At 65.2% G+C, this 115,343-nt stretch carries 101 protein-coding genes and 5 tRNA genes (1 of these 106 only partly in view); 70 read left to right on the forward strand and 36 right to left on the reverse strand.

What is annotated here, in order from left to right; all coding sequences use genetic code 11:
* The first annotated feature begins 1,008 nt into the window (after positions 1–1,008).
* The 8 genes from BT115_RS13265 (at position 1,009) to BT115_RS13300 (ending at position 7,768) form a co-directional block, all read left to right on the forward strand.
* Complete coding sequence (locus tag BT115_RS13265) at positions 1,009–1,518, forward strand: CinA family protein (protein ID WP_072323037.1); 510 nt, start codon at positions 1,009–1,011, stop codon at positions 1,516–1,518.
* 96 nt (positions 1,519–1,614) lie between these two features.
* Positions 1,615–2,661 carry a recombinase RecA gene (recA, locus tag BT115_RS13270; RefSeq protein ID WP_072323038.1) on the forward strand — a complete coding sequence of 349 codons (1,047 nt, stop codon included), beginning with the start codon at positions 1,615–1,617 and terminating at the stop codon, positions 2,659–2,661.
* The gene (locus BT115_RS13275; protein WP_072323039.1) at positions 2,642–3,154 is read left to right on the forward strand and encodes a regulatory protein RecX; all 513 of its coding nucleotides are present in this window, start codon (positions 2,642–2,644) and stop codon (positions 3,152–3,154) included. The genes recA and BT115_RS13275 overlap by 20 nt, the downstream gene beginning before the upstream one ends.
* 71 nt (positions 3,155–3,225) lie before the next feature.
* Positions 3,226–5,859: an alanine--tRNA ligase gene (gene alaS / locus BT115_RS13280; RefSeq protein WP_072323040.1), complete on the forward strand. Its 2,634-nt coding sequence runs from the start codon at positions 3,226–3,228 to the stop codon at positions 5,857–5,859.
* Between the two features lie 302 nt (positions 5,860–6,161).
* Complete coding sequence (gene csrA, locus BT115_RS13285; protein WP_072323041.1) at positions 6,162–6,359, forward strand: carbon storage regulator CsrA; 198 nt, start codon at positions 6,162–6,164, stop codon at positions 6,357–6,359.
* Positions 6,360–6,431: 72 nt separating this feature from the next.
* A tRNA-Ser gene (locus BT115_RS13290) sits at positions 6,432–6,524 on the forward strand.
* Between the two features lie 210 nt (positions 6,525–6,734).
* On the forward strand, positions 6,735–7,193 hold the full coding sequence (locus tag BT115_RS13295; RefSeq protein ID WP_177257415.1) for a YybH family protein: 459 nt from the start codon (positions 6,735–6,737) through the stop codon (positions 7,191–7,193).
* 170 nt (positions 7,194–7,363) lie between these two features.
* Complete coding sequence (locus BT115_RS13300) at positions 7,364–7,768, forward strand: globin (RefSeq protein WP_083527451.1); 405 nt, start codon at positions 7,364–7,366, stop codon at positions 7,766–7,768.
* 85 nt (positions 7,769–7,853) lie between these two features.
* On the opposite strand, the gene BT115_RS13305 is transcribed toward BT115_RS13300, so the two are convergent.
* Positions 7,854–7,930 (reverse strand) — tRNA-Pro (locus tag BT115_RS13305).
* Between the two features lie 150 nt (positions 7,931–8,080).
* Here BT115_RS13305 and hisS point away from each other — a divergent pair.
* Positions 8,081–9,463, forward strand: a complete 1,383-nt coding sequence (gene hisS, locus BT115_RS13310) for a histidine--tRNA ligase (RefSeq protein ID WP_072323043.1) — start codon at positions 8,081–8,083, stop codon at positions 9,461–9,463.
* Between the two features lie 30 nt (positions 9,464–9,493).
* On the forward strand, positions 9,494–11,389 hold the full coding sequence (locus tag BT115_RS13315) for an HAL/PAL/TAL family ammonia-lyase (protein ID WP_072323044.1): 1,896 nt from the start codon (positions 9,494–9,496) through the stop codon (positions 11,387–11,389).
* A gap of 8 nt (positions 11,390–11,397) precedes the next feature.
* On the opposite strand, the gene BT115_RS13320 is transcribed toward BT115_RS13315, so the two are convergent.
* Positions 11,398–12,111 (reverse strand): response regulator, encoded by a 714-nt coding sequence (locus tag BT115_RS13320; RefSeq protein WP_072323045.1) that lies wholly within the window; start codon positions 12,109–12,111, stop codon positions 11,398–11,400.
* Positions 12,112–12,261: 150 nt separating this feature from the next.
* Between BT115_RS13320 and BT115_RS13325 the strand changes: the two genes are divergently transcribed.
* The 9 genes from BT115_RS13325 to hisIE are packed head-to-tail and all read left to right on the forward strand — an operon-like array spanning position 12,262 to position 19,618.
* Entirely contained in the window at positions 12,262–12,579 is a 318-nt protein-coding gene (locus BT115_RS13325) for a YerC/YecD family TrpR-related protein (RefSeq protein ID WP_072323046.1), read from the forward strand.
* Complete coding sequence (gene hisG, locus BT115_RS13330; RefSeq protein WP_072323047.1) at positions 12,576–13,469, forward strand: ATP phosphoribosyltransferase; 894 nt, start codon at positions 12,576–12,578, stop codon at positions 13,467–13,469. Before BT115_RS13325 ends, hisG begins: the two co-directional genes overlap by 4 nt.
* Entirely contained in the window at positions 13,466–14,773 is a 1,308-nt protein-coding gene (gene hisD / locus BT115_RS13335) for a histidinol dehydrogenase (RefSeq protein WP_072323048.1), read from the forward strand. The genes hisG and hisD overlap by 4 nt, the downstream gene beginning before the upstream one ends.
* Entirely contained in the window at positions 14,770–15,834 is a 1,065-nt protein-coding gene (gene hisC / locus BT115_RS13340) for a histidinol-phosphate transaminase (protein WP_072323049.1), read from the forward strand. The genes hisD and hisC (BT115_RS13340) overlap by 4 nt, the downstream gene beginning before the upstream one ends.
* Positions 15,831–16,895: a bifunctional histidinol-phosphatase/imidazoleglycerol-phosphate dehydratase HisB gene (gene hisB / locus BT115_RS13345; RefSeq protein ID WP_072323050.1), complete on the forward strand. Its 1,065-nt coding sequence runs from the start codon at positions 15,831–15,833 to the stop codon at positions 16,893–16,895. Before hisC (BT115_RS13340) ends, hisB begins: the two co-directional genes overlap by 4 nt.
* Positions 16,895–17,485 (forward strand): imidazole glycerol phosphate synthase subunit HisH, encoded by a 591-nt coding sequence (gene hisH / locus BT115_RS13350; protein ID WP_072323051.1) that lies wholly within the window; start codon positions 16,895–16,897, stop codon positions 17,483–17,485. The genes hisB and hisH overlap by 1 nt, the downstream gene beginning before the upstream one ends.
* A complete protein-coding gene (gene hisA, locus BT115_RS13355; protein WP_072323052.1) occupies positions 17,482–18,234 on the forward strand; it encodes a 1-(5-phosphoribosyl)-5-[(5-phosphoribosylamino)methylideneamino]imidazole-4-carboxamide isomerase in 753 nt (250 codons plus the stop codon). The genes hisH and hisA overlap by 4 nt, the downstream gene beginning before the upstream one ends.
* A complete protein-coding gene (gene hisF, locus BT115_RS13360) occupies positions 18,228–18,998 on the forward strand; it encodes an imidazole glycerol phosphate synthase subunit HisF (RefSeq protein WP_072323053.1) in 771 nt (256 codons plus the stop codon). The genes hisA and hisF overlap by 7 nt, the downstream gene beginning before the upstream one ends.
* Positions 18,995–19,618, forward strand: coding sequence for a bifunctional phosphoribosyl-AMP cyclohydrolase/phosphoribosyl-ATP diphosphatase HisIE (gene hisIE, locus BT115_RS13365; RefSeq protein WP_072323054.1), 624 nt, complete (start codon positions 18,995–18,997; stop codon positions 19,616–19,618). The genes hisF and hisIE overlap by 4 nt, the downstream gene beginning before the upstream one ends.
* 43 nt (positions 19,619–19,661) lie before the next feature.
* Here hisIE and BT115_RS13370 read toward each other — a convergent pair whose 3' ends face one another.
* The 3 genes from BT115_RS13370 to BT115_RS13380 all read right to left on the reverse strand — a co-directional run bounded on the left by BT115_RS13370 (position 19,662) and on the right by BT115_RS13380 (position 22,933).
* Entirely contained in the window at positions 19,662–21,188 is a 1,527-nt protein-coding gene (locus tag BT115_RS13370; protein ID WP_072323055.1) for a pseudouridine synthase, read from the reverse strand.
* Positions 21,185–22,024, reverse strand: coding sequence for an SMC-Scp complex subunit ScpB (gene scpB, locus BT115_RS13375; protein ID WP_072323056.1), 840 nt, complete (start codon positions 22,022–22,024; stop codon positions 21,185–21,187). The genes BT115_RS13370 and scpB overlap by 4 nt, the downstream gene beginning before the upstream one ends.
* Before the next feature lie 102 nt (positions 22,025–22,126).
* Positions 22,127–22,933 (reverse strand): segregation and condensation protein A, encoded by an 807-nt coding sequence (locus BT115_RS13380; RefSeq protein ID WP_218184758.1) that lies wholly within the window; start codon positions 22,931–22,933, stop codon positions 22,127–22,129.
* 396 nt (positions 22,934–23,329) lie between these two features.
* Between BT115_RS13380 and dinB the strand changes: the two genes are divergently transcribed.
* Together dinB and BT115_RS13390 are read left to right on the forward strand one after the other, a co-directional pair.
* On the forward strand, positions 23,330–24,517 hold the full coding sequence (gene dinB / locus BT115_RS13385; RefSeq protein WP_072323058.1) for a DNA polymerase IV: 1,188 nt from the start codon (positions 23,330–23,332) through the stop codon (positions 24,515–24,517).
* Between the two features lie 132 nt (positions 24,518–24,649).
* On the forward strand, positions 24,650–25,006 hold the full coding sequence (locus tag BT115_RS13390) for a PilZ domain-containing protein (RefSeq protein WP_072323215.1): 357 nt from the start codon (positions 24,650–24,652) through the stop codon (positions 25,004–25,006).
* A gap of 97 nt (positions 25,007–25,103) precedes the next feature.
* On the opposite strand, the gene BT115_RS13395 is transcribed toward BT115_RS13390, so the two are convergent.
* A complete protein-coding gene (locus BT115_RS13395; RefSeq protein ID WP_072323216.1) occupies positions 25,104–26,792 on the reverse strand; it encodes an AMP-binding protein in 1,689 nt (562 codons plus the stop codon).
* Positions 26,793–26,918: 126 nt separating this feature from the next.
* Here BT115_RS13395 and BT115_RS13400 point away from each other — a divergent pair, with 126 nt between their 5' ends.
* Positions 26,919–27,350: a hypothetical protein gene (locus BT115_RS13400; RefSeq protein WP_072323059.1), complete on the forward strand. Its 432-nt coding sequence runs from the start codon at positions 26,919–26,921 to the stop codon at positions 27,348–27,350.
* Between the two features lie 66 nt (positions 27,351–27,416).
* Here the strand turns inward: BT115_RS13400 and acnA are convergent, their stop codons facing one another.
* The gene (gene acnA, locus BT115_RS13405; RefSeq protein WP_072323060.1) at positions 27,417–30,161 is read right to left on the reverse strand and encodes an aconitate hydratase AcnA; all 2,745 of its coding nucleotides are present in this window, start codon (positions 30,159–30,161) and stop codon (positions 27,417–27,419) included.
* Between the two features lie 222 nt (positions 30,162–30,383).
* On the opposite strand from acnA, the gene BT115_RS13410 reads away from it, so the two are divergent.
* On the forward strand, positions 30,384–31,325 hold the full coding sequence (locus BT115_RS13410; RefSeq protein WP_083527483.1) for a LysR family transcriptional regulator: 942 nt from the start codon (positions 30,384–30,386) through the stop codon (positions 31,323–31,325).
* A gap of 32 nt (positions 31,326–31,357) precedes the next feature.
* Here the strand turns inward: BT115_RS13410 and hflD are convergent, their stop codons facing one another.
* The 3 genes from hflD to BT115_RS13425 are packed head-to-tail and all read right to left on the reverse strand — an operon-like array spanning position 31,358 to position 33,587.
* The gene (gene hflD, locus BT115_RS13415) at positions 31,358–31,984 is read right to left on the reverse strand and encodes a high frequency lysogenization protein HflD (protein WP_072323062.1); all 627 of its coding nucleotides are present in this window, start codon (positions 31,982–31,984) and stop codon (positions 31,358–31,360) included.
* Positions 31,981–33,102, reverse strand: coding sequence for a tRNA 2-thiouridine(34) synthase MnmA (gene mnmA / locus BT115_RS13420; RefSeq protein ID WP_072323063.1), 1,122 nt, complete (start codon positions 33,100–33,102; stop codon positions 31,981–31,983). The genes hflD and mnmA overlap by 4 nt, the downstream gene beginning before the upstream one ends.
* On the reverse strand, positions 33,099–33,587 hold the full coding sequence (locus BT115_RS13425) for an NUDIX hydrolase (RefSeq protein WP_072323064.1): 489 nt from the start codon (positions 33,585–33,587) through the stop codon (positions 33,099–33,101). Before BT115_RS13425 ends, mnmA begins: the two co-directional genes overlap by 4 nt.
* Positions 33,588–33,706: 119 nt before the next feature.
* On the opposite strand from BT115_RS13425, the gene clpS reads away from it, so the two are divergent.
* Both clpS and clpA read left to right on the forward strand, forming a co-directional pair.
* Positions 33,707–34,039, forward strand: a complete 333-nt coding sequence (clpS, locus tag BT115_RS13430) for an ATP-dependent Clp protease adapter ClpS (protein WP_072323065.1) — start codon at positions 33,707–33,709, stop codon at positions 34,037–34,039.
* A 78-nt stretch (positions 34,040–34,117) separates the two neighbouring features.
* Complete coding sequence (gene clpA, locus BT115_RS13435) at positions 34,118–36,385, forward strand: ATP-dependent Clp protease ATP-binding subunit ClpA (protein WP_072323066.1); 2,268 nt, start codon at positions 34,118–34,120, stop codon at positions 36,383–36,385.
* A 150-nt stretch (positions 36,386–36,535) separates the two neighbouring features.
* Here the strand turns inward: clpA and infA are convergent, their stop codons facing one another.
* The gene (gene infA, locus BT115_RS13440; RefSeq protein WP_072323067.1) at positions 36,536–36,754 is read right to left on the reverse strand and encodes a translation initiation factor IF-1; all 219 of its coding nucleotides are present in this window, start codon (positions 36,752–36,754) and stop codon (positions 36,536–36,538) included.
* Between the two features lie 103 nt (positions 36,755–36,857).
* A complete protein-coding gene (locus BT115_RS13445) occupies positions 36,858–37,133 on the reverse strand; it encodes a polyhydroxyalkanoic acid system family protein (RefSeq protein WP_072323068.1) in 276 nt (91 codons plus the stop codon).
* Between the two features lie 130 nt (positions 37,134–37,263).
* Here BT115_RS13445 and BT115_RS13450 point away from each other — a divergent pair, with 130 nt between their 5' ends.
* From BT115_RS13450 to BT115_RS13510, 12 genes are all read left to right on the forward strand, one after another.
* The gene (locus tag BT115_RS13450; protein ID WP_072323069.1) at positions 37,264–38,031 is read left to right on the forward strand and encodes an FHA domain-containing protein; all 768 of its coding nucleotides are present in this window, start codon (positions 37,264–37,266) and stop codon (positions 38,029–38,031) included.
* Between the two features lie 40 nt (positions 38,032–38,071).
* Entirely contained in the window at positions 38,072–39,157 is a 1,086-nt protein-coding gene (gene serC / locus BT115_RS13455; protein WP_072323070.1) for a 3-phosphoserine/phosphohydroxythreonine transaminase, read from the forward strand.
* A 79-nt stretch (positions 39,158–39,236) separates the two neighbouring features.
* Positions 39,237–40,337, forward strand: coding sequence for a prephenate dehydratase (pheA, locus tag BT115_RS13460; RefSeq protein WP_072323071.1), 1,101 nt, complete (start codon positions 39,237–39,239; stop codon positions 40,335–40,337).
* The gene (hisC, locus tag BT115_RS13465; protein ID WP_072323072.1) at positions 40,334–41,446 is read left to right on the forward strand and encodes a histidinol-phosphate transaminase; all 1,113 of its coding nucleotides are present in this window, start codon (positions 40,334–40,336) and stop codon (positions 41,444–41,446) included. Before pheA ends, hisC (BT115_RS13465) begins: the two co-directional genes overlap by 4 nt.
* On the forward strand, positions 41,443–42,747 hold the full coding sequence (aroA, locus tag BT115_RS13470) for a 3-phosphoshikimate 1-carboxyvinyltransferase (protein ID WP_072323073.1): 1,305 nt from the start codon (positions 41,443–41,445) through the stop codon (positions 42,745–42,747). The genes hisC (BT115_RS13465) and aroA overlap by 4 nt, the downstream gene beginning before the upstream one ends.
* A gap of 61 nt (positions 42,748–42,808) precedes the next feature.
* Complete coding sequence (gene kdsB, locus BT115_RS13475) at positions 42,809–43,591, forward strand: 3-deoxy-manno-octulosonate cytidylyltransferase (protein WP_072323074.1); 783 nt, start codon at positions 42,809–42,811, stop codon at positions 43,589–43,591.
* 209 nt (positions 43,592–43,800) lie between these two features.
* A complete protein-coding gene (uvrC, locus tag BT115_RS13480) occupies positions 43,801–45,624 on the forward strand; it encodes an excinuclease ABC subunit UvrC (RefSeq protein WP_072323075.1) in 1,824 nt (607 codons plus the stop codon).
* 51 nt (positions 45,625–45,675) lie between these two features.
* Positions 45,676–46,293, forward strand: a complete 618-nt coding sequence (pgsA, locus tag BT115_RS13485; protein WP_072323076.1) for a CDP-diacylglycerol--glycerol-3-phosphate 3-phosphatidyltransferase — start codon at positions 45,676–45,678, stop codon at positions 46,291–46,293.
* 38 nt (positions 46,294–46,331) lie between these two features.
* Positions 46,332–46,407, forward strand: a tRNA-Gly gene (locus BT115_RS13490).
* A gap of 77 nt (positions 46,408–46,484) precedes the next feature.
* Positions 46,485–46,558 (forward strand) — tRNA-Cys (locus BT115_RS13495).
* A 49-nt stretch (positions 46,559–46,607) separates the two neighbouring features.
* A tRNA-Leu gene (locus tag BT115_RS13500) sits at positions 46,608–46,691 on the forward strand.
* A 669-nt stretch (positions 46,692–47,360) separates the two neighbouring features.
* Positions 47,361–47,624 (forward strand): hypothetical protein, encoded by a 264-nt coding sequence (locus BT115_RS13510; RefSeq protein WP_072323078.1) that lies wholly within the window; start codon positions 47,361–47,363, stop codon positions 47,622–47,624.
* 37 nt (positions 47,625–47,661) lie between these two features.
* Here BT115_RS13510 and BT115_RS13515 read toward each other — a convergent pair whose 3' ends face one another.
* On the reverse strand, positions 47,662–48,357 hold the full coding sequence (locus BT115_RS13515; protein WP_072323079.1) for a hypothetical protein: 696 nt from the start codon (positions 48,355–48,357) through the stop codon (positions 47,662–47,664).
* Positions 48,358–49,535: 1,178 nt separating this feature from the next.
* Here BT115_RS13515 and BT115_RS13525 point away from each other — a divergent pair.
* Both BT115_RS13525 and BT115_RS13530 read left to right on the forward strand, forming a co-directional pair.
* Positions 49,536–49,991 (forward strand): carboxymuconolactone decarboxylase family protein, encoded by a 456-nt coding sequence (locus tag BT115_RS13525; protein WP_072323081.1) that lies wholly within the window; start codon positions 49,536–49,538, stop codon positions 49,989–49,991.
* 120 nt (positions 49,992–50,111) lie between these two features.
* Positions 50,112–50,324: a DUF3606 domain-containing protein gene (locus BT115_RS13530; RefSeq protein WP_072323082.1), complete on the forward strand. Its 213-nt coding sequence runs from the start codon at positions 50,112–50,114 to the stop codon at positions 50,322–50,324.
* 39 nt (positions 50,325–50,363) lie between these two features.
* Here the strand turns inward: BT115_RS13530 and BT115_RS18475 are convergent, their stop codons facing one another.
* The 3 genes from BT115_RS18475 to BT115_RS13535 form a co-directional block, all read right to left on the reverse strand.
* On the reverse strand, positions 50,364–50,582 hold the full coding sequence (locus tag BT115_RS18475) for a hypothetical protein (protein ID WP_143144561.1): 219 nt from the start codon (positions 50,580–50,582) through the stop codon (positions 50,364–50,366).
* Between the two features lie 319 nt (positions 50,583–50,901).
* Positions 50,902–51,048, reverse strand: a complete 147-nt coding sequence (locus tag BT115_RS18670; RefSeq protein WP_177257417.1) for a hypothetical protein — start codon at positions 51,046–51,048, stop codon at positions 50,902–50,904.
* Positions 51,049–51,131: 83 nt separating this feature from the next.
* The gene (locus BT115_RS13535) at positions 51,132–51,422 is read right to left on the reverse strand and encodes a hypothetical protein (protein ID WP_072323083.1); all 291 of its coding nucleotides are present in this window, start codon (positions 51,420–51,422) and stop codon (positions 51,132–51,134) included.
* A 311-nt stretch (positions 51,423–51,733) separates the two neighbouring features.
* On the opposite strand from BT115_RS13535, the gene BT115_RS13540 reads away from it, so the two are divergent.
* Positions 51,734–52,387, forward strand: coding sequence for a response regulator (locus BT115_RS13540; protein ID WP_072323084.1), 654 nt, complete (start codon positions 51,734–51,736; stop codon positions 52,385–52,387).
* A 134-nt stretch (positions 52,388–52,521) separates the two neighbouring features.
* Here BT115_RS13540 and BT115_RS13545 read toward each other — a convergent pair whose 3' ends face one another.
* Positions 52,522–55,944 (reverse strand): Rne/Rng family ribonuclease, encoded by a 3,423-nt coding sequence (locus tag BT115_RS13545; RefSeq protein WP_083527484.1) that lies wholly within the window; start codon positions 55,942–55,944, stop codon positions 52,522–52,524.
* A gap of 442 nt (positions 55,945–56,386) precedes the next feature.
* Here BT115_RS13545 and BT115_RS13550 point away from each other — a divergent pair, with 442 nt between their 5' ends.
* Entirely contained in the window at positions 56,387–57,241 is an 855-nt protein-coding gene (locus tag BT115_RS13550) for an RluA family pseudouridine synthase (protein WP_255369436.1), read from the forward strand.
* Between the two features lie 4 nt (positions 57,242–57,245).
* Here BT115_RS13550 and BT115_RS13555 read toward each other — a convergent pair whose 3' ends face one another.
* Positions 57,246–58,700: a CPBP family intramembrane glutamic endopeptidase gene (locus tag BT115_RS13555; protein WP_072323087.1), complete on the reverse strand. Its 1,455-nt coding sequence runs from the start codon at positions 58,698–58,700 to the stop codon at positions 57,246–57,248.
* Position 58,701: 1 nt separating this feature from the next.
* On the reverse strand, positions 58,702–59,043 hold the full coding sequence (locus BT115_RS13560) for a 4a-hydroxytetrahydrobiopterin dehydratase (RefSeq protein WP_072323088.1): 342 nt from the start codon (positions 59,041–59,043) through the stop codon (positions 58,702–58,704).
* A gap of 138 nt (positions 59,044–59,181) precedes the next feature.
* Between BT115_RS13560 and BT115_RS13565 the strand changes: the two genes are divergently transcribed.
* Positions 59,182–59,775, forward strand: a complete 594-nt coding sequence (locus tag BT115_RS13565; protein ID WP_072323089.1) for an NfuA family Fe-S biogenesis protein — start codon at positions 59,182–59,184, stop codon at positions 59,773–59,775.
* Positions 59,776–60,020: 245 nt separating this feature from the next.
* Here BT115_RS13565 and BT115_RS13570 read toward each other — a convergent pair whose 3' ends face one another.
* From BT115_RS13570 to BT115_RS13595, 6 genes are all read right to left on the reverse strand, one after another.
* Entirely contained in the window at positions 60,021–60,371 is a 351-nt protein-coding gene (locus BT115_RS13570; RefSeq protein WP_072323090.1) for a c-type cytochrome, read from the reverse strand.
* Between the two features lie 17 nt (positions 60,372–60,388).
* Positions 60,389–60,709 (reverse strand): c-type cytochrome, encoded by a 321-nt coding sequence (locus BT115_RS13575; protein WP_072323091.1) that lies wholly within the window; start codon positions 60,707–60,709, stop codon positions 60,389–60,391.
* Between the two features lie 106 nt (positions 60,710–60,815).
* A complete protein-coding gene (locus BT115_RS13580) occupies positions 60,816–62,051 on the reverse strand; it encodes a TraB/GumN family protein (protein ID WP_255369423.1) in 1,236 nt (411 codons plus the stop codon).
* Positions 62,052–62,126: 75 nt separating this feature from the next.
* Positions 62,127–63,017, reverse strand: coding sequence for a carbon-nitrogen hydrolase (locus BT115_RS13585; RefSeq protein WP_072323092.1), 891 nt, complete (start codon positions 63,015–63,017; stop codon positions 62,127–62,129).
* Positions 63,018–63,057: 40 nt separating this feature from the next.
* On the reverse strand, positions 63,058–64,095 hold the full coding sequence (locus BT115_RS13590; protein WP_072323093.1) for an agmatine deiminase family protein: 1,038 nt from the start codon (positions 64,093–64,095) through the stop codon (positions 63,058–63,060).
* A 254-nt stretch (positions 64,096–64,349) separates the two neighbouring features.
* Positions 64,350–64,691 carry a hypothetical protein gene (locus BT115_RS13595; RefSeq protein WP_072323094.1) on the reverse strand — a complete coding sequence of 114 codons (342 nt, stop codon included), beginning with the start codon at positions 64,689–64,691 and terminating at the stop codon, positions 64,350–64,352.
* Between the two features lie 177 nt (positions 64,692–64,868).
* Here BT115_RS13595 and BT115_RS13600 point away from each other — a divergent pair, with 177 nt between their 5' ends.
* The 5 genes from BT115_RS13600 to BT115_RS13620 are packed head-to-tail and all read left to right on the forward strand — an operon-like array spanning position 64,869 to position 70,875.
* The gene (locus BT115_RS13600) at positions 64,869–66,758 is read left to right on the forward strand and encodes an ATP-binding cassette domain-containing protein (protein WP_072323218.1); all 1,890 of its coding nucleotides are present in this window, start codon (positions 64,869–64,871) and stop codon (positions 66,756–66,758) included.
* On the forward strand, positions 66,755–67,675 hold the full coding sequence (locus BT115_RS13605) for a phosphoglycerate mutase (protein WP_143144562.1): 921 nt from the start codon (positions 66,755–66,757) through the stop codon (positions 67,673–67,675). The genes BT115_RS13600 and BT115_RS13605 overlap by 4 nt, the downstream gene beginning before the upstream one ends.
* Entirely contained in the window at positions 67,672–69,384 is a 1,713-nt protein-coding gene (recJ, locus tag BT115_RS13610) for a single-stranded-DNA-specific exonuclease RecJ (protein ID WP_072323095.1), read from the forward strand. The genes BT115_RS13605 and recJ overlap by 4 nt, the downstream gene beginning before the upstream one ends.
* Positions 69,381–70,367, forward strand: coding sequence for a multidrug resistance efflux transporter family protein (locus BT115_RS13615; protein WP_255369424.1), 987 nt, complete (start codon positions 69,381–69,383; stop codon positions 70,365–70,367). The genes recJ and BT115_RS13615 overlap by 4 nt, the downstream gene beginning before the upstream one ends.
* A 52-nt stretch (positions 70,368–70,419) precedes the next feature.
* Positions 70,420–70,875 (forward strand): hypothetical protein, encoded by a 456-nt coding sequence (locus BT115_RS13620; RefSeq protein ID WP_072323096.1) that lies wholly within the window; start codon positions 70,420–70,422, stop codon positions 70,873–70,875.
* A 36-nt stretch (positions 70,876–70,911) separates the two neighbouring features.
* On the opposite strand, the gene BT115_RS13625 is transcribed toward BT115_RS13620, so the two are convergent.
* Positions 70,912–71,778: an acyl-CoA thioesterase gene (locus BT115_RS13625; protein ID WP_072323097.1), complete on the reverse strand. Its 867-nt coding sequence runs from the start codon at positions 71,776–71,778 to the stop codon at positions 70,912–70,914.
* Between the two features lie 47 nt (positions 71,779–71,825).
* Positions 71,826–72,380: an N-acetylmuramoyl-L-alanine amidase gene (locus BT115_RS13630; RefSeq protein ID WP_072323098.1), complete on the reverse strand. Its 555-nt coding sequence runs from the start codon at positions 72,378–72,380 to the stop codon at positions 71,826–71,828.
* A gap of 45 nt (positions 72,381–72,425) precedes the next feature.
* Between BT115_RS13630 and BT115_RS13635 the strand changes: the two genes are divergently transcribed.
* The 3 genes from BT115_RS13635 (at position 72,426) to BT115_RS13645 (ending at position 75,579) form a co-directional block, all read left to right on the forward strand.
* A complete protein-coding gene (locus tag BT115_RS13635; protein ID WP_072323099.1) occupies positions 72,426–72,944 on the forward strand; it encodes an alpha/beta hydrolase in 519 nt (172 codons plus the stop codon).
* A complete protein-coding gene (gene rlmKL, locus BT115_RS13640; protein ID WP_072323100.1) occupies positions 72,941–75,085 on the forward strand; it encodes a bifunctional 23S rRNA (guanine(2069)-N(7))-methyltransferase RlmK/23S rRNA (guanine(2445)-N(2))-methyltransferase RlmL in 2,145 nt (714 codons plus the stop codon). Before BT115_RS13635 ends, rlmKL begins: the two co-directional genes overlap by 4 nt.
* A gap of 77 nt (positions 75,086–75,162) precedes the next feature.
* Positions 75,163–75,579: a hypothetical protein gene (locus BT115_RS13645; RefSeq protein WP_072323101.1), complete on the forward strand. Its 417-nt coding sequence runs from the start codon at positions 75,163–75,165 to the stop codon at positions 75,577–75,579.
* A gap of 386 nt (positions 75,580–75,965) precedes the next feature.
* Here the strand turns inward: BT115_RS13645 and BT115_RS13650 are convergent, their stop codons facing one another.
* Positions 75,966–76,400: a DUF6491 family protein gene (locus tag BT115_RS13650; RefSeq protein ID WP_083527455.1), complete on the reverse strand. Its 435-nt coding sequence runs from the start codon at positions 76,398–76,400 to the stop codon at positions 75,966–75,968.
* A gap of 183 nt (positions 76,401–76,583) precedes the next feature.
* On the opposite strand from BT115_RS13650, the gene egtB reads away from it, so the two are divergent.
* Positions 76,584–77,852, forward strand: coding sequence for an ergothioneine biosynthesis protein EgtB (gene egtB, locus BT115_RS13655; RefSeq protein ID WP_072323102.1), 1,269 nt, complete (start codon positions 76,584–76,586; stop codon positions 77,850–77,852).
* Positions 77,849–78,832: an L-histidine N(alpha)-methyltransferase gene (egtD, locus tag BT115_RS13660; RefSeq protein WP_072323103.1), complete on the forward strand. Its 984-nt coding sequence runs from the start codon at positions 77,849–77,851 to the stop codon at positions 78,830–78,832. The genes egtB and egtD overlap by 4 nt, the downstream gene beginning before the upstream one ends.
* Before the next feature lie 20 nt (positions 78,833–78,852).
* Here the strand turns inward: egtD and mfd are convergent, their stop codons facing one another.
* The 5 genes from mfd to BT115_RS13685 all read right to left on the reverse strand — a co-directional run bounded on the left by mfd (position 78,853) and on the right by BT115_RS13685 (position 85,466).
* Positions 78,853–82,302: a transcription-repair coupling factor gene (mfd, locus tag BT115_RS13665; protein WP_072323104.1), complete on the reverse strand. Its 3,450-nt coding sequence runs from the start codon at positions 82,300–82,302 to the stop codon at positions 78,853–78,855.
* 83 nt (positions 82,303–82,385) lie between these two features.
* Positions 82,386–83,294, reverse strand: a complete 909-nt coding sequence (locus BT115_RS13670; protein ID WP_072323105.1) for a cation diffusion facilitator family transporter — start codon at positions 83,292–83,294, stop codon at positions 82,386–82,388.
* 55 nt (positions 83,295–83,349) lie between these two features.
* Positions 83,350–83,856, reverse strand: coding sequence for a Slp family lipoprotein (locus BT115_RS13675; RefSeq protein WP_072323106.1), 507 nt, complete (start codon positions 83,854–83,856; stop codon positions 83,350–83,352).
* A gap of 29 nt (positions 83,857–83,885) precedes the next feature.
* Positions 83,886–84,788, reverse strand: a complete 903-nt coding sequence (rlmJ, locus tag BT115_RS13680) for a 23S rRNA (adenine(2030)-N(6))-methyltransferase RlmJ (RefSeq protein WP_072323222.1) — start codon at positions 84,786–84,788, stop codon at positions 83,886–83,888.
* A 42-nt stretch (positions 84,789–84,830) separates the two neighbouring features.
* A complete protein-coding gene (locus tag BT115_RS13685; RefSeq protein WP_072323107.1) occupies positions 84,831–85,466 on the reverse strand; it encodes an NAD(P)-dependent oxidoreductase in 636 nt (211 codons plus the stop codon).
* 126 nt (positions 85,467–85,592) lie between these two features.
* On the opposite strand from BT115_RS13685, the gene BT115_RS13690 reads away from it, so the two are divergent.
* Positions 85,593–86,486 carry a LysR family transcriptional regulator gene (locus BT115_RS13690; RefSeq protein ID WP_072323108.1) on the forward strand — a complete coding sequence of 298 codons (894 nt, stop codon included), beginning with the start codon at positions 85,593–85,595 and terminating at the stop codon, positions 86,484–86,486.
* A 10-nt stretch (positions 86,487–86,496) separates the two neighbouring features.
* On the opposite strand, the gene BT115_RS13695 is transcribed toward BT115_RS13690, so the two are convergent.
* Positions 86,497–87,027 carry a DUF6630 family protein gene (locus BT115_RS13695; protein WP_072323109.1) on the reverse strand — a complete coding sequence of 177 codons (531 nt, stop codon included), beginning with the start codon at positions 87,025–87,027 and terminating at the stop codon, positions 86,497–86,499.
* Positions 87,028–87,225: 198 nt separating this feature from the next.
* On the opposite strand from BT115_RS13695, the gene BT115_RS13700 reads away from it, so the two are divergent.
* The 11 genes from BT115_RS13700 (at position 87,226) to BT115_RS13750 (ending at position 103,423) form a co-directional block, all read left to right on the forward strand.
* Positions 87,226–87,642 (forward strand): hypothetical protein, encoded by a 417-nt coding sequence (locus tag BT115_RS13700; protein WP_072323110.1) that lies wholly within the window; start codon positions 87,226–87,228, stop codon positions 87,640–87,642.
* A gap of 113 nt (positions 87,643–87,755) precedes the next feature.
* Positions 87,756–89,033, forward strand: coding sequence for a Vi polysaccharide biosynthesis UDP-N-acetylglucosamine C-6 dehydrogenase TviB (tviB, locus tag BT115_RS13705; protein WP_072323111.1), 1,278 nt, complete (start codon positions 87,756–87,758; stop codon positions 89,031–89,033).
* Positions 89,034–89,043: 10 nt separating this feature from the next.
* A complete protein-coding gene (locus BT115_RS13710; RefSeq protein WP_072323112.1) occupies positions 89,044–90,054 on the forward strand; it encodes an NAD-dependent epimerase in 1,011 nt (336 codons plus the stop codon).
* Between the two features lie 137 nt (positions 90,055–90,191).
* Entirely contained in the window at positions 90,192–91,040 is an 849-nt protein-coding gene (locus tag BT115_RS13715) for an HpcH/HpaI aldolase/citrate lyase family protein (protein WP_072323113.1), read from the forward strand.
* Positions 91,037–93,430: a sodium:solute symporter family transporter gene (locus tag BT115_RS13720; RefSeq protein WP_072323114.1), complete on the forward strand. Its 2,394-nt coding sequence runs from the start codon at positions 91,037–91,039 to the stop codon at positions 93,428–93,430. Before BT115_RS13715 ends, BT115_RS13720 begins: the two co-directional genes overlap by 4 nt.
* A gap of 40 nt (positions 93,431–93,470) precedes the next feature.
* Positions 93,471–94,361, forward strand: a complete 891-nt coding sequence (locus BT115_RS13725) for a LysR family transcriptional regulator (protein ID WP_072323115.1) — start codon at positions 93,471–93,473, stop codon at positions 94,359–94,361.
* Positions 94,362–94,628: 267 nt separating this feature from the next.
* Positions 94,629–96,881 (forward strand): TonB-dependent receptor, encoded by a 2,253-nt coding sequence (locus BT115_RS13730; protein WP_072323116.1) that lies wholly within the window; start codon positions 94,629–94,631, stop codon positions 96,879–96,881.
* Positions 96,878–98,146: a serine hydrolase domain-containing protein gene (locus BT115_RS13735; protein WP_072323117.1), complete on the forward strand. Its 1,269-nt coding sequence runs from the start codon at positions 96,878–96,880 to the stop codon at positions 98,144–98,146. The genes BT115_RS13730 and BT115_RS13735 overlap by 4 nt, the downstream gene beginning before the upstream one ends.
* A 19-nt stretch (positions 98,147–98,165) precedes the next feature.
* Positions 98,166–100,331, forward strand: a complete 2,166-nt coding sequence (locus BT115_RS13740; protein ID WP_072323118.1) for a formylglycine-generating enzyme family protein — start codon at positions 98,166–98,168, stop codon at positions 100,329–100,331.
* Positions 100,328–102,154 (forward strand): glycoside hydrolase family 127 protein, encoded by a 1,827-nt coding sequence (locus tag BT115_RS13745; protein WP_255369425.1) that lies wholly within the window; start codon positions 100,328–100,330, stop codon positions 102,152–102,154. The genes BT115_RS13740 and BT115_RS13745 overlap by 4 nt, the downstream gene beginning before the upstream one ends.
* 123 nt (positions 102,155–102,277) lie before the next feature.
* A complete protein-coding gene (locus BT115_RS13750) occupies positions 102,278–103,423 on the forward strand; it encodes a CaiB/BaiF CoA transferase family protein (protein WP_072323119.1) in 1,146 nt (381 codons plus the stop codon).
* Here the strand turns inward: BT115_RS13750 and BT115_RS13755 are convergent, their stop codons facing one another.
* Positions 103,424–104,518 (reverse strand): glycosyltransferase family 9 protein, encoded by a 1,095-nt coding sequence (locus tag BT115_RS13755; RefSeq protein WP_072323120.1) that lies wholly within the window; start codon positions 104,516–104,518, stop codon positions 103,424–103,426.
* Between the two features lie 199 nt (positions 104,519–104,717).
* Between BT115_RS13755 and BT115_RS13760 the strand changes: the two genes are divergently transcribed.
* Entirely contained in the window at positions 104,718–105,338 is a 621-nt protein-coding gene (locus BT115_RS13760) for an ABC transporter ATP-binding protein (protein WP_072323121.1), read from the forward strand.
* Complete coding sequence (fetB, locus tag BT115_RS13765) at positions 105,329–106,123, forward strand: ABC transporter permease (protein WP_072323122.1); 795 nt, start codon at positions 105,329–105,331, stop codon at positions 106,121–106,123. The genes BT115_RS13760 and fetB overlap by 10 nt, the downstream gene beginning before the upstream one ends.
* A 26-nt stretch (positions 106,124–106,149) precedes the next feature.
* On the opposite strand, the gene BT115_RS13770 is transcribed toward fetB, so the two are convergent.
* Positions 106,150–106,692, reverse strand: coding sequence for a hypothetical protein (locus BT115_RS13770; RefSeq protein WP_072323123.1), 543 nt, complete (start codon positions 106,690–106,692; stop codon positions 106,150–106,152).
* Positions 106,693–107,531: 839 nt separating this feature from the next.
* Here BT115_RS13770 and BT115_RS13775 point away from each other — a divergent pair.
* From BT115_RS13775 to BT115_RS13790, 4 genes are all read left to right on the forward strand, one after another.
* Complete coding sequence (locus BT115_RS13775; RefSeq protein WP_255369437.1) at positions 107,532–110,684, forward strand: TonB-dependent receptor; 3,153 nt, start codon at positions 107,532–107,534, stop codon at positions 110,682–110,684.
* Between the two features lie 61 nt (positions 110,685–110,745).
* Positions 110,746–113,112, forward strand: coding sequence for a GH92 family glycosyl hydrolase (locus tag BT115_RS13780; RefSeq protein WP_072323125.1), 2,367 nt, complete (start codon positions 110,746–110,748; stop codon positions 113,110–113,112).
* Between the two features lie 10 nt (positions 113,113–113,122).
* Positions 113,123–114,988: a glycoside hydrolase family 2 protein gene (locus BT115_RS13785; protein ID WP_072323126.1), complete on the forward strand. Its 1,866-nt coding sequence runs from the start codon at positions 113,123–113,125 to the stop codon at positions 114,986–114,988.
* A 148-nt stretch (positions 114,989–115,136) separates the two neighbouring features.
* A protein-coding gene (locus BT115_RS13790; RefSeq protein WP_072323127.1) for an MATE family efflux transporter crosses the window boundary here: on the forward strand, positions 115,137–115,343 show its 5' portion. 1,206 nt of this gene lie beyond the right edge of the window; only the first 207 of its 1,413 coding nucleotides appear in the window; the start codon lies at positions 115,137–115,139; its stop codon lies off the right edge, out of view.

Consider the following 115,343-nt stretch of genomic DNA (forward strand, 5'->3'; position numbering starts at 1 on the left):
TTGGCGAGGGCTGGCCGAATGCAATCGTTGTTTTTCTGGGGTCATTTGCCCGGGCGCATTCGTGCAACCCGGCGCGACGGCCAAGCGAGGCGTCGCACACAGGGACTTGCCACCGGGACTGCTACCTCGGCCCAACCGGCCGCGAGCGACATGCAATTCATCCATACAACATCCTGTAGGAGCGCTTCCGCGCCCTTGCACTACGTTCCAGCGAAGAATGGCCTAGCGGCGCCGGGTTGCGATCGTCGATCGCCTACCCGAAGTTGCGGCTAGCTGGCCTTGGATTCCCCACCCCTTTCACGGACCCTGTCCGCGGCGTAAAGGTAACGCAACAACGTTTTCTTGACCAGACGTTGAAGTGCCTGTTTCTGCGATGCTTGTCACACATTGTCGGCATGCAATGTGTATGAAACGTAACAGCTGCTTGACACACGTCGCTTGGCAAGTGTGGCGTGGCGCACGGTCCTGCGGCGTATGTCTACGTCTCGTGAAGGTTGCGCTTGTAACCATTGGCTCGCCCTTTTACGTCGTCCTGAAGCTGCCATCGCGTGATGTCATCCTTGCTACGTCGCTTTAATTGCGTGCTTCTCAAAGAACGCAGCGGGTTAGTGAGTCGGGAAATGGTGGCGTACCGTTGCACCGACGTCACGGCCTGCTGATCGAAGAGCGAAGTGCGTTAGCGCCAACGGACTTACCCGAACTCGCCCGTTCCGCAGCGTGGCGTTCGGTGCCGATGATCGTGGCTGTTCGCGACAACGCGTGCGCACAGCCCACTCACGGACGGAGCCGTTGGGTCATGTCTGTTCCTTGAAGAGTGCGGGGCCGTGGGGAGCGGCGCAAGGCAACTATAGGGGTCGCTTCGCAGCAATCTATAGTTGCGATATTAGCGTGACGTCCGCGAGGCGGGCAAGCGCCTTGCCGCAGTGATTCGTAGCGCCCGTCATGCTGCCCAGCGTCGACAGCCGCGATCGCCGGGAGTAGAAATGCTCTCTTTGACCGGGAGCCCCGATGGATGCCGCAGTGATTCCTTCCGATGCCGAACTGATGGCGCTGGCAGGGGAGGTTGCCGCCGCAGCGATCGAGCGGCGGGTGATGGTGGCGACGGCCGAGTCATGCACCGGTGGTTGGATCGCGAAGACGCTCACGGACCTGGCGGGAAGCTCCGCATGGTTCGAGGCGGGCGTCGTGACCTACAGCTACAGCGCGAAAGAGGCGCTGCTCGGCGTCAACCCGCGCACCCTAGAGAGGACAGGCGCCGTCAGCGAGGAGACGGTGCTGGAGATGGTTTCCGGCGCGCTCGCGCGGTACGGCGCCGGTGTGGCGGTGGCGGTCACGGGCATTGCCGGCCCCTCTGGCGGCACGCCGGACAAGCCCGTGGGCACCGTGTGGATCGGCTGGAAGCGGCGTGGGGGCTATGCCCACGCGCAGGTCCACCATTTCGACGGGGATCGCGAAGCCGTGCGGCGGCAGACCGTTGCCGCGGCGCTTGCTGGAATGACCGCCGAGCTCAAGGCTTGAACCGGCCGGCTATGGCAAACTTGGCGATTGCGGATCGCAGTCCCTGAGACCACGGTCGGGCAAGATGCATCCCTACACACGAGACCGGAATTCACGATGGACGACAACAAGCGCAAGGCGCTGGCGAGTGCCCTAGGCCAGATCGAAAAGCAGTTCGGCAAGGGTGCGGTGATGCGTCTGGGCGATCGCGTCGACGACCAGATCGACACCGTGTCGACCGGTTCGCTCGGCCTCGACATTGCCCTGGGCATTGGCGGCCTGCCGCGCGGCCGTATCGTCGAGATCTATGGCCCGGAATCGTCGGGCAAGACCACGCTCACGCTGCAGGCCATTGCGTCCTGCCAGCGCGCTGGTGGTACCGCGGCCTTCGTCGACGCCGAGCACGCGCTCGACCCGAGCTACGCCGAGAAGCTGGGCGTCAACGTCGCCGACCTCCTGGTCAGCCAGCCGGACACCGGTGAACAGGCCCTCGAAATCGCCGACATGCTGGTGCGCTCGGGCGCCGTCGACATGGTGGTGGTCGACTCGGTGGCGGCGCTTACGCCGAAGGCCGAAATCGAAGGTGAGATGGGCGATTCTCACGTGGGCCTGCATGCCCGCCTGATGAGCCAGGCGCTGCGCAAGCTCACCGCCAACATCAAGAAATCCAACTGCCTGGTCATCTTCATCAACCAGATCCGCATGAAGATCGGCGTGATGTTCGGCAGCCCGGAGACGACCACCGGCGGCAATGCGTTGAAGTTCTACGCGTCCGTCCGCCTCGACATTCGTCGCATCGGTGCGGTGAAGAAGGGCGAGGAAGTCATCGGCTCCGAGACCCGCGTCAAGGTGGTGAAGAACAAGGTGGCGCCGCCGTTCCGTCAGACCGAGTTCGAGATCCTCTACGGCGAGGGCACTTCGCGCGAAGGCGAGATCATCGAGCTGGGCGTGCGGGAGAACCTGATCGACAAGTCCGGCGCCTGGTACAGCTACAAGGGCGACCGCATCGGCCAGGGCAAGGAAAACGTCCGCCAGTTCCTCCGCGACAACCCGGCCATTACCAACGAGATCGACGCCCAGCTGCGTGATCGCCTGCTGGTGAAGCCCGGTAGCGGCACGTCCAAGGCCAGCGACACCGAGCAGGATGCGCTCGAGGAAGTCTGAGCCCGGCACGGGTGGGCGCGGCACCAAGGCCGAACGTCCCACCCGCACCGCGTACGACAAGGCGCTCGGGCTTCTCGCCCGGCGCGAACACTCCCGCCGCGAACTCAAGCAGAAGCTTGATCGCGGCGGTTTTGCGCGTGACGAAGCCTCGGCCGCGATCGAGCGCCTGGGTGACCAGGGCTACCAGGACGACGATCGCTTCGCTGAGGCGCTGATTCGCAGCCGCGTGGGTCAGGGCTACGGCCCGGCCCGCATCCGGGCCGAACTACGCAGCCAGGGCATCAGTGACGCCGTGTTGCGCCGATTGCTCGATGCGGTCGACGTGGATTGGGACGATCTCGCCGCCAGCCAGCTGCGGCGGCGCTATGGCGGACCCACGGCCGACCCCGCGGAACGGCAGCGTCGGGCGCAATTCCTCTTGCGTCGCGGCTTCGCCGCCGCCACAGTACGTGTTCTTACCCACGCCGATGCGGAAGACGCCGACGACGACTGAAGGCAACGAGCCTTGATTCTGGACGGAGCGTCCCCGCGATACGCCTCGCAGCTCCGAAGCCACGATCGCTCATGAAAACAGCCGAAATCCGTTCGACCTTCCTCGAGTTCTTCCGGTCCAAGGACCACACCATCGTGCCGTCGGCATCGCTGGTGCCGTCGAACGATCCCACGTTGCTGTTCACCAACTCGGGCATGGTGCCCTTCAAGAACGTGTTTCTCGGCAGCGAGAAGCCCGGCTACGTGCGCGCGGCGGACGTGCAGCGCTGCCTTCGGGCCGGCGGAAAGCACAACGATCTGGACGCGGTGGGTTATACCGCCCGTCATCACACGTTCTTCGAAATGCTCGGCAACTGGTCGTTTGGCGACTACTTCAAGCGCGACGCCATTCGCTATGCATGGGAACTCCTCACGGCGGTCTACAATCTGCCGACCGAACGCCTGTGGGTCACGGTGTACCACACCGATGACGAGGCCTACGACATCTGGCACAAGGAGATGGGCGTGCCTGCCGAGCGCATCGTGCGCATCGGCGACAACAAGGGCGCGCCTTTTGCGTCCGACAATTTCTGGCAGATGGCGGACACCGGCCCGTGTGGTCCGTGCACGGAAATCTTCTACGACCACGGTCCGGACGTTGCTGGCGGCCCCCCGGGTTCGCCCGACGAGGACGGCGATCGCTACATCGAGATCTGGAATCTGGTCTTCATGCAGTTCGATCGCGCGCCGGACGGCACGCTGACGCCGCTGCCGGCGCCGTGTGTCGATACGGGCATGGGCCTCGAGCGTCTCGCTGCCGTGCTTCAGCACGTGCATTCCAACTACGAGATCGACCTGTTCGCGCACCTGATTGCCGAAGCGGGCCGTCTCACCGGCACGGCCGATTTGTCGAACAAGTCGTTGCGCGTCATCGCCGACCATATCCGTGCCTGCTCGTTCCTGATCGTCGATGGCGTACTGCCGTCCAACGAGGGGCGCGGCTACGTGCTTCGCCGCATCATCCGTCGCGCCCTGCGGCATGGTTGGATGCTCGGCGTGCGTGGCGATTTCTTCTGGAAGATGGTGGCGCCGCTCGTGGCCGAGATGGGCGACGCCTATCCCGAGATCGCCGCCAAGCGTGCGTTCGTCGAGCAGGCGCTGAAGACCGAGGAAGAGCGCTTCGGCGAAACCCTCGAGCACGGCATGCGCCTGTTCGACGATGTCGCCGCCAAGTCGGGGCAGATCATTCCCGGTGTGGATGCTTTCCGTCTTTACGACACCTACGGCTTCCCGGTCGATCTCACGGCCGATATCGCGCGCGAGCGTGGCATGACGGTCGACATGGAAGGCTTCGAGCAGGCCATGGGTGAGCAGCGCGCACGCGCGCGTGCGGCCAGCAACTTCGCAACCAAGGCGCAGCTTCCGGCAGAGGTCGCCAGCGCCTTGTCGCCGACGATCTTCACCGGCTATGAACATCTCGATCTTGCCGACGCGAAGGTGGTCGCCATCGTCCGCGAAGGCAAGGCGGTGGATGCGCTCGCCGATGGTGAGGAGGCTTTCGTGCTGCTCGATCGCACCCCGTTCTATGCCGAGTCCGGTGGGCAGGTCGGCGACACGGGCATGCTGCGCAATCCGTCCGGTGCATTCGCCGTGGCGGATACACAGAAGGTCGGCGGAGCTTTCTTCGCGCACTTCGGTAGCTGGCAAGGTTCCGCGCCGCTGACCAAGGGTGCCGTCGTTGGTGCCTCGGTCGACGCGGCCCAGCGTCAGGCCACGGTGCTGAATCATTCGGCCACCCATTTGCTGCACGCAGCCTTGCGCACCGTGCTGGGCGATCACGTCGCACAGAAGGGCTCGCTGGTCGCGCCGGAACGGCTGCGTTTCGACTTCTCCCACTTCAAGGCCGTCACGCCCGAAGAACTGGCGCAGGTCGAGCGTATGGTCAACGACGAGATCCGCCGCAATCAGCAGGCCGAGATTCACCACATGGGCTACGACGACGCCTTGGCATTCGGTGCCGTCGCTCTGTTCGGCGAGAAGTACGGTGCCGAGGTGCGCGTACTGAAGATGGGCGATTTCTCTACCGAACTCTGCGGCGGTACGCACGTCTCGCGCACCGGCGATATCGGCTTGTTCAAGATCGTTTCGGAATCCGGCGTCGCCGCGGGCGTTCGACGCATCGAAGCCGTGACCGGCGCGGGCGCCATGGCGCGCGTAGCCGACGAGGAGCGCATCCTGAGCGAGGTCTCCGGGTTGCTGGCTGCGACGGGCGACGACGTTGTCGAGAAGCTTCGCCAGCTCTTCGATCGGCAGAAGAAACTCGAAAGAGAGGTCGAATCGTACAAGGCCAAGGCAGCCAGTTCGGCGTCCGCGGATCTGGCTGGTTCGGCGGTCGAGGTGGCCGGTATCAAGGTCGTTGCGGCACGGCTCGAAGGTCTCGATGCCAAGTCGCTGCGCGACAGCATGGATGTTCTTAAGCAACAACTAAGCAACTGCGTCGTGATCCTCGCCGGCGCAGTCGATGGTCGCGTATCCCTGGTGGCAGGCGTCGGCGGCACAGCGCTGGGCAAGGTCAAGGCTGGCGATCTCGTTGCGGAAGTGGCGTCCCATATCGAGGGCAAGGGCGGTGGCCGCCCGGATATGGCGCAGGGCGGCGGCCTCGATAGCCCGGCGCTTGCGACTGTCCTGGCAGGCATTCCTGCCTGGGTGGAGGCCCGCCTGCGCTGAACGGCAGGTGGCCGGATAGACGTCGGTATGTTGTAAACGCGTCCCTGTGCACGCATTCACAGCCTCGTGCGTTGCGTACCCCGGTTTGGCTCGGCTAGTATCAGCCGAATGTCGAACCGCATCCTTCGACATCGATCCTTCGGGTCGAGATGGCAGGACAGCTAGTCAGCGACACACACAACTAGAGCCGGGGAAGGCAATCGGCCTTCGATGGTCGAAACGTCGATCCATTGACGGCAAGCACTCGGGGTGAGGTTGTCGTTGGTGGGGAAGCCAATACCTGATTTTATGGAGTATCAATCATGCTGATTCTGACCCGCCGGGTCGGTGAAACCCTGATGATCGGCGACGAGGTGACCGTCACCGTTCTGGGTGTGAAGGGTAACCAGGTGCGCATCGGCATCAATGCACCGAAAAACGTTGCGGTCCACCGCGAAGAGATTTACCAGCGCATCAAGAACGAGAATGACCCGGCCGGCCATTCCGGGGACGACCAGTAAAGTCTTTACGGCCGCGGCAAGGGCAAGTATCCTTGCTGGCTCGTTAGGGCACGGTCCTCGACGAACGATCACGGAGAGTTGCCCGAGAGGCCGAAGGGGCTCCCCTGCTAAGGGAGTATAGGGTCAAAAGCCTTATCGAGGGTTCGAATCCCTCACTCTCCGCCAGACACAGAAAAGCCCTGACTCGTCGGGGTTTTTTTGTGCCCGGCGACGGGGCGTATTGGCGCTGCGTGAGACGTCTAGACCGCGGTCGTACCTCGTAGCCGTAACGGTTCGGTCGGGTAAGTGGGCCAGAGGCCATCAGGCGTTGGCATCGGCAACCGATTAGTGGTTTCCTCAGCCGACCCGCCACGGAGCCGCCTCATGAAGCTTGCCTTGCTCTTCGCCACGCTCTTTCTAGCCGCCGCGCCTTCCTTTGCGGAAGACGCCCCGAAGGCGCAGATCCAACAGGTCGTCGACCGGTTCCAGGCGGCCATCAAGGCCCACGACGGTCAGGCCCTCGGCACCCTGTTCCTGCCCGATAGCAAGGCGTGGATCATGGCCATGGGGGAGTCGACCTATCAAAAGATGCGTCAGAAACATCCCGATGCGACTCCCTTCAAGAGCGGTACCTGGCAGGAATTCGTCGCCTACGTCGGCAGTACCAAGGACCCCATCGAAGAGCGGTTTCACAACGTGCGTATCGATACGGACGGCACCGTTGCATCCGTCTACTTCGACTTCGAGTTTCTTACGGACGGAAAGGTCGACAATCGCGGCGCAGAAACGTGGCAAATGCTGCGCACGCCAGACGGATGGAAGATCGTCGCGATGCTGTATTCATCCAACTTCTGAAGTCCTGTGACTACCGCCTAGGCACCGGCACGCAGTCATCTTCCGGCAAGCGGGCAGGCGTTCCCCTGCCCAGCCTGCTGACGCGCGATATCCGCTCAGAAATTGACCGAGCGCAAATGCTGGCGGGGAACTCGGCGCTACTTTCGTCGCTTTCAGCGACTGGGGCCGCCATGTCCATCGGTTATGACGATCTGCACACGAGCTACGGGCGTTGCCTGCGCTCGCGCGGTTTCATCGAGCGCTTCTACGAAATCCTCCTCGCCCGCGATCCACGCATTCCGCCGCTTTTCGAGAAAACCGACTTCCAGAAGCAGCACATGGCCCTCCGTCGCGGCATCAGCCTGGCGATCTCATGGGCCGCGGGAGACGGTATGGCGCAGCGTCCCGTCGATGAAATGATTCGCGTCCATGCACGCCTGGGCAGGGCGCCGGTAATTCCGGAGTTCCACGACCATTGGCTTGAAAGCCTTTTGCAGGCCGTGCGCGAGCGCGACGATCAGCTCACGCCCGAACTGGAAGCTCGCTGGCGCGAAGCCATGGGTAAGGTCACACACGCGTTTGCCGTCGCCTTCTGAGCAAGGCTAGATACCGGGGCAACGAAAAGGCCCGCTTTTGAGGGCGGGCCTTTCATCGTCGAATGACGAAACTACTCGAATTTATTGGTCGGGGAGACAGGATTCGAACCTGCGACTTCTACGTCCCGAACGTAGCGCTCTACCAGGCTGAGCTACACCCCGACGGGAGCCGCGTATATTAGCCGTGGGTCGGTGCCTTGGCAACAGGTCTTCGCATCTTTTTTACGTGGGCGGCGGGGTGGCCCTGGCCATCTGCTAATCTATGCGGCTGCCGCGTGGCGGCGTCCGTAAGCCTGTCCGAAGAGGAATTGCATGGCACTCACCCCGGCCCGCACCATGCCCGGTGTCCTCGAGCTCCTGCCGCTCGATCAGATCGCCTTCCAGCGCATGTTGGATACGATTCGTCGCAATTACGAGCGCTTCGGCTTCCTGCCGATCGAGACCCCGGTCATCGAGTACAGCGACGTGTTGCTGACCAAGACCGGTGGCGAGACGGAGCGGCAGGTGTATTTCGTGCAGTCGACCGGCTCGCTGGGCGCGGCCGAGAAGGGCGAGGTGCCTGAGCTGGCGCTGCGCTTCGACCTCACGGTGCCGCTGGCGCGCTATGTCGCGGAGCACGAGCACGACCTCAGCTTCCCCTTCCGTCGCTACCAGATGCAGCGCGTCTATCGTGGCGAGCGGGCGCAGCGCGGTCGCTTCCGCGAGTTCTACCAGTGCGACATCGACGTCATCGGCAAGGATTCGCTTTCGGTTCGCTATGACGCCGAGATTCCGGCGGTGATCTACAGCGTCTTCCGTGAGTTGAACATCGGCGCGTTCACCATCCACCTCAACAACCGCAAGTTGATGCGCGGTTACTTCGAGAACCTGGATATTGCCGACGCCACGCAGCAGATGCTCGTGTTGCGCGAGGTCGACAAGCTCGACAAGCGTGGACCGGACTACGTACGCGATACCCTGACCGGCGACGCGTTCGGTCTCGCGGCTGACGTAGCCGACAAGATCCTTGCCTTCGTGCAGGTGCGTTCGACGTCGGTGGACGACGCATTCGCGAAGCTCGATGCGCTGGGCACCGGTTCGGAAGCGTTCGAGCAGGGCAGGGCGGAACTGAAGGAAGTGCTCGCGATGATCCGTGACTTCGGCGTGCCGGAGACGCACTTTGCGCTCAACCTGTCCATCGCGCGCGGTCTCGACTACTACACCGGCACCGTCTACGAAACCACGTTGAACGAACATCCCGGGATCGGTTCGATCTGTTCGGGTGGTCGCTACGAGAACCTGGCCGGCCAGTACACCAAGTCGCATCTGCCGGGCGTGGGTATCTCCATCGGTCTGACTCGTCTTTATTGGCAGCTTCGCGATGCGGGCCTCGTGTCCACGGCGCAGAGCACGGTGGATGTGCTGGTCACGCAGATGGATGCCGCGCAGATGCCGACATATCTCGCGGTGGCCTCGGAACTGCGCAGTGCGGGCATCGCCACGGAGGTGGTGCTCGACGGCGGCAAGCTGGGCAAGCAGTTCAAGTACGCCGATCGCGCCGGCATCCGTTTCGTCGTGGTGCTTGGCGAAGACGAAATTGCCAAGGGCGTGGTCACGGTGAAGGACCTGCGCCGCGAAGACCAGTTCGAGGTGCCACGCGCCGACCTCGTAAAGACACTTCGCGTCGAACTGGCCCAGGCCGAAATCGGTCGCTGAATCCTCCCACCGCATCCCACGGCGCTTCCCATGACCAGCAGCATTCTTCTCGACGGGCGTAGCCTCACGCGCGCCCAGGTCGCCGCCATCGCTCGCCAGGGCGCCTCGATTCGACTCGACGAGGCGCAGCTGGTGAAAGTGAAGCGCGCTGCCGACTTTCTCGCGGAAAAGGTCGGCGGTGGGGAGCCGATCTATGGCGTTACGACCGGCTTCGGCAGCAACGCCGACAAGCTGCTCGGTGCGCACCGCGTGCGCGACGAACTGCCTGGCGGCAATCCGGAGCCGCGCGACGGAAGCCTGCTCGAAGAACTGCAGCACAACCTGATCATCACCCATGCGGTCTGCGTCGGTAAGCCGTTCTCCATCGACGTCGTACGCGCCATGCTGGCCATCCGCGTAAACACGCTGATGCGCGGGCATTCGGGCATTCGCGTGGAAACCCTGCGCGCGCTGGCCGAACTGCTCAACCGTGACGTGATCCCGGTCATTCCGGAAAAGGGCTCGGTAGGCGCCAGCGGCGATCTCGCGCCGTTGTCGCATCTGGCCATTGTGCTGCTCGGTGGTGGCGAGGCCTTCTACAAGGGTGAGCGCATGCCGGGCGGCAAGGCGCTCGCGGCAGCGGGTCTCCAGCCGGTGCGGCTCTCCTTCAAGGAGGGTCTGGCATTGAACAACGGTACGACGCAGATGCTCGCCACCGGCGTGCTCGCGCTCGACACGATGGACATGCTGATCCGCACGGCCGACCTGGCTGCCGCGATGACCCTCGACGCCTTCGCCGGTCGCACCGGCGCCTATGCGGAAGAGGTGCATGCGTTGCGTCCGCACCCCGGGCAGGTCGCCGCTGCGCAGAACATCCGTGGTTTGCTGGAAGGCTCCACCCTCGCCGACATTGCGTACCACATGGTGCCGCGCTTCCGCCCGTGGTTGGCCGATGCATGGGCCGAACCGAGCGAGCAGGCCTACCGTTTCGACATCGGCTGGGACTGGGTGCCCGCCACACAGCGCCACGGCAAGGAAGCGTTCTACTCGCGGTTCCTCCCGTTCAAGGGTGGCAAGAAGCACCAGCCGCAGGACGCCTACTGCCTGCGCTGCGCTCCACAGGTCCACGGTGCGGTGCGCGATGCCTGGGAACAGGCTTGCCGCGTGTTCGACGTTGAACTCAACGCCGTGACCGACAATCCGCTCGTGTTCCCCGATGCCGAGAACGCCGAGGTCATCGAGGATCAGGTGATTTCCGCCGGGCATTTCCACGGCATGCCGTTGGCCCTGGCGATGAGTTACGTCAAGGCATCGATTCCGGTGCTCGCCTCGATCTCCGAACGGCGCACCGCGAAGCTGGTCGATCCCGCCAACAACGATGGCCTGCCTGCGTTCCTGATCGGCAACGAGGACGCCACGGACTCGGGCTTCATGATCGTGCAGTACACGGCGGCAGCGCTCGTGAACGATCTCGCCACGCGTGCCCATCCCGCATCCGTGTACTCGGTGCCGACGAGCGCCAATGCGGAAGACCACGTATCCATGGGTGCGAACGAGGCGCGTCACGTGCTGGAAATGACGGAAGACCTCGGCCACGTGCTTGCCATGGAGTTGTACACGGCAGCGCAGGCCCTGGAATACCGGCAGGACATGCTCAACGCCGCGCGTGCGCTTGCGCACCGGGGTGACTGGCAGGCGCTGGCCGCGAAGGTTTCCGGTGCACCGCGCACCGACTCGCCGCATTACCCGCTATTCGAGCGCGAAGTGCGTGCACTCATGGACGCGCTGGCATCCGCGGACGATTTCCATGGCGGTGTGGCCGTGCGCCAAGCCCTGGCGACGCTGCGCGACCATGTGGCTTTCATGCAGCGCGATCGTGCGATGGACGGCGACGTACGCGCGGTGTGCGATCTCGTCGCATCGGGCCGTCTCGTCGCCGAGGGCTGAAGCTGCGACTACGGCGCTCTCGATTCGCCGCGGAAGAAGCGGATGCCGCCGGTCGCCTCATTGGAGGGCGTCCAGTCGTCACCCGTGCCGGCGTTCACGTCGGCCAGGTACTGATAGAGCTGGGCGTCGTTCACGAGACCCAGCTTCGCCATGGCCGAGCGCTTCTGCCTGCTGATGGTCTTGAAGCTGCGCCCCATGAGCGCGGCAATGTCCGATAACGAGTGCCCCTTCGCATAGGCTCGCAAGACCTCGATCTCCCGCGGGGATAGCCGCGTGGCGAGTTCTTCCGGACCCGTAGCGCAATCCACCTCCTGGAACAGCCGGCGAATGCCCGGACTGAGATAGGAGCGCCCGACATCGGCGGCATGCACGGCGACCGGGATGTCCCGAAGATTGGTGCGCTTGTCGAAAATGGCGGCCACGCCCATGTCGAGCAGGCCGCGCAGGATCGCCGGATTGGAGAGCATCGTCAGCACCACGATGCCGATGTCCGGCCGCACCGCACGAATGCGTCGGATCATCGGCATGCCGTCGGGCTGGTCGCCCTCCGGCATGGAGTAATCGGTGATGACGACGTCGCAAGGGTGGTCGGCGAGGGCGTCGAACAGGGCATCGGTATCGTGGGCGCGGGCGACCACGTCGTAGCGATGCGCCTTGAGGATGGTCTCGACCCCCGCAACGACGACCGGGTGATCGTCGGCGATGATCACGGTGCTCGGCATGGTAGAGCTCATGGGCGGTGGAATGGCGCCATGGTGGCGAGGGCCGGGGCCGAAATATATGGAAGAAAGGCGCAATCACGTGTCAGCGCTTGCCTTCATGCAGTCAGCGGGCTACGATGACTTATCGTATTAACGCGTTAGTACATTAACATGAAGCGACGCTCCATCGATCCGGAAACGCCAGCGGATTCCGCCGAGACCAGCCTCTGCGAAGCCTTGGCGGCGCTTTCCACCGTGGAAGAAATGCGCGCATTTCTTCATGACCTGTGTACCCCCGCCGAGATCGAGGTGATGGTGGATCGCTGGCGGGTGGTGCCGCACCTGCTGGAGGGGCGCTCGTATCGGGAGATTCACGAGCGCACGTCGGTCAGCATCACCACCATCGGTCGAGTGGCCCGGTACCTCAATCAGGGCAACGGCGGGTATATGGCTGCCGCGGCGCGCCGCAACCTGGGAGGTAACGCATGAAGCCGCGTGATCGACTCCGTATCGCCATGCAGAAATCCGGCCGCCTCACCGAGCCGGCGCAGGAGCTGCTCGCTCGCTGCGGTCTGAAATTCCGGCAGAGCCGCGACAAGCTGTTCTGCTTCGGCGAAGGCGAGCCCGTGGACTTGCTCCTCGTCCGCGACGACGACATCCCGGGTCTGATCGCCGAAGGCGTCTGCGATCTGGGCATCGTGGGTCGCAATGTGCTCCGGGAGTTCCAGCTATCGAATCCCGAACTGGGCGAGGGTCTCGACGCATTGCGTTCGCTCGGCTTCGGCCACTGCCGCCTGTCCATTGCGGTGCCGCAGGAAGATGCCTATGAAGGGCCGGCGCAATTGGCGGGGCAGCGCATCGCCACGTCGTATCCGGGCCTGCTGGGCGAATGGTTGCGTACGCATGGTGTCGAGGCCAAGGTCGTCATGCTCGCGGGCTCCGTCGAGATTGCGCCGCGCCTCGGCACGGCAGACGCCATCTGCGACCTCGTCTCCAGCGGCGCCACGCTGGTTGCCAATCAGTTGCGTGAGGCGGCGGTGGTCATCGAGAGCGAAGCCGTGCTGGCAGGTCGCCGCGAGTTGCCGGCCGACGAGCGCGGTGAGATCGCCGAACTGCTGCTGCGTCGCCTTGACGGCGTGATCCAGGTGCGCGATTCGCGCCTGATCCTCATGCAGGCGCCGCGCGATGCGCTCGCGGCCATCACGCGTTTGTTGCCCGGCAGTCCGGTACCGACGCTCACCCCCGTGGACGGCGCGCCCGATCATGTCGTGTTGCAGGCGCTGTGCGCAGGCTCGGTGAGCTGGCGGCAGTTGGAAGACATGAAACGTGCCGGTGCCCGCGACATGCTGGTGCTGCCAGTGGAGAAGATGCTGGCATGAAACGGATCGATTGGAAGACTCTCGACGAGGCAGGCCGCGAGGCAGCGCTTGCGCGTCCGGCTCAATCGCGCGCGGCGGAACTTCGCAGCGGCGTCGAGGCCATCATCGCAGCGGTACGTCGCGGCGGCGATGCCACCTTGCGTGAACTCACCGCCCGCTACGATCGCGTCGCGCTCGAAGACCTCGCTGTGAGCGAGGACGAATTCGCCGCCGCAGAAGCGCGCTTGCCCCCCGAACTCAAGGCGGCGATTCGCGAGGCCGCGGGACGTGTGGAAACCTTCCACCGCGCCGCCGCGCCGGGCCCCGTCGCCGTCGACACCGCACCGGGCGTGCGTGTCGAACGCGTGCTGCGTCCGATCGGTCGTGTCGGCCTCTATGTGCCTGCTGGCGGTGCGCCACTGCCATCCACCGCGATCATGCTGGGTGTGCCGGCCGCCATCGCCGGATGCCGAGAGGTCGTGCTGTGTACCCCCGTGCAGGCCAACGGTCGCTGCGACGATGCCGTGCTGTTCGCCGCGAAAGCCACGGGCGTGCACCGGGTCTTCAAGCTCGGCGGCGCGCAGGCCATCGCCGCCATGGCCTATGGCACCGCGTCTGTACCCCGCTGCGACAAGTTGTTCGGCCCTGGCAACGCCTGGGTCACGGAGGCGAAGCTGCAGGTCGCGGGCGATCCCGAAGGCGCCGCGATCGATATGCCGGCTGGCCCGTCGGAGGTGCTGGTGATCGCCGATGCCGACGCCGAGCCCGTCTTCGTCGCCGCCGATCTGCTTTCGCAAGCCGAGCATGGTCCGGATTCGCAGGTGCTGCTTGTGAGCCCCTCGGCGGACCTGCTCGATCGCGTCGAACACGAGGTAGAGCGTCAACGCGCTGCGCTGCCGCGTGCTGCCGTGGCCGCCGATGCGCTTGCCAACAGTCGCCTCGTGCTCGTCACCGACGTGCCGGAGGCGGTAGAGGTCAGCAATCGTTATGCACCCGAGCACCTGATCGTGCAGACCGCGGAGCCTCGCGCTTTGTTGGATCAGGTGACCTCGGCAGGCTCCGTCTTCCTCGGCCCATGGACGCCCGAGTCGCTCGGCGACTACTGCAGCGGCAGCAACCACGTGTTGCCGACCTACGGCTACGCCCGGAGCTACAGCGGCGTGTCGGTCGCCAGCTTCCAGAAACAGGTGACGGTGCAGGAAGCCACGGCCGCTGGGCTGCGTGCGATCGGCCCCTGTGCCGCCATTCTCGCGGAAGCGGAGCAACTGGAAGCACATCGGCGTGCGGTCACTTTGCGTCTCGCTGCCCTGGATAACGCCGCATGAGCGTCCTCGATCTTGCTCGTCCCGACATCCGCTCCCTGGCGCCGTATTCGAGCGCGCGCATGGAGGCACAAGGCGGCACCGTGCTGCTCAATGCCAACGAATCCTCGCGCCCGCCGAACGTTCCCGGCGGAGAAGGCCTGAATCGCTATCCCGATCCGCAGCCGCGGGTGCTGGTGGAAACGCTGGCCGAGTTGTATGGCAGCACGGCGGATCGGTTGCTGGTCACGCGTGGCAGCGACGAGGCCATCGACTTGCTCGTTCGGGCCTTCTGTCGTGCCGGCCAAGATGCCGTGGTCGTCTCGCCGCCGACGTTCGGCATGTACGCCGTCTGCGCTCGCATCCAGGGCGCATCGGTGATCGAGTCGCCGCTCCAGCCCTCGGGCGCGCTGGACGCCGACGCGCTGCTTGCGGCCGTGACGCCGACCACGAAACTGGTCTTCGTCTGCACGCCGAACAATCCCACCGGCAATCTGGTGCCGCGCGATGTCCTCGTCCACCTCGCCAGCGCGCTCGCCGACCGCGCCATTCTGGTGGTCGACGAAGCCTATGCGGAGTTCAGTGGCGCCCCAAGCGAGGTAACGCTGATCGACGAGTACGACAATGTTGCCGTGCTGCGCACGTTGTCGAAGGCGTGGTCACTGGCGGGTGCCCGCGTCGGTACGCTCGTCGCGCGCGCGGAGGTGATCGGCCTGCTGCGGCGGATCATTCCTCCCTATCCGTTGCCCTCGCCATGCGTGGATGCCGCGCTCGGCGCGCTTTCGTACGAAGGACGCCGCCTGCAACGTCATCACGTGCAGGAAGTGCTCGGCGAGCGCGCCCGCATGTTGGTGGAACTGTCGCGGGTTCCGGGCGTACGCGAGGTGCTTCCGTCGCACGCGAACTTCCTCGCCGTGCGTTTCGACGACGCAGCGGGCACCTATCGGCGCTTGCTGGCCGCAGGTGTGGTGGTCCGTGACATCACTCGCTATCCGGGCCTCGGTGACGCCTTGCGTATCACCGTCGGCACGGGAAACGAGAACGATCGCGTGCTTGCGGTGCTGCGGGCAGGAGCCGCTGCATGAGCCGGAAAATCCTCTTCATCGATCGTGACGGCTGCCTCATCGAGGAGCCCGCCGACGAACAGATCGACAGTTACGACAAACTCGCGCTCTTGCCGGGCGTGATAGCCGCCTTGCAACGTTGTGTCGGTGCAGGCTACGAACTGGTCATGGTCACCAACCAGGACGGCTTGGGCACGCCGTCGTTTCCGCAGGAGGCATTCGACGGGCCGCACGCGCTGCTGCTGCGTATTCTTTCATCGCAGGGCATCGTATTTCGCGAGCAATTGATCGACCGCAGCTTTCCGCACGAGCAGCGCGATACCCGAAAGCCCGCTACGGGGCTGGCGCGTCACTGGCTGGCCGACGATAGCTGGAGCCGTACGCAGTCCGCCATGATCGGCGATCGCGAATCGGACATGGTATTTGCCGCCAACATGGGTGTCCGTGGGCTACGTGTGGGCCGTGACGGCATGAGCTGGAGCGAGGTCGCCCACCAGTTGCTCGATGCGCCGCGCACAGCAGAGGTGATGCGCAAGACGCGCGAGACGTCGATTCGCGTTGCCGTCGATCTGGATCGCGTCGCCGATCCTGTCGCCCAGACCGGACTGCGCTTTTTCGATCACATGCTCGAGCAGATCGGCAAGCACGGTGGCTTCGCGCTCGAATTACGCTGTGACGGCGACACCGACGTCGACGAACATCACACCATCGAGGACTGCGCGCTGGCGTTGGGTCAGGCACTGCGCCAGGCGCTCGGTGACAAGCGCGGCATCGGTCGTTACGGTTTCGCCCTGCCCATGGACGAGAGCGCGGCACGCGCAGAACTGGACCTCTCGGGCCGTCCGTATTTCGTCTTCGACGGTCACTTCCCGCGCGAGCGGGTCGGTGACGTGCCCACCGAACTCGTGCCGCATTTCTTCCGATCCCTGTGCGAGACGCTCGGCGCCAACCTGCATCTTTCGGTGCATGGCGAGAACGCGCATCACATGGTGGAGGGCTGCTTCAAGGCAGTCGCACGTTGCCTGCGCCAGGCCATCCGACGGGAAGGCGAGGAACTGCCGAGCACGAAGGGGAGCCTCTGATGAGCGTGGTTCTCGTCGATGCCGGTGGTACCAATATCGGTTCGGTGCGTTATGCGTTGCAGCGCCTGGGTGCCGACGCCGAGCTCACGTCGGATGCCGATCGCATTCGTTCGGCGCGGCACGTCATCCTGCCGGGTGTCGGGGCCGCGGGTCCTGGCATGCGCATGCTGCGCGAGGCCGGCTTGGTCGACGTTCTGCGCGGACTGACCCAGCCCGTGCTTGGTGTGTGCCTCGGCATGCAATTGCTTTGCGAGCGCTCCGACGAGGGCGACACCGAGTGCCTCGGCGTGATTCCTGCGAGCGTGCGTCACATGGCTGGCGGACCCGGACTGCGCATTCCGCACATGGGCTGGAACGGCCTGCGTGTGACCCGGTCGCATCCGCTCGTGGATGGGCTTCGCGATGACGACAGTGCGTACTTCGTGCACAGCTATGCCGTTCCCGACGGCGACTATGCACTGGCGACCAGCGACCACGGCCAGCCGTTCGCTGCGGTGATTGCCTCGGGCAACTTCATGGGCATGCAATTCCACCCCGAGCGTTCGGCGTGCGTGGGTGCACAACTCCTGCAGAATTTTCTCTCGCTATGACACTTCCCATTCCCGCCATCGACCTGCGCGGCGGCCAGGTCGTCCGCCTCTACCAGGGCGACTACGCGCAGCAGACGACCTTCGCCTTCGCGCCCGATGTCCTGGCCGCGCGTTATGCCGACGAAGGTGCCACCTGGTTGCACGTGGTCGATCTCGATGGCGCGCGTTCCGGCCAGTTCGAGAACCTCGCCACGATCGCCGCCATCGCTTCGGCAGGGCGGTTGCGCGTACAGGCCGGCGGCGGCATTCGCGACGAGGCCAGCGTGCGTCGCCTGCTCGATGCCGGCGTCGAACGCGTGGTGGTCGGCAGCATGGCGATACGCGAACCGAAGACGGTAGCGGAGTGGATCGCCCGGCTTGGTCCGGAGCGCATCGTACTTGCCCTGGATACGCGTTTTCGCGATGGCACCTGGACGCTGCCCAGCGCCGGCTGGACGGCCGACGAGGCGAACACGCTCGATGATCTGTTGCCGTGGTACGAAGCGGGGGGCGCCAAGCATGTGCTTTGCACCGACATCGATCGCGACGGCACCATGACCGGCCCCAACCGTGCGTTGTATCGTCACCTCGCCGCGCTGGCGCCCGCGATGGCGATTCAGGCATCGGGTGGCGTGCGCTCGCTCGACGACGTCGCTGCGCTGACGCTTCAGGGCGTGGCCGGGGTCATTCTCGGTCGGTCGCTGCTGGAGGGGGCCTTCACGCTACCCGATGCATTTGGCGTTGCTGCGAAGGCAGGTGCCACATGTTGAGCCGTCGTATCGTGCCTTGCCTCGACGTGCGCGACGGTCAGGTGGTGAAGGGCGTACGTTTCCGCGATCACGTCGTGGTCGGTGAGATCGTGGAGCTCGCCTTGCGCTATCGCGACGAAGGCGCGGACGAGCTCGTGTTCTACGACATCACGGCAAGCCCGGAAGGGCGTCGGGTCGATCGCGACTGGGTGGAACGCGTGGCGCGGGAGATCGACATTCCGTTCTGCGTTGCCGGCGGCATTCGTAGCGTCGACGATGCGCGCGAGGTCCTGCATGCGGGCGCGGACAAGGTGTCGATCAATTCGCCTGCGCTGGAGCGTCCCGCGCTGGTGCGAGAGATCGCGGACGCGTTCGGTGTGCAATGCGTCGTCGTTGGCGTGGACAGTCTGCGTGACGACGACGGTGAGTGGCGTGTGCGGCAATACACGGGAGATCCTTCGCGTACGCGCGCGCTCGGCAAGCGCACGCTGGACTGGATCGAGGAAGTCCAGCAGTTGGGTGCCGGTGAGATCGTACTCAATTGCATGGGAACCGACGGTGTGCGCCGTGGCTACGACATCGCGCAGCTCAAGGCGGCGCGTGCGGTGACGGATGTGCCACTGGTCGCGTCCGGTGGTGCCGGCAGCGAGCAGCACTTCGTCGATGTGTTCCGCCAGGCGGACGTGGACGCCGCGCTCGCGGCGAGCGTGTTCCACACCGGCGAGATCGGCATTCCCGAGTTGAAGCGCCAATTGAAGGCGGAAGGTATCGAGGTGAGGACATGAGCGACGGACAAGCCGATTTCGCGAAGGGTGGCGGCCTGCTGCCGGCCATCGTGCAACATGCGCGCACCGGCGAAGTGTTGATGCTGGGCTATATGGACGAGGCTGCACTGGCGGCGACGCGCGAGGACGGGCGCGTCACATTCTTCAGTCGCAGCAAGGGGCGCTTGTGGACGAAAGGCGAGACCTCGGGCAACACGCTGACGACCGTTGACGTGCGCCTGGATTGCGATGCCGACACGATTCTCGTGCGTGCGCTGCCCGCCGGTCCCACCTGCCACAACGGAACATCGAGCTGCTTTGGCGACGACGTGGCGCCAAAGCTCGGCTTCCTCGCCGAATTGGACGCACTCGTGGCCGAGCGTCACGCGCAGCGCCCGCAGGGAAGCTACACGACGACGTTGTTCGATGGCGGTATGCGGCGCATCGCCCAGAAAGTGGGCGAGGAGGGTGTGGAGACGGCGCTGGCCGTGGTCGCCGAGGATGACGACGCGCTGGTCGGCGAAGCCGCAGACCTGGTGTTCCACCTCATGGTGGCCTTGCGTGCACGGGGCATCGGTTTCGATGCCGTCGCCGCGAAACTTGCGTCACGCCATGCGACGGCACGCATGACCTCGTCCTGAGGCATCGCCGGCACGCAGGACGTGCCGGCGTTTTACCGATCGATCAGCGGTTGCCGCTGCGGTTGCCGCCACCGCCACCGTTGCCACCACGATTGCCGCCACCCGGGCGACCCCCACGATTGCCACCGGGACGCGGACCGCCGCCGGCACGGTTGCCACCGCCGCCGGGACCGCCGCTGCGATTGCCGCCCGCACTCGGACCGCCTGCACGGTTGCCGCCGCCCGGACGACCGCCGCGATTGCCACCGCCGTCGAAGCGAGCGCCGGGAGCGCGATTGCCCTCGGCACGGCCCGGACCCTGGCCCATCGGACGATTACCGCCGCCCGCGCCGGGACGACCGCCCGGACGACCACCGCGATTGCCGGTGGTGTTGCCCGTGTTGCCCGCCGCGTTGCCCGCACCGGTGCGGGAATCGCCAGCGAACCACGTGCGGATGGACGGAAGCTCCTGACCCGGCGCGACGCGGCGCGACTTGCGCTGACCGCCACCACCACCACCCCGTTCCGGACGAGCGACGTTGCCATTCACTTCCCGGCGCGGCGCGCCCGGCTGACCGCCGCCGCCGGCACGTCCGCCGCGACCGCCACGGCCACCACGCGGGTTGTCGTCGCGGATGCGATCGAAGGCGGTGAGTTCGCGAGCTTCGTCGTGCCGCGCGGAACTCCAGGCACCCGTGGTGCGCGTGTCCGGGCGGTACTCGGTCACGTGGCGCGGCGCGCGGCGCTGGTGCACCACGGCGCTGAGCGTGAGGACGGGGGCGGGCGCACCGAGACCGGCACGCTCACGGAGGTCCTTGATGGCCGTTTCGTCGAGCGACTCGCAGTCGCCGCGGCGCAGCGCGCGCGGCAGTTCCACGGTGCCATAGCGGATGCGCTTCAGGCGGCTGACCAGGAAGCCCTGCGAATCCCACAGGCGGCGAACCTCTCGGTTGCGCCCCTCACGGATCGTGACGCGGAACCAGCTATGGCTGCCGCCGCGGCTGATGATGGCGATCTCGTCGAAGCGGGCCGGACCGTCTTCCAGCTCCACGCCGGCCTTGAGCCGTTCGATGACTTCGTCCGGCACCTCGCCGTGCACGCGGCAGAGGTATTCACGCTCCAGGCCGCTCTTCGGGTGCATCAGCGCGTTGGCCAGCTCGCCGTCGGTGGTCAGCAGGAGCAGGCCGGTGGTGTTGATGTCGAGGCGACCCACGGCGACCCAGCGCGCACCCTTGAGGCGCGGCAGCTGTTCGAACACGGTGGGGCGGCCTTCGGTGTCCTCGCGGGTGGTCACCACGCCTTCCGGCTTGTGGTAGACGAGCACTTCGGCGTCGTTGCGGTTGTCGGTGGCGACGACGAACTGCTTGCCGTCGATGGTCACGCGGTCGCCGGCATGGACACTGGCGCCGATCGCGACGACGGTGCCGTTGACTTCGACCTCGCCGGCCTGGATGCGCTGTTCGAGCATCCGACGCGAGCCGAGTCCGGCATTGGCGAGCACCTTGTGCAGGCGCTCTTCGAGTTGGGGGGCGCTGTCGGTGCTGTCGCCGCCGCGCTTAAGGGTGAGCAGGGATCGCTGGGGCGCATTCATGCGCGTGACTCCTCGGTGTCTTTCTCGGCGTCGTCTTGATCGTCGCCTACGGGATTCTCTGCCTCGTCGGCAGTGGGGGAAGCCGCGGCGACGTCGTCGCCGGCAGGCAGCTCGTTCGCCGCTTCGACCGTGTTGCCCTCGATGGGCGCGGTCTCGGTGGCGTTGTCTTCGACCGTCGTGGGCCTTGCCACGACATCATCGGTGTCTTCGGGGTTCACGGGGCTTTCGCCGCCGTCTTCATCGGGCATCGCCACGTGGGCGGTGACCGGTTCCGCGGCGCCATCGAGACGCATCTGCGGGTTCAATTCGTCGAGGTCGCGGATCTCGGAAAGCGGGGGTAGGGCGTCCAGCGACTTCAGGTTGAAGTAATCGAGGAAGGTGCGCGTGGTGCCGAACAGTGCCGGTTTGCCGGGTACGTCGCGGTATCCCACGATACGAATCCACTCACGTTCTTCCAGCGTCTTGATGATGTTGGAGGAAACGACCACGCCACGAATCTGTTCGATCTCGGGGCGGGTAATGGGTTGCCGGTAGGCGATCAGTGCCAGGGTTTCGAGCAGGGCGCGCGAGTATCGGCTCGGTTTCTCCGCCCACATCCGCGACACCCAGCCATGTACCTCGCGTCTCACCTGGTAGCGCCAGCCGGAGGCGACCTCCACCAGTTCGACCCCGCGCCCCTCGCAGTCCGCGGCCAGCGCCGTCAGGGCTGCCGTCATGTCGTCCGTGCCAACCTCGTCTTCCTCGCCGAAAATCGCCTTCAGTTGCGCGATCGTCATCGGCTGGGTGGAGGCGAGCAACGCCGCTTCCACGATGGGTTTGAGTTGTTCGAGATCCATAGGCCTCAAGGTGTGCCGCGCCTTTCACGCGCGGATCGGTTTCGTGCGCGGGAGCGGCCGCTGACGCGACGTCCCCCGTTCGTTGGCCCCTTGTAAGGGCCGTCAGGCGAGCGCTTCTTCCTGCGCTGCCTCCGTGTGTACCTTTGTCTTCAGGTAGATCGGCCCCAGGGTTTCTTCCTGGACGATCTCCACGAGCATTTCCTTCGCCAGTTCGAGCATCGCCAGAAAGGTGACCACCACGCCGAGCCGACCTTCGGTAACGTCGAACAGTGTCTCGAACCGACGGAACCCGCCACCTTCGCTCAGGATGCCGAGCAGATCGCCCATGCGCTGGCGCACGCTGAGCGGTTCGCGCTGGATCGCATGGTGCGTGAACAGATCGGCCCGGTTCAGCACATCCTTGAGCGCGAGCAGCAGTTCCTTGAGGTCCAGCGGGGGCGGTACGCGTACCACGTTGTGCTCACCCACGAAGGCGTGGACCACGGTGGTGTCGCGTTCCAGGCGCGGCAGCTCGTCGATATCCGCCGCGGCCTTCTTGAAGCGTTCGTACTCCTGCAACCGACGGACCAGTTCGGCACGCGGATCCTCTTCCAGGCCTTCTTCCGCTGGCGGCCTGGGGAGCAGCAGCCTGGACTTGATCTCCGCAAGGATCGCGGCCATCAGCAGGTATTCCGCCGCCAGCTCCAGGCGCATCACCTCTCGCATCATCTCGATGTAATCCATGTACTGCCGGGTGATCTCGGCGACGGGGATATCGAGAATGTCGAGGTTCTGCCGACGAATCAGGTACAGCAGCAGGTCCAGCGGTCCTTCGAACGATTCCAGAATGACTTCAAGCGCGTCCGGCGGGATGTACAGGTCCTGCGGCATCTGCAGCACCGGTTGCCCGCGCACCAGCGCGAGAGGCATTTCCTGCTGCTGCGGAATGCCCGCGAAGGCATCCTGAGATTTTTCGACCGCCTGGACTTCGGTTGTCTCGTTAGTCATCGGCACACGTCAGAAGGGTCGCGGGTGCGACCGGGAACGCAACAATCGATGCCGTCCGGCGGCTACACCGCCACCTCGCTCGGCATGCCACGCATCGTCGCCGACGAGCGGAAGGCATGGCCGCTGGACACCCCAGGAGGGTCACCGTCTGTGAAGAGGACCGTCGGGAGCAGTGCGCGGCCGGCTCCAAAGTACGGACCGGCGAGGGCGCGACGCCCGAATAAGTTCACCCGATGCGACACAGGGTATCGCCTGTGCCCGTGCAAGTCCAGCGGCTGCACTGCCGCCGGTTCACGGCCTTGCGGCACAATAGCGGCTATGCAGCCGGCCCAGCGCGCGATCATCCATGTGGACATGGACGCTTTCTACGCGTCCGTGGAGGAGCTGGACGACCCGTCCCTGGTCGGGAAGCCCGTGATCGTGGCCGGCCTCGGCCGCCGTGGCGTGGTCTCCACAGCCAATTACGAGGCGCGCAAGTACGGCGTCCGTTCGGCGATGGCCACCGCGGAGGCGCGTCGGCGCTGCCCGGGAGGGGTCTATATCTTCCCCCGCCACGACCGCTACCAGGCCATATCGAACGTGGTGTTCGGTGTATTCGCCGAGGTCACGCCAATGATCGAAGGGCTGTCCTTGGACGAGGCGTTCCTCGACGTGACCGCGAGCCTGCGGCTGTTCGCCTCGATCGAGGCCATCGGGCGCCGAGTGAAGGACGCCATCCGCGAGCGCACCGGCCTTAACGCCTCAGTAGGCATGGCGCACAACAAACTGCTCGCCAAGCTCGCCAGCGAATTGTCCAAGCCCGACGGTTTCTTGCACATCGGCCCCGAGGAAGCCCAGGGCTATCTCGATCCACTGCCGATCGGTCGGATGTGGACGGTCGGCAAGGTCGCGGAGGAGGCGCTGCACAAGGTGGGGATCCGCACGATCGGCGACCTGCTTCGCGCCGATGCGTGGCGCCTTAACAAGGCCGTCGGCGAACGCCACGCCGCGCAGCTACGCGAACTGTGCCGGGGAGAGGATCGGCGGCCGGTGGTTACCGACGCCCCCGAAGTCTCCATCGGGTCGGAATGGACCTTCGAATACGACCTGGAAGAACTGGGCATCGCCGAGGCTTGGCTGCTGCGCCAGTGCGAGAAGGTCGGTGCCCGTGCCCGGTCGCGTGGGGTCCAGGCGCGTACGGTGTCCGTCAAGCTGCGCGAACCGCCGTTCACCACGCACAGTCGGCAGGCTCAACTGCCCGTTCCCGGCAATGCCACGCCCGAGATCTATGCCGTGGCACGACGCTTGCTTCAACTTTGGTGGAACCAGCATCCCCGGCCAAGGCTACGTTTGCTCGGTGTGGCCTTGTCGGGCTTCGACGCCCGGCATGGGGATGAGCAGCAGGATATGTTCGCCGCCCCCGTCTCGAAAAAGCGATCCGACGGCGTGCAGGATCTGATCAACGGGCGCTTCGGCGCCGGGGCGCTGGTTCGTGCGGGTGTACTGAAAACGCGCGACGGCGAATGAATGAGCCCATTGGGCGGGGAACCCGGACTGCGCTAATGTGTCCGTTTGTGACACGGAAGGTAACCTGGGCGAGGTGCGGTCATGCCGGTCATGACGGGCAAGGACGGTATTTCAGGATGGTTGGAGAAGCTGATGTCGAACGACAAGGATGATCAGAACACGCGATACCGCCATGCCCGCATGCGCGTGAGGACCGCTGTCCTCATGAGCCGGGGCGGTGAGGCGCATCCCACAGACTTGGTGGACATCTCGGCCACCGGCGCCTTGCTGCGCCGCCCTCTCGGCTGGCGCGGCGAGCCCGGCCAGACATGGATCCTCGACATGATCTTCGGCCACGACCTGCACATCCATGTGGAGGCGTCGGTGGCCCGCGTGTCGGCCCGGCAGATCGGGATGGAATACACCCTCATCCCCGAAGACAAGCAGGCCTCGCTGTGGGAGCTGCTCGGCGGCTATGCCGACACGCTGGAGACCTGGAAGGACGAGTAAGCCCGGCGCCGCGCTTGACTGGTGGGAGCCAGCCTGCTGGCGATGGGTGCTTGTCGCGTGCATCCATCGCCAGCAGGCTGGCTCCCACCCTTTTCTATCAGGCCTGCTTTTTCTTGCGTTCTTCGTCGCGCAGCTCGCGACGCAGGATCTTGCCGACGTTGGTTTTCGGCAGGGTGTCGCGGAACTCGATGTGCTTCGGCCGCTTGTAGCCGGTGAGGTTCTCGCGACAGAACTCCTTCAAGGCATCGACGGTGAGCGACGGGTCCTTGCGCACCACGAACAGCTTCACCACTTCGCCGGAGTGTTCGTCGTCCACGCCGACGGCAGCGACTTCGGCCACGCCCGGGTGGTGCATGACAATGTCTTCGATCTCGTTCGGGTACACGTTGAAGCCCGAGACCAGGATCATGTCCTTCTTGCGATCGACGATGTAGATGTAGCCGTTGGCATCCATCTTCGCGATGTCGCCGGTGCGCAGCCACCCCTCGGCGTCGAGTACCTTCGCGGTTTCCTCCGGCTGGCCCCAGTAGCCCTTCATCACCTGCGGGCCCTTGATGCAGAGCTCGCCGGCTTCTCCGACCGGTAGCACGGTGCCGTCTTCGGCCCTGATCTGCACGTAGGTGGACGGAATCGGCAGGCCGATCGAGCCGTTGTATTCCTTGAGGTCGAGCGGATTGATGCAGGCGGCGGGCGAGGTCTCGGTGAGGCCATAGGCTTCCGAGAGCGTGACGCCGGTGGTCTTCTTCCAGCGCTCGGCGACGCTACGCTGCACCGCCATGCCACCGCCCAGCGACAGGTGCAGGCGCGAGAAGTCGAGGTCGGCGAAACCGGGCGTGTTGAGCAGGCCGTTGAACAGCGTATTGACGCCCGTGATGGCCGTGAACTTCTCTTTTGAAAGCTCCTTGACGAAGCCCTTCATATCGCGCGGATTGGTGATCAGCAGGTTCATCGCGCCCATGCGCGTGAAGACGAGGCCGTTCGCGGTCAACGAGAAGATGTGATACAGCGGTAGCGCCGTGACGATGATCTCTTCGCCCGCCTTCGCGGCGCCGCTGATCCAGGCGTCTGCCTGGAGCATGTTCGCGATCATGTTGCGGTGGGTGAGCATCGCACCCTTGGCCACACCCGTGGTGCCGCCGGTGTATTGCAGGAAGGCGATGTCGTCGTGCCCGATGTCCACGGCCGGCATGGGATGTGCCTTGCCGCGCTCCAGTGCAGCGCGGAAGCGCACGGAACCGGGCAGGTTGAAGGCCGGTACTTCCTTGCGGATGTTCTTCACCACGAAGTTGATGATGTTGCCCTTCGGGAAGCCCACCATGTCGCCGACCGCGGTGGTGATGACGTGCTGGACCTTGGTGCCATCCAACGCGTGTTGCGCGGTGGCGGCGAAGTTGTCGAGGACGACGAGAGCCTTCGCGCCCGAATCTTCCAGTTGGTGATGCAGTTCGCGGGTGGTGTACAGCGGATTCGTGTTCACTACCGTCAGGCCGAGACGCAGCGCACCGAACAGCGCAATCGGATACTGCAGCAGGTTCGGCAGCATGATCGCCAGGCGGTCGCCTTTCTTCAGCCCGAGTTCGCCGGAAAGAAAGCCCGCGAAGGCCCGGGACAGTTCGTCGATCTGCCCGTAGGTGAGAACCTTGCCGAAGTTCTTGAACGCGGGGCGCTCACGAAATTTCTGAAAGGACTCTTCGAGAACGGCCGCAATGGAGCGGAATGCGTTGACGTCGATGTCGGCGGGAATGCCGGCCGGATAGTGGTCAAGCCACGGACGCTCAATGCTCATGAATCGGACGAACTCCAGAAAGTGACGTTCGTACGGCGCATCGTCGTACGATCGCGGCATTGGAGCATACGCGCGCGTACAGCGGCAAGCCGCGCCGCAGCGCGCCGACACGGGGAGAAGACACCGATGTGGAAGGCCGGAACCATGCTGCTGTGCCTCGTTTTCGCCGGGATGGTCGGCTGCAGGCACACGCCGGACGAGGAACAGGTACGGGCCGCCGTGGCGGCGACGACCGAAGCGGCGGAAGCGGGCAAGGCAAGCGACGCGGTGGCGGCGCTCAGCGAAGATTTCGACGGTAACGGTGGGCAACTGGATCGGCAGTCGCTCTCCCAACTCATTCGCGGCTACGCGCTGCGCCGTCAGGCGATTCACGTGTTGATGGGGCCGATCACCACGGAGCGGCGAGGCGAGCGGATGGTCGCGACATTTACCGTCACGTTGACCGCCAGCGCGGGCGTCCTCCCCGACGACGCGGGTGCATACACCGTCGAAACCGGTTGGCGAAAGGAGAGCGGCGAGTGGCGCTGCTTCACGGCCACATGGAAGAAAGCCTTGTAACGCCGCACGAGAGACAGGCACAAAAAAAACGCCCCGGTGTTACCCGGGGCGTTCTGTGGAGGCCTCTTACGCCGCCTTCGCCAACTGGCGGAGCACGTACTGCAGGATGCCGCCGTGACGGAAGAACTCGCGCTCCTTCGGGGTCAGCAGCAGCACCTTCACGGTGAACTCCTTGACCGAACCGTCCGGACGCGTGGCCTTGACCGTCGCACGCTTTGCTTCGCCGCCTTCCAGGCCGGTGATGTCGAACACTTCGTCACCCTTGAGGCCCAGCGACTGCGCGTTCTCGCCTTCGAGGAACTGGCAGGGCAGGACGCCCATGCCGACGAGGTTGGAGCGGTGGATGCGCTCGAAGCTCTCGGCGATGACGGCCTTAACGCCCAGCAGCAGCGTGCCCTTGGCTGCCCAGTCACGCGACGAGCCGGTGCCGTATTCCTTGCCGGCGAGGACCACCAGCGGCGTGCCGTCGGCCTTGTACTTCATGGCGGCGTCGTAGATCGCCATCTGCTCGCCGGTCGGGATGTACTTGGTGTAGCCGCCTTCGACGCCATCCAGCATCAGGTTCTTGATGCGGATGTTGGCGAAGGTGCCGCGCACCATCACGTCGTCGTTGCCGCGGCGCGAACCATAGGAGTTGAAGTCCTTCGGCTCGACACCCTTCGAGATGAGGAAGCGGCCCGCCGGGCTGTCCTTCTTGATCGAACCGGCCGGCGAGATGTGGTCGGTGGTGATCGAGTCACCGAAGATGCCCATGGCACGCGCGCCGTGGATGTCCTCGATGGTGCCGGCCTCGGCACTCATGCCGTCGAAGTACGGCGGGTTCTTGATGTAGGTCGAATCGTCCCAGGCATAGGTCTTGCCGTCCGGCGACGCGATCTGGTTCCAGCGGCTGTCACCCTTGAACACGTCGGCGTAGGTTGCCTTGAACATCTCCGGACCGATCGAACTGGCGATCAGGTCGGAAATCTCCTGGTTGGTCGGCCAGATGTCCTTGAGGTACACCGGCTGACCGTCGCTACCCGTGCCGATGGCGTCCTTGGTCAGGTCGATGTTGAGCGTGCCGGCCAGGGCGTAGGCGACCACCAGCGGCGGCGAGGCCAGGTAGTTCATCTTCACTTCCGGATGCACGCGGCCTTCGAAGTTGCGGTTGCCCGAGAGCACCGACGCCACGGCGAGATCGCCCTCGGCGATGCCCTTGCTGATCTCGACCGGCAGCGGACCCGAATTGCCGATGCAGGTGGTGCAGCCGTAGCCGACCACGTAGAAGTTGACCTTCTCGAGTTCCTTCAGAAGGCCGGTCTTCTCCAGGTATTCGGTCACGACCAGCGAGCCTGGGCCGAGCGACGGCTTGACCCACGGCTTGGAGGTGAGGCCGCGCGCAGCCGCCTTCTTCGCCACGAGGCCGGCCGCGATCATCACGGCGGGATTCGAGGTGTTGGTGCACGAGGTGATGGCGGCGATGACCACCGAGCCATCGTTGATGCGGAACGACTTGCCGTCCTTCTCGACGAGCACGCCGTCGTCGCCGACCTTGTTGCCTTCGTTGCCGACAGCGGTGCCGCCGCCTTCACCGTCGAAGCGAGCCACGTCGCCGTTCTTCGGCTTGCGGTTGGTGGTCAGCGGGCCGACGGCGTCGAGGAAGCTCTGCTTCACACCTTCCAGCAGCACGCGATCCTGCGGACGCTTCGGACCGGCCAGCGACGGCTTCACGTCGGCGAGGTCGAGTTCGAGCACGGTGGTGAATTCCGGCTCCGGCGTGTTGGCGTCGTGCCACATTCCCTGCGCCTTCGCGTAGGTCTCGACGAGGGCGATCTGCGCTTCGTCGCGGCCGGACAGGCGCATGTAGTTCAGAGCTTCCTGGTCGATCGGGAAGATGCCGCAGGTGGCGCCGTATTCCGGGGCCATGTTGGCGATCGTGGCGCGATCGGCCAGCGGCAGGTTCTGCAGGCCGTTGCCGAAGAACTCGACGAACTTGCCCACGACGCCGAGCTTGCGCAGCATCTGGGTCACGGTGAGGACGAGATCGGTGGCGGTCACGCCCTCCGGCAGCTTGCCGGTCAGGCGGAAACCGACGACCTGCGGGATCAGCATCGACGACGGCTGGCCCAGCATGGCTGCCTCAGCCTCGATACCGCCCACGCCCCAGCCGAGCACGCCGATGCCGTTGATCATCGTGGTGTGCGAGTCGGTACCGAACACCGTGTCGGGATAGGCAAACGATTCGCCATTGACTTCATTGGTGAAGACGACGCGGGCGAGGTTCTCCAGGTTCACCTGGTGAACGATGCCGGTGCGCGGCGGCACGACCTTGAAGTTGTTGAAGGCCTTCTGGCCCCAGCGCAGGAACGAGTAACGTTCCTGGTTGCGCTCGAACTCGATCTCGACGTTCTTTTCCAGCGCGGACTCGGAGCCGAACGCATCCACCTGCACCGAATGGTCGATGACCAGTTCGGCCGGGGCGAGCGGATTGATGCGGTTGGGGTCGCCGCCGAGCTTGGCGACGGCGTCGCGCATGGCGGCCAGGTCGACCACGCAGGGCACGCCGGTGAAGTCCTGCAGCACCACGCGCGCGGGCATGAAGGAGATCTCGGTATCCGGCTCGGCCTTGGCATCCCACTTGGCGACGGCCTCGATTTCCTTCGAGGTGACGTTCACGCCGTCTTCCTGGCGGAGCAGGTTCTCCAGCAGGATCTTCATCGAGTAGGGCAGGCGCTTGATGTCGAACTTGTCGCCGAACTTGGCCAGGCTGGCGATGGTGTGGCGCTTGCCGTTGACTTCGATACTGTCTCGGACCGAGAACGAGTCTTTCATGCTGTACTCCTGGCGTGCGTGCTTAGCTGGGGAGGCCGGGCGGCCCGGGACGGACCGCCAAAGGCGTCGATTATCGCGCAGTCTGCCGTGGGAGCGCGACCGGCTGAGACCGGCAGCGGCTAGAATGGCCGATTCGTGGCGCAGACCACGCGAATCTCGGCGGCGAAAGGATGAGGGCGGCGGGACATGGGCGCAAACGCATTTGATGGCACGCAGCGTTCGATGATTTCGATGGCCTTGTCGTCGGTGTCGCTGCGCGACCTCGCGCTGGTCCAGGCCGTGGCGCGCGAGGGCAGCTTCAACAGCGCGGCCCGGGCCATGTACATCAGCCCGTCGGGCCTTTCGCACCAGGTGCAGAAGGTGGAGCAGGCGCTGGGCGCCCCGCTGTTCGAGCGCGGCGGCCGGCGCGTGGTGCCTACCGCCAGCGGGCAGCGGTTGCTCGGCTATATAGAAGACGTGCTGGCGTCCGCCGAGCATCTGGAGCACGCCGCCCGCGCCGGGCACGTCGCCTTCGGGGGTGAGCTTCGTCTGGGCGTGCCCTCGACCCTGGGTCCGTATCTGCTGCCGCACTTCATCGAACCGTTCCCGCAGCGTTTCCCCGGTGCGCGGTTGACCATCTCGGAAGGCAAACCCCGCGGCCTGCTGCGTCGTCTGCAGGAAGGCGAACTCGATGCCGTGCTGGCCCCGCCCGTTGCGACCGTGACCGGCCTGGAATCGACGGCGCTGTTCTTCGAGCCCTACGAACTCATGCTGCACACCGGGCATGCGTTGGCGGGCAGGGCGTCGATTCGCCTGGCGGAACTGGACGCCGCGGAGGCGACGCTCATGGCCGAGAGCCACGGTCATGGCGTCTCCGATCTGGGCATGGCCGGTTCGGCCCGGCCCGAGCGCATCCAGGACCTCAGCATCGAAAGCCTTGCCACGCTGGTGGCCTTGCGCGGCGGCTATACGCTCGTGCCGATCCTGGCTCATGAGCGGCTGGGGTCGATTCCCAACGTCGTACTGGCCGCGGTGGAAGACGCGCGGCCCGGCCGGCACATCTCTCTTTACTGGCGCAGTGCCACGCCGTGGCACGACGACCTGGCGCGCTTCGGGGATCTTCTGCGAACGCTGGCCGAAACCATCCCGGGGCTGGACGCGGCACTGCCTCAGACGGCCGCGTAGTCACGCTTGTCGCGAGCGCCGGGACGCTCGCCTCAACCGCCGTCGTCGAGTGTCGAGCCCGTCAGCAGACCGCGCGCCAGCATGGCGCATTGCTTGCGATAGACCAGCAGTTGCCACTGGCGACCGCCGAGCTGGTTCCACAGCACTGCCGAACGTACCGCCGCAAGAAGCGACGCGCGCACGCGGTCCACGTTCGCCTTCTGCTGCAGGTGCGCGGGCGTACCGGTGACCATCACCCGTGGCTTCAGGGTGGACAGCGTGGACGTGTAGAGATCGGCGAGGCGCGCGGCCACGTTGGGGTGCGTGATGCCGAAATGTTCGACCTGCCGCTGGGCACCGACGATGCCCTCGCGCAGGCGATCGACCAGGCCGCGCTGGCGCGACAGCGCACGTTCCAGGCGAAGTACGGTGACTGACATGCGCATGACCGCCACGTCGCGGGTCTGGTCCTCGAACTGCGCCACCAGCGTGCGCAATCCGCGGCGCACGCCGCCTACACCGCCGTACACGGAGGCCACGGAATCGGCATCGATGCGAAAGACGCTGGCGATGCTGGCCTCGAACGCCGCCTCATCGCAGCGGCCGTCGGTCGCCAGTTGCTGGGCGAGGGCGGCGCCCTGGAAAACACCCGCCAGGGCGAGCACGCGTTCTTCGTTCATTCGGAAAACTCGGGGGAAGGGGGAGGAGCCAGACCGCCGTAGGGAGCGTCGGTGGCAGCGATCACGGCACCGCCCAGGCATACCTCGCCGTCATACAGCACGACCGACTGCCCAGGTGTCACGGCGCGCTGGGGTTCGTCGAACGACACCTCCAGGGTGTCGCCGCGAACCACGACAGTGCATGCCTGGTCGGCCTGGCGGTAACGCGTCTTGGCGGTGCAGCGGAACGAAAGGGCGGGCGGTTCGCCAGCGACCCAGGTGGCGTCGGTCGCTGAAAGCCGTGTCGATTGCAGCCAGCGGTTCTCTCCGCCCTGCGCGACGACAAGCGTGTTGCTGGCGACATCCTTGCCCACCACGTACCAGGGCTCGTTCGGCGCGTCGGCTCGGCCACCGATGCCGAGGCCGTTGCGCTGGCCGAGTGTGTAATACATGACGCCCTGATGCTCGCCGATGACACGGCCATCCGGGTCGATCATCGGGCCGGGCCTGGCGGGAAGGTAGTGCGAAAGGAACGAGCGGAAATCCCGCTCGCCGATGAAACAGATGCCTGTCGAATCCTTCTTCGCGTGAGTCGGCAAGGCCGCTTCGCGGGCCATCTCGCGCACGCGCGGCTTTTCGATCTCGCCGACCGGGAACAACGTGGCGGCCAGTTGTTCCTGGCCCAGTGCATGCAGGAAATAGCTCTGGTCTTTCGCGGCATCGACGGCGCGCAGGAGGCGATAACGGCCGTCGCGTAAATCGACGCGGGCGTAGTGGCCGGTGGCGATCTTTTCCGCGCCGAGCGCTCGTGCGTGCTCGAGGAAAGTCTTGAACTTGATCTCGCGATTGCACAGCACGTCGGGATTCGGCGTGCGCCCCGCGGCGTATTCCGCGAGGAAATAGGCGAACACGCCGTCCCAGTACTCGCTCGCAAAATTTCGCGCATGGAAGGGGATGCCCAGGCGGCCGCAGACGGCAACGGCGTCCTTGCGATCCTCGTCGGTGGTGCATGGGCCGGAGCGGTCGTCTTCCTCCCAGTTCTGCATGAACATGCCTTCCACCTCGTGCCCGGCTTCCCGGAGCAGGAGTGCGGCAACCGAGGAGTCCACGCCGCCGGAGACGCCGAGAATCACTTTCACGAGGCGACCCCGGGCAGCAGGCTCGACACCGTGTCCAGTGGCAGGCGCCGGCCGTCGAGCCAGGCGTCGATGGTGAGCAGAATCAGCGGCGTGCGCAGACGGTCGCCGAGCGCCTCGATCTCGTCGCGCCGCAGCCACAGAGCGCGGCGGATACCCTTGTCCAGCGGCAGCATCTCGTCGTGGGAGAGGACATGGGCCGAAAAGCCGAAACGCAGAACCTGCTCGCCATGCTCCGAACTGGTCCACTGCCACACCCCGAGGAAGGCGTCGAGCGCGACGCGGTGGCCGGTTTCCTCGAGGGTTTCGCGCACCGCCGCGGCCTGCAACGTCTCGCCCGGATCGAGGTGACCTGCAGGCTGGTTGTAGGCAATACGACCGCCAACTTCCTCCTCGACAATGAGAAAACGGTCGCCGCGCGCGACCACGCAGGCCACCGTCACCCGGGGGCACCACACGTTTTCGGTGGAGGAGCTGGTCGGCGTCATCGGCTTAAGGGGATAGGGCTCTGGAAAAAGGCCTATTGTGCCATCACCTGTGGGAATCGACCGGAAAGTGGCCCGGCTTCCGGTGTATAAACGACTCGCGTATCGAAGGCTTCAAATTAATGTCCCAAGAACACGAACACGATCAGGAAAGCGAACGCGGGCACGGCCTCGCCATTGAGACGGCCCGTCCCGACACTGCCAGGCCGCCGCTGTTTCAGGTCGTCCTGCTGAACGACGACTTCACGCCGATGGATTTCGTGATCGAGGTATTGCGCAGTTTCTTCGGCATGGACCAGGAGAGGGCGGTACAGGTGATGCTTCATGTTCACACGCGAGGAAAGGGCGTCTGCGGCGTGTTCACTCGCGAGGTGGCAGAAACCAAGGTGACTCAGGTCAACGAGTACTCACGGTCTCATCAGCACCCGCTGTTGTGCACTATGGAAAAGATGTAGCCGATCCCCCATCTGGAGTTCATGCGGCATTGAAAGGGGGCTCGCCCTCGCCGCCCACAGCTATCGGAGACGGTCCGTATGTTCAGCAAGGATCTCGAAGTCACCATCGGGCACTGCTACAAGCAGGCCCGTGAGCAGCGCCACGAATTCATGACCGTGGAGCATCTGCTGCTCGCCCTCACGGAGAATACCTCCGCCCTCGCCGCACTGCGGGCCTGCGGCGTCGATTTGCCACGCCTCGCGGCCGATCTCCAGCGGATCATTGCCGAGACGGTGCCAGTGCTGCCGGCCGGCGACGAACGCGATACGCAGCCCACCTTGGGTTTCCAGCGCGTGCTCCAGCGCGCCGTCTACCACGTGCAATCCTCGGGTCGAAAGGAAGTCACCGGCGCCAACGTGCTTGTGGCGATCTTCGGCGAGAAGGATTCGCACGCCGTGTACTTCCTGCACCAGCAGGAAATTACGCGCCTGGACGTCGTGAACTACATCTCGCACGGCATCGCCAAGATTGGCGACGAGTCGGCTGCCGCGGCGCCCAATGCCGAGCGCGACGGTGAGGAAGGCGGGGAAGGCAAGGGCAATCCCCTGAACGAATACGCCTCCAATCTGAACGAGCTTGCCATCCAGGGCAAGATCGATCCGCTGATCGGTCGCCAGGACGAAGTCGAACGGACCATCCAGGTGCTCTGCCGCCGCCGCAAGAACAACCCGCTTTACGTGGGCGAGGCGGGCGTGGGCAAGACCGCGCTCGCCGAGGGTCTGGCCAAGCGCATCGTCGAGGGACAGGTGCCGGAAGTGCTGGAAGACTGCACGATCTGGTCGCTGGACCTGGGCGCTCTGGTCGCCGGCACCAAGTACCGCGGCGACTTCGAAAAGCGCCTCAAGGCGGTGATCGCTCAGCTCAAGAAACAGCCGAACGCGATCCTCTTCATCGACGAGATACACACCATCATTGGTGCCGGTTCGGCGTCGGGCGGCACCATGGACGCCTCGAACCTTATCAAGCCCATGCTCGCCTCCGGCGAACTGCGCTGCATCGGATCGACCACGTTCCAGGAGTTCCGCGGCGTGTTCGAAAAGGACCGCGCGCTGGCTCGTCGCTTCCAGAAGATCGATGTGGTCGAGCCGACCGTGGCCGACTCGATCGAGATCCTGCGTGGCCTGAAGAGCCGCTTCGAAGAACATCACTCGGTGGAGTACACGGGTGAGGCCCTGCGTGCGGCGGTGGACCTCTCGGTCAAGCACATCCCCGACCGTCTGCTGCCCGACAAGGCCATCGACGTGATCGACGAGGCCGGTGCCCGTCAGCGTCTGCTGCCGGAAGAAGAGCGCACCGGCAGGATCGACGTGCCCGAGATCGAGTACATCGTGGCGAAGATGGCGCGCATCCCGGCGAAGCAGGTCTCGGCCTCCGATCGCGACGTGCTGCGCAATCTCGAACGTAACCTCAAGATGGTCGTGTTCGGCCAGGATGGGGCGATCGAGGCGCTGGCGTCGTCGATCAAGATGGCGCGCTCGGGTCTGGGCGATCCGTCCAAGCCGATCGGCAGCTTCCTGCTTGCCGGCCCGACGGGCGTGGGCAAGACGGAGGTTACCCGTCAGCTGGCGATGCAACTCGGTATCGAGATGGTTCGCTTCGACATGTCCGAGTACATGGAAGCGCACTCGGTGTCGCGCCTTGTCGGTGCCCCTCCGGGCTACGTCGGGTTCGACCAGGGCGGCCTGCTCACGGAGCAGATCACCAAGCATCCGCACTGCGTGCTGTTGCTGGACGAGATCGAGAAAGCGCATCCGGACGTCTACAACATCCTGCTCCAGGTCATGGATCGGGGCGTGCTGACTGACACGAATGGACGCGAGGCCAACTTCAAGAACGTGATCATCGTGATGACCACGAATGCCGGCGCACAGTTGGCTTCGCGTCGCGGCATCGGTTTCGTGAAGCAAAACCACGCACCGGACGCGATGGAGACCATCCGCCGCATGTTCACGCCCGAGTTCCGCAACCGTCTCGATGCGATCATCCAGTTCAATGCGCTGGACTTCGACCACATCCTGCGCGTGGTCGACAAGTTCCTGATCGAGCTGGAGACCCAGTTGGCGGAGAAGAAGGTCAGCGTGGACGTGACGCCGGACGCGCGCCGCTGGTTGGCGGAGCACGGCTTCGATCCGCAGATGGGCGCCCGCCCGATGGCTCGCGTGATCCAGGACAAGGTGAAGCGCGCGTTGGCGGACGAGCTGCTGTTCGGCAAGCTGGCCGAAGGCGGCAAGGTCACCCTCTCGGTCGAGGGCGATCAGTTGCACGTCGAAACGGAGTCGGCCGAGCCGGCCACGGCGGAAGCCTAAGGAAGGCAGGCGCCGTCATGGCGGCGGGAAGCCTACGAGAGCTATAGCGGCGAGGCGGTTTCCTCACTGCTATAGCGGCTCCCAGCAATAAAAAAGCCGCGGGCGTTTGCCGCGGCTTTTTTTCGCCTCATGGAGGCGGCGCGAGGCGCCTTACTTCATGCGGTACGTGATGCGTCCCTTCGTCAGGTCGTAAGGGGTCATTTCGACCTTCACCTTGTCGCCTGTAAGGATGCGGATGTAATGCTTGCGCATGCGGCCGGAGATATGGGCAGTGATGACGTGCCCGTTCTCGAGCTGCACGCGGAACATGGTGTTGGGCAGGGTCTCCAGGACCGTGCCTTCCATTTCGATGACGTCGTCTTTTGCCATGTGTTCCGGGTCGACATGAACGGCCGGAATGGCCGCATAAGTCCACTAGTATGCCATAGGGGGCGGTGCGAGGCCACCGGGCGGCGCCCGGTGGCGGCAGGGATCAGCCGAATTGTTCGTCCAGTTTCCGGCGGATCTCGTCTTCGATGGTGCCGCGCAAGGGCGAGAGAAGCATGCCGAGTTCGGCCGTCACGTGGACGTCGGTGGCGGTCACCTCGATGGCGCCCTTCACGCCCGAACGCGCGAAGCTCATGGTGTCGCCGTCCCATTGGCCTTCGGTGCCGAATTTCTCGCTGATGCGAGCAGCAACTTTCTCGACCACCGTGCGGGCGTTCTCGAGGGTCGTTCCATGGGGGCGGCGGATGTCGATCTTTGCCATCGCGGCGGGTCCTTCTGTTCGATGGAGTGGCCAAGTCTAGCAGCGTCCTCGTCACGGACCGATGACGCCTTTGCGTTCAAATAGATACCGCGCTCTGCTAAAGTCGCGTCGTCAACGTCCCGGTTCTTCCATGCGCATCGAATTCGTCAGCTCGGCACGCGGTGATTTCCACTGGTCACGGCCCGTGCTCACGATTGGCCGCGGGGAGGATAACGACCTGGTCGTGTCCGAAACCCAGGTCGCCGCGCGCCACGTCACCATCCACCGGGACCGCCGCGGTCTCGTGTTGCAGGTCGCACCCGAGACGGGGCGCGTGTACGTCAACGCACGACCCGTGCGCGAACGCGCGCTGCTGCGCCCCGGCGACAGCCTTTCCCTCGGTGACTGCCGAATGCTGGTGCGCGATGACGCGGACCTTGATGCCCGGGTGACCGTCGAGCCTACCGAATCGCGTTGCACCGTCGCCTTGCGGCCGGTGGCCGGCCCCTTGTCGGGTCGTGTGGTCGCGGTAGGCGACCGCCTGGAGCTGGGTTCCACCCACGGCGCGCTGCCCCTCGAACTCCCCGGCAACGACGCAGCCTTGCTGACGCTGGCGTGGGAGCAGGGGGATCTGGTGCTCGATGCTTCGCGCGTCCCCGCCCGTCACGCCGTGCGCGTCAACGGGGTGAAGGTGGTGCGAGCCTCGCTGCAACCGGGCGACCAGATCGGTATCGCCGCCCACCGCTTTGTGGTCGATGGCCCCGGTTGGGCCGCGGAACCGGTAGTGATCATGTCGGAGCCGGAGCCCGAGGTCGCCGTGCCGGACGCCGACGCGCCGCGAGGGGACGTGTGGTGGCTGATCGCGACCGCCGCGCTGTTGGCGCTGGGTATCTCCGCAGTGCTTTTCATGCACTTCTGACGGGCATAATCGGCGTTACCTTCCCCACGAAGAGAACGAAGTGAGCAGAGCCTGGAATTTCAGTGCCGGTCCCGCCGCGCTGCCGGAAGCCGTCCTTAAGCGTGCTCAGGCGGAACTGCTCGATTGGAACGGGTCCGGCGCCTCGGTGATGGAGCTGTCCCATCGCGGCAAGCGTTTCATGGAACTTGCCGCGGCGACCGAGCGCCGCCTGCGTGAGTTGCTCGGCATGCCGGACAACTACAAGGTGCTGTTCCTGCAAGGCGGCGCCACCCAGCACTTCGCACAGATTCCGATGAACCTCGCACCCGAGGGCGGCAGCGCCGATTACATCGTGACGGGCGTTTTCAGCCGCAAGGCGGTCAGTGAGGCGGCGTACCACGTGGATGCACGCATCGCTGCCACGTCGGAAGCGAACGATTTCCTCAGTCTGCCGCCGCGCGAGCAGTGGACGCTCAACCCTGCGGCTTCGTACGTGCACTACACGCCGAACGAAACCATTCGCGGGCTGGAATTCCACGACATTCCCGACGTCGGCGACGTGCCGCTGGTCGCGGACATGTCATCCAATATCCTCGGTGCGCCGCTGGACGTCTCGCGCTTCGGCCTCATCTACGCGGGCGCGCAGAAGAACATCGGTCCGTCCGGCCTCGTGGTGATGATCGTTCGAGAGGATCTTCTCGCGCGCCCGCCACGCCCGATGGCGAAGATTCTTCGTTATGCGGAGCAGGCCGCCAACGACTCCATGCTCAATACGCCGAATACCTGGGGCTGGTATCTCGCCGGCCTCACCTTCGATTGGCTGGCGGCAGAAGGCGGGCTCGCCGTGATGGGCGAGCGGAACGCGCGCAAGTCAGCGCTGCTGTATGGCGCGATCGACAGCTCGAATGGTTTCTATCGAAACGATGTGGAGCGCGCTGCACGTTCGCGTATGAACGTGTCATTCGTATTGCACGACAGCGCACTGGATGCGCTTTTCCTCACCGAATCGGAAGCGGCCGGTTTCATTGGCCTCAAGGGACACAAGGCCGTGGGTGGCATGCGCGCGTCGCTTTACAACGCCGTGCCCGAAGCCGCTGTGGAAGCGCTGGTGCAATTCATGCGGGACTTTGTGGCCAAGCACGGTTAAAGTCGGAAGTCGCCGCGCTGCAGCATGCATGCGCGGCGATAACCGTTTCAACTGCAACCACTTAGCCGCCTGGACGTCCATGAGCAAGACCCCCGCCGATAAACAAGCCACGCTGGCCGAGGCGCGTACGCGCATCGACAGCATCGACCAGCAACTGCAGTCGCTCATCAGCGAGCGTGCCCGTTGGGCGCAGCAGGTCGGCCGGGCCAAGGGCCCGTTGAAGGCGGCGGTGGAGTATTACCGACCCGAACGCGAGGCCCAGGTCCTGCGCGGCGTGATCGATCGTAACGACGGTCCGCTGCCGAATGCGGAACTCGTGCGACTGTTCCGCGAGATCATGTCGTCGTGCCTTTCGCAGCAGCAACCGTTGAAGATCGGTTTTCTCGGGCCGGAAGGCACGTTCAGCGAACAGGCGGTGCGCAAGCACTTCGGTCACGCTGCCTACGGCTTGCCGCTGGGCAGCATCGAAGAGGTCTTCCAGGAGGTCGCGGCCGGTAACGCCGACTTTGGCGTGGTACCGGTCGAGAACTCGGGGCAGGGCATGATCCAGATGACCCTCGACATGTTCCTCGTGTCGAAGGCCACCATCTGCGGCGAAGTCGAACTGCGCGTTCATCAGAACCTGCTTTCGCTGAGCGGCGAGTTGAAGGACGTGAAGCGCATCTACTCGCATCCGCAGTCGCTGCAGCAATGCCAGGGCTGGCTGCGCGTGAACCTGCCGAATGTGGAGCGCGTGCCGGTGTCCAGCAACGCCGAAGCAGCACGTACGGCGCGGCTCTCGCCCGAGTCGGCCGCCATTGCGGGCGAAACGGCCGGGCGTGTGTACGGCCTGAAGACGGTGGCTGGTCCGATCGAGGATCGCTCCGACAACACCACGCGGTTCCTCGTGATCGGTCGCTCCATCTTTCCCGCGTCGGGCAATGACCGCACGTCGCTGCTGGTCTCCGTGCGCGACAAGCCCGGTGCGCTTTACGACGTGCTGAGCCCGCTGGCGCGTCATGGCATCAGCATGAATCGCATCGAGTCGCGACCGGCACATACCGGCAAGTGGCAATACGCGTTCTTTATCGACGTGTCCGGCCACGTGGACGACGAGGCCGTGCAGGCCGCGCTCGAAGAAATGAAACCTGCCGCCGCCGACGTGCGTGTACTCGGTTCCTATCCTGTCGCCTTGCCATGACTCTTGAATTCGATGCTGCCGCGCTCGCCAATCGGGCGACGTCGGCGCTCCGCGCCTACGATCCCGGCCACGATCTTCCGGCGCTGCGCCTGCGCTTCGGCGAGATGCTGTCCGAACTGGGTTCCAACGAGAATCCCCTGGGGCCGAGCAAGTCGGCGCTGCGCGCGGCCAATCGTGCGATCGAGGAAGCCTGGCGCTATCCCGACCCGCTCGGCGCGTCGCTGAAGCGGAAGCTGTCCGACGAACTGGGTGTGCCGTTTGCAGGCATTACCCTCGGCAATGGCTCGCATGAGCTGTTGATGCTGATGGCACAGTGCTTCGCGGACGAAGCGCATCCGGTCGTGCATTCGCAGTACGGCTTTGCGGTGTTCCCGATTGCCGCGGCCGCGGCGGGCGCACCGGCCGTCGCGGTGCCTGCGCTGCCTGCCGATCATCCGGAAGCACCGTACGGGCACGACCTCGCCGCCATGGCGGCGGCTGTCACGCCTGCGACGCGGCTCGTGTATCTCGCCAATCCGAACAATCCGACCGGCACCTGGTTCACCGACGCCGCGTTGGAAGACTTTCTTGAGCGGATTCCGCCGCAGACACTCGTGGTGGTCGACGAGGCATATCACGAGTATGTGGATGCCGAAGGGTTGAGCACGGCGTTGCATCTGCTGGGGCGGTTTCCGAACCTCGCCGTTACACGCACGTTCTCCAAGGCATATGCGCTTGCAGGACTGCGCATCGGTTACATGCTCAGCCATCCTTCGGTGGCGGCGGTGTGCGAGCGTCTGCGCGAATCGTTCAACGTCAACGGTGTGGCGCTGGCCGCCGCCGAGGCAGCGCTGGGCGACCACGAGCATCGCGCGCACGTGCGCGCCACCAATCGCCGTGATCGCACCTGGCTCGCAGGGGAACTCACGGCGCGCGGTCTGCGCGTGCTGCCGTCGCAGACGAATTTCTTGCTCGTCGATCTCGGCGATGACGCCACCGCTTTCGAGGCGCATCTCTTTGAACGCGGCGTCATCGTGCGCCCGATGATCGGTTACGGATTGCGGCACACGCTGCGCATAAGCGTCGGCAGCCGTACAGAACTGGAACGCCTGCTGGAGAACCTGCCGTGAGCCGCATCGATTGGCGTAGTTCCGCGGGCGGTCCGCTGCGCGGCGAGATCGTCGTGCCAGGCGACAAGTCCGTTTCGCATCGTGCGCTGATGTTCGGCGCCCTTGCCGAAGGCGTTACGCGGATCCGTGGGTTTCTCGAAGGCGAGGACACACGGGCCACAGCCGCCATCCTCGGTCGACTCGGCGTACGTTTCGAAACTCCGGCACCGGGCGAGCGTGTCGTGCATGGTGTGGGCCTGCATGGGCTTCGCGGCAGCAGCGAACCGCTCGACTGCGGCAATGCCGGCACCGGCATGCGCTTGCTCGCCGGACTGCTTGCCGGACAGGCGTTCGACTCCACGCTGATCGGCGACGAGTCGCTTTCACGGCGCCCCATGCGACGGGTCACCGATCCGCTGGGTTTGATGGGTGCCGTCATCGATACGAATGACGGCAAGCCGCCGCTGCGTATCCATGGCGGCAGGACGCTGCACGGTGTGACCTATGAGCCGCCCGTCGCCAGCGCGCAGATCAAGTCGGCCTTGCTGCTGGCGGGTCTCTACGCCGAGGGCTTCACCGAGGTGGTGGAACCCCATCCGACCCGTGACTACACGGAAAGCATGCTGCGCGCCTTCGGCTGGCCGATCGACTACGCTCCCGGACGCGCCCGGTTGGAAGGCGGGCATACGCTGCGCGCGGTGGACGTCGACGTGCCGGCGGACTTTTCGTCGGCGGCCTTCTTCATCGTGGCCGCCTGCATCGTGCCGGGCTCCGAGCTTCGCCTGAAAGCAGTGGGTCTGAACCCGCGACGCACCGGCTTGCTGGCGGCCCTCGAACTCATGGGCGCCGACATCGCCGTGGAGAACATGCGTAGCAGCGGCGGAGAAGACATCGGCGATCTGGTCGTGCGCTACGCACCGCTGCACGGCGTGGCGCTGCCCCTGGACATCGTGCCGGACATGATCGACGAGTTCCCCGCATTGTTCGTCGCGGCGGCGACGGCCGATGGCATGACGACCATTCGCGGTGCAGCCGAGCTGCGCGTGAAGGAGTCGGATCGCATCGCCAGCATGGCTCATGGCCTGAAGGCCTGTGGCGTGAAGATCGACGAGTTGCCGGATGGCGCGATCATCCAGGGGGGGGGCATCGGTGGCGGCACGATCGACAGCCATGGCGATCATCGTATTGCGATGAGTTTCGCCGTGGCGGGGCTGCTCGCGTCCGCACCGATCGTTATTGGCGACTGCGCCAACGTCGCGACCTCGTTCCCCGGTTTTGTCGCTTTGGCGAATGGTGCCGGCTTTCGGTTGGAGGCGGCTTGATGGCGTTCCGTCGGTGACGTCGAGGCGCTAACCTTCGCCTTTCCGTTACCCGGGCGCCGCCATGGCCGAGAAGATCCCTCCGTTCGTCGTTGTCGTGCCCGCACGCTTCGGTTCCACCCGGCTGCCGGGCAAGCCGCTGTTGAAGATCGGCGGTGAATCGATGATTCGCCGTGTGGCGGCCAGGGCAGGGCAGGCGGGGGCGGCGCAGGTGGTCGTCGCCACCGACGACGAGCGCGTGGCCCGCGAAATGAAAGGCTGCGGCGACATCCTCGTCTGCATGACCAGCCCCGACCATGCCTCCGGCAGCGACCGGATCGCCGAAACCGCCCGCCATTTCGGCTGGCCCGAAGACACTGTGGTGGTCAATCTCCAGGGCGACGAGCCCTTCGCACCCGCGGCAGGCATTCGTGCCGTTGTGGCGACCCTGGCCGGGGACGACGCGCCCATGGCAACCCTCGCCACGCCCATCGAGCACGCCGAGGAGCTTTTCGACCCGAACATCGTAAAGGTGGTGCGCGGCGGCAACGGTCGCGCGCTGTACTTCACGCGCGCGCCTGCCCCCTGGGCACGGGATGCGTTCGCGCGCGACCGCCAGGTCCTGCCGCCCGGCGTGCCGTTCCTCCGCCATATCGGCATCTACGCCTACCGCGCGGGTTTTCTGAACAGGCTGGCGGCCCTCCCACGCACGGCGCTGGAACAGGCCGAATCGCTGGAGCAGCTCCGGGCCCTGGAGCACGGCTACCCCATCTCGGTGCGGCAGACGCCCGAACCGTTCCCGCCGGGCATCGACACGCCGGAAGACCTGGAGCGGGCCGAACGCTGGCTGGCTGGGCAGGGGTTGTAGGAAATCCCCTTCCTGCGACCGGGGGTGCCGCCCACACCCTTCCTCGGCTTGCACCGGGCGCGCTCCATGGGGCGCCAACGTAATCTAACCCCGTCGCCACACTGATCCCTACACGGAAGGCGACGCTCCCACGGATGGCCCTCGCCGACATGGCTCCCCCATGTCGGCGTTTTCGCGTCCGTGACCAGCTGACGCGGTAAAATGTCCGGATGGAGCACACCGAGTCGCATCCGTTCGACGGCAAGGCCTTCGTCCGCCACCTCACCACCTCGCCTGGCGTCTACCGCTACTTCGATGCGGAGGACGAGTTGCTGTACGTGGGGAAGGCCGCCAACCTCAAGAAGCGCGTCGGCAATTACTTCCTCAAGCCTCCGATGGACCCACGCATCGCGTCGATGGTCTCGCAGATCGCGCGGGCCGAGGTCACGCTGACCCGTACCGCGGGCGAGGCGTTGCTGCTGGAGTCGCAGCTCATCAAGTCGCTGAAGCCGCGATACAACATCGTGCTGCGCGACGACAAGAGCTACCCGTATATCTATCTGTCGGGTGGGGAAGATTATCCGCGGCTTGCGTTCCACCGCGGTGCCAAGGCCGGGCCGGGTCGCTATTTCGGGCCCTACCCGAGCACGTTCGCCGTGCGCGAGAGCCTCGGCTTGATGCAAAAGCTGTTCAAGGTGCGTCAGTGCGAAGACAGCTACTTCAAGAACCGCTCACGACCCTGCCTGCAGCACCAGATCGGTCGTTGCAGCGCGCCGTGTGTGCGCCTGATCGAGGTGGATGATTACAGGAACGACGTACGCCACGCCGAGATGTTCCTCGAGGGGCGCAGCAGTGCGGTAATCGACGAACTGGCCGTCTCGATGGAAAAGGCGTCGCGGGAACTGAACTTCGAGCGGGCAGCCACGTTGCGGGACCAGGTAGCCGCTCTGCGCAAACTGCAGGCACAGCACTTCGTGCAGGGCGCCAGTGCGGACATGGACGTGATCGCCTGCTGCATGGAAGGCGGTATGGCATGCGTGAGCGTGATGTTCTTCCGCAACGGCGTGAGCCTGGGCTCGCGGGACTTCTTCCCGCGCCTGCCCACCGATGCCTCGGTGTCGGATGTGCTTTCGCAATTCGTGGCGCAGTATTACCTCGATCGTCAGGTGCCACGCGAACTCGTGCTGAGCGATCCGATAGAAGACATGGACGTGCTGGCGTCAGTGCTGTCCGATCATGCCGGCTACACCGTGTCGTTGAAGCCGAGCGTGCGTGGCGAGCGTGCGCGTTTCCTGGAAATGGCTCAGCGCAACGCCAGTGCGGCGCTGACGTCCCGTCTCGCGAGTCGCCACACCTTGCTGGCCCGGTTCGACGACCTGCAAAAGGTGCTCGGTCTGGAGGCCACGCCGCGTCGTATCGAGTGCTTCGACATCAGCCATACACGTGGCGAATTGACGGTGGCATCGTGCGTGGTCTTTGGTCCGGAAGGGCCGGAGAAATCGCATTACCGGCGGTTCAACATCACCGGCATCACTCCGGGCGACGACTACGCCGCCATGCACCAGGCGCTGACCCGCCGTTTCAAGAAGGTGGTCGAAGGCGGCGCCAGGCCCGACATCCTGCTGATCGATGGCGGCACCGGCCAGGTGGCGCAGGCGGTGGACGTGTTGCGGGAGCTTGGGGTGGATGGCATTCGCGTGGTCGGCGTGGCCAAGGGGCCCGGACGCCGCGCAGGCGAGGAAACGCTCGTGCTGGCTGACAGCGGCACCACGTTGCATCCGGGTACCTCGTCGCCCGCGCTGCACCTGGTGGCCGCCGTGCGTGACGAAGCGCACCGTTTTGCCATCAGCGGACATCGCCGTCGTCGCGAGGCGGCGCGCGAACGGAGTACTCTGGAAGACGTTTCAGGCGTCGGTGCGCGTCGGCGCGCTGCGCTGCTCAAGGCGTTTGGTGGCCTCGCCGGTGTGGAAGCCGCGGGCGTCGAAGAATTGATGAGTGTGAAGGGTATTGATCGCGGCCTTGCCGAACGCATCTATGCCATGCTGCACCCCTGATGGACATGGAGACGTCGCGCACGAGCGCCCGTCTCCCGCACCGGCCGACCTATGCGAATCAACCTCCCCACCTGGCTGACCCTGTTCCGCGTGCTGTTGCTGCCGGTGATGGTCATTGTCTATTACCTGCCGTTCCGCGGCGCCAACCTGACGGCCGCCCTGGTGTTTGTCCTGGCTGGCTTCACCGACTGGCTCGACGGCTACCTCGCGCGACGTCTTCAGCTCACCTCGGCCTTCGGGGCATTCCTCGACCCGGTGGCCGACAAGCTGATGGTGGCGGTCACGCTCTTTCTCCTCGTGCAGTCGCATCCCGGCGGGGGCTGGTCGAGCATCCTGATGGCCGTGACGGCCTCGGTGATCGTCGGGCGCGAGATCAGCGTGTCGGCCCTGCGCGAGTGGATGGCCCAGATTGGCGCGCGTTCCAAGGTCAAGGTCGCCTTCCTCGGCAAACTCAAGACCGCGATGCAGATGGTGGCCCTCGTGGTGCTGCTGCTCCAGCACGACGCAGAGACCCTGCGCCTGTATCACATCGGTGAGGCCCTGCTGGTCGTGGCCGGCGTGCTGACGATCTGGTCGGGCCTCGACTATCTCCGCGCCGCATGGCCGAGCCTGCGCGGAGATTCAGACGATGTGACAAAAAGTGAAAAAAAATCGGTGCAAGGTGGTTGACACATTCGGCATCTGATCTAAAATAGCCGGACAACGACGCGGGAATAGCTCAGTTGGTAGAGCACGACCTTGCCAAGGTCGGGGTCGCGAGTTCGAGTCTCGTTTCCCGCTCCAAGTTCTTACAAAACCTCGGACCTCCGAGGTTTTGTTTTTTAAGCGCTACGCGGATACTCTTCGCCTGCGCAAGCGATGGCCGGGTGGCAGAGTGGTCATGCAGCGGACTGCAAATCCGCGTACGCCGGTTCGATTCCGACCTCGGCCTCCATCGCATTCCAAGGCGCACCTGCCAACGCAGTGCGCCTTTTTTTCTTTCCGCCCGGATGGCGAAACCGGTAGACGCAAGGGACTTAAAATCCCTCATCCGAAAGGGTATGTGGGTTCGAGTCCCACTCCGGGCATTAGAAACCCATCCAAGGGCATCCGCAGTAGTCCAGGCGATCACAGTAAGCCATTGTAAACGCAGGCTTTTCTGTATATAGACGTCCATCGCCGTCCGCGTGCATCCAGTCCAGCATGTGAGTAGGGATGTGAGTACAGTCCGCCGGACCCCCTCTCGATGGTTAGCGTTACTCACATGCCCGCACTCACCGATGTTCGCATCCGCGCTATGAAGCCGCGGCCGAAGGTCTAGCGAGTTGCCGATATGCACGGCCTCTGCCTTGAGATCCGCCCAACAGGCGCACGTTCGTGGCGCTTCCGTTATCGTTTCGCCGGCAAGGCAAACATGCTCGACCTCGGCGACTATCCTGCGATGACGTTGCAGGAGGCGCGACGCGAACGAGACAAGCAGCGAGATCTGCTGGCGCGCGGGTCGGATCCTGCCGACGTGCGCAGGCAAGCAAAAGCCTTGGCTCTCGTTGCGGCAGAGGACAGCTTCGAAGCCGTCGCGAGTGAGTGGATCGCCACGAAAAAAAGTGGGCGGCTTCGACGCTTGAAAAGACTCTGTGGCTCTTCGAGAACTATGCGTTTCCGTGGATCGGCAAGCGGCCGCTGGAACCATGCCTCAGTGATGGCACGAACTGGCGAAAGTTCTCTGACCGAAGCATCGCGAGCTAACTAGGTGACGTATGGCAAATAAAAAGTGGGGCACCGCGGCCATGCACAGCATCGCTGCCATCAATTGGAAGAAGCCTTCATGCGAGGTCGCGGCCTACTTCGCCGAGGTCAACGGCGTGAACGTGGCCTACGTGTGCGAGACAGCATTCGAGGATGGGCGCTGGAAGCCGGTGGTGACACCGCGGGCCGATCGCGAGTTGCATTACTACGCCGGCAGCCAGGCCCAGGCCATGTACTTCGCCGAGCGCTACCTCGCTACAACATGCCCGACGTAAATGCTCTGGCTGCGGCGTGCAAGGACTACCAACGCACCTAGCGAACGCTCTTCGTCACCTTGCCCGATGCATCCAGCAGGTCGATGCTCGGGGTGCCGTCGTCGGCGACCCCCAGCTTCATCCGTGGACGCCCCTGCGGGTCGCCGAGAATCAGCGCTACGCTCCCATCCGTCGCACGTCCCAGCCAGGCCCGCTGAGCCCGCCCGATACCCGCCTTCTTCGCCGCGGCGTCGACGTCGGGACCGGGCTTCATGTCGCGAAGACGAAGGATGGCCGGAATGTCCATCGTCTCCTCCGGTCGGTCGGTAATCGCGATGCCGACCCTGCGTTCCGTGCCGTTCTCCTCGCTGACCAGCTGCAACGTCTGGTCCTGCATGTAGCGGTCGAAGCTCAGCTGCCCGCCGTTGGTGCGCTTGCCGTCCTTCATGCCGCCGTTGAAGACCAGGCCGCCGTTTTCGATGCCTTCGTCGTTGTAGAAGATCATTCCCGCCTCGGGCCGGTTGGGGTGCGGATACTCCTTTTTCTCGTAGACGATGCCGGGCACCTGCGCGTGGTTGGAGATGGTCATGCGCAGCGTGCCGTCCGGCTCCCTGACGTTTATCCGCTGCACGTCGATGGTGGTGAATGTCCCGGCGGGTGCGGGCGAGGCCATGGCCGTCAGGCCGAGCCAGGCGGCGGCCAGGGTCATCACGGCGGCATAGCCGCCGAGAGCGTGCGAAACGGTAACGCGCATGGGGTTCTCCTGTTCGCGGGACGGTGTCGGCAGACAGTATGAGCCCGCGGGGGATGTCCCGGACCACGTTCACGAAGCTCCACGGGGCCGACGCACCCGACGCCGCGCCGGAAGAACCTAACAAAAAAAGAGGTGTGCGTAGGTAGCCCCGTCCCCACAAAAAACCCCGCCTAGGCGGGGTTTTGTCACTCCTGCTGTTCGCCGTTGGCGGTATCTTGCTTCCGCTTAGCGGATTTCGCGTACCCATATCCGCTGAACCCACCGGCTCCAAACAGAACTAATCCCTTGATGATCTCTATGGCGATCTGGTCTTTCCCGTAAGCGATCGCAACGCAAATAATGATCGCAAGGACTATCCCGGCATACAGAGATCCTTCTTCGTCTGCCTCTGTACAGATATTTCATCCTTCCGATCGTCAGCTTGGCAAACACGTCGTTTGCAATCGCGACCTTCACATTACCGCGTGTTTTTCGTCACGGCTGATTGGGAAGGCTTGCGCCTCACCGGTCAGGAAAACCACACGGAGAAGGGTGGAAGATCACTATGCTGCAACTTAATCCGCCGCTGCCACTCAACACCCCGAAGGGTGAGGGCTTCGCACACTTTCTGATCGACTATGGTCCCGAGTCGGATCTGTACTGGACGGTCTTCATTACAGAGACAGGCGAGATTTGGACGTTCGCGAATCGAGAGGTGCGCGCGTCGAAGAACATTACGCTTGGCCGCACGTCACCGTCGCAACCGCGCCCTCCGGTTCGGCGCGTCGATACCGCGGAGAAGAGGGGAGAGCGCGCAGTAGTGCCCTTGGGTTCGAAAGACGCGTGAGCGTGCGCTCGATCGAGCCACCATTCGCACTATAGGAGTCGCCTACCCAGGCTACCTGGCGGGTGCACATTAATCGTTCCCAGTAAGGCCTTCTGGGGGGGGGCGCTTACCAGTAGGCGTAGCGTGGATTGCACCACTCAGGTCTGCGAATGCGATCCGCTGATGTGGCGGATATATCGTCATCTACGAGCGCCCTTGGGGGCTTATTCGAGCGCCGACTATTGATCTGACGGTCTGTCGACAGGCCCATCGGAATTGTCGTGCTGTGTCACAGAGCAAGCGACCCAAACGTCTAGGCATTAGCGACCGACACGTTGTCGGTCATCGTCTGGACGATCAAAGGGCTCTCGACATGAATCGCGCTAACTGGTTTACCGCCTCTCCCGAAGGCGCCAAGGCATTGACCGGCTTGCACCACTTCGTAACGACAGGCACTGCGCTGCCGCCGAAGCTGGTCCATCTGGTGTTCCTGCGTGTTTCGCAGATCAATGGGTGCGCTCACTGCATCGACCTCCACACGCGAGATCTCATCAAGACCGGTATGTCAGTGGACACCGTCGTGCTCGTACCCGTCTGGCACGAGGTCACCCACCTGTTCACGGAGCAGGAGCGAGCGGCCCTCGCGTGGGCCGAAGAGGTTACTGAAGTCAGTGAGACGCACGCTTCCGACGAGGCCTACGCGAAAGCGTCCGCGATATTCAGCGAGAAGGATCTGGTAGACCTCACGCTCACGATTGCCGCCATGAACGCCATCAATCGCATGGGCATCAGTTTTCGTTTGAAGCCTCGCGCCAAGGCAAATGTCTGAGGGCCCATCGTCTTTCCTGCGCGGAATCTGCTTTCAGGACCTGCACGCGTTTCAAGGTAAATCTTGACCCGCGCTCCACGCATTTCGGTCCAGGCTGAACGTGCAATCGAGGAGAGGCTTATGAGTGACGACAAAAGCGAGCGCGGGCCTGCTGATGCGCAGCGGATCAATGTGCATGAGCCGTATGAAGTCAGCTATTGGACCGGAGCGCTCGGCGTGTCGGAGGCGCGGCTGCGTGAGGTGGTCGCAGAAGTCGGGGTGATGGCAGACGACGTGCGTCGTGCGCTCGATGAGCGCGGAATCGACGGGGCACGCCCCGCCGCACGCCGTTGAGTCATCCTCGCCGGATAATGGCGAGTTCCGCGATCGTCGTTATCGCGCGGTAGAAGCGGGGTGAGGCGCACCTACCTTTGCGGCGCAGGCGGCTCGATTCAGCGCGCGGTCCGCATCGCTGTCGCCGCTGCGAGCGAGCCGGGTGAGGCAGGTCTCGTAGGTTTCCGGTTTGGGCCGCGTCGCGTAGTACGCCACACCTACCGCAACTGCCAAGGCGAGTGCTATCCAGGGAAGGCTATCGTAGAGAGTCTTGGGCATGATGATGTCGCGGTTGCAGCGCGGTCATTATAGTCCGGCGGCCATGTGCAGACGATCTAGCTGAGGACTTCACGCCGTTCCGATGCGGCAGCGAAGAGCCTTGGCGAATCGCGGAGTTTTGGGGAGGACGTTATGGCTACGACTTCATCGAGTTCACATACCAGCACCATAGGCGCGCTGGCAGCTGGACAGCTTCTCGCCAAGGCGGCCGGTGGGCGATGGGGCCCGGCGATCCTGATACTCGCCGGCATCGTGTTGCTCCGGAAGGGCGCCGCCGCGAGGGCGGCGCGACGAGTCAGAGCGGGCTTGCCGCGATAAATCACTTCTTCTGGTGATTGTCCTCGCCGGTATCGTCCAGCGGATCGCCGGACGCATCGGTCGGTGGCTGTTCCGTCGGACCGCGGCGATCTTTCGGCGGATCGTTCTGACCCGGATGCTGCGGCGGGCGGTTTTTCTCATTGGCCATGCGATATCTCCTCTCAGTGGAGGATTTACGATGGCGGTCATCGACTGACGATGACGTCGTCGCGATGTGAGAAGAGCGTAGCCTCAGTGAGCCGTGTTCTTTCGACCAACGCCAGCAACAGACGGGGGCGGAAGGCCAATACGTACAGGCGTTTCCGCCTGAGTTGCCTGGTCCGTCAACAGCGGTGTCACGATCGCCATCCATCCTTCAGCGAACGATCGAATGTCGCGAGGACGGCGTTCCGGCATATAGCTCGCCATGGCCTTCGAAAGCGCGGCCGCAAGGATTGCGGGTTCGGGATGCGTCGAAATGGCGGCCTCGAGTGCCGATTCGAGCGCCGCGAGCTTTCCGAGGAGATAGGTGCGGTCATCCATGATGTGTCCTTGCATGGTCCTTGACTGGGGTCGCCTGAACGGCGGCCGTGATTCCTGTGCGCGGCAGCGATGCATCGCGACGCGCGTTCGAACCGCTAGGGCATCGCCTACGCGGGATTGCGGCCGACGATGACATGATCATCCGGCCTTGTCACCTCGCGCGCCACGGAAATACCGCTACATAACGAGGCGCCGGGCCACGATGATACCCGCACGCTGGTTGTCTCGCCTGCACATCTGGCATTGTATGCATTCGCAGGCGGCGCCGGTTTACCGTGCGCCTAGAACAGTCGGCCCAGGGAGGGCACTTGATGATTAATGTCGTATTGGTCGACGACCATGAACTGGTCAGGACCGGCTTTCGGATGATCCTGCAACAGCAGGCCGATATCCGGATCAGGGGAGAGGCGAGCTCAGCGGAGGAGGGCCTGCGCCTGATTCGCTCGCATTCACCGGACATCGCGCTCGTCGATGTCCACATGCCCGGAATGAGCGGCGTGGAGCTTACCGAGCGCATCATTCGTGCGAAATTGCGCACGAATATCGTCATTCTCACCGTTGTCGACGATGCGCGGTTTCCGAAGCGTCTGCTCGATGCCGGTGCGCTGGGATACCTCACGAAGGGGTGTTCGGCAGACGAATTGCTTAGTGCGGTGCGCCAGGTGGCATCGGGACGCCGTTATCTGGCGCCGACGGTGGCGCAGCAGTTGGCGCTCGCCACGCTCGATGGCTCGGATTCCCCGTTCGATACGTTGTCCACGCGCGAGATGGAAGTTTCGATGATGCTGGTCCGCGGCATGCCGCTGACTTCGATCGGCGAGCGGCTCAATCTCAGCCCGAAGACCGTCTCGACCTACAAGCAGCGGTTGATGGAGAAGCTTCACGTCGAGCACGTGGTGGGCCTTGCTCATCTCATGACGGTCCACGGCCTGCTGGACACGCATAACCATCAGGTCGGCAATTGACGGATCGATAACGCGAGAAGAAGAACAAAAAAACGCCGGGCTAACCCGGCGTTTTTTTGACTCGTTTGTGTGCCGCGGCATGCTGACTTGAGAAGAGCCTGAAACTCTTCTCAAATCGATGCCTTGGTCTCGTCTCACTGCTCGCCGTGCGGTTCTTGGCGAGGGCGGGTGAGCAGGTCGCCCTGGGCGGGGGTGGACGCCGGCTTGGCCGCCTCGACGTGCGAGACCGGCGAGACGTTGGACGCGTCCGGCGACTTCGGCGTGACCGGCGCCGACGCAGGCGTCGACTTGGGTGCGGACGTGGCAGATGCCGCCGTCTCGTCGGCATCCTCGCCCGCCGCCGTCGAAGTCTCGGCAGACGAGGACGCAGGGGCCGACGCCGGGAGGGCTTCGGACGCAGAGGTCTGCGCTACGGAGGAGCTTACCGGTGAGGCTACTGGCGACGGGGCGACGACAGGCTCGACCTGCTGACGCGCCGCCTTGGCGTTATCGTCGCTGCTCGGGCTATCGGTGGCTTCCGGCAACAGACCGCGGGCGGGCGTGTCGAGCGAGGACACCACTTCCGTCGTGGCCTCCTTGGGAGCCTGTTCAGCCTCGGCTGCCGCAGGCGCAACCGCCGACGTGGTCGCGGCGATCACGACGGGCTCGTGCTTCGCCTCAGCGATCGGTTCGGCGGCGGGTGCCTCGGGTGCCTTTACTTCCGCGTGGGCGACGCGGGTCGGCGTCGCTGCCGGCACGGGTGCCGAGCCACTGACCGGTGCGCTCTTCAACGGCGCATCGGATTCCGTCTGGCGGCGTTCCGTGGTGCGGCTATCGGCCGAATCCGCGGGCGTGGTCGCTTCCGCCGTCACCGCATGCGACGTCGTGGAGGCGCTGGTACCGGGAATCGGCGGGAGCTTGGGCAAGGAGGGCAGCGTCAGTGCCGAGGGTACGGCCTCGTCGTCGGCAGGCTCGCCGGGCTGGGTTGCCATGACGCCGACCGGGGCCTCGACCGCGAAGGCGTTCTCGGCAGCGGCGGCGGTGTCCAGCATCGGCGGGACGCTCGGGCTGTCGCGGCCGGTGTCGACGGATGCATCGTCCTCACCGTCCTCGTCGTCCAGATCGTCGGCAGTGTTGCTGCCTTCCGCCATGGTGCCAGCTGCGGCACCGTCTTCCTGGCGACGGCGGCGGCGGCCGCCACGACGACCGCGGCGACGACGCTGGCCGCCTTCCGTGTCCTTGTCCTTCGCGCCGTCCGTACCCGGGGTGGCGCTCGCGTCCGCAGCGATCATGGCCTCGGCATCGGCCAACGATGCCTCGGTGACCGCCAACGTGGCGTCCTCGGGCTTCACGGCGGGGGCGGCAGGCTTCTCGGACGGTGCGCGGGGTGCCGGTGCAACGATCGGCGCGGTGCCGGCTGCGACGGCGGCCGTATTCGCTACGGCCTTGTCGGCCTTCTCGCCCTGCGGCTGGCGCTCGCCACGGGGCTGCTGCTGGCGACGGTTCTCACCCTGCGCGGCCTGCTCCTGGCGGGGCTGGCGACCGCCCTGTGCCTGCGGATCCTTCTGCCGACCCTGCTGCTTTTCGTCGTTCTGGCGGCCCTGACCCTGTTCGCCGCGGCCCTGCTGCTTGTTGCCACCCTTCGGCTGCTGGCCGCGGGCCTGCTGCTGCGTGTTGTCCTTGCGCTGGCCCTGCTGCGCGCGCTGCTCGCCGCCCTTGCCGCGGCCTTCGTTGCCACGACGCTCGTCGCGGCGACCATTGCGCTCGTTGCGGTCGTTACGGCCACCCTGGCGGTTTTCATCACGGCGGGTGGGGGCGGCAGGCTGAGCGACCGGTGCGGCCGGCGTACCGCCGCCGAACAGGCTACCGAACAGGCGGGAGAAGAACCCACCGCCGGACGGAGCCGCTGCCGGAGCGGGAGCCGCCGTGCGAGACGGTGCCGGCGCAACCACGGTTTCGTTGTCGTCGTCGCGCAGCGGCGCGGGCGTGGACGGAACCACGCCGGTCACCAACGGCTGCTCGCCGCTGCCCAGGGCCTGGCCCATCTTCGGCAGCGCCGTGGCGATGGCCGGGGTGGTGCGCTCATAGCTGGGCTTGCTGTGCTCGCCCATGTCCGCTTCGCGGATACGGGTGATCTCCAGGTGCGGCGTTTCCAGTTTGTCGTCGGCCACGACCACGACGTGGACGCTGTGGCGAAGCTCGATCTCGACGATGCTGGCGCGCTTTTCGTTGAGCATGAAGTTGGCGACCGAAGGCGGCGCCTGCACCAGGACCTGCCCGGTGTTTTCCTTCATCGCGTGCTCTTCGATCAGGCGCAGGGTCGACAGCGCCAGCGATTCCACGCTGCGGATGTGGCCGTGACCTTCGCAACGCGGGCACACGATCTGCGTGGCCTCACCCAGGCTCGGGCGCAGGCGTTGACGCGACATTTCGAGCAGGCCGAAGCGGGAGATGCGGCCGATCTGGACGCGCGCACGGTCGGCCTTGAGGGCCTCTTTCAGGCGCTCTTCCACTTCGCGCTGGTGGCGCGGGCTGTCCATGTCGATGAAATCGATGACGATCAGGCCGCCGGCGTCGCGGATGCGCAACTGGCGGGCGATTTCCGTCGCCGCTTCGAGGTTGGTGTTGAACGCCGTTTCCTCGATGTCGCTGCCCTTGGTGGCCTTCGACGAGTTGATGTCGATGGCGGTCAGCGCTTCGGTCTGGTCGATGACGATCGAGCCACCGGACGGCAGGCGGACGTTCCGCTCGAAGATGCTCTCGATCTGGGTTTCGATCTGGTAGCGCGAGAACAGCGGGGTGGGGTCCTGGTACAGCTTGAGCTTGCGCAGGTTGTTCGGCATCACCTGCTGCACGAAATCGCGGGCGTCGTTGAACAGCGACTCCTCGTCGATCAGGATTTCGCCGATGTCGTTGCGCAGGTAGTCACGCAGGGCGCGGATGAACAGCTTCGACTCCTGATAGATCAGGAACGGCGCCTTCTGCGAGTTGGCGGCAGAGGAAATCGACTTCCAGAGCTGCAGCAGGTAATCGAGATCCCACTGGAGTTCCTCGGCGTCGCGGCCCATGCCGGCAGTACGCACGATAAGGCCCATCTCGTCGGGCACCTGAAGGTGCTCCATCGCTTCCTTGAGCGCCTGCCGATCCTCGCCCTCGATGCGGCGCGAGACGCCGCCGGCACGGGGGTTGTTCGGCATCAGCACCATGTAGCGGCCGGCCAGGCTGATGAACGTGGTGAGGGCGGCGCCCTTGTTGCCGCGTTCTTCCTTCTCGACCTGGACGATGATTTCCTGGCCTTCCTTCAACAGCTCACGGATGTTGGATTTGCCTTCCGCGTTCGGGTTGAAGTACTCGCGGGCTACTTCCTTCAGGGGGAGGAAGCCGTGGCGTTCGGCGCCGTAGTCGACGAAACAGGCTTCGAGGGAGGGCTCGACGCGGGTGATGCGGCCCTTGTAGATGTTGGCTTTCTTCTGTTCCCGGGACGGGATTTCGATATCGAGGTCGTACAGGTTCTGACCATCGACGATGGCCACACGCAACTCTTCGCGCTGAGTCGCGTTGATCAACATACGCTTCATTGTGGGTTCCTCGGCCTTGCCGCGCGGCCGCGCGCCGCGGTGGCGCCAAGTGGCGGCCTGCCGGGGATCGCGCCGCAGCGGTGAGGCTTCAAGCGGCATGGGATCCGGGACCGATACCTGGACCCGGCGTGATTCGTGAATAAGCGCCTTGCAACCGGTCCGCGTCCCTACGGATTAGCCGGACAACCGCAACCCGAACCGCTACGATGTGGGGTGTCTTCGCCTTTCGCCCCCTCGGACGAAATGGCGCGGCACTCGCCTTACGTGGCGGCACCGGCACCCCGCGAGAGATGAGTCTTCAGCGGAGCCTGGCGCTCGGCGAGTATCCTATCAAATTCGAGTTTTATCAATGCAGACGGCAACTTCCCTCGACAGCGGCCAAGGTGTACGGCTGGTCGACATCGGTCCCGAGAGGGATGGCCAGCGCGTGGACAACGCCCTCATGACCCTCTTGAAGGGGGTGCCGCGCAGCCTGGTCTATCGCCTGCTGAGAACGGGGCAGGTGCGCATCAACGGCAAGCGCGCCAAGCCGGAAACCCGGCTGGCGGATGGCGATATCTTGCGCATCCCGCCGGTCCGCGTCGCGGAGCGGGAAGAGGGCGTGGCGCCCTCGGGCATGGTCAAGGCCGTCGCCGACGCCGTGATCTTCGAGGACAAGCACTTCCTGGTGATCGACAAGCCGGTTGGCATCGCAGCCCATGGCGGCAGCGGCGTCAGCCACGGCGCCATCGAGCTGCTTCGGGCGGCCCGTCCCAACGAGCACCTCGAGCTGGTCCACCGGCTGGATCGCGACACCAGTGGTGTCCTCGTCCTGGCGCGTTCGCGGCCGGGACTGACGGGGCTGCAGGCTCTCATCCGTGAGAACCAGGTCACCAAGCAGTACCTGTGCCTGATGACCGGCACCCCGCGCAAGGCGAAGTTCGACGTGAATGCGCCGCTGCTCAAATCGGTGCTTCACGGTGGCGAACGCATCGTCCGAGTGGACGATGCCGGCAAGCCCTCGCTCACCTTCTTTCAGGAACTGGAGCAATACCCCGGAGCCCGCCTCATGCAGGCCACCCTGGGTACCGGTCGCACCCACCAGATCCGTGTGCACGCGCAATACATCGGGCATCCGCTCGCTGGCGATCCGAAATACGGCGACGAGGAAGCCAACAAGCGCTTCCGCGCCAAAGGCTTGAAGCGCATGTTCCTGCATGCGTCGAGGATGAGCTTCGACCTCGGTGGTCGCAATTACGATTTTTCGGTGCCGTTGCCCGACGATCTGAAGGTTTTTCTCGACAATCTGCGCGGTTGATCGTTCAGGTCAGGAACCGGGCGCTGACTTCGAGCGATCGCAGCAGTCCTCCGGCCAGGCCAGCTTGCAGCACGACCGCGCTTGCGGCGTGCGCGACGGCGACGGGCAGCAGCGACCGGTGGTGGAGATACCACCACGCCCAGCCGAGTTCCGCGACGAAGCAAAGCTGCATGAGCAGGCCATTGGGTGTGTGCAGGAGCGCGAAGGCAAAGGCCGTCAGGAGCACGGCCCAGGGCCGTGATAGCGCTCGCGCCAGCAGGCCGCCCACCACCGCCAGTAGCAACCATTGCTGGAACGTGGCCCAGGCGACGTACGCGGCCAGGTGTCCGAACGACGGCCAGCTTGGCTTATGCCCTGCAAACAAGGCCAGCCCCAGCGCGACGGCCACGGCGGCGAACGGCCAGGCGGTTCCGCTTCCGCGCGCGAGCCAGCGCCGCGGCGGCAGGCGCCGGGAAAGCGCAAGGAAGATCGCGTAACCCACGCCACCCGCGAACAAGGCAACCCGTTCCGGTGCGACCCGCACGCCGAAGTCGAGGCTGGCGATGAACCACACAGGCCCAGCCACGACGAGGCTGGCGTGCAGCACGTCCGTCAGTCGGGGGCCAAGACCGAAAAGCCCCGTAGTCGGAATGGGCTTCACCGCATAGGGGCGTCGGCTTCTCAGTGTTGCGAGCGCCATCACGACGAGCAGCAGCAGGTAGACCGCCGACGGCAGCCAGGCTCGCCACGGTGGCTGCACCGGCGAGAGCGATGCATTCCCGAAGGTCACCAGCGGGTCCGCGGCGCGGAGATTGTCGCGCCAGGCGAGCAGACCTTCGGCGGACAGCCCGGCCGGCAAGGCGTCCGTTGGCGGTTCGATGGCGCCGGACGGTGGGCGAAGTTCGGCGCGATCGAGCACCAGCGTGGCGCCAGCGGGAAGCACGACGTCGATCCGCAGCATGGCCGCTCGCATGGGGTAGGCGGCGGCGTGGCCGAGGGCATCGGTCCAGGCCAGATCCCTCAGTCGCAGCGGTGCGGCGAGGCGGTCAGGCGTCAGCACGCCGAGGTTCGACTTGACGAGGGGGCCTGCCAGCGTTTCCCTGACGCTCACGCCATAGGTTCCCACGGCGCTTGCACGGGCCCCCAGCACGAGCGTATCGAGGCGACCGAGATCCGTGGGGCGGGTCAAAGGCAGGCCGATCTGGAACGGCGAGCCGTCCACCGCCCTGACCACAAGGCCGTCGTCGCGGGACTCAAGAGCACCTTGACCGAAAACCCGGCCAGCGACGATGTCGTCGGGTTCGCGAAACCGCCACGACCAAGGCGATCCGCCAGACGCATACGCGGCGCGCTCCGCCGCGCTGCTTGTCGCGATGCCATCTCGAACGACCAGGGCCGCCCATCGGGGCAGGGCGAGCAGCATCGCAAGACCCACGAGGGTCGCCGCCAGCAGCGTCCAGCGGGAACCCCGCGACGTCACGTCAGCGATCCAGCAAGGCCTCGACGCGTGCGGCGCAGATGAAATCGTTCAGCGAAAGCCCCCCCACGTCGTGAGTCGACCACAGCACCTGGCAATGGCCATACCCGGCTTCGAGGTCCGGGTGATGGTCTTCCTGATTGGCCATGAAGCCCACGGCGTTGATGAAACCGAGGGTGTGGTGAAAGTCGGGGAAGCGGAAATCCTTCACGATGGCCTTGCCGTCGGCGCTCACCGTCCAGCCGGCCAGGTGGGCGAGATGGCCGTCGATGGCGGCGCGATCGAGCGCGTGCTCCGAGCCCTTGCGCGGTTGGCAGTGCTGGGTGGCGAGCGGGGAGAGGGTCATCGTCGGGTGTCCGTCCGGATAAAGCGCGAAGCGTCGCCCGCCCGCGGTTGAATTGTCAAAAGGCGGCGCCCACGTCGAAAGCGTACTAAAATGGTGCTGTTTTCGGCGTTCCCCGGCCGGACCTGTTTCGGAGCCCACATGATCGATATCTCGGAGCGCGCACAGGCGCATTTCCTGCGGCTGCTGTCGCAGCAAGGCGACGACGACCTCGGCATCCGCCTGCGCGTCGTGGATGCGGGCACGCCTTCCGCTCAGTGCGAACTCGAGTTCTGCTCGCGCGCCGAACTTTCCGGCGACGAATGGACCGTGGAATGCGAGGGCTTCAACCTCTACGTCGATGGCGAGAGCATGCGCTGGCTGGATCCCGCGAACATCGACTACGAAACCACGCCCACCGGCAGCCAGCTCAATATCCGCGCACCGCGGATCAAGGGCGAGGCGCCCGGCGAAGGTGCGGGCCTGGTCGAGCGCGTGCAGTTCGTGCTCGCGTCGGAAATTGCACCGCAGATCGCTTCGCACGGCGGTCGCATTTCGTTGGTGGAAGTCACGTCCGATGGCGTGGTGGTGCTGCGCTTCGGCGGCGGGTGCCACGGGTGCGGCATGGTCGACGTCACCTTGAAGAACGGCGTCGAGAAGACCTTGCGCGAGCGCATTCCGGAAGTCACCGAGGTGCGCGATGCCACCGACCACGACACCGGCGACAAGCCGTACTTCGCCCGCGCGGCGGGTTAGTCGCCCGCGTGGCGGATGATTCGTTCCTGTGGACCATGCCCCGTTGTAGGAGCCGCTACAGCGGCGAGGGCAGGTTGCCCTAAGGGTCGGTGATCTGGGCGATGGGAACCTGCTGGTGGGAGCCAGCCTGGTGGCGATGGGAGCTTGTTGCCTTGCCGCTACACCGCTTCGTTGGCTTCTCGCCGCTATAGCGGCTCCCACATGCGCTTCGTTGGCTTTTCGCCGCCATGGCGCCTCCCACAGGCTCAGTCGCCTTGGATGTGATGCTCCAAACCCTGCAGCTTCGTCGGCAGCGACCCGAAGTACGCCGAGATGTCGTCGATGTCCTGATCGGACAGCGTGGAGGCGAAGCCCTTCATGATGGCGTTGTCGCGGCGGCCGTCCTTGTATTCGTGCAGGGCCTGCGCGAGATAGTCGCTGTACTGGCCGGCCAGACGCGGGTACTGCGGGTCGACGGCGTTGCCGTCCTGCCCGTGGCACGCGACGCAGGTGGCGACCTTGGTCTTGCCGCGTGCGGGATCGCCGGCAGCGAAGGACGGGGTGGCGGTCAGCGCGAAGAGCGCGCCGATGGCAATCAGGGAAAACCCACGGGTCATCGTTCGTCCTCGGCGACTTACTTGGCGAGACTGGAAAGGTAGGCGGCGATATCCGCGATTTCCTGGTCGGACATGCTTTGCGCCTGGGCGCCCATCGTCGGGTGCTTGCGCTCGCCGCTCTTGTAGGCCTTCAGCGCGTTGACGATGTACTGCTCGTTCTGACCCGCGATGTGCGGCACGTGGTAATCGGGGTACGCATTGGCGTAGCCCGGCACGCCATGGCACCCATTGCAGGTATAGACCAGCGTCCGGCCCCTGGCTTTGTCCCCTTCGGCATGCGCGGCGGATGCGGCGCACAGAGCTACAGCGATCAGTCCAACCAGATGCAGACGCTTCATTAAGTGTTCCCTGGGTGCCGGGCGGGGCCGGGGTTGAATAGCCGTCGAAGTATAGAGGCGGGTCGCGACAGCGGACAACCGCAGTGGATCGGCGCCGGCCCGGGGGTCAGAAGAGGCTGCGGATGATGTGGACGCCCGCGATGTACTCGCCGGCAATGGTGCCCATGCTGACCAGGAAGAAGTTGAGCAGCGTGCGCGCGACGCGGTTCTTCCACCAGCCGGTCCAGTGGGTGATGTCGTCGCGCAGGCGCTCGAAGTCGAGCACGCGCGGGCGACGGACCCAGGCTTCGGCCATGGCACTCACGGCGCCGGAGGGAATACCCGGCCGGAACGGCTTCAAGGGCCCAGCGACGAACGCGCCCGCAATCGACAGTGGGTGCGCACCGGCGATCAGTGCGCCGAGCGCGGAAAGCCCGCCGGTGAGCAAGATCCAGTTCTTCAGTGCGTCGATGCCGAGGCTGGGGCTGCGGTAGAAGGCGTAGCCGATCGCCGCGAAGATCGCCAGCACCAGGGTGACCGCAAGCACCTTCGGCCACTTCGCGGGAGGTGGCGTCGTTGCGAGTTCGTCGGTGAGAGCGCGTGCATCGTCGTGCTGCTCCGCCAATTCAGTGCTCATGCCTTTCAGGTGTCCGGCGCCGATCACGACGAGCACCTTGCGGCTGGGCGCCGCGGGGTCCATCGCGGCGCCGTGCTCGCGGAGCTTCGCGGCCATGAAGCTGTCACGCTCGGCGATCAGCGCGTGATAAAGCGGCGCGGAACCGCTGGCGAATTCACTGAATGCGCCTTCCAGCAGGTCCGACTGCTTCAGCTTTTCGATGTCTTCCTCGGCGATGTCCTCGCGCTCGAACACACTGCCGAGCATGCCGGCCATGAGGCCGAAGCGCTGGAAGAAGCCCACGCTGCGCCACGCGCGCTTGAGCGTCGTGCCCACCTCGCGATCCACCAGCCATACCGGAACGCCGCGCGCATCCGCGCCGTCCATGGCCGCCTTCATTTCTGCACCGGGCTCGATGCCGTATTGCGCGGCGAGGCGCTTCTGGAACGAACCGAGCACGAGGCTGGCGGCCACCATGCCTGCCTTTCCCTGGCGGATGACCTGGAACAGGTCCATCTGCTTGAACGCTTCGGGATCGCGGATGCCGTGTGCGCGACTGGGACACAACTCCACCGCCACGGCGTCGAAGTGTTCGCTTGCCAGCAAGGCATTCACGGCCTGGACGCTGGCGCGCGAGACATGCGCGGTGCCGAGGATGACGTACTGGACGCCATCGCGCTCCATGCGTTGGATCGGTTGGCCTTCCAGGGCCGTCACGTCGGGGGCGGTCATCTCGTCCGGGAGCATGCAGGGTTTCCAGCGCAGGGGAATGAAACAAGGCGTACGGGCGACAGAGCCCGCACGCCGCGATGCCGCGACGTGTCAGTCACGAAAGCGCTTGGTCAGGTCGCCATAGGCGTCGATGCGGCGATCGCGCAGGAACGGCCAGATGCGGCGGACGTGTTCGCTGCGCTCCATGTCCACCTCGCACAGCAGCAGTTCGCGGCCATCGGTGCCGGCCTGCGCGAGAAATTCGCCCTGCGGCCCCGCGACGAAGCTCGAACCCCAGAACTGGATGCCGCCACCGACCTTCGAGGGATCGGCCTCGTAGCCCGTGCGATTGCACGCGAGCAGGGGCAGGCCGTTGGCGACGGCATGGCCGCGCTGCACGGTGATCCAAGCCTCGCGCTGGCGCGCCTTTTCATCGTCGCTATCGCTCGGATCCCAGCCGATCGCGGTGGGGTAGAACAGCAGGTCCGCGCCGGCCAATGCCATCAAGCGCGCCGCTTCCGGGTACCACTGGTCCCAGCACACGAGCACGCCGAGCTTGCCCACGGAGGTGCTGATGGGCTCGAAGCCGAGGTCGCCCGGGGTGAAGTAGAACTTCTCATAGAAGCCCGGGTCGTCGGGGATGTGCATCTTCCGGTACTTGCCGGCGATGGCGCGCGAGCGATCGAAGACGACGGCGGTGTTGTGGTACAGGCCCGTGGCGCGCTTCTCGAAGATCGATGCGACGACCACCAGTTTCAGTTCCTCGGCGAGCGCGCCGATGCGATCGGTGCCCGGACCGGGAATGGTCTCGGCCAACTCGAACACGTCTACGCTTTCGTGCTGGCAGAAATACGGGCCGTTGTGCAGTTCCTGCAGCAGGACGAGTTCGGCACCGGCCTTGGCCGCCTCGCGCAGGCCGGCCTCGATCGCGTCGAGGTTGGCGTCGCGGCTGCCGCGATCGGTTTCCTGGAGGAGGGCGACCTTGAGGGTCTTACGGGTCATGGACGTTCCTCGCGCGGCACCCGCCGCGCTTGCAAGTGAGTCAGGCGGCAATCGCCGCGGGCAACTGCATGGTGATGCAATGCAGGCTGCCGTTCTGCCAGATCAGTGGACGACACGGTACCTGGACCACCTCGCGGCCCGGATGGGCCAACCCGATGATCCGGGCGGCTTCCGCGTCCACGCGGTCGCCGTAGGCGGGCACCAGCACGGCGCCATTGACGATCAGGTAGTTCGCGTAGGACGCCGCGAGCCGCCTGCCTTCGTCGAGGATCGGCTGCGCCCAGGGCAACGGATGCAGCACGTAGCGCGCGCCTTCCGGCGTACGCAGTTCTGCGAGCTCCGAGGCCATCTGGGCCAGTTCCTCGAAATGCGGATCGCTGGCGTCGTCGCATGCCTGGTAAACGATGCCGCCGTCCTCGGAAAAGCGCGCCAGCGTATCGATGTGGGCGTCGGTGTCGTCGCCTTCAAGGTAGCCGTGCTCGAGCCACAGCACGCGGTCGGCATGCAGCGTGCTCGCCAGCGTGTCGGTCATCGTCTCGCGGGAAAGATCCGGATGACGCTGGTGCAGGCACTTCCACGTGGTGAGGATCGTGCCGCGCCCGTCGCTCTCGATGCCGCCGCCTTCCAGCGCCCAGTCGATGCGCTTGTGCGGCAGGCCGCTCAGTACGCCGCGCTGGAGCAGTCCGGTGATGATCGCGTCGTCCCGTTCCGCGCCGAACTTGCCGCCCCAGCCAGTGAAACGGTAATCGTTGAGCAGCACGCCCGCAGGGCCGGTGAGGGTGATCGGCCCGGAATCGCGCAGCCAGGTGTCGTCGTACGGCAGTTCAATGAAGTGCAGTCGCGACATGTCCGCGCCGGCCTGCTCGATCGCCAGTCGGGCGCGCTCGCGCAGCGCGCCATCGGCAACGATGACATGCAGCGGCTCGAAGCGCGTCACAGCCGCCGCCAGGGCCACATAGGTGGTCTCCACCTCGTCGAGGCGGTCGGCCCAGTCGGTGTCGGCATGGGGCCAGGCGATCAGCACGCCCGCCTGCGGTTCCCATTCGGCGGGCAGACGGTAAGAGGTCGGTTCGGTCATGGCGGCGGGGCGACAGAGGGGAAGCCCGCCATTCTAGCCGACTGCGGGGAACCGCTTCAGCGAGGCAAAGAACAATGTGGGAGCCCAAAGGAGCAAAGGTGCGAGGAGCAAAGGTGGGAGCCACCCTGGTGGCGATAAGCCAACGAAGCGGTGTAGCAGCAAGGCAAGCCCCCATCGCCAGCAGGCTGGCTCCCACCGGCAAGATCCTGTCGCCTCCAGGGCGACTCCCACAGGGCAGGCAGTAACCCGGATGCCTACCTTGGATTCGCGGGGCTGGTGTTGTTACCGGCCGGGGTGTTCAGCACCGTGTGGATCACGTGGCTGCGTTCGAAATAGACGATGTAGCCCGGGTACATCCAGCGGTTGATCACCGGCTGGTTGCGGCTGCCGCCGCCACGTGCATCGAGTTTCGCCGTGGGCTGGCCGAAGCGCCGCTCCACCTCGGCCATGCTCATGCCCTTGCGGGGCAGGTTCATGGATTGCTCCTGCTGCACGCGCTGCATGAGCAGCGTGTCTCCGGCGACGGCGGACGAGGCCATGGAGGCCGACACGAGCGCCAGCGCGATCGCGATAAGAACAGGCTTGAAGGTCTTCATGATGACTCCGTCGCGCTCCCCATGCGGCGCAGGACGCCGTTGTAACAGATCGTCCCAGGGCACGCCATGGGCGGCTCGCGACGGATCGCCCACCTGTGGCCTGCGTCGCGTTTCGCGGACGGCAGCGGCCGGGGCGGCTATCATGCGCAGTCGCCTCCCGCTGTTGTCGCCCAACTCATGATCTCGTTCCGCAATCTCGCCCTCCGTAGGGGCAGCCGCACCTTGCTGTCGCGGATGGACCTCACGATCCAGACCGGCTGGAGCCTGGGCGTCATCGGCCGCAACGGCTGCGGCAAGTCCACCTTGTTCGCTGCGCTGAAGGGCGAACTGGAGCCCGAGGTGGGCGATCTGGACATGCCGTCGCGGATTCGCCTCGCTTCGGTGGCGCAGGAGACGCCGGCCTTGCCCGATCCCGCCATCGAGTACGTGCTCGGCGGCGACGTCGAGGTGGCGGCCGCGCTCAAGGCGGAGGCCGATGCCTTCGCTGCCGACGATCACGAAGCCGTCGCCGCCGCGCACCTGCGCATCGAGGAAGTGGGCGGGTACGACGCGCGCGCCCGCGCCGGGCGGCTCATGCATGGCCTGGGTTTCGCACCGGAAACGCACGAACGGCCGGTGGCATCGTTCTCGGGCGGTTGGCGCGTTCGCCTCAATCTCGCCCGCGCCCTGATGGCCCCCTCGGACCTGCTGCTGCTCGACGAGCCCACCAACCATCTGGATCTCGATGCGGTGCTGTGGCTCGAAGAATGGCTGCGCCGCTACCAGGGCACGTTGCTCATCATCTCGCACGATCGCGAATTCCTCGACGGCGTGATCTCGCACACGATGCACCTGCACGACGGAACGGCGAAGCTGTACACCGGCAATTACAGCGCATTCGAACGGCAACGCGCCGAGCACCTGCGCCAGCAACAGATCGCGCACGAGCGCGAACAGGCGGAACGCGCGCACCTGCAATCCTTCATCGACCGCTTCAAGGCCAAGGCCAGCAAGGCCAAGCAGGCGCAGTCGCGCATGAAGCGCCTGGAGAAGATGGCCGGCACCGAAGCCGTCCGCGCCGAGCGTTCCTTCAGCTTTTCGTTTCCCGAGCCCGATCGCTTGCCGACCTCGATGCTGCAGCTCGATCACATCGACGCCGGTTACGGCGATCACGTGGTGTTGCGCGACGTGGCCTTCGGCCTCGAATCGGGCGATCGCATCGGTTTGCTCGGCCCCAACGGCGCCGGTAAATCCACGATGGTGAAATCGCTGGTCGGCGAACTCGTGCCGTTGCGTGGCGAACGCGGCTTCCACAAGGACACGCGCATCGGCTACTTCGCGCAGCACACCGTGGAAAGCCTGCGAGAAGGCGCCAGCCCGTTCGATCATCTGCAGGAGAAGGCGCCGAACGCGGGCGCGCAGGTACTGCGCGATTACCTCGGTACCTGGAACTTCCCCGCCGACCGTGCGTTCGAGCCGGTGGATGCGTTCTCCGGCGGCGAACGCGCGCGACTTGCGCTGGCGCTGATCGCCTGGGACAAGCCGAATCTGCTGCTGCTCGACGAACCGACCAACCATCTCGATCTCGACATGCGCGAAGCGCTGGCGGATGCACTGGCGGCGTTCGATGGCGCGCTGGTTCTCGTCTCGCACGATCGCCATCTGCTGGGCATGGTCTGCGACGAGTTCTGGCGCGTGGCGGATGGCACGGTCGAGCCGTTCGACGGCGACCTCGATGACTACGCCCGCTGGCTGCGCAGCCGCGCCACGACGCGCAAGACGGCTGCCGTCGCTTCGGCCCCGGCGGCTGCGCCGGTGCAGGCGTCGGCGAAGGAGCGGCGCAAGCTCACGGCAGAGGAGCGCGAAAAGGAAAAGCCGCTGCGCGCCCGCGTGAAAAAGATCGAGTCGTTGATCGAAGGCATGGATCGCGAACTCGTCGCCATTGAAGCCAAGCTCGCCGATCCCGCCGTCTACGAAGGTTCCACGGCCGACCTCATGGCGCTCGGGCAGCGTCAGGCGGCATTGCGTGGCGAGAAGGAAACGCTCGAACTCGAGTGGCTCGGCATCCTCGAACAGATCGAGGCGTGACCGTGGCGCCCATGCTTCATGTGCTGCTGCCTGGGCGCGAGAAGCTTGCCTCGGCGCCATCGTTTGCCGCCTGGGTCGCGCGTGGCACCGCCTTGCCCGCCGCTGTGCCCGGTTACCTGGGTGCCTTGTCCGAACATTTTCGCTGGCCCGAGGGGCCCTTGCCGGTCGCCGCGCTGATCCGCCAGTCGGTGGTCGGCGATGCGGAAGGCGCGCTCTGGCTTTGCGCAGACCCCGCCTGGATACAGGCGGAACTGAATGGTGCGCGCCTCCTGGCCTGCGGCAATCTCGCGCTCGACGGCAACGATGCAAAGGCACTCGTCGATGCGCTGGCGGAGACGTTCGACGCAGAAGGCATGCAGCTGCACATCGGCGATGCGGCGCACTGGCAAGTTCGCTTGCCGAGCTATGCCGAAGTGCCCGCATTTCCCGAGCCCGAGGACGCCCTGGGGGCCGACTTCTTCACGCAGTTGCCGCAGGGCGACGCCGGCCGCCGATGGCGTGCCTTGCTCAACGAAGCGCAGGTCGTATTGCATAACCATCCCGTCAATCGTCATCGCACACGGCAGGGTCTGCCGCCGGTGAACAGCGTCTGGCTATGGGGTGCGGGCACGCTGCCCGCATGGGTGGAGACGGGCCTCAACCGCGTCTACAGCGACGACCTCGTGGCCTGGTCGCTCGCCCATCGTGCCAACGTGGACGTGCAGGCGCGTTCGCAGTTCGCGCGCCTCGATTCGGCCAACGCCGCCTGCGAAATGCTCGATCTTCAGGACATCCAGCCGGATGCTTTCGAACGTACGTGGTGGCCCGCCATCGAAGCGCGCCTGCTGGCCGGTGCGGATATCCGCCTGGCCTTCGCCGATGGGCAGCGCGTGAGCCTGCACCGCCGCCACCGTCTTCGCTTCTGGCGCAAGGCATGACGGCGACGATCTGGCGCCAGCGCATCGTGACGGCGGCGCCGAGCGGCTGGCCTGCGCACGTGCATCCGGTCATCCAGCGCATCTACGCCGCGCGTGGCGTCTGCACGCCCGAAGACGCGGAACACCGTCTCGCACGCCTGTTACCGCCACACCTGCTGGGCGGCATGGAGCGGGCCGTTGCGCTGCTCATGCGCGCCATTGAAGCGGATCAGCGCATCGTCATCGCAGGCGACTACGACTGCGACGGTGCCACGGGCACGGCGGTGGCGGAGCGCGGTCTGCGCCTGCTCGGCGCGCGCCACGTCAGCCACGTGGTGCCGAACCGTTTCGTGCACGGCTACGGGCTCAGCGAGGCATTAGTGGCGTCGCTGGAGCCCACGCCCGATCTCATCGTTACCGTCGATAACGGGGTGGCGAGCGTGGCCGGTGTTGCGGCGGCGCGTGCACGTGGCATCGCAGTGCTCATCACGGACCATCATCTGCCGGGCGACACGCTGCCGGATGCCGACGCGATCGTGAATCCGAACCTTGCCGACGACGGATTCCCGAGCAAGGCGCTGGCCGGTGTCGGCGTGATGTTCTATCTGCTGCTCGGCCTCCGCGCGGCGTTGCGCAACGCGGGGCGTTTTCCACAGGGCGAACCGGACCTCGGCGCGCTGCTGGATCTCGTGGCGCTCGGTACGGTCGCCGATCTGGTGCCGCTCGACTTCAACAATCGCGTACTGGTGGAAGCGGGCCTGAAACGCATGCGCGCTGGCAAGGCCTGCGCGGGTATCACGGCACTCATCGAAGCGAGTGGTCGCTCGTTCGCGACCGTCGGCGCCACGGATCTTGCGTTTGCCGTCGGGCCGCGCCTCAATGCGGCCGGTCGTCTCGAAGACATGTCGCTCGGCGTGGCTTGCCTGCTCACCGACGACCAGGGCATCGCACGGCGTTACGCGGAGCAATTGTCGGCGATCAACCAGGAGCGTCGCGACATGCAGGCGGGCATGGTAGAGGAAGCCGAGACCATGGTGGCGCGTGCCGCGCACGTGGACGCCGTCGGCGTTGCCTTGTTCGATCCGGGTTGGCATGCCGGCGTGGTGGGCCTCGTCGCTTCCAAGCTCAAGGAAAAACTGCATCGGCCGGTCGTGGCGTTCGCGCCTGCGGGAGACGACAGCGACGAGCTGCGCGGCTCGGCACGTTCGATCTCGGGTTTCCATATCCGCGATGCGTTCGCGGAGATCGACGCGAAGCATCCGGGGTTGATCTTGCGCTTCGGCGGTCATGCCATGGCAGCGGGGCTCAGCCTTCGTGCCAGTGACATCGAGCGCTTCGCGGCGGCGTTCGACGCGGTGGCGCGGCGACATCTCGATGAGGAACGCCTGCAGGCTCTCGTCCATACCGATGGCGAACTCGACTACCGCGACCACACGCTCGATCTCGCGCGACAGTTACGTCATGCGGGACCGTGGGGGCAGGCGTTTCCGCCTCCGCTGTTCGAGGCGCGGGTCGAGTGCGCCTCATGGAAGCCGATGGGTAGTCGTCATCTGCGTTTGCAACTGCGCCATACGCAAGGCGGTGCGCCACTGGATGCCGTGATGTTCAACTGCTACGACGGTAGGCCGCCGCCGACGCGCATGCGCGTGGCGTACGAACTCTCCATCAACGATTGGCAAGGCCGGGAGAGCCTGCGATTGTTGCTGACGCACATGGAAGCGAGCGCGTGATCGTTCGTACCGGTCGCGCCACGTCTCTGGGTGCGATCCTCATTGCGCTGCTTTCCGCGCTGTTCTTCACGCTGACCTACGTGCTCAATCGCGCCGTCGTGAGTGGCGGCGGCCATTGGCAGTGGGCGGTGATTCTGCGTTACCTCATCACCTTGCCCTTGTTGGCCGCGGTACTGCCGTTTCAGGGCGGTACGGGCGCCTTGCCTCGGGAGTTGCGTGCATATCCGCGCACCTGGCTGCTGTGGAGCAGCGTGGGTTTCGTGCTGTTCGGCGTGCCGCTGACCTGGGCGGCGAGCAGCGGGCCGTCATGGCTGGTCGCCGGCAGCTTCCAGATGACCGTGCTCGCGGGACCGTTGATGGCGCCCTTCATCTACCGTGACGAGCGGGCACGCTGGCACGTGGCGCCGCTGGCGATTGGCGCACTCATCGTCATGGGCGTGATGATGTTGCAGTTCGGCCACGCGCACGGCGCACTCGATGCGTCAGCCTGGCTGGCCGTGGGCGCCGTCGTGTTTGCCGCCTTCGCCTATCCGCTCGGCAACCGAAAGATTCTTCTGCATCTGGAGCGCACCGGCACCCAGCTCGGGGCCGTGCAACGAGTGTTCGGCATGACGCTCGCGAGTTGGCCGCTGTGGTGGATCCTCGCCGCCATCACGTGGTTCACGGTGGGCGCGCCGACCTGGACCGAGGTGCTGCTTGCTGGCGGCGTGGCTCTCTCATCCGGCGTGATCGCCACGGTGTTGTTCTTCCACGCGACGGAGCGGGTAGGGCGCCGGCCCACGGCGCTGGCCGCCGTGGAGGCGATGCAGGCAGCCGAACTGCTGTTCGCCACCGTCATTGGCGCCGTGTTCCTGCACGAGGCGGTCCCCGGGCCCGTGGCCTCCACGGGTGCTGTCGTCATTGTCATGGGCATCGTGCTGTTTGCCCGGGCCAGCGGACGCGAAGCCGTGGTCGACGATGCGTCGGCCGATCGAGGTGCTTGACCCGCCGGGGCTCCGACTGGCGTAGGCTGGCCGAAGTCTCGCTGGAGGTGTCATGAAAACCCTCGTTCTCGCCCTGCTGTTTGGACTGTCCCTCACCGCGTCCGCGACGCCTCCGCCCGGCACGCACCGGGAACCCGCTCCCGCGCCCGATCCGATGCAGCACTTCTCGTGGCGCGACGACGCGGCCGGCTACACCTTCGTCGCTCCGCCGCGCTGGGCGGGCAAGGTGCGCGCCATACCGCTGGCATCGGCCGACCTGTCCGCGTCTGGCGCGCTCAGCGGCGTGCGCTTCGTCGCCGGCAATCGCACGCTGCTGGTGCTGCTCACCTCCGACGAGACGCGGGCCAAGGCGTTGACAGCCACCGGCGCCACCGAGCTGTCGCGACACGATGGACACGTCGTGGCGTTCAAGGCGGCTTCGCAGACCGGTAGCCTCGCACTCACCGCTGCCGAGCTGGCTGCGGCTGTGCAATGGGATGGTGGTGCTGCGGGCAGCGTTGCCAGGTAGCGGCACCGGGCCGCCACCTGTTGCAGCCCTCGATCGCTAGCCCTCGCGGACGCGAATCAGCCCTTCCTGCGCCGTGGAGGCCACGAGGACGCCGTTGCGGGTGTAGATCATGCCGCGCGCCAAGCCGCGTGCGCCCTGCGAGGTGGGGCTGTCGAAGGAGTAGAGCAGCCACTCGTCGATACGGAACGGGCGATGGAACCACAGCGCATGGTCGAGGCTCGCCATCTGCATGTTGCGGGTCAGATAGGAAATGCCATGCGGCAGCGTGGCCGTGCCGATCAGGTGGAAGTCGGAGGCATACGCCAACAGCGCCTGATGCAACGACAACGTGTCGGCGATCGGTGCGGTGAGGCGGAACCAGATGTGCTGGTACGGCGGTCGCTTTGCCGGGCGCAGTTCGTCGCGCGGCCACACGTGGCGGAATTCGAACGGGCCATCGATGCCGAGCCAGCGCTGCGTCTTCTCCGGCAACCGGCCGAGTTGTTCGGCCGACATGGCGGGCATGGGCTCCACGTCTTCCGGTGCCGGCACCTCGGGCATCGACATCTGGTGCTCATAGCCCGCTTCGGGTTCCTGGAACGAGATGGAGCCGTTGAGGATCGGCTGTCCGTGCTGGATCGCGACCACGCGGCGAGACGAGAACGAACCACCGTCGCGCGTGCGCTCCACGCTGTAGACAATCGGTGCGTTGATGTCGCCGGCACGCAGGAAATACGCATGCAGCGAGTGCGCCTCGCGGCTCGGGTCGACGGTGCGCTGCGCAGCGGACAGGGCCTGGCCGAGCACCTGGCCGCCGAAGACGAAACGGGTGCCGATATCGCGACTCTGGCCTCGGAACAGGTTGTCTTCGAGGCGTTCGAGTTCGAGCAGTTCGACGAGTTCGCCGACGTGGTTGTCCGACATGGGTGTCCCTGGCATGAGAGGTGCGCGAAGCCGCCAGTATAACGGGGCTAGGTGCCGAGCCTGCCGAGCCGAGACGGGTCGTAGGCGCGCGCCCAGGGGAACTGCGGACCCGGATCGCGCTTGCGCGGCACCTCGTTTTCGGGATCGTCGCTGGCCGGCACGGTGGCGGTGTCCAGGTCTTCGTGCCCGGCGATGTGGCGCAGCGACGGAAAGCGTTCGACGAGATGATCGAGCAACGCTCGCAGCGCATCGATCTGTTTCTCGGGGTAGGGCTCGGTCATCGTCTGCCGTGCCGAGTGGAACCAGTCCGGGTAGCGGCCGGTGTTCACCAGTTCGATGCCGATCGAGCGGGGGTTGTAGCCGCGGGTATGGTGGGCGACGCGCAGCGGGTCCACGTAGCAGAGCACCGAGCCGTCGCGGTCGATGTAGTAATGGCCGCTGTTGCCCGCACCGGAGTCGTAGAGCACACGCTCGCCGTACTCGCGTGCCATCGCCAGGTCGGGCAGTTCGGTGCAGTGGATCACCACGAGGTCGATATTGCCGGGCTGCCGTTCCGGCAGCAGGGTCTCGTAGGGCAGGGGGGCGTGAAGGATGTCGATCATGCCGCTTTGATAACATAGCCGGTCATTCCGCGTACGGAGACCGCCATGCGCGGCCACATCATCCTTTCCCATGGGTCCGATTCCGGCCCCGACGCCACCAAGGTGAGCGCGCTGGCGGCCGTGGCCGAATCGCTCGGCTGGCGCACCTCCCGTCCGGACTATCGCGAGGACGACGCGCACGGCCATGCCGGCTGCATCGATCCGCGGCTGGTGCGGCTGGCCGCCGAGATCGCCGCATCGCCGGCACCGCCGGTGCTGGTCGGTTCCAGCATGGGCGCATTCGTGTCCGGGCTCGCATCGCTCGATGCGCCGGTCGCCGGTCTGTTCCTGTTGGCCTTGCCGGCGCGCATTCCCGGCTATCCCCGTGCCTTCGCCGCACGCCCCGGGGTGCCGTCGTTCCTCGTCCATGGCTATGCCGACGACGTGTGTCCCCTGGACGAGGCGCTGGACGTCGCTCGCCATCACGCGATGCCTGCCCTGCTGGTCGAGGACGACCACCGCCTGTCGGCCAGTCTTCCCGACATCGAAGCCGAGTTCCGCCGTTTCCTGGGCCGATTCGCATGACCGCTTTCTTCGCCACCTGCCCGAAGGGCCTGGAATACCTGCTCAAGGACGAACTGGTCGCGATCGGCGCGGAAGACGTACGCGAGGCGCTGGCCGGCGTGTCGTTTGCGGGCACGATCGAAACCGCCTATCGCGCCTGCCTGTGGTCGCGCATGGCCAGCCGCGTGCTGCTGCCGCTCGCCGAGTTCGACGCCGCCGACCCGGAGGCTCTGTATGCGGGCGTGCAGGACATCGACTGGGCCGAGCATCTTGCGCCGCACGGCACGCTCGCAGTGGACGCCAACACTGCGATGAGCAAGCTCACCCACAGCCAGTTCATCGCGCTCAAGACCAAGGACGCGATCGTGGACCAGTTCCGCGCGGCAAGCGGCGCGCGTCCCGATGTCGATCCCGAGGAACCGGACGTTCGTGTGAATGTGCGCGTCCGGCGCGATCGCGCCACGCTGTCGATCGATCTGTCCGGTTCACCGCTGCACCGCCGCGGCTGGCGCGAGCAGCAGGGCGAGGCACCACTGAAGGAAAACCTTGCAGCGGCCATGCTGGTGCGCGCGCAGTGGCCGCGCATCTACGCGGAAGGCGGGGCGCTGGTGGACCCGATGTGCGGCTCGGGCACGCTGCTGATCGAAGGTGCGCTCATGGCGGCCGACGTCGCGCCCGGTCTGCGCCGTGATTACTACGGATTTCTCGGTTGGTTGAAGCACGACTACGCGCTGTGGCGCGGCATCTACGATGAGGCGAAGGCACGAGCCGATGAAGGCTTGCGTGCGCTCCGCCCCGTGTTCTTCGGTAGCGACTCGGACCCGCACATGGTGCAGACGGCCAAGCGCAACGCGCAGAGCGCGGGCGTAGCCGGTTTCATGCATCTGGACCGCCGCGATGCGGTGCATGCGGAGCCGCCGCCGGAGACGCCGCTCGGCCTCGTCATCACCAACCCGCCGTACGGCGAACGTCTGGGCGACCGCGCCGAGTTGCCGCAGCTCTATCGCGATCTGGGCCAGGCGCTGAAGGATCGTTTCGCAGGATGGCGTGCCGCCGTGTTGGCGGGCGACGAGGAACTCGGGCGGGCGCTTCGCCTCAGCCCCGACAAGCGTTACGCGCTCTACAACGGCGCTCTGGAAACGCCGTTGCTGACCTTCGCCCTGCGCGCACGGGACGAGGCGCCGCGCGAAGCCAAGCCGCTCTCCGCGGGCGCGCAGATGCTGAAGAACCGGCTGGAGAAAAACATCCGCCATCTGCGCAAGCGTCTGGTGCGCGAAGGGATCACCTGCTGGCGCGCCTACGACCAGGATCTGCCCGAGTACGCCGCGGCGATCGACGTCTACGAAGACTGGCTGCACGTGCAGGAATACAAGGCGCCGCAGGACGTACCGGTCGACGTGGCGCGGTCGCGCATGCGAGAGATCGTTCGCGTTGCGGGTGAGGTGTTGGGCGTGCCGCGCGAGCGCATCGCCGTCAAGACGCGCGAGCGCGGCAAGGGCGGCTCCAAGTACGGCCAGTTCGACCAGAAGGGGGAGTTCGTCGAGGTGCATGAGGGTGGCCTGACCTTCCTCATCAACCCCACCGATTACCTCGATACCGGTTTGTTCCTCGATCACCGGCTGGTGCGCGCGCGCATTCGCGAGCTGGCCGCCGGCAAGCATTTCCTGAACCTGTTCGCTTACACCGGAACGGCCAGCGTCTATGCCGCCGCGGGTGACGCGCGGGATACGACCACCGTCGACCTGTCCGGCACGTATCTCGATTGGGCGTCGCGGAACCTGGCCCTGAACGGCTTTACGGGTAACCGCCATCGCCTGGTTCAGGAAGACGCCTTCACCTTCCTGCGCAGCCGATCGATGCAGTACGGGCTCATCTACGTCGATCCGCCGACCTTCTCGAACTCCAAGAAGGCGGATGACTTCGACGTCCAGCGCGATCACGCGGCGCTATTGCTCCTATGCGCCGATCGTCTGCTGCCGGACGGCGTGATCGTGTTCTCCAACAACTACCGCCGTTTCCAGCTTGATCGCGAGGCGCTGGAACCCCACTTTTCCATTGAAGACTGGAGTGCTGCGAGCATCCCGTTCGACTTCGCCAGACGCCACGATATCCACGGCTGCTGGCTGCTTAGGAAGCCGTTCGTGAATCCGTGGAAAACGTGAAAACGGGGTGCAGAAAACTTCAGTTCGGATTCAGTGCCGGAGCGCGAATCTGCGCTCAACACCCGGAGGTAACTGTCATGAAAGGTAAGTTCGTCAAGTCGTCTCTCGCCCTCGCTGCTGCGGGTCTGATGGCTTTCGCGCCGAGCGCCTTCGCCCACGGACCGGGATACTGGGGCGGCGGGTATCGCGGCGGTTACGGCTACCACGGCGGCTACTACGGCGGTTATCGCGGCGGTTACTACCACGGTGGCGGCCACTACGATCATGCGGGCCGTTGGATCGCTGGCGCGATCGTCGCTGGCGCGGTCGTCGGCCTCGTTGCCAATGCCACAGCGCCGCGCACGGTGGTGTACGACGACCGTCCGGTGTACTACAGCCGTCCGGCCACGGTGGTCTACGAAGACGCCCCGGTCGTCACGCGCCGCGTCACCACGACGACCACCTACGTGGACGATGGCTACGGCACGCGTTACGTCCGCGACGACGGTTATTGATCCATCCGTCGGCTCCATGACAAAAAAGCCCGGCTCACGAGTCGGGCTTTTTTTTGTTGCGTACTACCGGGAAGGTCGCGATTTTTTCCGGTAACGGAGCGCAGCTCTGCGGTCTGAGCCTGTTCGGCTCTCCCGACACGCGACCTCAGTCATCGCGGGAGTCTTCGGTGTCTCTCCTGGAGGCGAGTTCCGCACAAGAGAGCGGCCGACGGCCCATAGGTTCATGGGCCGCGCCAGCGGCCTTCCTTTTCGAACGCGGAGGACCTGTCCGAAGCAGCGAGGGGGGACACCGAAGGCCCTGGCCTCACCGTCCAAATATGTCTGGCGTTTGTCCTTGTGAACCGATCCGGCAGGCGCGTCACGCCTGCCGTGGGTACGACGAAAGATCAGTGCACCATGCCGTTGGGCTCGGCGCCCGACCCGCTGCGCTTGGCCTTCTTCTTGAGGTGGTCGAACGTTTTCTCGTCGATTTTTTCCACCGACTGGATCTGGCACGGCGGATCGTCTCGGCGAACGATCTGCTCGTTGATGCCGCCGCAAATGCGCATGCCTCCGATAGCCTTGTCGCTTTCCGAGGCGCGGAAGTGGACGCCGCCGCCCAGGTCCATGCGCGGGCAGGCGACCGTGGTCTTCACGAGGAAACGGTTGGGTCCGTTGCGCACCGTGAGCGTCCGGTCGTCGATGACGTTCCATTCGTTGATCTGGTCAGTGCGCAGGCAGTCGGCATACGGGAGTTCCTGGCGCGCCTGGGGGCGTGCGTCCTGCGCCTGCACGGCACAGGTGACCAGCAGAGAGGCGGCAAGCAGGTAGCGGACGTTCATGGCGCGATCCTCCTCAAGGGGAGCTTAACGTTAAGCCCGAACGGGCCGGCAGGCGAGAGTGCATGCGGGCCGGGTGCACTGGCCGTTAAGGTGGCGGCAGGCTCCGCTCACGTCGGTTGAACGCTTTCTCGGGCATCGTTTCGCACTGACGGCGGCATCCGCCAGCCTCTTCGGAACTCGCGCATGACCGTCCGCCCGCTCGGCATTCCCGACCCATCGCCTGCCGGCGCCGGCCCCATCCAACGTTTCCTGCACGTACGCCACCGTACGGCCGAGCTGGCTTCGCGCCTGCGCCCGGAAGATGCCCTGGTGCAGTCGATGCCGGATGCGAGCCCCACCAAGTGGCATCTCGCGCACACGACATGGTTCTTCGAGCGTTTCGTGCTGATGCGCGACGAGGCCTATGTACCCGCGAACCCGGAATGGCATTACCTGTTCAATTCGTATTACCAGTCGCTTGGCGAGATGCATGCCCGTCCGCGGCGCGGCATGCTCACGCGGCCGAGTCTGGACGAGGTGCTGGCCTACCGGCGCCGGGTCGATGACGCGGTGGCCGAACGTCTCGCACAGGGCGACGACGACGCCTTGCCGTCACTGGTCGGGCTGGGTATCCAGCACGAGCAGCAACACCAGGAACTCATTCTCACCGACATCAAGCATGCGTTTGCGCAGAACCCGCTGGAACCGGTCTATGCGGTCGATGCACCGCGCGCATTGTCGGTGGCAGCGCCGCCGCTCGCGTACGTGCCGTTCGACGAAGGCGTGGTCGAGATCGGTCATGCCGGTGGCGAATTCGCATTCGACAACGAAGGCCCCCGTCATCGTACCTATCGACAGGCGGGTTCCCTCGCCAATCGTCCGGTGACGAATGCGGAATACATGGCGTTCGTTCGCGATGGCGGTTACCGCGATCCCATGCTGTGGCTTTCCGACGGATGGGCCACCGTGCAGGCCGAACGATGGCAACGGCCCTTGTATTGGGACGAAGCCCTCGAAACCGAATTCACGTTGCAAGGGCGCCGCGCGATCGATCCGCACGCACCGGTCTGCCATATCAGCTATTTCGAAGCCGATGCGTTCGCGCGTTGGGCCGGTGCGCGTCTTCCCACTGAAACGGAATGGGAAACGATGGCGGTCGATGTGCCCGTGCGCGGGAACCTTCAGGACGCGGGTATGTTCCAACCGCGTGCCACGTCGTTCGAGACGTTGCTCGGGCAGATGTATGGCGACGTTTGGGAATGGACGATGAGCCCCTATGTCAGTTATCCGGGCTTTCGTCCGTTGGACGGAGCACTTGGCGAATACAACGGCAAATTCATGAACGGACAGTGGGTGCTTCGCGGCGGCTCTTGTGCCACGCCCGACGACCACATCCGTGCGACCTACCGCAACTTCTTTCCTCCCCATGCCCGCTGGCAGTTCACGGGGATACGACTGGGAAACGATCGATGAGCGCTCAACCGAAAGACATCCGTGTCGACGACCGTCATCCGGATATCGAGGACACCCTCGACACCGTGCGTCGCGGTCTCGCTGCCAAGCCGAAGAAGCTGCCCTCGCGGCTGTTCTACGACGAGCGCGGCTCGGCCCTGTTCGAGGCAATCTGCGAGCAGCCGGAGTATTACCTGACTCGTGTCGAGATCGCGCTCATGCAGGAGCATGCCGCGGACATGGCGCGCACCCTCGGACCGGACGTTCGGCTGGTGGAATACGGCAGCGGCAGCGGCATCAAGACCGGCGTATTGCTGGAACATCTGGAAACGCCCGCAGCCTATGTGCCCGTCGAGATCTCGCGCACGGCGCTGTTGGACAGCGTGGCCGAACTCGCCTCGCGTTTTCCAAACATTCCCATGCAGCCGGTATGTGCGGACTTCACCCAGCCGCTGCGGCTGCCTGTCGCCATGCGTCCGCCGCGTCGCACGGTGATCTATTTCCCGGGTTCGACCATCGGCAACTTCGAGACGAAGGAAGCCATCCGGATCCTTCGCCAGATGCGTACGGAAATGAGCGACGGCGGCGGCATTCTCGTGGGTGTGGATTTGAAGAAAGATCCCGCGATCATCGAGGCCGCTTACAACGATGCAGCGGGCGTCACCCGCGACTTCACGCTGAACATGTTGGTACGGCTCAACCGCGAACTGGGTGCGGACTTCGACCTCGACGCGTTCCAGCATCGCGCCCGTTACAACGCCATGGCGGGTCGCATCGAAACAGACCTGGTGAGCACGAAGCGGCAGGACGTGCACGTGGGCAGCGATACCTTCGCGTTCCGCGAAGGCGAAGCCATGCACGTTGAATACAGCTGCAAGTATTCGTTGGACGACTTCGCGCAGATGGCCGCCAAGGCGGGTCTGTCGGTCGCCAAGGTGTGGATGGACGACGAACGCCGCTTCAGTGTGCAGTATCTCGTGCGCTCAAGCCCGGTGTCCTGATCGACATCACGGGCGCGCCGTCAGCCGGGTCGCGGCGCGCCCAGCGATACCAGCAGATCCTGCGCGGTGCGGATCCGTTCCGTGGCACCCGGCAGTTCCATGATCACGCGCAACTTGTCTTGGCCGTCCATCTTGAACACGCGCGGCTGCTGCTGAATCAGCTTGATCAGCGCCATCGGGTCGATGTCCGGCTTGTCGCGGAACGTAACGCGGCCACCGTTGGCGCCGAAGTCCACCTTGCGAATGCCGAGCGGCGTGGCCATGAGCTTCAACTGAGCCACAGCGAACAGGCACTTGGTCTGATCGGGAAGCAGGCCGAAGCGGTCGATCATTTCCACTTGCAGTTCGCGCAGCCCATCGTCGTTGCGTGCGCTGGCGATGCGCTTGTACAGCGTCAGTCGCGTGTGGACGTCCGGCAGGTAATCCTCGGGGATCAGTGCCGGTACGTGCAGTTCGACCTCGGTCTCGTGTTCGGAGGTGAGGTCGAAATCCGGCACCTTGCCTGATTTCAATGCCCGCACCGCGCGGTCCAGCAGCTCGGTGTAGAGGCCGAAACCGATCTCCTGGATCTGGCCCGACTGCTCCTCGCCCAACATCTCGCCCGCGCCGCGGATCTCCAGGTCGTGCGTGGCGAGCGTGAAGCCGGCACCGAGCTCTTCCAGTGAGGCGAGGGCTTCGAGGCGCTTCTCTGCATCGGCCGTCATCGCCTTGCGGTCAGGCACGATGAGGTAGGCGTAGGCGCGGTGATGCGAACGACCCACGCGTCCGCGCAGCTGGTGAAGCTGGGCGAGGCCGAAGCGGTCCGCGCGGTTCACGACGATGGTGTTGGCGGTGGGAATGTCGATGCCCGACTCGATGATGGTCGTCGACACGAGCACGTTGAAGCGCTGGCGATGGAAGTCGGCCATCACCTGTTCCAACTCGCGTTCCGGCATCTGTCCATGCGCCACGCGGATGCGCGCTTCGGGTACCAACTCGCCCAGCTCGCGCGCGGTACGCTCGATCGATTCGACTTCGTTGTGCAGGAAATACACCTGGCCGCCGCGCGCGAGCTCGCGCTGAATGGCCTCGCGGATCAGCGCCGGCTGGTAGGTGGAAATGAGCGTGCGGACGGCGCTGCGATGGGCCGGCGGCGTGGCGATGATCGAAAGATCGCGCAGTCCGCTCATCGCCATGTTCAGCGTGCGCGGGATGGGCGTGGCGGTGAGGGTCAGCAGATCGACTTCGGCGCGCAGGCGCTTCAACTGTTCCTTCTGGCGCACGCCGAAACGCTGTTCCTCGTCGACGATGACGAGGCCGAGGTTCTTGAAGCGGATGTCGGGTTGCAGCAGCTTGTGCGTACCGACGATGACGTCGATCTGTCCGTCGGCCAGTCGTTCGAGCGCGGCGTCCACTTCCTTCTTCGACTTGAAGCGCGAGAGCACGTCGACGCGTACCGGCCAGTCGGCGAAGCGGTCGGCGAAGTTGCGGTAGTGCTGCTGCGCGAGCAGGGTGGTGGGCACCAGCACGGCCACCTGCTTGCCCGCCGTCGCGGCGGCGAAGGCGGCACGCAGCGCGACCTCGGTCTTGCCGAAGCCCACGTCGCCGCAGACCACGCGATCCATCGCGCGCGGCGCGGCGAGATCGACGATGACGGCATCGATGGCGGCCTGCTGGTCCGCCGTTTCCTCGAACGGGAATGTTGCGGCGAATTCCTCGATCATCTGCCGATCCACCGGCAGCGATTCACCCTGGCGGGCTTCGCGCTGTGCGTAGATGGCCAGCAGCTCGGCCGCCACGTCGCGCACCTTCTCGGCAGCCTTCTTGCGCGCGCGTTCCCATGCGTCGCCGCCCAGCGAATGCAGCGGCGCCAGCTCGGGCGCGGTGCCGGTGTAGCGGCTGACCAGTCCGAGCTGCGCCACCGGCACGTAGAGCTTGTCGCCCTTGGCATATTCGATGGTGAGGAATTCGCCCGGCATGTCGCCGACGTCGAGCGACACCAGGCCCTGGTAACGACCCACACCGTGATCGATGTGCACGATCGGCGAGCCGATGGACAGCTCGGTGAGATCCTTGATGATGCTTTCCGGATCGCGCGCCGCGCTGACGCGGCGCTTGCGGTCCGTGCGCACGCGTTCGCCGAACAGTTCACGTTCGGTCAGTACGGTGAGCGCGGGTTCGGTCAGCGCAAAACCCTGTTCGAGCGATGCCGCGGTGATCGCGAGCGGTTCGCTGCGTGCCAGGAAATCCTTCCAGCCATCGACGTTCACCGGCTTCAAGCCGGCCCCTGCCAATTGCTCGATCAAGGCTTCGCGGCGGCCTGCGGAATCGGCCGCGATGAGCGCGCGTCCAGGATAGCTGGCAAGGAAGTGACGCAGTGCCGTGCCTGGCTCTTCGCCCTTCCGGTTGAGCGGAACATCCGGTGCCGGCTGTGTCCCCAGATCCACCGCGTGCTCGTGACCCTTCGCCACCACGTCCACGCGCGCCTGGCGGTTCAGCCGCTCGCGCAACTGCTCGGGCGGGAGGTAGATTTCCGCGGGCGGCAGGACGGGCCGCTCGATATCGTGCGCGCGTTGCTCGTAGCGTTCGGCGGTCTGCGTCCAGAACTGTTCCGACGATTCCAGCGTGCCCTCGCCGAGTACGAACAACGCATCGCCTGCGATGTAGTCGAACAGCGTTTCCGTGGCGGGGAAGAACAATGGCAGGTAGTACTCGATACCGCCGGGCGTCACGCCTTCCTTCATGTCCTGGTAGAGCGGGCAGCGGCGGATGTCGATCGGGAAGCGTTCGCGCAGGTTGGTGCGGAAAGTCTTCGCGGCATCCTCGGTCAGAGGGAATTCGCGCGCCGGCAGCAGGTCCACGGCGTCCACCTGGTGCTGCGAGCGCTGGGTCTCGGTGTCGAACGTGCGGATCGACTCGACTTCGTCGTCGAACAGTTCTACGCGATAGGGCTCGCTGGCGCCCATGGCATAGATGTCGATGAGCGCGCCACGGACCGCGAAGTCACCGGGCTCGGTGACCTGCGGCACGTTCCGGTAGCCGGCGGCTTCCAGGCGGCGCTGCTCGCCGAGCAGGTCGAGCTTCTGCCCCTTGCGCAGCACGAGCCCCGAGCCGGTGATGTGCGTGCGCGGGGCGATGCGCTGCATCAGCGTCGCTACGGGCACCACGAGCACGCCGCGTCGCGTGGTCGGCAGCCGATACAGCGTCGCGATGCGTTGCGACACCACTTCCGGGTGCGGACTGAATACGTCGTAGGGCAGGGTTTCCCAGTCCGGGAAATGCAGCACGGGCAAGTCGCCCGCAAACACCGCCAGCTCGCTTTCGAGGTTGTCCGCGCTGCGCGTATCGCGAACCACCACGACGAGCAGGCCGTCGTGGGCCCGGGCGGCTTCGGCGATTTCCAGCGCCCAGGACGAGCCGTGCGGCGCGGTCCAGTAGCGACGGGTCTTGGCGTTGACGGGAAGCGGGGGGCGGGGAAGCGCGACAGGCATGGGTCGAGGGCAGACCTTTGCGGACAAGCCGTCGATTGTACTACCCGGGAGCCGCTAGGCCCCCGGCGAGATCCCGGGCAGGGTCAATCGGCGTAGTCGGGCTCGAAGAAACTCCAGCGCACGTCACGGAATCGGGCCTTGAAGTCGGCCTCCACGATGTTGATCGCCTCGACCATGGCGCGCGCCGTGGGCGCGGGCGCCATCCGGGCTTTCACGGCCACCATCACGTCGGTGCCCATCTGCAGGGTCAGCACGTTGTAGACGACCTCGATCTCCTCGCGACCCTCGAGGAAGGCGACCATGGCAGCGCGCTGCTTCGGCTCAACACCCTGGCCGATCAGGAGCGCCTTCACCTCGCGGGCTACCGCCACGGCGACCACGATCAGCAGCACGCCGATGGCGATGGTGCCGAGAGCATCGAAGATCAGGTTGCCTGTGATCATCGTCAGCACTACGGCGATCAGAGCCAGGCAGAGACCGACCAGCGCAGCGAGATCCTCGCCGAAGATCACCAGCAGTTCGCTGGCGCGCGTTTCGCGGAACCACTGCCACAGGGTGCGGCCGTCGCGTGCCTTGTTCACTTCCTGCAGGCAGCCGTGCATGGAGATGCCTTCGGTCACGATCGAGAACGCCAGCACGCCGATGGCCAGCCACGCCCAGCGCAGCGGTTCGGGGTGTGTGAGCTTGTGGATGCCCTCGTAGACAGAAAACATGCCGCCCACGCTGAAGAGCAGGATGGCGACGAGGAACGACCAGAAATACAGGGCGCGGCCCCAGCCGAGCGGATAGTCGGCCGAAGGCGGCCGCTTGGCCTGGCGCATGCCGAGCAGGAGCAGGCCCTGGTTGCCGCAGTCCGCAAGCGAGTGCACCGCTTCGGCGAGCATGGCGCCCGATCCCGTGAAGATCGCCGCGACGAGCTTGGCGACGAAGATGGCGAAGTTGGCTCCGAGCGCGAGGAAGATCGCGCGCTTCGAATCGGCGTGTCCCGACATGGTTTTCCCTGATGGAGGCCCGCGGCGCGTGCGGCCGCGGGGCAATCGCAGGATCTTACCGTATGACGCCGACGCCCACGCCGAAGCTGACGTTCGGATGGCCGCCCGACATCTCCTTGGCCGTCCAGACGTGCGACTGGTTCACGGACACCAGCGGGAAGGTGTACTGCGCCTGCCCGACGTTGCCGGTGCGCGTGCCGTTGAGTCGGCCTGCGATCGTGACGAGGCCGCCCGACGGGTAGTCGAGGCTTTCGACGTAACCCGGCATGGCGGCGATGAAGCGGCCGTTGCCGGTGTCATTGGCCTTGGGCCGCTGCGAACCGTCGAGGGGGTAGGCGAGGACTTCGATTTCGCTGTGGTCGGCGAAGTTGCGCACGTTGACGATGCGCCCGCCCCAGATCACGTCGGCGTTGCCGTAGCGCTCGGGCTCGCGCGCCACTTGGGCGGGCGGCACGGCAGCGTTGTTCGGCGTGGGCTTGTAGATCGGGGCGGGCGCGCAGCCACTGAGGGCGGCGGCAAGGACAACGGCAGGGACGGCGAGACGGACGATGGAAGTACGCATGGGTCGACTCCTGGCTGATGCCTGCGACTTTAGCGCCTTCGCACTGAACGCGGTGCCTGCGAAACGTGGGCGGGGGTTTCATCCCCGCCTTCCTCGACCAGCCAGGTCAGCCGGTATTCGGATTCGCCCGGGGTGCCCAGCAGTTTGGGCAGCAGACGCAGCGAATCGCGCAGTACTTCATCGAACTTCCACGGTGCGTTCACGATGGCAATGCCCGTGCCATTGAGGCGAAGCGGCGAGTCGTCCGGACGCAGCAGGACTTCGGCTGCGAGCACGCGCTTCGCGCCGCTCTTGCTCAGCCAGCGATGGAACGGCTGCACGTGGCTGCGCAGCTTGATCGGATACCAGATGGCGTAGATGCCGCCCGGCCATTTCTCCATGGCGGCCTTCAGCGACTTCTCGATCAGCCGGAACTCGGCATCCTGGGCCTCGAACGGGGGATCGATCAGCACCAGCCCACGCTTTTCCTTCGGCGGCACCAGGGCCCGCATGGCTTCATAGCCATCGCGCTGATGGACGTGTACGCGACTGTCGTGGTGGAAGAGCTGGCGCAACGCCGCGGCTTCCTCGCCGTGCAGTTCGCACAGCTGCGCGGAGTCGCCCGGACGCATGAGGTGCGCGGCGATCCAAGGCGACCCCGGGTAATGGCGCATCGACTCGTCGCCTTCGTTGCAGGCGCGAACGATCTCCAGCCATTTCCACAGCAGCGGCGGCAGGCCGGTGGCGGTACGAAGCACGCCGAAACCGGCATCGGCTTCGGCGGTCTTGCGCGCCTCGGAGCCTCGCAGGTCATAGCGACCTCGCCCGGCGTGTGTGTCGATGTAGCAGAACGGCGCCGCTTTCTTCTGCAGCGATTCGATCAGGGCCACGAGCACCATGTGCTTGAGGACATCGGCAAAATTGCCGGCGTGATAGGCGTGGCGATAATTCATCCGCGCAGTATAGCGGTCGCTGCCCACGCACGCCGGAACGCCTCAATAGGCGAAGGTCACCCGCTTCTTCGGCGCATCGCCCCGTTCGATCCGATCCAGCACGCCGATGGCGAAGTCCGCGATGGAGATCCGGCTGTGGCCCTCTGCATCCACCAGCAGGCGATCATCGCCGAGACGGTAGGCGCCGGTCCGTTCGCCCGGGACGAGTTCGGCGGCGGGGCTGATGTAGGTCCAATCGACCTTCGCGTCGCTGGCGCGGAACACGGCGAGCGCGGCGATCTGCGCGTTGGCCGAGGGCTTCCATGCGTCGGGGAAGTGCGGATCGTCGATCACGCGCACGCCAGGGCTCACCTCGAGGCTGCCTGCGCCGCCCACCCAGGCGAAGCGCGGGACGCCCGCTTCGGCCAGGGCACCGAGCAGCAGCCCTGCCTGTTTCGGCACGTTGGCCGGATCGGCGTGGTCGTTGAGGCTGGCAATGGCCGCATCGGCGCCGCGTAGCGCCTGGGCGTACGACTCGGGGTGGCCCACGTCGCCCGTGACGACGGAGAGGCTGGCGTGGGTAGAGGCGACGCGGGCCGGGTCGCGGACCACGGCGGTCACCTGATGGCCGCGGGCGAGCGCTTCGTCGAGGATCACCTTGCCGATGTTTCCGGTGGCGCCGAACAACACGATTTTCATGAGCGAGTCCTTTGAGTGGCGGGATGGCTGGTGTGAACAGGTGCCAGCATGCGCCTTCGGTCGTTCACGAGAAACGCCGCGTGGCGCAATTCATCGTAAAGTGCGGCTTTACGATCGGGAGCACTCATGGCCGAGGTCAACCTCAATCGTCTCGCCATTTTCGTCACCCTCGTGCGCGCGGGCTCGTTCACCGCAGCAGCCGAGCAACTGGGCACGACCAAGGCCATGGTGAGCCAGCATCTGGCTCGGCTGGAAGACGAACTCGGCGTGCAATTGCTTGTGCGCAGCACGCGGAGGATGTCGCTGACCGATGCGGGCGAGCGTTTCCATGAGGATTGCGTGCGCATCGTCGCCGATGCCGAAGCCGCCATCGCCCACGTGGGCGAGTGCCGGGACAGCCCGATGGGCGTGTTACGCGTTGCCGCGGCGGAAGATCACGGCCCGTCGATCGTCGCGCCCGCCCTGGCCGAGTTCGCCCGGCACTACCCGCAGGTGCGCGTGGATCTGGTGATTGGCGACCGCCTGGTCGATCTCATCGCGGAGCGCATCGATCTTTCGATCCGCATTGGCTGGTTGCGCGATTCGAGCCTGCGGGCGGCGAAGCTCGCCGGCTTCCGCCAGTGTCTGGTCGCCGCCCCGGATTACCTCGCGCGGCATGGGGCGCCTCGCGTGCCTGCCGACTTGGCAGAGCACGCCTGGATCGCCCTTACGGTGCTTTCCTCGCCCACGCGCTGGACGTTCACCGACGAGAGCGGGTCGGATCACTCGGTCCAGACGCGCCCGGTGGCCAGCGCGAATGGCACCCTCGCCGCGCATGCGTTCGTATTGGCCGGCCTGGGAATCTCCGTGCTGCCGGATTACGTGGTGGAAGACGACCTCGCCAATGGCCGGCTCGTGGCCCTGTTGCCGGGCCACAAACTGCCTGATGGGGGCGTCTATGCGGTCTATCCGGGCAAGCACCCGCCGGTGAAGGTTCGCGCGTTCATCGACCTGCTCAAGCAGCGGCTGGGCAGGTCCTGACGCGGCGCGATCAGCCGACCTGGCTGCCCAGCCGCAGGTTGATGCCGAGCTGCGTGGCAATGAGTCGCATGGCCTCGTCGTCGTCCGAGCGCGTGATCCAGCCCGCGTAGACATCATCGTCCTCGGCTTCGCGCGCCCACAAGGTGTAGCCGTGTTCGCGAAGCCTGTCGAACGCGCGGGAAAAGATCTCGACGCCGTCGATATCTTCGTGGAACTCGTCGTCGGCGGGGTCGCCATCCCAATCGAGCACGAGATTCCAGCGCGCCACCAGTTCGTTGATGACCTCCACCAGCGCACGCGTGTCGTCCGCGTCCACCTCGAATCCCGAACGCCAATCGGTCACCTGGGCCACCAGACGGACAGGATCTTCGTCGCCTTCCTCTTCGGTCAGCTCCTGGTAGGCCTTGAACTGCACCTCCGCACTGTCCTCGTCGCCCGGATTGATCAGCAGGAGCAACTGCCACACGTGGGCTTCGGTGGAGTCCTCGCCGTCCTCGTCCTCATCGTAGTCGCGGTCCTCGTAGTCGTCGTCGTAAGCCATGGATCGATATCGCTTCGGGGTAGGGGGCAACAGTATCGCCGATCCCGGCGAATGCGGGATTGGACGTCCAAATCGGCGTGCCAAGGCCTGCGCATGCCCAAATTTCTTATTGACGGCCCTCGGCAAACGCGGTGTCCTTCGATTTAGCCGTCCAATCGGCGCGGCCCCTCGTGGGCCGGTACCAAAGGGGGAAAGCCTATGAAGAGCATCGCGTTCGTCCGGGCGACGGGTGTCGCCCTCATCCTGGCGCTGGTTGTCGGCGCCGCCGCGGCCCGTTCCGACGATCCACCGCCGGACACTTTGTGCACCGTGCTGGGCACGGCGCAGCGTTATGTCGGCACGACCGTGACGGTACGCGGCACGGCCAGCACGGAGGGAAAGACCACGTTGCTTTCCGACGCGCAGTGCAAGGCCGCCATCGGCCTCACCATGGACGACGCCTCGAGCCGCAAGCGCGACATTGCGTCCTTCCGTCGCACCGTGGCGGGCAAAGGGGTTCGTGCGGACGCGACCGTTTTCGGCCGCTTCAAGGCCACCGGGGACGCGCAGACGCCCTACGCCATCGACGTCTACAGCGTCCGCGACGTGAGCGAGCGGCCGGCCGAAGGCGGCTGAAGGCGCAGCACGACGGCGGGTGCTGGCGCCCGCCGTGGCCGATCCGCTAGGCTTCCTCGCTTGATGGCCGCGCCGGCCCCGCCGGCCGCCGCACCTCCTTCGACGGAAGCCCGATGCAGCAGTTGGACAAGGTAAAGATCGGAGTGATCGGGCTGGGCTATGTGGGATTGCCCCTGGCCGTCGAGTTCGGCAAGCGTTTCCCGACCCTCGGTTTCGATATCGACCTGTCGCGCGTGCGCGAGCTGCGCGAGGGCGACGACCGCACGCTCGAGGTGGATCGCGACGCTCTGGGGCAGGCCACGCACCTGGCCTACAGCAGCGAGCTCGACGACCTGCGCGAGTGCAACGTTTTCATCGTGACCGTGCCGACGCCCATCGACAGCGCCAAGCGCCCGGACCTCACGCCGCTGACGCGTGCGAGCGAGGCGCTGGGCAAGGTGCTCAAGCGTGGCGACGTGGTGGTCTACGAGTCCACCGTCTATCCTGGGTGCACCGAAGAAGTCTGCGTGCCGATCCTGGAGCGCGTATCGGGACTGGTGTTCAACCAGGACTTCTTCGCAGGCTATAGCCCCGAACGGATCAACCCGGGCGACAAGACGCACCGGGTGAACAACATCCGCAAGGTCACTTCCGGTTCCACGCCCGAGGCCGCGGATTTCGTCGATGCGCTGTACGCCAGCATCATCGATGCCGGCACCTACAAGGTCAGCCGGATCAAAGTGGCCGAGGCCGCCAAGGTTATCGAGAACACGCAGCGCGACCTCAACATCGCGCTGGTCAACGATCTGGCGATTCTCTTCAACAAGCTCGGCATCGACACCCTCGAAGTGCTCGAAGCCGCAGGCACCAAGTGGAATTTCCTCCCGTTCCGCCCGGGCCTCGTCGGCGGCCATTGCATCGGGGTCGATCCCTACTACCTGACTCATAAGGCACAGGAAGTCGGCCACCACCCGGACGTGATCCTTGCCGGTCGGCGCACCAACGACGGCATGGGGCCATACATTGCCGGCGAAGTGATCCGCCTCATGGTCTGCAAAGGCCTCAATCCCGTCGGCGCGCGCGTGCTGATGCTGGGCCTGGCATTCAAGGAAAACTGCCCCGACCTGCGCAACACGCGCGTCGTGGACATCATCGCTTCGCTGAAGACCTACAACGCCACGATCGACGTCTACGATCCGTGGGTCGATGCTGCCGAAGCCGAGCATATCTACGGCCTGCGTCCTGTGGCGCAGCCCGAGGCGGGTGCGTACGACGCCATCGTCATCGCGGTGGCACATCATCAGTTCCACGAGCTTGGCGCCGTCGGCATTCGCGCATTCGGCAAGCCCGATGCGGTGATCTACGACGTGAAATACGTGCTGCCGCGCGACGCGGTGGACGGCCGGCTGTGAGGCGCAAGTCATGAAGATCCTGGTCACGGGCACGGCCGGTTTCATCGGCTCGCATGTCGCGATGCGGCTCCTGGCGCGCGGCGACGAGATCGTCGGCCTCGACAACCTCAACGACTATTACGACGTGACGCTCAAGCAGGCGCGGCTGGATCGTTTCCGCCACGACCCGCGCTACGTCCACGTGCACGCTGACCTGGCAGATCGCGATGCGATGGCGGACGTCTTTGCGCGTCATCGCCCGCAGCGCGTCGTGCACCTGGCTGCGCAGGCCGGCGTGCGTTACGCAGCGGAGAACCCGCACGTCTACGTGTCGAGCAACGTCACCGGTTTCCTGCACGTCATCGAAGGGTGTCGCACGCATGCGGTCGAACACCTGGTCTTCGCGTCGACCAGCTCGGTCTATGGCGCGAATCGCGCCATGCCGTTCTCCGAACACCAGTCGGCCGAGCATCCGCTGACGCTGTACGCCGCCACCAAGAAGGCCAACGAACAGATGGCGCACAGCTACGCCCATCTGTATGGCACGCCATCCACCGGCCTCCGCTTCTTCACCGTATACGGTCCATGGGGCCGGCCGGACATGGCGCTGTTCCTGTTCACCCGGGCGATCCTCCAGGGCGAGCCGATCAAGGTGTTCAACCACGGTCGGCACCGGCGCAGCTTCACTTACATCGACGATATCGTCGAAGGGGTGATCCGCTGCCTGGACCGTCCGCCGACGATCGATTCGACGTGGGACGGCAAGGCACCCGATCCCTCGTCCAGCGGCGTGGCGCCGTTTCGGTTGTTCAACATCGGTAACGAACACCCGGTCGAGCTGCTCGACTACATCCGTCGCCTTGAGCAATGTCTCGGTCGCGAGGCGATCATGGACATGCTGCCGCTGCAGCCGGGCGACGTACCCGACACCGAAGCCGACGTGAGCGAGCTGCGTCATGCCGTCGGCTACGCGCCGCGGGTTGGCGTGGACGAGGGCGTCGAACGCTTCGTGCGCTGGTATCGCGACTACCACGGCGTCTGAGCCGGTCACGATCGTCCTTGCTGCTGCGCAGCAAGATAGGAAACCTATCGTTTGAACATCCGCGCTTCGCTCGATTGGCGGGCGTGCGATGGCGCAGAATCCCGGGTCATCGTGGCGCCGACGTCGGCGGGGGATCCATGCGCAGCAAGTTGTTCGTGCCCGGCGGGCGCCCGGAACTGTTCGTCAAGGCGTTGGCCAGCGCGGCCGATGCCGTGTCGTTCGACCTCGAGGATGCCGTCCCGCCGGAGGCGAAGCGCTCGGCTCGCGATGCCGTGGCGGCGTTCGTCGGTTCGGCTGCCATGCGCGACGCCGCCAAGCTCTGCATCGTGCGGATCAACGCACCGGACAGCCCATACTTCGAGGACGATCTGAGCGCCGTTGTGCAGCCCGGACTCAGCCTGCTCAACATTCCGAAGCTGGAATCCGCGGACGCCGTGCGTGCCGTCGTCGCCGCACTGGAACGCGTGGAAGCATCGCAGCGCATGGCGCAGCCGGTGGGCCTATTGGTCAACGTGGAGACCCCGCGCGCGCTGACACAGGCCGCGGCCATGGCTTGCGCCCACCCGCGTGTGGCCGGCCTGCAACTCGGTCTCGCCGATCTGTTCGAGCCGTATCACGTCGATCGCACCGACGGCGCGGCCGTTCACGCTGCCATGTTCGCGGTCAAGATGGCCGCCGCGTCAGCCGACGTGTTCGCGGTGGATGCGGCCTTCGCTGCCGTCGACGACGCCGATGGCTATCGCGCGGAGGCGATCATGGCACGCCGTCTCGGGTTCACCGGCAAGACCTGCATCCATCCGCGCCAGGTAGCACTGGCGAATGCCGTGTTCGCGCCGTCAGCCGAAGAACTGGCGGTCGCGCGACGCGTGGTCGCTGCGGCGGCAGACGCTGCGCGCGACGGGCGCGGTGCGTTTCTGCTCGACGGTCGCATGATCGATCTGCCGTTCGTCAAGCGCGCCCAAGCCTTGCTGGCGTCGCACGAATGAACGACGCGCGCGTGCTCGCCACCTTTCGCCGCGCCTGTTTCGCCGTGCTGTTGCTAACCCTGTCGCTGGTCGGCGTGGCGCATGGTGCCGCACTTACGCCGCTCAAGGCGAGGGAGCTTCCGGCCATTCCTTCCCAAGGCGAGATGCGCGGCCTCGCACAACTCGACGGCCGGACTGTCGCCCTCATTGAGGATGGCGCATGGGCGCTGGATGCGGGGGCATCGGCATGGGTACCGCTGGCGTGGTCCGGAGGGCATCCGCCTGCGGGGTTGGATCGCAGCTTTGGCGACGGTAAGCGCGCTTACGTGATGCTGCGCAATGGTGGGAAAGTGACCGCCGTCGCGCGTCTGATTGCCAGCACGGCCGGCCTGGAAGCACGTGTGCTTCCCGCTCTGCCACAACCGCTGGACGATGCGCAGGCGACCGTCTCGGGCAGTGACCTGTTTGTCGTGGGTCGTGACGGTGAGGCCTCGACGCTATGGCGCCTCGATGTCGATACCCCGGGCGCCACGTGGACATCGCTCGGCGGACGGCCGATCCACGCTGCACCGACCACCATCGTGGCACAGGGCAAGGGCGTGTTCGTCACCACCGACGACGCCATCTGGCGCTGGACGGCGGACGACGGCTGGAGCCGTCGCGCGGATCTCCCCGCGATGGTGCTCCCCGGCATGGCGCGTGCGGTAGGTCAGGCGAACATTCTCTATCTCGTGGCCGACGGGGCAGGGCCGGCCCGTGCGATGACCTGGCAGATCGTCACGCGTTCATGGGCGACGCTTCCCGGTGCGACCTTCGCGCAGCCGCAGGCGATGACGCCGTGGGGCGATGGACTGCTCTGGGCGAGATCGGCGGACGGACGCACGCAGGTGGGTTCGGCCGAGATCCAGTCAGGCAAGTTGCTGCTGCGCTGGCTCGACTGGCTCGTGATCGTGGTCTACCTCGCCGGCATGATCGGCATCGGCCTGTACTTCTACCTGCGCGAGAAACGCAACTCGACGTCCAACTTCTTCGTGGGCGGACGCAGCATTCCCTTCTGGGCGGCAGGCATCAGCCTGTATGCCGCGAACACCAGTTCGATAAGTTTCATCGCCATTCCCGCCAAGGCGTTCGAGAGCAACTGGCAGTACATGACGAACAACCTCATCGCGGTATTCGGCCTGATGTTCGTGGCGGTATGGATCGTGCCACTGCTACGCCGGCTCGACCTGATGTCCGTGTTCTCGTACCTCGAAACCCGGTTCCATCCGGCGATCCGCATGCTCGCCAGTGCCTTGTGCATCCTCACCCAGCTCGGCAGCCGCATGAGCGTGATCCTGTTCCTGCCGGCGCTCGCCATCGCCACCATCACGGGGATCAGCACCACCTGGAGCGTGATCCTCATGGGTGGGTTCACGATCGTCTACACCGCCATGGGCGGCATGAAGGCCGTGATCTGGACGGATGTCGTGCAGGTGATCGTCAAAATGGGCGGCGCGATCTTCGCCATCGGTTTCATCATCTGGCATCTGCATGGCGGCATGGGCGAGTTCGTCCACACTGCGATGGCCGACCACAAGCTGCGCCTGCTCGATTTCAGCTTCGACCTGACCAAGGCCACCGTGTGGGGTTTCATCTTTCTCGTGCTGTTCGACGTGGTGCTGACCTTTCCGAAAGATCAGGTCTTGATGCAGCGGACCTTGTCGACGCCTTCCGACAAAGAGGCCGGCCGATCGATCTGGGCGTTCGCGGCAATCATGATTCCCGGCGGCTTCGTGTTCTACATGATCGGCACCGCGCTGTTCGTGTACTACAAGGCGCATCCGGAGCGGATGAACCCCTTGCTGCCCATCGATGCCACGTTTCCACTGTTCATCGCCGCGGAGCTGCCCATGGGGGTGACCGGCCTGATCGTGGCAGGCATCTTCGCCGCCGCGATGGCGACGCTCTCGGGCATCATGAACAGCGTCGCCACGCTGGTCTCCGTGGACTTCTACGAGCGGCTGGTGAAGCACCCCACGCCGAAGCACAGCGTGGTCTTCGCCGAGGTCACCACCATCGTCGTCGGGCTGGTGGGCATCGGACTTGCACTGCTGCTGTCACGCTTCGACGTACATTCCCTCTTCGACGTGTCGATCGAACTGGCGGGACTCCTCGGCGGCGGCTTCGCAGGCGCCTATACGCTGGGCATGTTCACCCGCCGCGCCAACGCGCCGGGCGTGGCCATCGGCATCGCCGCCAGCACCGTGCTCACGCTGGTGGCGTGGATGTTCAAGCTGGTGCATCCGTATTTCTACCTCGCAATCTCCATTTTCCTCTGCATCGTGATCGGCTACGTCGCCAGCCTGTTCTTCCCGGCGCCGACCGGGTCGCTGAAAGGTCTGACGATCCATCGCGACAACGCAGGGCGATGACCTACCATGGCCTACCTCTGACGCGTGCCGGCTAGCCAACGTGGAAACCCAGTTCCTGCATACCTTCATCACCGTGGCCGACCATGGCTCCATGGCGGCCGCGGCGCGCCTGCTGAACATCACGCCCGCGGCCGTGGCCCAGCAGATACGTACGCTGGAGCGCGAGATCGGCGCCACGCTCATCGCTCGTGTGGGGCGTACCGTCAGCGTCACGGAAGAAGGCTCGCGGATACTGCAGCGCTCGCGCGACCTCCTGCGCAACGTGGCCGACCTGCGCAGCGTCGCCAACGAGAGCGGCGTATCGGGCGAACTGCGCCTCGGCGCGTGTCCCACGGCCCTCGCAGGCATGCTTCCCGACGTGCTCGCGCGCATGGTGGAGACCTTTCCGCGCATCAACGTCTTCATCAAGCCCGGCTATTCGGTGGACCTCTACCGCGACGTCGAGACCGGCGATCTCGATGCAGCCGTCGTGCTCCAGGCACCGTTTCCGCTGCCGAAGACCTGCGAATGGCAATTGCTGCGCGAGGAGCCGCTGGTCGTGTTGGCGCCACGCAGCATGGCTGCACGCGATCCGCATGAGTTGCTCGCCAGCGAGCCGTTGATCCGCTACGACCGTAACCAGTGGGGCGGCCGACAGGCGGACGATTACCTTCGCGCGAATGGCATCGTGCCGCGCGAGCGCTTCGAATTGAACGCGCTCAATGCCATCGCGGTGATGGTCGATCGTGGCCTCGGCGTGTCGTTGGTGCCGGACTGGGCGCAACCGTGGCCCGAAGGACTCGACCTCGTGCGCTTACCGCTGCCCAAGCCTTCGGAGCCGCGTCGCATCGGCATCGTATGGTCACGCTCCAGTGTTCGCGTCCGGCTCGTCACGGTGTTGTTGCAGGAGAGTCGCAAGGCCATGGAGAAGACGCGTGCGCCTGCACGTTGAACATGTCGATCATGTTGCGTCGCCGCATAGTTTTGCTTGGTTCGTAAGCAACAAAAACTAGTCTCTGAACATACCCGGCATCGGTTTCTCGGCACGCGCGAACCGCATAGATTCGCCATCAACGAAAACACCAGCCGAAGGGCGCGCCGGGGAGGGCGCAGCCAATCGCGAAAGCCGAGCTTCATCCGTCAGGCGCGCCGCCCCAGAGCGATCGCGCCGCCTTCGCCCACGCGGGCGATCCGCTCCAACGGCACCTACGGACCCGACATGATCAAACCACTTTCCGCCGCCATCGGCAGCATCCTGCTGGCATCCCTTTTCGTCACCGCGGCGCATGCGCAGGAGACGCCCGCACCGGCGGCCTCCGACACGCAGGACACGGCGAAGAAAAAGAACGACAAGAAGAGCGAGCCGACCGACCTCGACCAGGTGATTGTCACGGGAACGCGCATGCCGAAGGCGGTGGACGAAATCCCCGGCGCGATCACCATCGTCAACAAGGAAGAGATCGCACACACGCTGCTGGTGACGGAGGACGCGACGGCCGTGCTGGCGCGTTCCGTGCCCGGCTATGCGGAATCGTCGCAGGCGATGAGCAACACGGGCGAAACCTTGCGTGGTCGCATTCCGCTGCGCCTGTTCGACGGCGTGCCCCAGGGCTCGCCGCTGCGCGAGGGCTCGCGCAACGGCACCTTTACCGACATGGGCATCGTCGGTCGCGTCGAGGTGATCAACGGCCCGTCGGCATCCGAAGGCATCGGTGCGGCGGGCGGCATCATCAACTACATCTCGAAGACGCCGACGAAGGAAGGCAACGAGACCACCATCACCACGCGCTACCAGACCCAGGGCAAGTCCGATAGCGGCGGTTGGAAGACGGGCGTGACGTTCAGCCGCAAGGAGGGTAGCTACGACGTGCTGCTCTCGGGCTCGTACATCGACCGCGGCATCACCTACGACGGCAACGGTCGTCGCATCGGCCTCAACACGTCGGGCTCGCTCGCCGATTCGACGTCGAAGAACCTGTTCGCGAAGGTGGGCTACAACTTCGGCGAGAACGACGATCAGCGCATCCAGGCCTCCGTCAGCAGGTTCAAGATCCAGGGCAAGGGCGAGTACGTTCAGGTGCTGGGCTGCCGCGGCCCTACCGACAATCCGCCCTGCGCCGTACCGCGTACGAATACCTCGGAGAAGGGGCACATCTTCGGTTCCAAGGATGCGTTCAACGACTTCAAGCAGTATTCGGTGGAATACAGCCACAAGAACGTGCTCGGCGGCTCGCTCGACATCAACGCTTACAAGGCCGACCAGGCCATGCGCTACCTGCCGGAAAACACCGAGGACAAGCAGGACCCGTTGATCGCGCCGCTCAACACGCTCTTCGACCAGTCCGAGATCACCGCAAAGAAGCGCGGTATCCGTACCTCGTGGACGCGTCCCGATTTCCTCGTCACCGGGTTGGAACTGCACACCGGCGTGGACGTGGCACGCGACGAGGCCCAGCAGCGGCTGGCCTTGACGGGCCGCTTGTGGGTGCCGCCGATGATCTACAACAGCGTGGCGCCGTATCTGCAGCTCTCCTACGACATCGGTCCGTTCACCATCAGCGGTGGCTATCGCCGTGAGAGCGATCGCCTCACGGTCAACAGCTACACCACCACGTATTACCGCAACCGGGTGTTCGTGCAGGGCGGCAAGCTCTCGTACAAGGAAAATCTGCGCAACATAGGCGGCATCTGGCGCGTCAATGACCAGTGGTCGATCTTTGCCTCGTACAGCGAAGGCTTCACGCTGCCCAACATCGGCATCCCGCTGCGCAACATCAGCACGCCGGGCCAGTCGGTCAGCCGGATCCGCGATCTCGAAGCCATCATCTACAAGAACAACGAATTCGGCTTCAACTGGCGCGGCGACAACGGCGCATTCGGTGCCACGCACTACATCTCCAAGTCGCCGTTCGGTTCGTCGCTCGCGGTCGATCCGCACACCACCGACTTCATTCTCTCACGCGCACCGGTGCGCATCGAGGGCACCGAAGTCACCGGCGAGTGGCGCTTCAACGACCAGTGGAAAGTGAACGGGATCTACTCGCACATCAGCGGACGCACCTCGTTCTGGTCGAGCGATCCCGCTGGCCGCTACGGCAACGGCGGGCTGAACAAGCCGCTCGGTGTGCTCGACATCAATCCCGACAAGCTGGCGTATTCGGTCACCTGGACCTATTCGTCGCGCCTGGACGCCACGCTCGGTGCGACCTCGTTGTTTGGCCGGCATATCTCGGGCCACGACGTCCGGAGCTACGATGGCGCCACCTTCAGCTACGACGAGCGCACGCATGGCTACACGCTATGGGATCTCGGCGTGAACTACGGGCTCGAACGCTACGGCAAGCTCTCGCTCGGTGTGGAGAACCTGCTCGACAAGCAGTACATCCTGAGTTGGTCGCAGTTGGCGGGCTACCAGAACTACTGGGCGGGTCGCGGGCGGGTCACCTCGCTCACCTACACGATCACCCTGTGATCGGACGGTTCCTCCGCCGTACCGGATTTCTGGGCGCGGTACTCGCCGGCCTCGCGCTGGCCTGCGCTTCGGCGCAGGCCGAGCAGCCGTGGGCTCCCGCGCGCCTGGAAACCCTGCACACCTTTCTGCGAGGCGCCACGAACGATCAGGGCTACCTCGGCGCCGTAAGCCTTATCGTCCACGAGGGTCGCGTGGTGGACGTCGGCGTGTACGGCTACGAAGATCTTGCGCGTCGCCGACCCATGCGGCGCGACGCGATCTTTCGTATCTATTCGATGACCAAGACGGTTACCTCCGTGGCGTTGATGATGCTGGTGGAGGAGGGCAAGGTCACGCTCGACCAGCCGTTGGCGTATGTTCTTCCGGGCTTCGATGCGCCCCGCGTTCTCAACAGGGGACCCGACGGCGCGCCCGTCAGCCGCGCCGCGTCGCGCCGTATCACGCTGCGTGATCTGCTCACGCACACGGCGGGGTATCCGGCGGGCTTGCCTGGCGACGAACCCGCATTGGCTGCCATGGAGCGCGCCCATCCGCATGGTGCGAACGACCTCGCGGGTTTCACCGAGCGCATGCGCAACGTGCCGCTGGCTGCCGATCCCGGTACCCGGTTCGGCTACGACGGCGCCGCCATCGAACTGATCGCGCGCGTGGTGGAGGTGGTCTCGAAGAAACCGTTTCCCGTGTTCCTGCACGAGCGCATCTTCGTCCCACTCGACATGCGCGACACCGGCTTTTCCGTGCCTGCCAACGAGCGGCATCGTGTCGTGGACCTCACTCGTATGGGGAACGACGGTCGCCTCGTTCTCGACGGCAGCCCGAGCGCGCAGCATCCCGGGGATGCCTTGAACCGCTACGCCAGCGGTGCGGGCGGGCTCTATGCCACCGTCGACGACTATGCACACTTCGCACAGATGCTCCTGGATGGCGGACGTTATCGCGACCACGTACTGCTCGGGCGCAAGACGGTGGCGTTCATGCTCAGCAACCAGCTCGGCATGCTCGACCCGCCCGTGGACCAGTTCAGCGCGGGCGAGGGCTTCGGCATTGGCGGCTACGTGGTGCTCGATCCGGCGCTGCGAGGGCAACTCGGGTCCGTGGGCCAGTACGGTTGGTCCGGCGCGGCGTCCACGACGTACACCATCGACCTCGGCGAGCGACTGATCGCGATCCTCATGTTGCAACATCTTCCTCGCGACGATGGCGGCTACGACCTGCCACGGCTTGCGCGCCCCTTCTATGACCTCGTCTACCATGCCCTCCCATGACCCCCATGCGTCCGCTGCCATGATCGATTCGAACGACGACCGCGACGACCCGCCGCGTGTGACCCACGAGTTCAAGTTCTCGCACGTCACCACCGGTCGCTACCTGCCCACGCCGGGCAAGGCGCCAGGGTGGCCGTTCGCCGAGATCGGGCACTGGAAGATGGACGTCGATGGCAGCGTGGACGACTGGGTTCGCGAACTCGCCGACTGGCGGCGCGAACATCTCGTGCGTATCGGCTATGACGACGCGAACTATCGCCGACCCGAACTGCAATGGGCGCAGCGGAACTTCGTGCACGCGCAGATGATGGTCGAGGATCGCTATTTCTACGATCCCGTGGCGCGTCGCTACACGGTCGATCGCTACCTCGACGATCTCGAATGCCGCTTCGGCGGCATCGACAGCGTGCTCATCTGGTTCGTCTATCCCAACATCGGTATCGACGACCGCAACAAGACCGACCTCGCGCACGATCTGCCTGGCGGGCTCGAAGGCCTGCGCAGCGCCGTGGACGATTTTCACCGCCGCGGCGTGCGCGTGTTCCTGCCTACCATGCCCTGGGACCACGGAACGCGTCCGAGCGGGGAGAGCGACTGGCAGAGTATGGCGACGCTGGTCGAGGCGGTCGGTGCAGATGGCATCAATGGCGATACCTACAACGGCGTACCGCGTGCGTTCTTCGACGCCTGCGATGCCGTCGGGCGTCCCGTGGTGCTGCAACCGGAATCGACGATCAGTGCGGAAGAGCAACTGATCTGGAACGTGCAGAGCTGGGGCAAGAAGGCGCCGAACGAGCCCGTGCCGCCGGTCGCCAAGTTCAAGTGGCTCGAACCGCGGCACATGATCAATTACGAGAATCGTTGGGGCCGCGACCGCCAGCACGATCTCCAATACATCTTCTTCAACGGCATCGGCTACAACGCCTGGGAGAACGTCTGGGGCATCTGGAACGCCTTCACGCATCGCGATGCGGAAACGCTTCGCCGCATCGCGTCGATCGAACGGCAGTTCGCGCCGGCGATGGTGAGCATGGACTGGCGTCCGTACGAGCGCACGCGGCAGGCAGGCGTGTTCGCCAGCCGCTTTCCGCTGGAAGCCTATACGCTCTGGACCGTCATCAATCGCAACGAATACGTCGTCGACGGCGAGCAACTGGCGATTCCCCATGTCGAAGGCACCCGCTATGTGGATGTGTGGAACGGCGTGACGCTGACCCCGCGCCTGGACGACGAGCAGGCCGTCCTCAGCTTCGCGTTGGAAGGGAGGGGTTTCGGCGCTGTGCTGGCACTGCGCGAGGGTGCATCCATCGACGGACTCGACGATTTCCTTGCCACGATGCGACGCCTGGCAGAGACGCCGCTGTCGTCGCTGTCCGCCACTTGGCACAGCCTGCCGCAGCGCCAGGTGCCGATCGCGCCCACCTTGCCGCAGGCGCAAGCGCCCGAGGGCATGGTCAGCATTCCCGCCGGTGAGTTCGACTTCGTGGTCGGTGGCGTCGAGATCGAGGGGCAGACCTGGGAAGGCAACGACGTGCAGTACCCCTGGGAACCCAGTGCGCGGCGTCACCACCGCCAGCGCATGCAGGTGGCCGCGTTCCACATCGACCGCACACCGGTGACCAATGCGCAGTTCGCGACCTTCCTGGCCGACAGCGGCTGGTGGCCGGCGGACGATCACCACTTCCTGCATCACTGGCGGGGCGGCGAGCCGCCAGCAGGATGGGAGAACAAGCCGGTGACGTGGGTGGCCCTTGAGGATGCGCGCGCCTACGCCGCCTGGGCCGGCAAGCGTCTCCCGCACGAATGGGAATGGCAGTACGCGGCGCAGGGAACCGACGGCCGTCGGTATCCCTGGGGCGATGCATGGCGCGACGACCTCGTGCCGTCGCCGAACCGCGGACGCATCCTGCGTGCGCCTGCCGACGTCGAGGCCTTCCCCGAGTCAGCGAGCCCGTTCGGCGTGCTCGACCTCGTCGGCAACGTGTGGCAATGGACCGACGAATACGAAGACGAGCACACGCGCAGTGCCATTCTCCGCGGCGGCAGCGCCTATCAGCCCCAGACGTCACACTGGTATTTTCCGCAGGCTTATCGTCTGGACCAGCACGGCAAGTATCTGCTGATGGCGCCGTGCAAGGACCGCTCCGGGTGTGTCGGCTTCCGCTGCGTGGTGGATGTCGCATGATGCCGCGCACGCGTTTCGACGGCTTGCTGGGCGACGCGCTCGCTGCCAATCTGCGCGGACGGCTTTCGCATTTCATTGTGGACGAGACGAGTCCGGCGATCGTGCTGTTCTCGCCGGAGCGGCGCGCGACGAACGAGGAAGGCGACTGGTACGGCGAGCACGCCGGCAAGTGGCTGGTCGCGGCCTCGCGCGCCGCAGCGCGCAGCGGTGACGCGGCGTTACGCACGAACGTGATTCGCGTGGCCGATTATCTGCTCTCGGTGCAGGAACCCGACGGCTACCTCGGCACCTATGCGCCCGCACGACGTTTCATGCATCCCCGGCCGCCGAGACCGGTGACCTGGGACGGTGCCCCCAGCGTGCGCACCTGGGACATCTGGACGCACGCCTATCTCGTCCTGGGTCTGATCGAGGTGCATCGTCAGCTCGGCGGCGATCGGTATCTCGACGCAGCGCGGCGCATCGGCGATCTGTGTCTACGGACCCTGGGCGATGGCGGCATCGACATCACCGACCTGGGCAATCATTTCGGTATGTCGGCCACGGTGTTGCTCGATCCCGCGGTGGAACTGCATGTGGCGACGGGGGACGCCCGTTACCTCGACCTTGCGCGTCTCGTACTCGCGCAAGCCGACGCGAACCCGCACCTCGCCTTGTTACGCCAGGCGCTTGCCGGAGCGGATGCGGCATTCATCGGTACAGGCAAGGCGTATCAGCTCGCCTGGAACATGGTCGGTGTAGCGAAACTCCATCGGGTCACCGACGATCCGGCACTATTGAACGCGGCGCGCAATGTATGGGCCAGCATCCGCGAGCATCACCTCACGCTGGGCGGCGGTCCTTGGGGCGGCGTGGCGCACCGGTCGCGCGAGGTGTTCAACGCACCGGGCGCCTTCAGTCCCGAGGCATACATCGAGACCTGTTCCACGCTGGCCTGGATCCAGCTCAATCGCGAACTGCTCGCTGCGACCGGCGAGGCATGTTTCGCGGAAGAGATCGAGCGTTCCGCCTATAACGACCTGCTCGCCGCACAGGCGCCTGACGGCGAAGGCTGGTGCTACTACGTGTTCCCCAACGGGCGGCGCGTGCACACGACCTACTGGCGTTGCTGCAAATCCAGTGGTGCGATGGCGATCGAGGAATTGCCGGCGCTGGCGACGAGCGTGCGCGATGGCGCCACGCTCGACGTGAACCTCTATGGCCCGGGCGAGACCGTGGTCGTGCTAGAAGGCGTTGGTCTCGTCACGCTCCGCCAGGACACCGCATGGCCTTACCCGGACGACGTCCGGCTGCACGTCGCGCTCGAGCGGGAAGGTCGGTTCGCCCTGCGTCTTCGCATCCCGTCCTGGGCCGATGGCGCGGTCCTTCTGGTGAATGGCGAGGCCGCAGGTGTCGCGATCACGCCAGGCGAATACGCATCCATCGAGCGGGTGTGGCGTGACGGCGACCAGGTGACGGCGGTGTTCCCCTTCGTCCCGGTGGCCCATCGTGCGTCGAACCGGAACGTGCAGGAATCGCGGGCACCCGATGGCAGCGAGGTACGCCAGGAAGTGCTGCGCTTCGATTACGTCGGCTTCACCTGCGGTCCGCTGGTGTATGCCACCGAGCGGATCGACGGCTTCAAGACCGCCGAGACGGTGAGGCTGCCCGAGGGCCCGTCGAAGCTGTGGCTGAAGCTCGACCTGGAGGAGGGCGGCGCACCCGCGTTGTCGTTCTACCCGGGCTATCGCCCGCCGCTGCGCTTCACGCCTTACTTCGCCGCGGGTGGTCGCCGCGACGGCGCCTGGCGCCTGACCTGGCTGCAGGTCGCAGCCGCGGATTGATTGCGCGTTCAAGCAATATTTTCTGCTGCCAGAACATATCCAAAGCGGGCTGATCGCGCACCGCGCCTGCTGCAAAGTGATCCGCGCAAACGGGACATGGAACCTGTGGATACCGAGACAAGCATGGAAAACCCGACATCGTCCCCACGCGTCGCGTCAGGGCCGCTCGCTGGCGTGAAGGTACTCGACCTCAGCGCCTATATCGCCGGACCTTACGGCTGCACGCTGCTGGCCGACCAGGGCGCCGACGTCATCAAGATCGAGCCTCCGGGTGGCGACAACCTGCGCCAGTATCCGTCCACGCTCGCCGCGGAGAGCCGCGCCTTTCTCGGCGTGAACCGCAGCAAGCGCGGCATCGTGCTCGATCTCAAGAACCCGTCCGACCACGCGGCGCTGTTGCGCCTCGTGCGCGATACGGACGTGCTCGTGCACAACTTTCGTCCGGGCGTACCCGCGCGACTCGGCATCGACCACGACCGGCTCAACCCCATCAATCCACGGCTCATCTACTGTGCGGTTACCGGCTATGGCGAGACGGGGCCGATGAAAGACAAGGCCGGCTACGACCAGGTGCTGCAGACCATGACCGGCATGTGCACCCTGCAAGGCAAGCGCAACGGTCCGCCCGAGGTGATCTACGGCTCCGTGGTCGACTACTACGCTGCGGCCTTGCTCGCGGCGGGCGTGTCTTCGGCGCTCTACGAGCGCGAACGCAGCGGACTGGGCCAGTACGTGGGCGTTTCCCTGCTGCGCAGCGCATTGACGATGCAGTCGGCGCGGATGATCTGGGCAGAAGGCGAATCGCTGGATATCGGCCGCGACATGCGCTCAGGCGGCGTGACCGGCATCCATCCCACGCGCGCAGGCTACATCTACATCTCGGCGAATACGCCTCGCTTCTGGAAAGCGCTGTGCGAACGCACCGGCCTGATGGCGCTGCACGACGATGAGCGCTTCGACACCGTGCGCAAGCGTGCCGAGCACCACGCCGAGATCGTGCCGCGACTGCATGCCGCGCTCACGGCGCATACGGCACTGGAGTGGGAAGCGATCTTCGGGGACGCCGTGCCGAGCGCCGCCGCACGCCGCATCGAGGACATGTTCGACCATCCGCAGGTAGCCGCCGAGGGGCTCGTCGCTACCTTCGAGCATCCTGTCGTGGGGCAGTATCGCGGCGTGAACCATCCGATCCGCTTCGGCCGTACACCCGCGCCGGAACCCTTCGCGGCGCCGGCGCTGAATCAGCACGAGGATCTGCTCGATCGCTGATCAGCGGATCGCGCCACGCAGATGGGCGGCCGCGCGCGTGGCGCTGGCCACGGGGCATCCGTCGTCGCTGCGGAAGCCCGTGTTGCGGGGTCCGTAGGGTGCGTAGCGCTCTGGGTCCGTCGCCCCGAAGATGCCGATGGTGATGGCACTTGTGGCGGCGGCGAGATGCATCACGCCGCAGTCTGCGCTCACGTAGATGCCGGCGGCATCGATGAAGGCGGCCAGCTTGCGCGGATCGCTCGTGAAATAGGTGGGGTACGCGTTGCCGATGCGCGATTGACCGTCCGCTGCTACCAGTTCCACGATGCGCAGCGGCCCCACGCGCGCGAGCAACTCGCTGACGAAGGTTTGCCACCATGTCGCATCGAGACACTTGCGGCCTGTGGCGTTGGGAAAGATCGCCAGCGTCGGTCCGCTCGGATCGGGAACGCGAAGCACGCGTGCCAAGGCTGCTGCGCCCGCAACGCGCTCGGCCGTACTGAGACGCAGATCGAGGTTAGGGACCGGCGTCGCATCCGCGACGCCGAGTGCGCGCCGCAGTGCCCGCACCGGGCGCGCAGCGAAATGCGTGGGTACGTCGGAACCGAGCGCATCCACGCTCAACTGGAAGCGCGCGCGAGCCAGACTGGCCGCGATACGGCCGGACGACGAACCCGCCGCCGCATCGACGACGAGGTCATAGCGCTTGGCGCGCAGCTTGCGCAGCGTGCCTATCGTGGCGAACGGCCGGCGGAGCGCGCGACGATCCAAAAGGAACAGTTCGCCGAGGTAGTCGAACCCGGCGTACACGCTTCGCGTAGCGCCACCCGAGCCCAGCACGTCGACTTCAGCGCCGGGGAACCGGCTTTCGATCTCGCTCATCAGCGCCGTAAGCATCACCGTATTGCCTAGACGATGATTCGGGCGGCAGATGAGTACACGTTGGATACCAGCGACGGGAAGTTCGCCCTCGCGCACCAGGTTCCGCGCGGGTGGCATCACGCGACGGAGCAACCAGGTGATCGCGCGCCGCCGCCATGCATGCATGCGCCCATGCAACGGTACGCGGGTCGGGTTGGCGCGCGTGGCCTCGTCGATCGAAACGGCCGTGGACATGAAAGCTCCGGAGCGGGGGCGTTCGATCTACGATGCCAAAGTCAGCTTAGAACAAGCTGTCGGTTTCATGACGATCTGCTTACAAGCGCGCCCGGAGCGCTTGTTTGGCGGCAATCGAAAGATCTTGCGCTGCGTGCGATGGCGCGGCACATCGTGGAAGCCGCATCATGCGCCATGTCCAGGCGCACAACGGCATCGCATGTGTAACGAAACACCGCTCCTGTCGGTCGACGACCTGCGTGGCCCCGGTGTGGGGCCTGTCTCATTGACGCTGGCCATAGGGGAGCGCGTAGCCATCATGGGCGCATCCGGCGCGGGAAAATCGCTGTTCCTTCGCCAACTTGCCGATCTCGACCCCGGCGAGGGGAGCCTTGCCTTACGCGGCGAACGACGCGAAGCGCTGGCAGGCCCCGCTTGGCGGCGACGCGTGATGCTGGTGCCTGCGCAATCCGGTTGGTGGGCCCCCACGGTCGACATACATGTCGACCCTTCCGAAAAAGCGCATGCCGCCACCCTGGCGCATCGCCTGCGTCTTCCCGACGACATCCTCACGCGAGAGGTCCGTGTGCTGTCTACGGGCGAGCGCCAGCGCCTCGCGCTGATTCGCGCCCTGACCAGATCGCCGGATGTCCTGTTGCTCGACGAACCGACGAGCGGACTCGATCCCGATGCCATGGCAGCGGTGGAGAACCTGCTGATGGAGTACAGCCGTGAGGGCACCGGTATCGTCATGGTCACGCACGACGCCGGACAGGCGCGGCGCGTGGCGAACCGTTCGTTCGTGATGGAGAAGGGGAGGCTTGCGCCGGCATGGGCGTGATCGCACTGCATCCTTCGGACCTTGCTGTGGCGTCGCTGCTGATTCTCGGCGATGCGCTTATCTCGCTGGTTTTTCGTCTGCGTTTTCACCGGAGCCTGATCGTCGCTGCGGCGCGCATGGTCGTGCAGTTGGTGGCGATCGGTTTTGTGCTGCGTTTTGTCTTCGCCGTGGGGCAGACCTGGCTTACGCTCACGTTGATCGTCGCGATGGTGCTGGTGGCGGCACGCGAGGCCGCGGCCCGACCGTCCCGGCGCCTCCGTCGCGGCGGCTTTATCATCAGCCTTGCCAGTGTGGCGACGCCCGCGCTGCTCACCTGCCTGTTCGCTCTTCTGACAGCGATCCGTCCCCATCCCTTGCTCTCGCCGCAGTATGCGATTCCGCTGGCTGGCATCATTCTCGGCAATGTGCTGAACGCGGCGAGCATCGCCTTCAGCGGCGTCTTCGACGGGGTAGGCGCCAACGCCGCGGCCATCGAGGCACGTCTCATGCTCGGCGACAGCTATCGGACCGCCATCGCAGACCTGTCACGCGACGCCATACGACGAAGCATGATTCCCATCGTGAACCAGATGAGCGCCGCGGGTGTCGTGACCCTGCCGGGCATCATGACCGGGCAGATTCTCGCTGGACTGGACCCTATGGAAGCGGTGAAGTATCAGATCCTGCTCATGTTCCTGCTCGCTGGTGGAAGCTGCCTTGCGTCGGTGGCCGCGGTGTCGCTTGCCACGGCGCGGCTCACCGATCCACGTGGTCGACTTCGGCTCGATCGACTCGCGGATCGCTGAGGGCGGCCGCTTATTGCCGTTCTGCGTCAGCGCGTCGCAGCGAGTTCGCGAGCACACCGTCCGGCGGGTTGCCAGTCGCTGATCCGAGTCGTCGCTGGCTGGGTCGCATCGTGAAGGATGAGCGCGAATGCTCGTCGAGGCGTCTTGCCGATCGCCATCAACAGCATCGGTTCGCCGCCGGGCATGACTTGCGCGTTACCGGGGCCGAAGCCGGTCTGTGCGCCGTCCGGCATCTCCAGGCAGGTGTCTCCGTCCACGGCGTAGAACCCTTCGGGACCGGAATGCTTGTGTAGCGGTGCGCTCATGCCTGGCGCGAAATACGAGTGCACATAGTCCGCGCTGAAGGCCTTTGCCTTGGTGACGGGAAGTGGGCCGATCGTCGCGGCATGCATGCCGCCGCTTGCGTGCCAGTGCTTTCCTGCCACAGTGAACAACCAGACCCTGCCGAAGTCGACGACGACAGTGCTGGTCGGACTCTTCGCCGCGCGCGCGGCAGATTCATCAGTGAAGGTGTCGATGTGCCAGTACACCGGTTCGTCGGGAAGTGCACCGATGTCCTGATGAGCCAACAGACAGGCGGGCCCGGGCGTAAGAGGCGCCCCAGGTTGGCAAGGCTTGGACGTGACCACCGATCCAGGGTCTTGCGTCTGCGCTATGGACGGTAAGCACAACAGCGCCGCTACCGACGCAGCACACAGACAGGACAACCACCTCGCGGAGCCGGATTGCTTTGCGTGCATGCACCTCTCCCATCGTCGAATGAGCAATCTACGCGTCGTGTATCGCTGCCGCCATCGACCGTAAGAGGGATGGCCATTTTTGCAGCGCAGCGTGACAGCTCGCGCCTTTAGCGCCTTAATGCATGCCCAGGGGATTTAGATCGATCCAAGTTGGAATCCGTCAATAGCTCAGCGGTGGGACGCGAAGCTGTCTGGATCGACTTGGTTGGGGTGGGGAGGGCTTCCGCGGCGTGCGCCATCGCGCATCCCGTGTCGTACGTGTAGCTGCTTTCCCTGGGGCCTGATGAGCGGTATGGGAAGCCATCGCATGAAACCAAGCATCGCCTGTCGTTCCACCACCACGCGTTCGCGCGTCGCATTCGAACGCTTACCCTCTGGCTCCCTCTGTGGGAGCCGCTATAGCGGCGAGAAGCCAACAAAGCGCTGAAGCCGGAAGGCGTCAGCGCCCAAGCCGGCTGTGCAGGGCTGAGCCGCAGCCCTTCCGGAGACTATCGAAGCATCCATCGACGATGGGTCGAGGGGCCTTCTTTCGCCAAAAATTTGGATCGATCCAATAGGAGGGTGCGTGTCGTTATAGATGCAGCAGTGATCGAACGGGGGATCACCGCGCCGGCTTCTTCGGGGCGCTTATCAACGAGGGGAAGAAAAAGATGACTTGTTTGCCACGTATGTTTACGCACAAGCCGCTGTACGCCGCGCTCGTCTCGGCCAGTCTGTCGCTTGGCGCTATCGCCTTGCCGACCGCGGTCTTCGCGCAGGAGGCAACTCCAATCGCGTCGAGTCCCACACAGGACGACGCCACGACGACAAAAAACCCGCCGAAGCCGAAGGCCAAGGAAAAGAATGGTTCCAACGACACGACCGACCTGCAGACGGTCGTCGTGACGAGCTATCGCCAGTCCATCGATCAGAACGTGCTGGACAAACGCGACGCCAACTCCATCGTCGAGGTCATCAACGCGCAGAACATCGCGCAGTTTCCAGCCAAGAACATTGCCGACGCACTGGCGCATGTGCCTGGTGTCGTGATCAGCCGTGAGTCCGGCGAAGGCAAGACGGTCAGCATCCGCGGCCTCGCCCCCGAACTGACCTATACCGAATTGAACGGCAACTATGTCGCGTCGGCCGATACGTCGGCGGATCTGACGCGCTCGTTCAACTACACACTGTTCCCGGCGAACATGTTCTCCGACATCAAGCTCTACAAGAGCCTCGAAGCGCGCCTGGACGAAGGCGGCATCGGCGGCAACGTCGACCTGCGCACGCGCCGCCCGCTCGAGATGGGCGTGAACGAGGGCTTCGTCACCGGCACCGCGGCCAGCTCCGATACAAGTTCGAAGACGGAGCCGCAGGGTGCTGCGCTGTGGTCTTGGAAGAACAAGGACGAAACGTTCGGCGTCCTCGTTGCCGGTGCGTACCAGAAGCGCCAGGCGACCACGTACTCGGCGGATGCGTCGAGTTGGCACTGGTGGTCGGACAACTGCACGGATCACGCGACGTGTACCCAGCCACCGGTGAACGTCCACGGCAATCCGTACAACTCGGCGGTCAACAACAATATCGACCTCTGGGGTAACGGCGTGGTCGATCAGGGAGGCAACGTCTCCAACGGGTTCTGGATGCCGCAGCAGTTCGCCACGAGTCAAAACGACCTGACCCTGAAGACCAAGGGCGCCCAGGCCACGATGCAGTTCAAGCCGAGCGACCATTTCCTGCTGACGGGCAACTATTTCCGTTTCGAGCGCGAGCAGACCCAGATCACCAACACGCTCGAAATTCCCGAGTGGGGTTTACCGAACAACACCAACTTCGCTGACCAGAACGGTCGCCTGCTGGCACCGAACGGCCTCACCTTCGACAAGTCCGGCACGATCGTCACCGGGGCCAACTATGTGCTGCCGCGCCCAGGCGTTGGCTGTAATTCCTCCGTGAATCCTGTCACCGGCGCGCCGCGCCAGGCGGTCGACGTGTGTTCGACGGAAATTCCCTGGCTCAACGGCAACTACTCTGTCGAGAAGGCGACGTCGCAAACGCTCAACCTGGAAGGCGAGTGGGACAACGGCGGTGCGCTCAGCGGCTCGTTCAACGTCGGTCGTACCTGGGCGAAGGGCGGTCCGTCGATCGAACTAGGCATGGCTGCCAAGCCGCGCAACTTCGTGAATGGCCAGTGGATCGACGGCAGCACGGGCGCTGCATGGAACTTGAGCGGCAAGCCGGGCATCACCGCCGATCAGGCCGTGCTGCAGAACATGCAGGCCGGTGCCGGTCAGGTAGACCTGGGTTCGACGGGTTCGAACATGGTAAATACGCGTACCTCGCAAAACTTCGCGCAAGCGGATTTCACCTGGGCCTTCGACGGCTCGTGGTTGCAGTCGTTGCAATTCGGCGCCAAGTACAGCGACGCCAATGCGGAGCAGCAGAGTAACGAGGTGCGCTGGTACTGCAAGGGCACGACGTTGCAGTTCCAGACCTGCGATCCCAACGCGGGCCAGTTGCCGGCGGGTTTCCTGTTGCCGAATTATCTCGACGGCGTGAACCATGCCTACGGCGACAGCATCTTCCCCGCCATCAACTTCCCCGCCTACTACAACCATCTCAACGACACCTACGACCGGGTGATCTACAACAAGCCGCAGAACAAGTCGTCGATCGGCGAGAAGATCGCAGCGGCCTATGTGCAAGCCAATTTCGATACCGGCACGGTGCGCGGCAACGTCGGCTTGCGCTTCGTCACCACGAAGCAGGACCTCACGGTAGCCAATCAGGTCACCACCAACAACGCGGTGTACTACCACGACCCCGCGGGCAACATCCTGATCTGTCCGGCGTCGGGCGTGAACGCGGGGGGTGGTGCATGCGCCCCGGGCGACTTCCAGTACCTGCCGCGCGAAGTGGCAGTGGTCGAGAACTTCAACAATTCCACGACCAACAAGCGATACAACAAGCTGCTGCCGAGCTTCAACATCGCGTGGACGATTGCCGACGACTTCGTTCTACGCGCCGCCGGTTCGCAGGCCATGGCCCGTGCCAATTACACCGACCTTGCCGAACTCGGTCAGCTCACCAACAACACGCAGGATTACTACAACGACCGCAAGCAGTTCGGCGCGCCGCTGCCGGGCTGGTACGGGTCCGGCGCCAATGCCGACCTTAAGCCGTTTACCGCCACTCAGTTCGACCTTGCCGGCGAGTGGTATTACGCCGAACACGGCGTCGTCGGTATCGATCTGTTCCAGAAGAAGGTGAAGAACTTCGTCGTTCCCGTGACCGTCAACAACATCGACGTGAACGTGGGTGGCACGCAGACCAATTTCCGGCAGTACAGCACCAACGCCAACGGTCGTTCCGGCACGTCGAAGGGTATCGAGGTGTATGCGCAGCACACCTGGGACACGGGTTTCGGCTACATCGCCAACTACACGCTCAATCACACCAGCGAGACCGCGGTGTCGCTGGGCGACACGCAGGTGGGCAAGGCCGAGCTGATCGGCAGTGCGAAGTACGCGGCCAACGTGTCGCTGTTCTACGAGAAGAACGGCCTGCTGCTGCGCGCGAGCGATAACTGGACCGGTCGCACGATGCAGGGGCTGGCAGCGGGCCTGCCGATCTATGCGCAGCCGTATCACCAGATCGATCTGAACGGCGATTACGAGTTCAACAAGCACTTCATGGTTACCGCCTCGATCATCAACTTCAACAAGGCGAGGCCGCATACCTACCTGGGCGGCGACACGCGTTCGCGCCTCGTCCAGTTGCTGTATCCGGGCCGGCAGTACTACGTCGGCGTGACCTACAAGTTCGGTGGTGACAGCAACAAGTAAACCCGCGACGGGGCCAGGTGATTGCCTGGCCTCGTCTTCGTTTCGAGCGAAGGAAACCCCCATGATCATTCCTATGGCGCGTCTTCCCCAACGTGCCCTCGCGTTCGCGCTTTCCCTGTTTGTCGTGACTTCTGCGACAGCGGTGCTGGCAAAAGACAACAAGCCGGCGACCTCCCCGGAGCCTGTCGACCTCGCCAATCCCCTCGTTGGCACGGCACCGCTCGACAAGCCGGCGCTGATCGGAAACTCCCCGCCGCCCGGCGAGCCGCTCTATACCGGCATGACCACGCCGGGCGCGAGCCTGCCGCAGAGCGCCACCGAGGCTGCGCCGGCCAACATCAATGCTGACCTCGGCTTCACGACGGGCGTGGCCGTGGCATACGACTATCGCCGTCCTGCGATGGTAGGTTTCACCGGCGGCGGTTCGACGTATGGCGCACGCGGCGAGCCGATGGTCATGCCGGTGGTCGGCGACTGGACCGTGCCGCCCGACTACATGACCTCGTATTACGACAAGGCCACCGAAAAGGCATCGCCGGGCTATTACGCCGTGGACCTCGCCACGTTCCACACCAAGGTGGAACTGACGGCGACTCAGTGGACCAGCCTGATGCGCTTTACCTTTCCCGAAAGTCCGCGATCGAATGTGGTCGTGAATCTGCGTCGAGAAGGCGGTGACGTAGAAGTGGTCGGCGACCGCATGATCCGCGGCGTCGGTCATGCCAATCGGCCCGAGAGGGATGCCGACGGCCCGTACTTCGTTGCCGAGTTCTCGCGCCCGTTCAAAGTATTCGGCACGTTCCACGCGGAGATTACCCACAAGGGCGAAGGGCTTGGGCGTGAGGACGTGCAGGCCAGCCGTCGCCAGGTGTCCGGCGATTACGCTGGCGCCTATGTCACCTTCGACACGAAAGCAGGCGAGCAGGTGGTGCTGCGCATTGCCCACGGTCACAGCACCGCCGAAGCCGAGCAGCGACTCCGCGCACAGGACAGCGACGCCGACTTCGATCGTGTGCATGCGAGGGCACGGGCCCGTTGGGCAGACCTGTTCGACAAGGTGCAGGTGACAGGCGGCACGCCGAAACAGCGCATGCTGTTCTATTCGACGCTGTACCACTCGTTCGCCAGCCCGCGCATGATCGCCCGGAAGGGCGAGCACTACACCGATGCGGACGGTCGCGATCACGTCGCCGACTACGATCACTATGGACCGGTACCGTTCTGGGACACGGGCCGGAACCAGATCGCGCTGCTCATGCTGCTCGAACCGACCGTCGTGCAGGACATCATGCGTTCCGAACTGGATCGCGCGCGCGAACGCGGTTATATGAATACGTCGTTTCATGGCGATCATGCCGTGCTCCTCTACGACGGCGCGTGGCGACGCGGTATCGACTTCGACTATGCCGCGGTCTATGAGTACCTGCGCAAGAACGCGACCGATACGAAGGGGCCGCGCGGGTACCTCGACGAGTACATGAAGCGTGGCTGGATTTCGGACATCGTTCCCGCCGGCAACCCGAGCCCGCCGTACGCTGGCGGAAAGGCAGGTGTCGCCACGACGCTGGAATACGCCTGGGACGACGACGCGCTTGCCGACGTCGCTCGCCGCCTTGGCAAGAACGACGACGCGGCCCTGTTCCAGCGTCGCGCTGGGAACTACCGCAATGTGTTCGATCCGAGTACCGGCTTCTTTCGGGGGCGTACCGAGGATGGCCAGTGGAGCTCGCCGTTCGACCCGGGCGAGCCTTACTACAACTTCATGATGAAGGAGGGCTCGGGCTGGTCCACGCTATGGCTCGTGCCGCACGACGTGCAAGGTCTGATGAACCTGCTGGGCGGACGCGATCGTTTCAACGCCAAGCTGGACGCCTTCTTCTCCACGCCCTACGAGGCCAAGGGCGTGTGCCGCGATTGCACCGGCCTCATCGGGCAATACGTCCAGGGCAACCAGCCCGACCAGCAGGCCGCCTATCTCTATGCATGGAGCGGCCAGCCGTGGAAGACGCAGGCGTTGGTACGCCGCATCCTCGCCGATCTCTACGGCAGCGACGCCACCGGCTACGGCTACCCGGGCATGGACGATCAAGGCTCGACGTCGTCGTGGTACGTGTTGAGCGCGATGGGCTTCTATCCGGTCGATCCCTCGACGCCCGATTACATCATCGGCAGTCCGATCTTCGACCGGGTGCGCATGCGCCTGGGCAACGGGAAGACCTTCGAAGTCGTGGCGCGCAACAACTCTGCGCGGAACATGTACATCCAGTCCGCCACGCTCAACGGCAAGGCTTGGAACAAACCATGGTTCAGCCACGCAGACATCGCCGATGGCGCCACGCTGGTACTCACGATGGGTCCCGAGCCCAGCACCGCCTGGGGCACCGACCCACAGGATGCACCGCCGTCCATGTCGGGCGCTCAACCGTAAGGAACAACGCATGAAGATCAATCTCACGACGCGGCCTGCGTTCTTCTCGGCCGGCATGGCCCTGGCGATCGGCGTCGCGACGACAGCGACGGCGGCGCCGGACCAGGCAAAGGTTTGGAACGGCAAGGTCGCGCCGTTGGCAACGCCCTGGACGAGCAAGGTCACGCCACGCGATGTCTTGCCCGAGTATCCGAGGCCGCGCCTGGCGCGTCCGTCGTTGGACGCGCCGCGCTGGATGAGCCTCAACGGGCTCTGGCAGTACGCGGCCAGCATGCCACAGATCGCGCCGCCGTTCGGTCACACGCTGAAGGACCAGGTGCTCGTGCCGTATCCCGTCGAGTCCGCGCTATCGGGCATAGGCTCGCATGCGGATTTCATGGTGTACCGGCGGCTCGTGGATATCCCTAAGGATTTCACGGCCGGTGGGCAGCATGTGCGCCTGAACTTCGGCGCGGTCGCCCAGGACGCCACGGTCTACGTCAACGGCACGCAGGTGGCGACGCATTCGGGTGGTTACACGTCCTTCGCTGCGGACATCACGCCAGCACTACGAGCGCAGGGTCCACAGGAAATCGTGGTGACCGTGCATGCGCCCGTCGATGCCGAGAACGTCATGGTCGGCAAGCAGCGACTCAAGCCGGAAGGCATCTTCTACACCGCGGCGTCCGGCATCTGGCAATCGGTCTGGCTGGAACCCGTACCGGCGCTAAGTCTTGCGGAACTCGATTTTACGGCGGTATCGAGCCTGGACGCGTTCACTGTCGCGGCCAAGGTCGACGGCCAGGGCGACGCCAGTCTCCATGTCACCGCCTATGCGGATGGCAAACCGGTCGGTGAGGCGAGCGGCCCGGCGAATCAGCCATTGCGCCTTGCGATCGCGCATCCGCGTCCGTGGACCCCGCGCGATCCGTTCCTCTATACGTTCAAGGCGACGCTCACGCGGGGCGATCAGCACGACGACGTCACCAGCTATGCGGGGCTGCGCACCATCGGCATCGCCAAGGTAGGGGGACACAACCGCATCGTGCTCAACGGCAAACCCACTTTCCTTCTGGCGACCCTGGACCAGGGCTACTGGCCCGACGGTATCTATACCGCTCCGACGGACGAAGCGCTCAAGTTCGACATCCAGAAGACCAGGGATCTCGGCTTCAACACCATTCGCAAGCACATCAAGGTCGAACCGGCGCGCTGGTACTACTGGGCCGACCGCATGGGCATCATGGTCTGGCAGGACATGCCCTCGCTGCCGAACGGACACAACGAAGCGCTCAGCGACGCCGACAAGGCCCGCTTCCGCGCCGATGTCTCGTCTATCGTGGAGCAACTGCGCGGCGAGACATCGATCATCGGCTGGATTCCCTTCAACGAGGGATGGGGTCAGTGGAGCATTCCCGCCGCTGCCGAACTGGCCGCGCAGATAAAACGGCTCGATCCGTCACGTCTGGTCGATGCGCGCAGTGGATTGAACTGCTGCGATACCAAGGGCGATCCACACGCAGGCGACGTCTACGACGTGCACGACTACCAGGGCCCAGGTCTACCCAACCCGGACGCCACGCGGGCCACCATGGATGGCGAACATGGAGGACTGACCTTGAGCGTTCCAGGTCACGTCTGGCCGAACACGGCCATCAACCCTTACGGGGCGGTGAAGGACCGCGATGCGCTGATCGATGGCTATGTCGCCAATACCGCTGTATTGCGCGACAAGGGCACGGCCAAGGGCATGTCCGGCAGCGTCTATACCCAGATCATCGATGTGGAAGGCGAGCACAACGGTTTGTTCACCTATGACCGTCAAGTGGAAAAGGTGGACGAGGCCAGAGCACGCGCGATCAACGAGGCGACGATCCGGGCAGGGGAGGGGCACTGACGCAGGCGACGGCGGCCCGATATGACCCGGCATGCCGGGCGACGCCGCGAGGTCCGCCGTCGCTGGACGACCTGCCGCTTATAGGGCAGCATGCGCGAGGGGACGAAGGCCGGCTGGCCTCGACGACATCGCTAAGGGGCGGGGGACGATGACAGGATTGTCTGGATGGCGTCGCGTCGCTGCCGCGCTGCGTGCCTTTACGGGTAGCTCGGGCGAACGCGTCGACGGAACGCAGGGCCCGCTCGGTGGCGCGGTACGCAAGCTTGCCTGGCCGATGGCCATGGAGATGGTTGCGGAGTCCATTTTCGCGATCGTGGATGTCTTCTGGGTCGCCCGGATCGGTATCGCCGCGGTA

Source organism: Luteibacter sp. UNCMF366Tsu5.1, from assembly GCF_900119235.1.
GTDB classification, from domain to species: domain Bacteria; phylum Pseudomonadota; class Gammaproteobacteria; order Xanthomonadales; family Rhodanobacteraceae; genus Luteibacter; species Luteibacter flocculans.

Coding starts and splice junctions, on each gene's coding strand:
- BT115_RS13265 (WP_072323037.1), top strand. CDS start 1,009: ATGGATGCCGCAGTGATTCCTTCCGATGCCGAACTGATGGCGCTGGCA.
- recA (WP_072323038.1), top strand. CDS start 1,615: ATGGACGACAACAAGCGCAAGGCGCTGGCGAGTGCCCTAGGCCAGATC.
- BT115_RS13275 (WP_072323039.1), top strand. CDS start 2,642: ATGCGCTCGAGGAAGTCTGAGCCCGGCACGGGTGGGCGCGGCACCAAG.
- alaS (WP_072323040.1), top strand. CDS start 3,226: ATGAAAACAGCCGAAATCCGTTCGACCTTCCTCGAGTTCTTCCGGTCC.
- csrA (WP_072323041.1), top strand. CDS start 6,162: ATGCTGATTCTGACCCGCCGGGTCGGTGAAACCCTGATGATCGGCGAC.
- BT115_RS13300 (WP_083527451.1), top strand. CDS start 7,364: ATGTCCATCGGTTATGACGATCTGCACACGAGCTACGGGCGTTGCCTG.
- hisS (WP_072323043.1), top strand. CDS start 8,081: ATGGCACTCACCCCGGCCCGCACCATGCCCGGTGTCCTCGAGCTCCTG.
- BT115_RS13315 (WP_072323044.1), top strand. CDS start 9,494: ATGACCAGCAGCATTCTTCTCGACGGGCGTAGCCTCACGCGCGCCCAG.
- BT115_RS13320 (WP_072323045.1), bottom strand. CDS start 12,111: ATGCCGAGCACCGTGATCATCGCCGACGATCACCCGGTCGTCGTTGCG.
- BT115_RS13325 (WP_072323046.1), top strand. CDS start 12,262: ATGAAGCGACGCTCCATCGATCCGGAAACGCCAGCGGATTCCGCCGAG.
- hisG (WP_072323047.1), top strand. CDS start 12,576: ATGAAGCCGCGTGATCGACTCCGTATCGCCATGCAGAAATCCGGCCGC.
- hisD (WP_072323048.1), top strand. CDS start 13,466: ATGAAACGGATCGATTGGAAGACTCTCGACGAGGCAGGCCGCGAGGCA.
- hisC (WP_072323049.1), top strand. CDS start 14,770: ATGAGCGTCCTCGATCTTGCTCGTCCCGACATCCGCTCCCTGGCGCCG.
- hisB (WP_072323050.1), top strand. CDS start 15,831: ATGAGCCGGAAAATCCTCTTCATCGATCGTGACGGCTGCCTCATCGAG.
- hisH (WP_072323051.1), top strand. CDS start 16,895: ATGAGCGTGGTTCTCGTCGATGCCGGTGGTACCAATATCGGTTCGGTG.
- hisA (WP_072323052.1), top strand. CDS start 17,482: ATGACACTTCCCATTCCCGCCATCGACCTGCGCGGCGGCCAGGTCGTC.
- hisF (WP_072323053.1), top strand. CDS start 18,228: ATGTTGAGCCGTCGTATCGTGCCTTGCCTCGACGTGCGCGACGGTCAG.
- hisIE (WP_072323054.1), top strand. CDS start 18,995: ATGAGCGACGGACAAGCCGATTTCGCGAAGGGTGGCGGCCTGCTGCCG.
- BT115_RS13370 (WP_072323055.1), bottom strand. CDS start 21,188: ATGAATGCGCCCCAGCGATCCCTGCTCACCCTTAAGCGCGGCGGCGAC.
- scpB (WP_072323056.1), bottom strand. CDS start 22,024: ATGGATCTCGAACAACTCAAACCCATCGTGGAAGCGGCGTTGCTCGCC.
- BT115_RS13380 (WP_218184758.1), bottom strand. CDS start 22,933: ATGCCTCTCGCGCTGGTGCGCGGGCAACCGGTGCTGCAGATGCCGCAG.
- dinB (WP_072323058.1), top strand. CDS start 23,330: ATGCAGCCGGCCCAGCGCGCGATCATCCATGTGGACATGGACGCTTTC.
- BT115_RS13390 (WP_072323215.1), top strand. CDS start 24,650: ATGTCGAACGACAAGGATGATCAGAACACGCGATACCGCCATGCCCGC.
- BT115_RS13395 (WP_072323216.1), bottom strand. CDS start 26,792: ATGAGCATTGAGCGTCCGTGGCTTGACCACTATCCGGCCGGCATTCCC.
- BT115_RS13400 (WP_072323059.1), top strand. CDS start 26,919: ATGTGGAAGGCCGGAACCATGCTGCTGTGCCTCGTTTTCGCCGGGATG.
- acnA (WP_072323060.1), bottom strand. CDS start 30,161: ATGAAAGACTCGTTCTCGGTCCGAGACAGTATCGAAGTCAACGGCAAG.
- BT115_RS13410 (WP_083527483.1), top strand. CDS start 30,384: ATGATTTCGATGGCCTTGTCGTCGGTGTCGCTGCGCGACCTCGCGCTG.
- hflD (WP_072323062.1), bottom strand. CDS start 31,984: ATGAACGAAGAACGCGTGCTCGCCCTGGCGGGTGTTTTCCAGGGCGCC.
- BT115_RS13425 (WP_072323064.1), bottom strand. CDS start 33,587: ATGACGCCGACCAGCTCCTCCACCGAAAACGTGTGGTGCCCCCGGGTG.
- clpS (WP_072323065.1), top strand. CDS start 33,707: ATGTCCCAAGAACACGAACACGATCAGGAAAGCGAACGCGGGCACGGC.
- clpA (WP_072323066.1), top strand. CDS start 34,118: ATGTTCAGCAAGGATCTCGAAGTCACCATCGGGCACTGCTACAAGCAG.
- infA (WP_072323067.1), bottom strand. CDS start 36,754: ATGGCAAAAGACGACGTCATCGAAATGGAAGGCACGGTCCTGGAGACC.
- BT115_RS13445 (WP_072323068.1), bottom strand. CDS start 37,133: ATGGCAAAGATCGACATCCGCCGCCCCCATGGAACGACCCTCGAGAAC.
- BT115_RS13450 (WP_072323069.1), top strand. CDS start 37,264: ATGCGCATCGAATTCGTCAGCTCGGCACGCGGTGATTTCCACTGGTCA.
- pheA (WP_072323071.1), top strand. CDS start 39,237: ATGAGCAAGACCCCCGCCGATAAACAAGCCACGCTGGCCGAGGCGCGT.
- hisC (WP_072323072.1), top strand. CDS start 40,334: ATGACTCTTGAATTCGATGCTGCCGCGCTCGCCAATCGGGCGACGTCG.
- kdsB (WP_072323074.1), top strand. CDS start 42,809: ATGGCCGAGAAGATCCCTCCGTTCGTCGTTGTCGTGCCCGCACGCTTC.
- uvrC (WP_072323075.1), top strand. CDS start 43,801: ATGGAGCACACCGAGTCGCATCCGTTCGACGGCAAGGCCTTCGTCCGC.
- pgsA (WP_072323076.1), top strand. CDS start 45,676: ATGCGAATCAACCTCCCCACCTGGCTGACCCTGTTCCGCGTGCTGTTG.
- BT115_RS13510 (WP_072323078.1), top strand. CDS start 47,361: ATGGCAAATAAAAAGTGGGGCACCGCGGCCATGCACAGCATCGCTGCC.
- BT115_RS13515 (WP_072323079.1), bottom strand. CDS start 48,357: ATGCGCGTTACCGTTTCGCACGCTCTCGGCGGCTATGCCGCCGTGATG.
- BT115_RS13525 (WP_072323081.1), top strand. CDS start 49,536: ATGAATCGCGCTAACTGGTTTACCGCCTCTCCCGAAGGCGCCAAGGCA.
- BT115_RS13530 (WP_072323082.1), top strand. CDS start 50,112: ATGAGTGACGACAAAAGCGAGCGCGGGCCTGCTGATGCGCAGCGGATC.
- BT115_RS18475 (WP_143144561.1), bottom strand. CDS start 50,582: ATGCCCAAGACTCTCTACGATAGCCTTCCCTGGATAGCACTCGCCTTG.
- BT115_RS18670 (WP_177257417.1), bottom strand. CDS start 51,048: ATGGCCAATGAGAAAAACCGCCCGCCGCAGCATCCGGGTCAGAACGAT.
- BT115_RS13535 (WP_072323083.1), bottom strand. CDS start 51,422: ATGGATGACCGCACCTATCTCCTCGGAAAGCTCGCGGCGCTCGAATCG.
- BT115_RS13540 (WP_072323084.1), top strand. CDS start 51,734: ATGATTAATGTCGTATTGGTCGACGACCATGAACTGGTCAGGACCGGC.
- BT115_RS13545 (WP_083527484.1), bottom strand. CDS start 55,944: ATGAAGCGTATGTTGATCAACGCGACTCAGCGCGAAGAGTTGCGTGTG.
- BT115_RS13550 (WP_255369436.1), top strand. CDS start 56,387: ATGACCCTCTTGAAGGGGGTGCCGCGCAGCCTGGTCTATCGCCTGCTG.
- BT115_RS13560 (WP_072323088.1), bottom strand. CDS start 59,043: ATGACCCTCTCCCCGCTCGCCACCCAGCACTGCCAACCGCGCAAGGGC.
- BT115_RS13565 (WP_072323089.1), top strand. CDS start 59,182: ATGATCGATATCTCGGAGCGCGCACAGGCGCATTTCCTGCGGCTGCTG.
- BT115_RS13570 (WP_072323090.1), bottom strand. CDS start 60,371: ATGACCCGTGGGTTTTCCCTGATTGCCATCGGCGCGCTCTTCGCGCTG.
- BT115_RS13575 (WP_072323091.1), bottom strand. CDS start 60,709: ATGAAGCGTCTGCATCTGGTTGGACTGATCGCTGTAGCTCTGTGCGCC.
- BT115_RS13580 (WP_255369423.1), bottom strand. CDS start 62,051: ATGCTCCCGGACGAGATGACCGCCCCCGACGTGACGGCCCTGGAAGGC.
- BT115_RS13585 (WP_072323092.1), bottom strand. CDS start 63,017: ATGACCCGTAAGACCCTCAAGGTCGCCCTCCTCCAGGAAACCGATCGC.
- BT115_RS13590 (WP_072323093.1), bottom strand. CDS start 64,095: ATGACCGAACCGACCTCTTACCGTCTGCCCGCCGAATGGGAACCGCAG.
- BT115_RS13595 (WP_072323094.1), bottom strand. CDS start 64,691: ATGAAGACCTTCAAGCCTGTTCTTATCGCGATCGCGCTGGCGCTCGTG.
- BT115_RS13600 (WP_072323218.1), top strand. CDS start 64,869: ATGATCTCGTTCCGCAATCTCGCCCTCCGTAGGGGCAGCCGCACCTTG.
- recJ (WP_072323095.1), top strand. CDS start 67,672: ATGACGGCGACGATCTGGCGCCAGCGCATCGTGACGGCGGCGCCGAGC.
- BT115_RS13620 (WP_072323096.1), top strand. CDS start 70,420: ATGAAAACCCTCGTTCTCGCCCTGCTGTTTGGACTGTCCCTCACCGCG.
- BT115_RS13625 (WP_072323097.1), bottom strand. CDS start 71,778: ATGTCGGACAACCACGTCGGCGAACTCGTCGAACTGCTCGAACTCGAA.
- BT115_RS13630 (WP_072323098.1), bottom strand. CDS start 72,380: ATGATCGACATCCTTCACGCCCCCCTGCCCTACGAGACCCTGCTGCCG.
- BT115_RS13635 (WP_072323099.1), top strand. CDS start 72,426: ATGCGCGGCCACATCATCCTTTCCCATGGGTCCGATTCCGGCCCCGAC.
- rlmKL (WP_072323100.1), top strand. CDS start 72,941: ATGACCGCTTTCTTCGCCACCTGCCCGAAGGGCCTGGAATACCTGCTC.
- BT115_RS13645 (WP_072323101.1), top strand. CDS start 75,163: ATGAAAGGTAAGTTCGTCAAGTCGTCTCTCGCCCTCGCTGCTGCGGGT.
- BT115_RS13650 (WP_083527455.1), bottom strand. CDS start 76,400: ATGAACGTCCGCTACCTGCTTGCCGCCTCTCTGCTGGTCACCTGTGCC.
- egtB (WP_072323102.1), top strand. CDS start 76,584: ATGACCGTCCGCCCGCTCGGCATTCCCGACCCATCGCCTGCCGGCGCC.
- egtD (WP_072323103.1), top strand. CDS start 77,849: ATGAGCGCTCAACCGAAAGACATCCGTGTCGACGACCGTCATCCGGAT.
- mfd (WP_072323104.1), bottom strand. CDS start 82,302: ATGCCTGTCGCGCTTCCCCGCCCCCCGCTTCCCGTCAACGCCAAGACC.
- BT115_RS13670 (WP_072323105.1), bottom strand. CDS start 83,294: ATGTCGGGACACGCCGATTCGAAGCGCGCGATCTTCCTCGCGCTCGGA.
- BT115_RS13675 (WP_072323106.1), bottom strand. CDS start 83,856: ATGCGTACTTCCATCGTCCGTCTCGCCGTCCCTGCCGTTGTCCTTGCC.
- rlmJ (WP_072323222.1), bottom strand. CDS start 84,788: ATGAATTATCGCCACGCCTATCACGCCGGCAATTTTGCCGATGTCCTC.
- BT115_RS13685 (WP_072323107.1), bottom strand. CDS start 85,466: ATGAAAATCGTGTTGTTCGGCGCCACCGGAAACATCGGCAAGGTGATC.
- BT115_RS13690 (WP_072323108.1), top strand. CDS start 85,593: ATGGCCGAGGTCAACCTCAATCGTCTCGCCATTTTCGTCACCCTCGTG.
- BT115_RS13695 (WP_072323109.1), bottom strand. CDS start 87,027: ATGGCTTACGACGACGACTACGAGGACCGCGACTACGATGAGGACGAG.
- BT115_RS13700 (WP_072323110.1), top strand. CDS start 87,226: ATGAAGAGCATCGCGTTCGTCCGGGCGACGGGTGTCGCCCTCATCCTG.
- tviB (WP_072323111.1), top strand. CDS start 87,756: ATGCAGCAGTTGGACAAGGTAAAGATCGGAGTGATCGGGCTGGGCTAT.
- BT115_RS13710 (WP_072323112.1), top strand. CDS start 89,044: ATGAAGATCCTGGTCACGGGCACGGCCGGTTTCATCGGCTCGCATGTC.
- BT115_RS13715 (WP_072323113.1), top strand. CDS start 90,192: ATGCGCAGCAAGTTGTTCGTGCCCGGCGGGCGCCCGGAACTGTTCGTC.
- BT115_RS13720 (WP_072323114.1), top strand. CDS start 91,037: ATGAACGACGCGCGCGTGCTCGCCACCTTTCGCCGCGCCTGTTTCGCC.
- BT115_RS13730 (WP_072323116.1), top strand. CDS start 94,629: ATGATCAAACCACTTTCCGCCGCCATCGGCAGCATCCTGCTGGCATCC.
- BT115_RS13740 (WP_072323118.1), top strand. CDS start 98,166: ATGATCGATTCGAACGACGACCGCGACGACCCGCCGCGTGTGACCCAC.
- BT115_RS13745 (WP_255369425.1), top strand. CDS start 100,328: ATGATGCCGCGCACGCGTTTCGACGGCTTGCTGGGCGACGCGCTCGCT.
- BT115_RS13750 (WP_072323119.1), top strand. CDS start 102,278: ATGGAAAACCCGACATCGTCCCCACGCGTCGCGTCAGGGCCGCTCGCT.
- BT115_RS13755 (WP_072323120.1), bottom strand. CDS start 104,518: ATGTCCACGGCCGTTTCGATCGACGAGGCCACGCGCGCCAACCCGACC.
- BT115_RS13760 (WP_072323121.1), top strand. CDS start 104,718: ATGTGTAACGAAACACCGCTCCTGTCGGTCGACGACCTGCGTGGCCCC.
- fetB (WP_072323122.1), top strand. CDS start 105,329: ATGGGCGTGATCGCACTGCATCCTTCGGACCTTGCTGTGGCGTCGCTG.
- BT115_RS13775 (WP_255369437.1), top strand. CDS start 107,532: ATGTTTACGCACAAGCCGCTGTACGCCGCGCTCGTCTCGGCCAGTCTG.
- BT115_RS13780 (WP_072323125.1), top strand. CDS start 110,746: ATGATCATTCCTATGGCGCGTCTTCCCCAACGTGCCCTCGCGTTCGCG.
- BT115_RS13785 (WP_072323126.1), top strand. CDS start 113,123: ATGAAGATCAATCTCACGACGCGGCCTGCGTTCTTCTCGGCCGGCATG.